Below are 115,343 nucleotides of genomic sequence, written 5' to 3' on the forward strand. Positions count from 1 at the left end.
ACCGTGAAGCGGTAGGCCGGTCGAGGCCGATAGGGGCCGGCATAGGCATAGCCGACCACGCGACCCTCGTGCGCGGCGACGAAATAAGGAAAGCCGCCATCGATCAGCGCCCGGTAGCGGCGGGTCATCTCGGTGAGGTCGGGCGGAATCAGCTCGAACGTGGCGGTGCCGAAACGCACCGCATGCTCATAGATCGCGGTGATCGAAGGAAGGTCCGCCTCAACGGTCGGCCTGATTTCCGGAATTGACATGGCGCGACACTATTTTTGCTCCGCGCAAAAGAAAAGCCCCGGCCGTTGGGCCGGGGCTCTTCGATCTGTCCGGTCGGCGTTGCGCGTCAGTCGCGCTGGCCGAGGAGCTGCAGCAGCAGCGTGAACAGGTTGATGAAGTTCAGGTAGAGCGAGAGAGCGCCGGTGATCGCCGCACGCTCTGCCATCGCGCCGCCCTGCGAGGCGTAACCGTAGATGTAGTCGTTCTTCAGCCGCTGGGTGTCCCAGGCGGTGAGACCCGCGAACACCAGCACGCCGACCACCGACACGATGAACTGCAGCGCCGAGCTCGCCAGGAACAGGTTGACCAGGCTGGCGATGATGATGCCGATCAGGCCCATGAACAGGAACGAGCCCATGCCGCTCATGTCACGCTTGGTGGTGTAGCCGTAAAGGCTGAGCGCACCGAACGTCGCCGCGGTGATGAAGAACACGCGCACGATCGAGGTGTGCGTGTACACCAGGAAGATCGACGACAGCGACAGGCCCATCAGCGCCGAGAACACCCAGAACAGCAACTGGGCGGTCGAGGGTGCCAAGCGGTTGATGCCGGCCGAGATGACGAACACCATCACGAGAGGGGCGAGGATGAACAGCCACTTCAGCGGGCTGACGAACATCGCGTAGCCGAACTGCGTCAGATAGGCATTGCCAAACTTCGCGACGGCGGCGGACGGATCGCCGGTCACCGCAGCCATGTAGACACCGAGCGCGGCAAAGCCGGTGATGGCCAGGCCGATGCTCATGTAGTTGTAGATGCGCAGCATGTAGGCGCGCAGACCGGCGTCGACGGCCGCAGCGTCAATGCGCCCGGCGGCCCGGCCGAAAGGAGAAGCGTAGTTGCGGTCTAGGTCCGACATGGTCGAATTCCCGTGGTTGGTCCCGGTGGAGCGCAAGGGATTTGCGGCGCCGGTCGTAAATCTATCTCAGATGGCGCGGTTTGCCGAACATTAATTCGGTGTCATCAAACCGATCATCCGACCCGGTTGGTATGTGGGAAATTAACACATCCGACGCAAGCTTCCACGCGCGGCCGAATGTCGCTCTGGCCCGGCATTTGCAGTGAAATACGGTGTCGGCGGCGCTACAAATTGTCACAAATTCCGCAGCACCGAGGCGGGTTTCTGATTCAGCGCCAGCAGCGTTCCGGCCAGCCCCAATCCGACCGTGACGATCAATGCTGCGACCACGACCAGCGCGGCGCTGCCGGCCTGCCAGATGAAGCTCAGTGTCATGAGCCGCGTCACGATCAACCAGGCCGCGATCGAACCGGCGATGACTCCGAACGCGGCAGTTGCAAAGCCGATCATCAGATACTCCAGCGCGTAGGCGCCGAGCAGTCGTGCTCGCGTGGCGCCCAACGTCTTGAGGATCACGGCGTCGTAGACCCGGTGGCGATGGCCGGCGGCCAATGCACCGCCCAGCACCAGGATGGCGGAGAGCAGCGTCACGGCGCTGGCGCCGCGGATCGCCAGCACAAGGTTGCTGACGACGCTGCCGATCGTCTCGAGCGCCTCGCGGACACGCACGCTCGTCACCATCGGGAAGGCGTCGGCGACCTGCTTGATGATGCGGGCGTCCTCGACGGAACCCGGATGTGGCTCCGTCAGGGTCGCGACATGGCTGTGCGGCGCGCCCTTGAAAGCATTCGGCGAGAACACCAGCACGAAGTTGATGCCGAGTCCCTGCCAGTCGATATTGCGGAGATTGGCGATCTTCGCCGGGACGTCGCGGCCGAGCACATTGACGACGATCTCGTCGCCGATCTTCAGGCCCAAGCCATCGGCGATCTTCTTCTCCATCGAAACCAGCGGAGGGCCGCTGTAGTCGGGACCCCACCACTCGCCCTCGACAATCTTCGAGCCCTTGGGCACTTCGCCGGTGTAGGTCAGGCCGCGGTCGCTCTGCAGCACCCATTCCGAGTCTACCGTCGGATTGAGCTGGTCGGCTTTCACGCCGCGGGCGGCGACGATGCGCCCACGCAGCATCGGCACGTCCTCGACCGTCGAATCCGGTGAGATCTGCTTGAGGAAGCTGCCGAAGCGGTCGGCCTCGGTGGAGGGGATATCGATGAAGAAGAACGACGGCGCCCGCTCCGGCAGCGCCGCCAGAAACTGGCGGCGCAGATTGCCGTCGATCTGGGTGATGGTGACGAGCACCGCAAGCCCAAGGCCCAGCGACAGCACGACCGACGGCGTCAGCGCTCCGGGCCGATGGATGTTGGCGATCGCGAGCCGCAGCATGGTCATGCGGCTGCGTGGCAACCGCCGCGCCACGGCCATCAGCAGTTCGGCAATTCCGCGCAGCAGCAGGAACACTGCGATCGAGGCGACGACGAACACAGTGGCAACCCGCTTGTCGTAGGACAGCCCGATCGCGACCGCGATCAGCAGGGCGATCACGACTGCCATCAGCGCGAGATAGCTCCAGCGCGGGCGATGCCATTCGCTGGTGACGGTCTCGCGGAACAGCGCGGCCACCGGCACGTCGTGGACCCGGCCGAGTGGCCAAAGGCCGAAGGCGAGCGCGGTGAGCTGCCCGTAGATGAAGGCGAGCGCAAGCTCATCCGGATGCACGGACGGCACCACGGGCAGCGGCAGCAGCGTGCCGAACAGGGTGACGATCGCGAACGGCAGTGCGGCGCCGAGCATAAGACCGATCACCGAGCCGATTCCAGCCAGCACGACCACCTGGGTGAGATAGATCGTGAAGACGTCGCGGCCGGTGGCGCCGAGCGCCTTGAAGGAGGCGATGACGTCGCGGCGGCGGTCGATATGGCTCTTCACCGCATTGGCGACGCCGACGCCGCCGACCAGCAGCGCGGCAAGGCCGACCAGGGTCAGGAATTGCGTGAAGCGGTTGATGCTGCGTTCGAGCTGCGGCGAGGCATTGCTGCGGCTGCGGACTTCCCAGCCGGCTTCGGGCGCCGCGTTGCGCGCGCCGTCGATCAATGCCGTGGTGGAGCGATCGTCATTGGCGCCGTCGGGCAGTTTCACGCGATAGATCCAGCGCACCAGACTGCCCGGCTGCAGCAGATCGGTGGCGCGCAGACTGGTTTCGCTGACCAGAAAGCGCGGGCCGAGGCCGACGCCGCCGGCAAGCTTGTCCGGCTCGGATGCGACCACGCTGCGGATCTGATAGGTCGCGCTGCCGACGGTGACGCGGTCGCCGAGCTTGAGGTCGAGCCGTGCGAGCAAGGTCGAATCGACCGCCGCGCCATAGGCGCCGTCGCGCTCGGCGAGGAGATCGGCGAGCGGCAGGTTCGGCTCCAGCGTCAGTTCGCCGAGCATCGGATATTTGCCGTCGACTGCCTTGAGCTCGACCAGCGCCAGCTTGCCGTCCTTGCTGCGCGCCATTGCGCGGAGCGTAGCTGCGATCGAGACCTCGCCGCGTGTCCGCAGGAATGCAACCTCGTTCGGCTTGGCCTCGCGCGAGATCAGCGAGAACGCGACGTCGCCGCCGAGCAAGGTGCGGCCTTCGCGCGACAGGCCTTCGCCAAGGCTCGCTGCGACCGAGCCGACGCCGGCGATCGCCATCACCCCGAGCGCGATGCAGGCGATGAAGACGTAGAAGCCGCGCAGGCCGCCGCGCAGTTCGCGCATCGCACACCGAAAGGCGAGCGACGACGCGCGGCCCTGCACCGCGACTTCGGACGCGATGCTCATGTCGCGGAGTGTCCGTCGATCCGGCCCGAGCGCAGCCGCACCACGCGATCGCAGCGCTGCGCGAGCGAGATGTCGTGCGTCACCAGCACCAGCGTCATGCCGCGCTCGGCGTGCTTGGCGAAGAGCAGATCGACGATCTGCTTTCCGGTCGCCTCGTCGAGATTTCCGGTCGGCTCGTCGGCCACGAGGATCGCGGGATCGGGCGCGAGCGCGCGCGCGATCGCCACGCGCTGCTGCTCGCCGCCGGAAAGTTGCGTCGGATAGTGATGCAGGCGCTCGCCGAGGCCCACCGATCGCAGCTCCTGCGCGGCGCGTGCCGCCGCATCCGCGCTGCCGGCGAGCTCGAGCGGCACCGCGACGTTCTCCAGTGCCGTCATGGTCGGGATCAGATGGAACGACTGGAAAACGATGCCGACTTGGCGGCCGCGGAAGCGCGCAAGAGTATCCTCATCGAGGGCATTGAACGAGGTGCCGTTGACGACCACTTCTCCACTGTCAGGACGTTCGAGCCCCGCCATCACCATCAGCAAGGTCGACTTGCCCGAGCCCGACGGGCCGATCAGGCCGATGGCCTCGCCCGCCGCCACACGAAGGCTGATATCTTTCAGGATATGAACCCGTGCTGCGCCGGTGCCGAGCGAGAGATTGACGTTCTTGACAGAGATGGTGTCCGGCTCGACGCCGGTCAGTGAAGAGGATTCGATGAGACTGTCCATGGTTCGGTCATATGGCACTTCCGCCGCTGCGGTCGAGGGCCGGTTGGGAATCTTCGTGCACATACTCGTGTTGCTTATGGGCTTGATGACGGCGGCAAGCGTGCACGCGGCGGATTCCGCGAAACCGGTCAAGATGGTGGTGCTGGGTGACTCCTTGAGTGCCGGCTACGGCCTTCCGGCCGCTGCATCGTTTCCCGTCCGCCTGCAAAAGGCTTTGGATGCCAAGGGGATAAAGGTCGATATCAGCAATGCCGGGGTGTCCGGCGATACCGCCTCGGGCGGCCGAGACCGGGTCGACTGGTCGGTGCCTGACGGAACCGATGCGGTGATCCTCGAACTCGGCGCCAACGATGCCTTGCGCGGCACCGACCCCGCCGTCACCCGCGCCGCGCTGTCCGACATCATCACAAAGTTGAAGGCGCGCAAGATCGCAGTTCTGTTGTGCGGCATGCTCGCGCCGCCGAACTACGGCAGCGATTACGCGGCCAAGTTCAACGCGATCTATCCTGATCTCTCGAAGTCCCTTGGCGTGCCGTTGTATCCGTTCTTTCTCGACGGCGTGGCCGCCGACGCCAAGCTCAATCAGGCCGACGGCATGCATCCGACGGCCGACGGAGTGGATATCGTCGTGAAGAACATCCTGCCCACGGTGGAGGCATTTCTTGGAGCATTATCTGGGCAACGCAGTTGAAATACAGGCTCTGCCGCGCGTCATGACCGTAGGGTTACGAGCTGTTAACGCATCATGCTTCGCAGAGTCATATAACTCGGGTACAAAGAGACATCGGTGATTCGTCACCGGGTCGTAACAGGGCGCGGGCTCCCAAAACTCGCGTCACAGCATCGAGGATTATTGCGATGCCGCGTCTGTTCACTGGACTGGAAATCCCGGCCGATATCGGCCAAACCCTCTCCAGCCTGCGTGGTGGCCTTCCCGGCGCTCGCTGGATCGATCCCGAAAATTATCACGTCACCCTGCGCTTCATCGGCGATATCGATGGTGTCTCGGCCAACGAGATCGCTATGATGCTGTTTCGGGTGAACCGCAAACCGTTCGAGGTGAAGCTTCAGGGCCTGTCGAGCTTTGGCGGACGCAAGCCGCGCGCGGTGGTTGCCGCCGTCGAGCCGAGCCGGCCGCTGATCGAACTGCAGGCGGAGCTCGAGCGGATGATGCAGCGGATCGGGCTTGACCCCGAGGGGCGCAAGTTCACGCCGCACGTGACGCTCGCGCGATTGCACGATGCGTCGAGCCAGGACGTTGCGGACTATCTTTCCGTGCGCGGCTACTTCCCGAGCCGCACCTTCATGGCGGATCGCTTCGTGTTGTTCTCGTCACGTGCCTCGACCGGCGGCGGACCCTACGTGGTCGAGGATTCCTACGCGCTCTGCGCGTGAGATAGCCGCCGCTTTTTCCGCGCCCGGCCGGCTCGCGCGGACCGCCGGGGCGCGCAAGATCGTGCTTCTGCATACCCGTCGCCAAAATTCGCGGCTTGCAATTTTCCGCCGGGTAGGGCCGTAAGATGGCTCATGCTGTCCACCTCGCCGAGTTCCTTCCTTGATTATTACAAGGCCCTGGTCGCCTCCGGCGCGATCGAGGCTGATCCTGCGCAGGCGCGCGCCGCCGCCGCATTTGGCGCGCTCGAGGAGCGGCTCACGAGCTACAAGCCGCAACGCAAGCAGAGCCTGTTCGGCCGGCTGTTCGGCGGCGACAGGGACGAGAAGCCGCCGCGCGGGCTCTATGTCCATGGCGAGGTCGGCCGCGGCAAGACCATGCTGATGGACATGTTCTTCCAGCAGAGCCCGATCGAGCACAAGCGCCGCGCGCATTTCCACGAATTCATGGCCGAAGCGCACGAGCGCATCTACGGCTATCGCCAGCAGATCGCGCGCGGCGAGATCGCCGAAGCCGACGTCATCGCGCTCACCGCGCAGGCGATCTTCGACGAGACCTGGCTGCTCTGCTTCGACGAATTCCACGTCACCGACATCGCGGATGCGATGATCCTCGGGCGGCTGTTCGCCAAGCTGTTCGATCTCGGCACCGTCGTGGTCGCAACCTCCAACGTCGCGCCCGAGGACCTCTATAAAGGCGGCCTCAACCGTGCGCTGTTTCTGCCGTTCATCAAGCAGATCTCTGACCACATGGACGTGCTGCGGCTCGACGCACGCACCGACTTCCGGCTGGAGAAGCTGTTCGGCGTGAAGATGTGGCTGGTGCCGGCGGATGATGAAGCCAACGGCGCGCTCGACGCGGCATGGCGCAAGATGACCGGCAATGCGCCGTGCAAACCGCGCGACATCGCGATCAAGGGGCGCACGCTGCACGTGCCGTGTTCGTCGAATGGCGTCGCGCGCTTCGGCTTCGCGGATATCTGCGAGAAGCCGCTTGCGGCCTCCGATTACCTGCGGCTCGCGCACGACTACCACACGATCCTGATCGACGATATTCCGGTGATGGATTATGCGCAGCGCAACGCTGCCAAGCGCTTCATCTCGCTGATCGACACGCTCTATGACAATGCGGTGAAGCTGATGGCCTCGGCCGAGGCCAACCCGGTGTCGCTCTATCTCGCCACCGACGGCATCGAGGCGATGGAGTTCAAGCGCACCGCGTCACGTCTGATCGAAATGAGTTCGGAATCCTACCTGGCGTTGCCGCACGGTCGGAAAGATTCGTCGGCGAGCGGTACGTCGACCGGTCTGGTCGAGACCTGAAGGCTGCCTTTCAGCGCGCCCGTTCCGAGCAACTTTTCGTGCGTCCGCGCGGGTATCGCTGGCATGCCTGATCGAATTCCAGGCAGGGGCGACAATTGGGCAGGCCGCGACTTGAACGTATCATTCGAAAGGGATAACCACCCTTCCAACCGACTTCTCTCCCTCCTGCTACCAGTTCAAAGGACTGATTTCCCATGGCACGCGACAAGATTGCTCTCATTGGCTCCGGACAGATCGGCGGAACGCTGGCGCACCTCGTCGGCCTCAAGGAACTCGGAGATGTCGTGCTGTTCGATATCGCCGAAGGTGTGCCGCAGGGCAAAGCGCTCGACATTGCGCAATCGTCGCCGGTCGACGGTTTCGACTCCAATCTCTCCGGCGCCAATTCCTACGAAGCGCTCGACGGCGCCAAGGTCTGCATCGTCACCGCCGGCGTGCCGCGCAAGCCCGGCATGAGCCGTGACGATCTGCTCTCCATCAACCTCAAGGTCATGGAGCAGGTCGGCGCCGGCATCAAGAAGTATGCGCCCGATGCCTTCGTCATCTGCATCACCAATCCGCTGGACGCGATGGTGTGGGCGCTGCAGAAGGCTTCCGGCCTGCCGCACAAGAAGGTGGTCGGCATGGCCGGCGTGCTCGACTCCGCGCGCTTCCGCTATTTCCTCGCCGACGAATTCAACGTCTCGGTCGAGGACGTCACCGCCTTCGTGCTCGGCGGCCACGGTGACACGATGGTGCCGTTGACCCGCTATTCCACTGTTGCCGGCATTCCGCTGCCCGATCTCGTCAAGATGGGCTGGACCTCGCAGGCCCGCGTCGACGAGATCGTCGATCGCACCCGCAACGGCGGCGCCGAGATCGTCAACCTGCTCAAGACCGGCTCTGCCTTCTACGCGCCGGCGGCGTCCGCGATCGCGATGGCCGAGAGCTACCTGAAGGACAAGAAGCGCGTGCTGCCCTGCGCCGCTTATCTCAACGGCGAGTATGGCGTGAAGGACATGTATGTCGGCGTGCCGGTCGTGATCGGCTCCAAGGGTGTCGAGCGCGTCGTCGAGATCGAACTGGCCGGCAAGGACCGCGAAGCCTTCGACAAGTCGGTCGGCGCGGTGCAGGGCCTGGTCGACGCCTGCAAGAAGATCGCGCCCGACCTGCTCGGCAAGTGATCTGACCGGTAATCTGACTTGGCAATGGCCCGATAGGCGTTTTCAATCGCCTGTCGGGCGCAAGGTGATGAAATTCCCGCGGATTTTATGGTTGCGTCAGTCTTGGTATATGGTATGCCAGAGCGCGCTGACGCGAGCTTGGTAAAGTTCGCCGCACGAGGGTTTGGGAGCATCTCTCCATGAATATCCATGAATACCAGGCCAAGGCACTGCTGCATCAATTCGGCGTGCCGATCTCGCGCGGCGTGCCGGTGCTCAAGCCGGAGGATGCCGACGCGGCGGCGAAGCAGCTCCCCGGACCGATCTGGGTGGTGAAGAGCCAGATCCACGCCGGTGGTCGCGGCAAGGGCAAGTTCAAGGAAGCATCCGCCGGCGACAAGGGCGGCGTCCGCATCGCCAAGTCGGTCGCCGAGGTCGACGAATTCGCCAGGCAGATGCTCGGCGCGACCCTGGTCACGGTGCAGACCGGGCCACACGGCAAGCAGGTCAACCGTCTCTACATCGAGGAAGGCTCCGACATCGACAAGGAGTTCTATCTCTCGATCCTGGTCAACCGCGAAACCTCCGAAGTCTCGTTCGTGGTGTCGACCGAGGGCGGCGTCAACATCGAGGAGGTCGCGCACGCGACGCCGGAAAAGATCGTCTCCTTCTCGGTCGATCCGGCGACCGGCATCATGCCGCACCACGGCCGCACCGTCGCGAACGCGCTGAAGCTGACGGGCGAGCTTGCGAAGCAGGCCGAAAAGCTGACCAGCCAACTCTATGCCGCCTTTGTCGCCAAGGACATGGCGATGCTTGAAATCAATCCGCTCGTCGTCACCAAGCAGGGCCAGCTCCGCGTGCTCGACGCCAAAGTGTCGTTCGACAGCAACGCGCTCTATCGCCACGCCGATGTGCTGGCGCTGCGCGACGAGACCGAGGAGGACGCCAAGGAAATCGAGGCGTCGAAATTCGACCTCAACTACGTCGCGCTCGACGGCAATATCGGTTGCATGGTCAACGGCGCCGGCCTCGCCATGGCGACCATGGACATCATCAAGCTCTACGGCATGTCGCCGGCGAACTTCCTCGACGTCGGCGGCGGCGCCAGCGTCGAGAAGGTCGCAGCCGCGTTCAAGATCATCACCGCCGATCCCAACGTGAAGGGCATCCTGGTCAACATCTTCGGCGGCATCATGAAGTGCGACGTGATCGCAGAGGGCGTTGTCGCCGCGGTGAAACAGGTCGGTCTCAAGGTGCCGCTGGTGGTGCGTCTTGAGGGCACCAATGTCGAACAGGGCAAGAAGATCATCCGTGAAAGCGGTCTCAACGTCGTGCCCGCCGACAATCTCGATGATGCCGCACAGAAGATCGTGAAAGCCGTCAAGGGAGGCTAACGATGGCCGATCATCTCGACGCTCCAACACCGCTGGAAGAACACCGCAGGCTCGCGGTCTTCGCGGGCGAGTGGAGCGGCGAAGAGGTGGTCCATCCGTCGCGCTGGACCGCAGGCGGTCCGGCGACCTCGCATGTCAGCGCGCGCGTTGCGCTCAACGGCTTCTATCTGATCCAGGACAGCGTGCAGACGCGCGAGGGCAAGGAGAGCTTTGCCACTCACGGCGTCTTCACCTACGACCGCGACGAGCGGACCTACAAGCTGTTCTGGCACGATTCGCTCGGCTACTACCCGCCGTCGCCGGCCTCTGGCGCCTGGGTCAACAAATCGTTGATCCTGGTGCGCGGCTTGCTGCGCGGCAACGCCCGTCACGTCTACGAGGTCGTCGACGACGACACCTACAACATGAAGATCCAGTTCTCGCCCGACGCGGAAGGATGGGCCGACGTGCTCACCGGCGTGTACCGGCGTATCCACTAGAGCAAAGAGTCCTCACTGCTCGTCTCGCGAAAGCATCACGAACCATGTCCATCCTGATCGACAAGAACACCAAGGTCATCTGCCAGGGCTTCACCGGCAAGAACGGCACCTTCCATTCGGAAGCGGCGATCGCTTACGGCACCAAGATGGTCGGCGGCGTGGCCCCGGGCAAAGGCGGCACGACCCATCTCAACCTGCCGGTGTTCGATACCGTCGCCGAAGCGCGCGAGAAGACCGGGGCCGATGCCAGCGTGGTCTATGTGCCGCCGCCGGGCGCGGCGGATGCGATCTGCGAGGCGATCGATGCGGAGATCCCGCTGATCGTCTGCATCACCGAAGGCATTCCGGTGCTCGACATGGTGCGCGTCAAGCGGTCGCTGTCGGGCTCGAAGTCGCGGCTGATCGGACCCAATTGTCCGGGTGTCATGACCGCCGGCGAGTGCAAGATCGGCATCATGCCGGCCAATATCTTCAAGCCCGGCTCGGTCGGCATCGTCTCCCGTTCCGGCACGCTGACTTACGAGGCGGTGTTCCAGACCACGCAGGAGGGCCTCGGCCAGACCACCGCGGTCGGGATCGGCGGCGACCCGGTCAAGGGCACCGAGTTCATCGACGTGCTGGAGATGTTCCTGGCCGATGAGAAGACCAAGTCGATCGTGATGATCGGTGAAATCGGCGGTTCCGCCGAGGAGGACGCGGCTCAGTTCCTGAAGGACGAGGCCAAGCGCGGCCGCAAGAAGCCGATGGTCGGCTTCATTGCCGGTGTTACAGCACCTCCCGGCCGCCGCATGGGCCATGCCGGTGCCATCATCTCCGGCGGCAAGGGCGATGCCGGTTCCAAGACCGCGGCGATGGAAGCGGCGGGGATCAAGGTGTCGCCATCGCCGGCCCGGCTCGGGCACACCCTGGCCGAGATGTTGAAGTAAATCATCCCGGCGCGACAATTCTCCTGATCAGGCGTTATCCCGCCGTGGCCTCCCGGAATTTCCCCTCCGGGAAGCCACGGCGCGACCGTTTGCCTCCAAAGATCGTGCATTTATAAGTTTTGAAAATATATTCACTCCTTAGTTCTTTTAGGCAGGAATATCCAAACTAGATAGGGTAAAGGGTACCCAATCAGCCGGCCCCTCTTCCAGACCGGCACTTGCGCCGTCTTCTATGCGCGAACCGAAAAAAATCACCAGGACTGCCTCATGTCTCGCCAGGACGCGAACGCCGCTTTTGCCCTCTCATCGTTTTTGCAGGGCACCAACGCCGCCTACATCGACGACCTTTATGCCCGTTACGAACAGGATCCAGGATCGGTCGATGCCGAGTGGCAGGACTTCTTCAAGAGCCTGAAGGACACCCCGGCCGACGTCCGGAAGAACGCCGACGGCGCGTCCTGGGGCCGCGACAACTGGCCGGTGACACCGCGTGACGAGCTGACGTCGGCGCTCGACGGCAACTGGGCGGAAGTCGAGAAGGCGGTCGGCGCCAAGCTCGCCGCCAAGGCCCAGGCCAAGGGCGCCGAGCTCTCGGACGTTGAGGTCCATCAGGCGACCCGCGATTCCGTCCGCGCCTTGATGCTGATTCGCGCCTACCGCATGCGCGGCCACTTCCACGCCAAGCTGGATCCGCTTGGCATCGAGGCGCCGCGTGATCGCGAGGAGCTCGATCCGCGTTCCTACGGCTTCACCGAGGCCGACTTCGATCGCAAGATTTTCCTCGATCACGTGCTCGGCCTCGAATACGGCACGCTGCGCGAGATCGTCCAGATCTGCGAGCGGACGTACTGCCAGACGCTCGGCGTCGAATTCATGCACATCTCCAATGCGGCGCAGAAGGCCTGGATCCAGGAGCGCATCGAAGGGCCGGACAAGGAGATCAGCTTCACCCCGGAAGGGCGCCGCGCCATCCTCAACAAGCTGATCGAGGCGGAAGGTTTTGAGAAGTTCTGCGACCTCAAATTCACCGGTACCAAGCGCTTCGGCCTCGACGGCGGCGAATCGCTGATCCCTGCGCTGGAGCAGATCATCAAGCGCGGCGGCAATCTCGGCGTGAAGGAGATCGTGGTCGGCATGCCGCATCGCGGCCGCCTCAACGTGCTGACCCAGGTGATGGGCAAGCCGCACCGCGCGCTGTTCCACGAATTCAAGGGCGGCTCGGCCAATCCGGATTCGGTCGAAGGCTCCGGCGACGTCAAGTATCACCTCGGCGCCTCCTCGGACCGCGAGTTCGACGGCAACAACATCCATCTGTCGCTGACCGCAAACCCGTCGCATCTGGAGATCGTCGACCCCGTCGTGATGGGCAAGGTGCGCGCCAAGCAAGACCAGCACGGCGATCCGCCGGATATGCGTATCTCCGTCCTGCCGCTCTTGATGCATGGCGACGCGGCGTTCGCGGGCCAGGGCGTCGTGGCGGAATGCTTCAGCCTCTCCGACCTGAAGGGCTACCGCACCGGCGGATCGCTGCACTTCATCGTCAACAACCAGATCGGCTTCACCACCTATCCGCGCTACTCGCGTTCGTCGCCCTATCCGTCCGACGTCGCGAAGATGATCGACGCGCCGATCTTCCATGTGAACGGCGACGATCCGGAAGCGGTGGTGTTCGCGGCCAAGGTCGCGATCGAGTTCCGGCAGAAATTCCACAAGCCGGTCGTGATCGACATGTTCTGCTACCGTCGTCACGGCCATAACGAGGGCGACGAGCCGGCCTTCACCCAGCCGGTGATGTACAAGCGCATCGCCTCGCATCCGAGCACCCTTGAGATCTATGCCAAGCGACTGGTTGCCGATGGCGTGCTGACAGAAGGCGAGGTCGAAAAGGCGAAGGCCGATTGGCGCGCGCGGCTCGATGCCGAGTTCGAGGCCGGCGCCGGCTACAAGCCGAACAAGGCCGACTGGCTCGACGGCAAGTGGGCGGGCTTCAAGATCGCCGATCAGGAAGAGGACGCCCGCCGCGGCGTCACCGGCGTCGACATCGCGGTTCTGAAGGACATCGGCCGCAAGATCACCAAGGTGCCGGACGGCTTCCGCGTCCATCGCACCATCCAGCGCTTTCTCGACAATCGCGCCAAGGCGATCGACAGCGGCGTCGGCATCGACTGGGCGACCGGCGAGGCGCTGGCATTCTGCTCGCTGCTGCAGGAAGGCCATCACGTGCGCCTGTCCGGCCAGGATTCCGAGCGCGGCACCTTCTCGCAGCGCCACTCGGTCCTGATCGATCAGGAGGACGAGAGCCGCTACACGCCGTTCAATCACCTCGGCGGTGACAACACCGGCCACTACGAAGTCATCAACTCGCTGCTGTCGGAAGAGGCCGTGCTCGGCTTCGAGTACGGCTACTCGCTGGCCGAGCCGAATGCGCTGGCGGTCTGGGAGGCGCAGTTCGGCGACTTCGCCAACGGTGCGCAGGTCGTGTTCGACCAGTTCATCTCGTCCGGCGAGCGCAAATGGCTGCGCATGTCCGGTCTGGTCTGCCTGCTGCCGCATGGCTATGAGGGACAGGGACCGGAGCACTCCTCGGCTCGGCTCGAGCGTTATTTGCAGATGTGCGCCGAAGACAACATGCAGGTAGTCTATCCGACCACGCCGGCGAACTACTTCCATGTGCTGCGGCGCCAGCTCCATCGCGAGATCCGCAAGCCGCTGATCCTGATGACGCCGAAGTCGCTGCTGCGCCACAAGCGCGCCGTGTCGCGGCTCGACGAACTCGGCAAGAATGCCACCTTCCATCGCATTCTGTACGACGACGCGCAGATGCTACCGGACGAGAAGATCAAGCTGAAGGCAGACGACAAGATCCGTCGCGTCGTGCTGTGCTCCGGCAAGGTCTATTACGATCTCTACGAGGAGCGCGAGAAGCGCGGCATCGACGACATCTATCTGATGCGCATCGAGCAGCTCTATCCGGTGCCGCTGAAAGCGCTGGTGCAGGAGCTCGGCCGCTTCAAGAACGCCGAAATGGTCTGGTGCCAGGAAGAGCCGCGCAACATGGGATCGTGGCACTTCATCGAGCCCTATCTCGAATGGGTGCTGAACCAGATCAATGCGACGAACAGGCGCCCGCGCTACGCCGGCCGGCCGGCGTCGGCGGCAACCGCCACTGGCCTGATGTCGAAACATCTGGCGCAGCTCAAGGCGCTGCTTGACGACGCACTGAACTAACGACCTTCACTGAAGCCATGCCCCGCGAAAGCGGGGCATCCGGTATCCCGCGTCATCCAGCAGAATTGCTGTCGTCACGGAGTACCGGGTCGTTCGCTTTGGCGGACCGTGGCCGGACAAATTTTGCGACCGCAAGGTTATCGAGGAAAAGACCATGACTGAAATTCGCGTTCCAACGCTCGGCGAATCCGTGACCGAGGCCACCATCGGCCGCTGGTTCAAGAAGGCGGGCGAGGCCGTCGCGGTGGACGAGCCGCTCGTGGAGCTGGAGACCGACAAGGTGACGATCGAGGTTCCGGCGCCGTCGGCAGGAACGCTTGGTGAGATCATTGCCAAGGACGGCGAGACGGTTGCTGTGGGCGCATTGCTCGGCCAGATCAATGACGGCGCGGCTCCGGCCAAGCCGGCTGCGGCCGCCGCGCCCGCCAAGGCTGCGGCTCCCGCTGCTGCGCCCGCCGCCCCTGCTCCGGCTCCCGCGGTTGCGCCGAAAGCGCCGCCTGCGGATACGCCGCTCGCGCCTTCCGTTCGCAAGCTCTCGGCCGAGAGTGGTATCGATGCCTCCACCGTTCCCGGTTCGGGCAAGGACGGCCGCGTGACCAAGGGTGACATGCTGGCTGCGATCGAAAAGGCTGCCTCGGCGCCGACCCCGGTCAATCAGTCGGCCGCCGCCGTGCAGGTCCGCGCACCATCGCCGGCTGACGACGCCGCGCGCGAGGAGCGCGTGAAGATGACGCGGCTGCGCCAGACCATCGCCCGCCGCCTCAAGGATGTGCAGAACACCGCCGCGATGCTGACGACCTTCAACGAGGTCGACATGACCAACGTCATGGCGCTGCGCGCGCAGTACAAGGACGCGTTCGAGAAGAAGCACGGCGCCAAGCTCGGCTTCATGGGCTTCTTCACCAAGGCCGTCGTGCAGGCTCTGAAGGATATCCCGGCCGTCAACGCCGAAATCGACGGCTCTGACCTGATCTACAAGAACTACTATCACATCGGCGTCGCGGTCGGCACCGACCGCGGCCTGGTGGTGCCTGTGGTGCGCGACTGCGACCACAAGTCGATCGCCGAGATCGAAAAGGGAATCGCCGACTACGGCCGCCGCGCCCGCTATGGCCAGCTCAAGATCGACGAGATGCAGGGCGGCACCTTCACCATCACCAATGGCGGCATCTACGGCTCGCTGATGTCGACACCGATCCTCAATGCGCCGCAATCCGGTATCCTCGGCATGCACAAGATCCAGGAGCGGCCGATGGTGGTCGGCGGCAAGATCGAGGCACGCCCGATGATGTATCTGGCGCTGTCCTACGATCACCGGGTGATCGACGGCAAGGAAGCGGTCACCTTCCTGGTGCGCGTCAAGGAGAGCCTGGAGGACCCGGCTCGCCTGGTGCTGGACCTCTGAGGACACGACGCACGCGATGCCCGATCAGTTCGGGCATCGCGATCGGATCTTCACTCACACACGCTTGGAGGTTGACGTGACGGACAAGGTCGTTGTCATCACTGGCGGCAGCCGCGGCATCGGCCGCGCCGCCGCGCTCGCGGCCGCTGCGCGCGGCTATCGCGTGGTCGTCGGCTACGCTTCCAACCAGGCCGCGGCCAACGAGGTCGTTGCCGCCATCGAGGCGAAGAACGGCAAGGCGATCGCGGTGAAGTGCGACGTCGGCAGCGAGCAGGATATCCTGGCGCTGTTCAAGGCTGCCGACGGCTTCGGAACGCTCGGCGCTCTCGTCAACAACGCCGGCATCGTCGGTCCGTCGATTCGCGTCGAGGACATGACCGCGGAGCGCATCGCGCGGATGATGGCGGTCAACGTCACCGGCAGCATCCTGTGCGCCCGTGAAGCCGTGAAGCGGATGTCGACCAAGAAGGGCGGCAAGGGTGGCGTGATCGTCAACCTGTCGTCGGTCGCGGCTAAGCTCGGCTCGGCCAACACCTATGTCGATTACGCGGCGTCCAAGGGCGCGATCGACACCTTCACCGTCGGCCTCGGTCACGAGGTCGCCGACGAAGGCATTCGCGTTGCCGGCATTCGTCCCGGTCTGATCGATACCGAAATCCACGCCTCGGGCGGCGAGCCCGATCGCGCGCACCGGCTCGCGCCCATGGTGCCGATGAAGCGCGTCGGCACTGCCGAGGAAATCGCCAACGCCATCGTCTGGCTGATCTCGGACGAGGCGTCCTATGTCACGAGCGCGACCCTCGACGTGTCAGGCGGTCGCTAGAGCATGATCCGGACAAGCAGGAACCGGTTCTCTCACTAACTGTCACAGTGTTTAGCTACAGGACTTCCATCATGGCTTCTTACGATCTCGTCGTCATCGGCACCGGACCCGGCGGTTACGTCTGCGCGATCCGCGCAGCGCAACTCGGCATGAAGGTGGCCGTGGTCGAGAAGAACGCGACGCTCGGCGGCACCTGTCTCAACGTCGGCTGCATGCCCTCGAAGGCGCTGCTGCATGCCTCCGAGATGTTCGAGGAAGCCGCGCATTCCTTCGCCAAGATGGGCGTCAGCGTCTCGGCGCCAAAGCTCGATCTTCCTTCGATGATGAACTTCAAGCAGCAGGGCATCGACGGCAACGTCAAGGGTGTCGAGTTCCTGATGAAGAAGAACAAGATCGACGTGCTCAAGGGTACCGGCAAGATCCTCGGCGCCGGCAAGGTCGAGGTCTCCGGCAACGGCAAGGCTGAAGTCGTCGAGACCAAGAACATCGTGATTGCCACCGGCTCGGACATCGCGCGGCTGAAGGGAATCGATATCGACGAGAAGCGCATCGTCTCGTCGACCGGCGCTCTCTCGCTGGAGAAGGTGCCGGAGAAATTGCTGATCATCGGCGCCGGCGTGATCGGGCTCGAGCTCGGCTCGGTCTGGCGCCGCCTCGGTGCGGATGTCATGGTCGTGGAATTCCTCGACCGCATCCTGCCCGGCATGGACGGCGAAGTGGCCAAGCAATTCCAGCGCATGCTGGAGAAGCAGGGATTCGTCTTCAAGCTCGGTGCCAAGGTCACCTCGGTCGATACCTCGGGCAAGACATTGTCGGTGAAGGTCGAGCCCGCCGCGGGCGGTGCGGCTGAGGCGCTCGAAGCCGATGTCGTGCTGGTGTGCGTCGGCCGTGTGCCCTACACCGAAGGCCTCGGGCTGAAGGACGCCGGTGTCGCGCTCGACAGCCGCGGCCGTGTCGAGATCGATTCGCACTTCTCGACCAATGTGAAGGGTATCTATGCGATCGGTGACGTCGTCGCCGGCCCGATGCTGGCGCACAAGGCGGAAGACGAAGGCGTCGCCTGCGCCGAGATCATCGCGGGTCAGGCTGGCCACGTGAATTACGACGTCATTCCAGGCGTTGTGTATACCACGCCGGAAGTGTCGTCGGTCGGCAAGACCGAGGAAGATCTCAAGCAGGCAGGCATCGCTTATACCGTCGGCAAGTTTCCCTTTACCGCCAACGGCCGCTCCAAGGTGAACCAGACCACGGACGGCTTCGTGAAGGTTCTCGCCGATGCGAAGACGGATCGGGTGCTTGGCGTGCACATTGTCGGCCGCGAAGCCGGCGAAATGATCCATGAAGCCTGCGTTCTGATGGAATTCGGCGGCTCGGCAGAGGATCTGGCGCGCACGTGCCACGCCCATCCGACCCGCTCGGAAGCCGTCAAGGAAGCCGCGCTTGCGGTGGGCAAACGCGCCATCCATATGTGACCGATGTCCGGCGCCAAGCCGGGGTCGGGATGATCTAGATGTTGCGCCGTCTGTTGCAGCCGTTCTGGGTCCTGCTTGCGATCGTCTTTCTGATCGAAGCATGGCTATGGGACCACCTCGAGCCGATCGTGGCGCGCGTGGTGGCGGCGATTCCGCTGCGCGCGTTCAAGCAATGGCTGGCCGAGCGGGTCGACTCGCTGTCACCGGCGATGACGCTGATTGTCTTCGTCGTCCCGATCATTCCGCTGTTTCCGCTCAAGCTGATCGGCCTGTGGCTTCTGACCCACGAATACTGGCTGGGTGCGATCTCGACCATTCTGTTTGCGAAATTTCTCAGCGTCGGCGTCACCGCCTTCATCTTCGACGTGACGCGGCCGAAGCTGATGGAGATGCCCTGGTTCGAGGCGCTCTATGAGTTCGTGATGGCGATGCGCGCCAAGGCGACGGCGATCGTCGAGCCGATCAAGCAGCGCATCCGCGAGATCCTGCGCGGCAACGGTGACGGATGGACGGCGCGCACGCTCCGCCTGATCGCGCGCTTCCGCAAGAGCGTGCATGAGGCGCGCTGAGCGGTATGTTGCTGTCGTCGTCCGGCTTGACTGGACGACCCCAGTATTCCAGAGACAGCGGCATAACAACCGAGGGGCTGTGGCGTACTAAAGCGCGATGAGATTGGGTTGAATCGTCATTGCGCTTCAGCTCTTTGTTTGAGCATGATCTTTTCGGAAAACCGCTTCACACTTTTCCGGATCATGCTCTGGATGCCCCGCCCGAAGCCGGGCATGACAGGAGAGAATTGGCGAACAGCGTGAGCTGCCCCGACGCCTCAGTGCAGCGGCAGCAAGTGCGGCTGGAAGAGACCAAGCGCGGTCATCGCGATCCCGGCGAGCGTCAGCAGGCCTGACACCCAGGCTAGCGCGAGCATGCCGGTGATGATGGTCGCGGACGCCAGCACGATGGCGATCTGGAAGGCGGCGGAGGCGAGCTCGAAGTGGTGATACTTCGCCGTCGCCTCGTCGCGCTCATGCTCGGCATGCTTGGCGCGCTCGGCCAACTGCTCGGTGCCTTCGCCGGTTTCCGGCTCCGAGCGATAGCGTGCGGCGGTCTTCTGCCATTCGTCGATCTGCTTCTGGAGCGTCGCCCTGGTGGCGTCGTCGGTCGCGCCGGCAAGACTCAGCTTGCCCTGCTCGGCCGCGGTCTGCACGGCGGTCCGGCGGATGCTCTTGGCTTGGAAGAACGCCCAGAGGTTGGAGGCCTCGACATTCTTGCTGATCGATTCGGTCTGAGCGCCCTTGCCGAGGGTCTCCGAGAGGGCCAGGCACAACGCAATCACGGCGATCAGAAGCGCGATCTTCTTGTTCTCGCCGGACGCATGCTCGGCATGCTCCGCGTGCTCCATACTCTCATGTGCGCTCATGATTCCCCCTCCGGATCAGACCGGTGCACGATTACCGAATGCAGCGTGCAACGCAAGGGGCGCGCGATTTATGGCGGACGTGTGAAGACGCATGAATATGAACGGCGTCGCTGCGGCGATCAAAACAATCTGCGTGAGAGTTGAAGGCGGCCCGCCGCCTCACCCGCGCGGATGCGCTGAGCGATAGACTTCGAGCAGGCGCTCACTGTCGATGCCGGTGTAGATCTGCGTGGTCGACAGCGAGGCATGGCCGAGCAGTTCCTGGATCGCGCGCAGGTCGCCGCCGCGGCTCAGCAGATGCGTGGCAAACGAATGCCGCAGCGCGTGCGGCGTCGCGCTGTCGGGCAGGCCGAGCGCGCCGCGCAGCCGTTCCATCGTGAGCTGGATGATGCGCGGGCTCAAGGGGCCGCCGCGCGCACCGACGAACATCGGCCCTGTCGGGCTGAGCTGGTGCGGGCAGATCGCCACGTAGTCCGCGACGAGCTGCAGCACGTTCTGCAACACCGGCACCATGCGGGTCTTGTTACCCTTGCCGGTGACGACCAGCACGTCGCCCTCGCCCGGCTTCGGCACGTCGCGGCGCTTCAATCCGAGCGCCTCCGAGATGCGCAGGCCCGAACCATAGAGCAAGGCCATCACGGCGGCGTCACGGACCAGGATCCAGGTCTCGCGGGCTTCGCCGGCCCGCTCGTCGGCGTCGGCGAAACGCTTGGCCGCTTCGATGTGAATCGGCTTCGGCAGGCTTTTGACGATCTTCGGCGCACGAATGGCCGAGAGCGCGCCGACCTTGCCCTTGCCCTCGCGTTCCAGGAAGCGCCCGAACGAGCGCAAACCCGCCAGCGCCCGCATCAGCGACCGCCCGCCGATTTCGTCCGCGCGCCGCATCGCCATGAAGGCGCGGACGTCGCTGGCCTCCAGGGCGGCGAAACCCGCGAGCGTCACCTGGGTGCCCCAATGTCCGGCCAGGAAGGCGAGGCATTGGCGAACATCGCGGGCATAGGCCTCGAGCGTCTTTGGCGATAGCCGTCGCTCGGCGCGCAAATGCGACAGCCAGCGCGTCATTTCCTGCGTGACACTTGCGTCCACGTATTCGAGGTCGAGCGGCTGGGTCGCCGGCTCCGTGCTTGCCTGGTTTGTTTTGGCCATGGCGCTATTGGCGTTGCGATTCCCTTGATTATATCGCACCGGTTTCGTTTACCGTTCGCTAACTGGCCGGGGCGGCACTCGAGCGTTTTCGAGCGAAGTGGATACCGGTTCGCGTGAAGAAAACGCGTCAAAACAAGAATCTAGAGCTTCGGTTCTGATTCAATCAGAACCGAAAATGCTCTAGCCTGCCGCGCCTCAAAGATCGATTCTCGGATGGACCACGCGACGCGCAGCAATACGACTTCCACATCGATGACGCGTGTCGTCGACGTGCTGGTGCCTGTGGCGCTGGACCAGACCTATTCCTACCGGATCCCGCGTGGCATGGAGCTGGCGCCGGGCGATGTCGTCTGCGTTCCGCTGGGGCCGCGCGAGGTCGTCGCGGTGGTGTGGGCCGAGAACGCAAATCCCGATCCGCGGCTGCACAACCGGCTCAAGGACGTCAGCGAGAAGCTGGACCTGCCGCCGCTGAAGGCGGAACTGCGCCAGCTTATCGATTGGGTGTCCAACTATACTCTGTCGGCCCGCGGCATGGTGCTGCGGATGACCCTGCGCATGGGCGAGCATCTCGGGCCCGAACGCACCCGCCTCGGCGTGCGCCTGGTCGGCGAGCCGCCGCGGCGGCTGACGCCGGCGCGCCGGCGGGTGATCGAGGTGCTGTCGGATGGTCTGCTGCATGGCAAGTCGGACGCGGCGCGGGAGGCTGGCGTCAGTTCAGGCGTGATCGACGGGCTGGTCGACGAGGGCACGTTGACGATCGAGGTGCTGCCGCCGCCACAGGCGCCGCCGCCTCCCGATCCATCTTTCGCGCAGCCTGATTTTTCGCGCGAGCAGCGCAGCGCGGTCGATGTGATGCGGACGCTTGCCGCAAGCGGCAGCTTTCACGTCGCGCTGCTCGACGGTGTCACCGGCTCCGGCAAGACCGAGGTCTATTTCGAGGCGATCGCCGAAAACATCCGGCGCGGCAAGCAGTCGCTGATCCTGATGCCCGAAATCGCGCTGACCGGCCAGTTCCTCGCCCGCTTCGCGCAGCGCTTCGGGGTGCGGCCGCTCGAGTGGCATTCCGAACTGACGCCACGCACGCGCGCGCGCAACTGGACAGCGATCTCGGAGGGCAAGGCGCCGGTCGTGGTCGGTGCCCGTTCAGCGCTGTTCCTGCCCTATGCCGATCTTGGTCTCATCGTCGTCGACGAAGAGCACGACCAGGCCTACAAGCAGGACGACGGTGCGCATTATCACGCCCGCGACATGGCGGTGGTGCGGGCGCATATCGCGAGGATCCCGATCGTGCTCGCCTCCGCCACACCGTCGGTCGAGAGTGAGGTCAATGCGCGCAAGGGCCGTTATCAGCGCGTGGCGCTGCCCTCGCGGTTCGGCGGCCAGCACATGCCGCATATCGAGGCGATCGACATGCGGCGCGCGCCGCCGCCGCGTGGCCGCTTCATCTCGCCGCCGCTGGCCGAGCAGATCCGCTACGCGATCGAGCGCCGCGAGCAGGCACTGCTGTTCCTCAATCGCCGTGGCTATGCGCCGCTGACGCTGTGCCGTGCCTGCGGCCATCGCTTTGCCTGCACGATCTGCGACGCCTGGCTGGTCGATCATCGCTTCCGCCAGCGGCTGGTGTGCCACCATTGCGGCTTCTCGATGCCGCGTCCGAACATTTGCCCGCATTGCGCGGCCGAGGAATCGCTGGTCGCTGTCGGTCCCGGCGTCGAGCGGCTGCAGGAGGAGGCGGCGAGCATCTTCCCGGAGGCCCGCACCATGGTGTTGTCCAGCGACCTCATCACCTCGATCGAGACCATGCGCAGCGAGCTGAACGAGATCGCGGAAGGACGCGTCGACATCATCATCGGCACCCAACTGGTCGCCAAGGGGCATAATTTCCCGCGGCTCAATCTGGTCGGCGTGGTCGATGCCGACCTTGGCTTGAGCAACGGCGATCCACGCGCCGCCGAGCGCACGTTTCAGCTTCTGAATCAGGTGGTGGGTCGCGCCGGTCGCGAGCAAGGCCGCGGCGTCGGCTATCTGCAGACGCATCAGCCGGAGCATCCCGTCATCAAGGCCCTGATAGCGAATGACCGCGAGGCGTTCTACGCCAGCGAGATCGAGATCCGGGAACGCACCGGCTATCCGCCGTTCGGCCGGCTGGCGAGCCTGATCATCTCGGCCGGCGATCGTCCCACGGCGGAAGGTTTTGCGCGCAAGCTCGCCGCAGTCGCACCGCTCGACGAGCGAATCCAGGTGCTCGGCCCCGCCGAGGCGCCGCTTGCGGTCATCAAGGGCCGCTATCGCTTCCGTCTGCTGGTGAAGTCGCTGCGCAATGTCGACCTGTCGCACTATCTGCGCGAATGGTTGGCCGCGGGTCCCAAGACCAAGGGCAATCTGAAGCTCGAGATCGATGTCGATCCGCAGAGCTTTTTGTAGTTCGTATGCACGTGACGGTGGACGCAAACAAAAACGCCTGCCGTCATTCGCGACGGCAGGCCATTTTGGCGCGCGAGGCAGGCCTAGCGGCCGGTACGCAACGCAACGCTTACTGAACGCTTACGAGATGACCTCGGCGGTGACGCGGCCGACGCCGGCACCCGTGAGGCCGATGGCGCGAGCTGCGCCGGTGGAGAGGTCGAGCACGCGGCCACGGACGAACGGGCCACGATCATTGATGGTGACGACGACGCTGCGGCCGCCGTGGGTGACGCGGAGCCTTGTGCCGAACGGCAGCGAGCGGTGGGCTGCGGTCATGGCATTCTGGTTGAAACGCTGGCCCGAAGCGGTGCGGCTACCGGATTCATTGCCGTAGAAGGAGGCCATCCCCGAGAACATGTGGCCGCCGGTCGGCTGAGCGATCGATGCGTTGGTGTTGCGCCAAGCAGAGGTTTCGGCGCGGGCGTGGTGATGCTGGTGATAGCGGTGATGATGATGCCTCGACTTCGCGGACGCCTCGGTGACGCTGCCCCCGATCAAGAGCGTAGCGGCGACAAATGCGAGCGCCGTGCGCGACTGGGTTACATTCCCCAGCATCGCCTTCTTCGTATTCAGCATTGATAAGACCCTCAGACAGTATTGCCACGAACGTGGCAAGTGGAACCCCCGTCCCTTCGTTGACCCGGGCCGTTTGGTTTCCCAATGAGGCGCGAATTGGGCAGTAAATCCGGATTATCTCCGGCTGAAATATCTTGTTACCGCTTTGGGCTACTCCATCAGGTTCCGTAATCTTGCGCTTTAACCAATTTTTAAGGTCTGCAATACTTACGAATACTGTTTAACGACCCCGAGGTAAGTTTTCAGTAAGTAATCGCCAAATGGAACCCATGCGGGCGATCGGTTCCTTGCGTTGCCATGCATGGAGCCATGCAGATTTGTGATGGAACTAATCCGGGCTTGGCAATTTCCGAGCAGAGAATTTCCCCGATTCGATCTGCGCGCACGGCGACCTGGCGGCCGTGCGACAAGGCGGCACCAGCCCATGCCGTCATGTTGCACCTGCGCGATTGCTATGTTAGCAAAGCCGCGATTTTAACGGTCCCGGCACGTCCCGTGCCGGTCGAAAATCGAAGTCCCGCTTGAATTCCAAGGGCTTGGATCGCTAGGCGCTGCTTTCGGTGGCGACGGTTTTTCCCTTGCGAGTTTGACAGCAAAAAAGAGCGAGCTCGTGGCTGCTGAAGATCCGTCGGTTTCGGGAGTATCCGGTCGTTATGCAACGGCCTTGTTCGAGTTGGCGCGCGACGAAAAATCCGTCGATGAAGTGAGGGCCGATCTCGACAAGTTCGAAGCTCTGCTGAACGAAAGTGCCGATCTCAAGCGCCTGGTGCGCAGCCCGGTGTTCTCCGCGGACGCGCAATTGAAGGCGCTGACCGCTGTGCTCGACAAGTCGAGTATCTCGGGCACCTCCGCAAAATTCCTGAAAGTGCTCACTGCCAATCGCCGGCTGTTCGCAGTTGCTGATGTGATCCGCGCCTATCGCGCGCTGGTGGCGAAGTACAAGGGCGAGGCGACTGCCGAAGTCACCGTCGCCGAGCAGCTCAGTGACAAGAATCTCGACGCGCTGAAGACCGCACTGAAATCGGTGACGGGCAAGGACGTCGCGCTCAACGTGAAGGTCGATCCCTCCATTATCGGTGGCCTGGTGGTCAAGCTCGGTAGCCGCATGGTGGATGGTTCGCTTCGCACCAAACTCAATTCGATCAAGAACGCGATGAAAGAGGCAGGCTGATGGACATCCGCGCCGCGGAAATTTCCGCGATCCTCAAGGACCAGATCAAGAATTTCGGCCAGGAAGCCGAGGTTACCGAAGTCGGGCAGGTGCTGTCGGTCGGTGACGGTATCGCCCGCGTCTACGGTCTCGACAACGTCCAGGCCGGTGAAATGGTCGAGTTCGAGAACGGCACCCGCGGCATGGCGCTCAATCTCGAAACCGACAACGTCGGTATCGTGATCTTCGGTGCCGACCGCGAGATCAAGGAAGGCCAGACCGTCAAGCGCACCCGCTCCATCGTGGACGCGCCGGTCGGCAAGGGGCTGCTCGGCCGCGTCGTCGACGCGCTGGGCAACCCGATCGATGGCAAGGGACCGATTCAGGCCGCCGAGCGCAAGCGCGTCGACGTCAAGGCGCCCGGCATCATTCCGCGCAAGTCGGTCAACGAGCCGATGGCCACCGGCCTCAAGGCGATCGATGCGCTGATTCCGATCGGCCGCGGCCAGCGCGAGCTGATCATCGGCGACCGCCAGACCGGCAAGACCGCGATCGCGCTCGATACCATCCTGAATCAGAAGCCGCTCAACGCCCAGCCGGATGAGAACCTCAAGCTGTACTGCGTCTATGTCGCGGTCGGCCAGAAGCGTTCGACGGTTGCGCAGTTCGTGAAGGTGCTCGAGGAGCAGGGCGCTCTCGAATACTCGATCGTTGTTGCCGCGACCGCGTCCGATCCGGCGCCGATGCAGTACATCGCGCCGTTCACCGGTTGCACGATGGGCGAATACTTCCGCGACAACGGCATGCATGCCGTGATCATCTATGACGACCTCTCCAAGCAGGCCGTCGCCTACCGCCAGATGTCGCTGCTGCTGCGCCGCCCGCCGGGCCGCGAAGCCTATCCGGGCGACGTGTTCTATCTGCACTCCCGCCTGCTCGAGCGCGCCGCGAAGCTCAACAAGGAGCACGGCTCGGGCTCGCTGACCGCGCTGCCGGTCATCGAAACCCAGGCCAACGACGTGTCGGCCTACATTCCGACCAACGTGATTTCGATCACCGACGGCCAGATCTTCCTGGAAACCGACCTGTTCTTCCAGGGCATCCGTCCTGCGGTGAACGTCGGTCTGTCGGTGTCGCGCGTCGGTTCGTCGGCGCAGACCAAGGCAACCAAGAAGGTCGCCGGCAAGATCAAGGGCGAGCTCGCGCAGTATCGCGAAATGGCGGCCTTCGCGCAGTTCGGCTCCGACCTCGACGCCTCGACGCAGCGCCTGCTCAACCGCGGCTCGCGCCTGACCGAACTCCTGAAGCAGCCGCAGTTCGCGCCGCTGAAGATGGAAGAGCAGGTGTGCGTGATCTGGGCCGGCACCAACGGCTACCTCGATCCGCTGCCGCTCAACAAGGTAAAGGCGTTCGAGGATGGCCTGCTGTCGTTGCTGCGCGGCAAGAATGTCGAGATCCTCAACGCGATCCGCGACAGCCGCGATCTCTCCGACGACACCGCTGCCAAGCTAAAGTCGGTGGTCGAGGGCTTCGCCAAGACGTTTGCATAACAAATGGGGCGTCGCCCGGCTCGCCGCCGGGCGTGACGAACGGAGGCTTGCGATCTGACCCTGGCGGTCGGATCGCCGGGGTGAACGAAGAATGGCGTCACTGAAAGACATGCGGGTCCGCATCGCCTCGACCAAGGCGACGCAGAAGATCACCAAGGCCATGCAGATGGTCGCAGCCTCGAAGCTGCGTCGCGCGCAGAACGCCGCCGAAGCGGCGCGGCCCTATGCCGACAAGATGGACGCGGTGATTTCCAACATTGCCGCCGCGGCCAACGGTTCGCCGGGTGCGCCGACGCTGCTGGCTGGCACCGGCAAGGACCAGGTCCATCTCCTGCTGGTCTGCACCGGCGAGCGTGGCCTCTCGGGTGCGTTCAACTCGTCCATCGTGCGCCTGGCGCGCGAGCGGGCGCAGTCGCTGATCGCGCAGGGCAAAGAGGTCAAGTTCTTCTGTGTCGGCCGCAAGGGCTATGAGCAACTCCGCCGGACCTTCGAGCGACAGATCGTCGAGCATCTCGACCTGCGCTCCGTGCGTCAGCTCGGTTTCGTCAATGCCGAAGACATCGCCACCAAGGTGTTGGCGCGCTTCGACGCTGGTGAATTCGATGTCTGCACGCTGTTCTATTCGCGCTTCAAATCAGTGATCGCGCAGATTCCGACCGGGCAACAGATCATCCCGCTGGAGGTGACTGCGCCCGCAGCCAACGCGGCTCCCAACACGTCCTACGAATACGAGCCGGAGGAGGACGAGATCCTCACCCGACTGCTGCCGCGCAACCTCGCGGTGCAGATCTTCCGCGCACTGCTGGAGAACAACGCCTCGTTCTACGGTGCGCAGATGAGCGCGATGGACAACGCGACGCGCAACGCCGGCGAAATGATCCGCAAGCAAACCCTGATCTACAACCGGACCCGCCAGGCCATGATTACGAAGGAGCTGATTGAAATCATCTCCGGCGCCGAGGCGGTCTAAGGCAGATTTTCGAAGGAGAACAGTCCATGGCTACAGCAGCCAACCAGATCGGTCGCATTACCCAAGTCACGGGTGCCGTGGTCGACGTGCAGTTCGAAGGCCACCTCCCTGCGATTCTCAACTCGCTCGAGACCAAGAACGGCGGCAACCGCCTGGTGCTCGAGGTCGCGCAGCATCTCGGTGAATCGACCGTCCGCACCATCGCGATGGACACCACCGAAGGTCTGGTCCGCGGTCAGGAAGTGACCGACACCGGCGCGCCGATCCGGGTGCCGGTCGGTGAAGGTACGCTCGGCCGCATCATCAACGTCGTCGGCGAGCCGATCGATGAAGCCGGTCCGATCAAGTCCGAGGGCCTGCGCGCCATCCACCAGGAAGCGCCGACCTATACCGATCAGTCGACGGAAGCAGAAATTCTCGTCACCGGCATCAAGGTCGTCGATCTTCTTGCTCCGTACGCGAAGGGCGGCAAGATCGGCCTGTTCGGCGGCGCCGGCGTCGGCAAGACCGTGCTGATTCAGGAGCTGATCAACAACGTCGCGAAGGCGCACGGCGGTTACTCCGTGTTCGCCGGCGTCGGTGAGCGCACCCGTGAAGGCAACGACCTCTATCACGAGTTCATCGAATCGAAGGTCAACGCCGATCCGCACAATCCGGACCCGAGCGTGAAGTCGAAGTGCGCACTGGTGTTCGGCCAGATGAACGAGCCGCCGGGCGCCCGTGCTCGCGTCGGCCTGACCGGTCTGACGGTCGCCGAGCACTTCCGCGACCAGGGTCAGGACGTGCTGTTCTTCGTCGACAACATCTTCCGCTTCACGCAGGCCGGCTCGGAAGTGTCGGCGCTGCTCGGCCGTATTCCGTCCGCGGTGGGTTACCAGCCGACGCTTGCGACCGACATGGGCGCGCTGCAGGAGCGCATCACCACCACCCAGAAGGGCTCGATCACTTCGGTGCAGGCGATCTACGTGCCCGCCGACGACTTGACCGACCCGGCGCCCGCGACCTCCTTCGCGCACTTGGACGCCACCACGGTGCTGTCGCGCGCGATTTCAGAAAAGGGCATTTACCCGGCGGTGGACCCGCTCGACTCGACCTCGCGCATGCTGTCGCCGCTCGTCGTCGGCCAGGAGCACTATGAGACCGCGCGCCTGGTCCAGCAGATCCTGCAGCGCTACAAGTCGCTGCAGGACATCATCGCCATTCTCGGCATGGACGAACTGTCGGAAGAGGACAAGCTGACGGTCGCGCGCGCCCGCAAGGTCGAGCGTTTCCTGTCGCAGCCGTTCCACGTCGCCGAAGTCTTCACCGGTTCGCCGGGCAAGTTCGTCGACCTTGCCGACACCATCAAGGGCTTCCGAGACCTCTGCCAGGGCAAGTATGACCACCTGCCGGAAGCGGCGTTCTACATGGTCGGCACCATCGAAGAAGCCGTCGAGAAGGGCAAGAAGCTGGCGGCTGAGGCCGCCTAAGCTTCATGATGTCGTCATCGCCGGACTTGATCCGGCGATCCATCGAACGAGAACTGTTTTGACTGATGGACCCGCGGGTCGAGCCCGCGGGTGACAGCGCAAAGAACGGAAAGACCATGGCCACCTTCCATTTCGATCTCGTCTCTCCCGAAAAGCTTGCCTTCTCCGGCGAGGTCGATCAGGTTGACGTCCCCGGCGTGGAAGGCGATTTCGGCGTCCTCGCCGGACACGCTCCGGTCGTCGCCGCGGTTCGCCCGGGCATCCTGACCGTCACCACCGCCGGCAAGCGCGAGAAGGTTATCGTGCTTGGCGGTCTCGCCGAGATGTCTGAGAAGGGCCTCACTGTGCTCGCCGACGTCGCGACGGCGATTGCCGATCTTGATCGTGTGAAGTTCGCCGAGACGATCAACGAGATGCAGGAAAAGCTCGCCGAGAAGGAAGGGTCAGAACTCGATCATGCGATCGAGCGTCTCGATCACTTCAAGAGCATCCAGAACGAGCTCAATACGACGGCGATGCATTAGGCCGTCTCCGGCCGCTCATCGCCTTAATATCCGAACCAATTCAGCGCTCGCCAGACCCTTGGCGGGCGCTGTTGTTTGCTGCTCTACATTCTTGGTTTGACGCGTCTTCTTCACGCGAACCGGTATCCACTTCGCTCGAATACGCTCTAACCCGCGAACTCCGCAAAGCGCGCAGCGACGGTCCGATAGACATCGCGGCGAAACGGGACCACGAGGTCGGCGACGCGGTCGAGGCGTTCCCAGCGCCATTGATCGAACTCGGCGGGCTGGCCGTTGCGCGGCGTCAGCGGGTCGATCTCCTCATCGCGCCCGGTGAAGCGGAGCGCGAACCACTTCTGCCGCTGGCCGCGGAATTTCGCCAGCCGATGCGATGCCGGTCCGGCATAGGGTGGGAATTCGTAGGTCATCCAGTCGGTCTCGCCGAGATAGTCGGCGCTGACCGCCCCGGTCTCTTCCCAGAGCTCGCGCATCACGGCCTCGCGCGGATCTTCGCCCGCGTCGATGCCACCCTGCGGCATCTGCCATTCGAGACCGGGCAACACGATCTCCGGACCGTCATCCTTGAACCGGTGGCCGATCAGCACGCGGCCGGCGGCGTTGAACAGCGCGATACCCACGTTAGGGCGATAGGGTTTGCTTGACGACATGCAGACAGACGTGCCGAACCGTTACTTCGCCGCCAGAGCGGCGAATTCCTTCACCACGCGCTCATAGACCGGCCGCTTGAACGGCACGATCAGTTCGGGGAGATTCTTCATCGGCTCCCAGCGCCAGGAGATGAACTCGGCCTTGTGCCCGCCGCCCGGATTGGCAACGTTGATCTCGTTGTCCTTGCCGGTGAAGCGCAGCGCGAACCACTTCTGGCGCTGGCCGCGATAACGGCCCTTCCAGGCGCGGCCCGCAACAGTGCGCGGGATGTCATAGATCAGCCAGTCGGCGACCTCGCCGAGCTTCTCCACGGACCTGACGCTGGTCTCCTCATAGAGCTCGCGCTTGGCGGCCTGAAACGTGTCCTCGCCCGGATCGACGCCGCCTTGCGGCATCTGCCAGACATGAGCCTCGTCGACATGTTCGATGCCGCCGGCCCGGCGTCCGATGAAGACCAGTCCCGCCGCATTCAGCAGCATGATGCCGACGCAGGTTCGATAGGGCAGGTCTTCATAACGTGCCATGCCGCCGATACCTCCCATACCCCCCGGCCGTCCGAACCCGCCCCCCGGCAGGGTCTGAAGCAGCACCAACAGATTGATCTTCAGCTCGATTTTGATTTCAGCATGGCCGTTGTCAATGGCACAAGCATGATGCCCTTGGAGTCCAGCGTCTTGATCCAGGCGCCGAGCCGCTCGATCGAGACCGGCAGGGCCGAGGCGACGCCCACGGCCGCGCCCCGTTCCTTGGCGAGCGTCTCCAGCTTGACCAGCGTGCGGTCGATCTCGGCCAAGGTCGGCACGGCGTCGATGCTGAAATCCGCCTTGGCAAACGGAACACCCTGGCTCGTGGCCAGCGCCTGGGCGACGCTGCGCGGCGTGGAACCATCGTCGAAATAACCGAGGCCGCGCTTGGCCGCCTCGCGCATGATCGGCTGCATCACCGGGTCGGTCGCCACGAAACGTGCGCCCATGAAATTGGCGATTCCGGCATAGCCCTGCAGGCGGCTCAGGTGCCAGTAGAAGCGATCAAGGTTCTGCTCTCCGTTGAGTGTGGTCAGCAGGGTTTGCGGTCCGGGATCGTTGTCAGGGTAGTCGAACGGTTCCATCGGGATCTGGAGCAGGATCTCGTGGCGCTGCGTGCGGGCGCGTTCGGCAAGCCTGCCGGGATCGGCCCCATAGGGCGTGAAGGCGAGTGTCACGGCCGGCGGCAGCTTCATGATGGCTTCGACCGTCTTCGCGGCACCGACGCCAAGGCCCGCGACCACGATGGCCACGACCGGCATTGTGGCGGCCTTGGCGCGGTCGGCGTCGGCTGCATAAACCGTGAAGGGCTTCAGGCCGTCGGCGACCACCGGGATCATGCCGTAGCGGGATTTTTCCAGCAGGCGCGGATCGCCGCCGGTCATTGCCGGGGCCGCCGCGTCGCCATTGGCCGCGCTCGTCGAATCGCTGCCGCCGATCACCACGTCCTGGCGCTTGCCGCTGGAGCCATCGATGATCGTAATCGTTTTGACGTCGCCGGCGGCGGTCGGCGTTTTCGGCGTGGATTTGGCCGCGGGCTCGGCGGCCGGGCTGGCCGTCGAGTGCTTTTCATCCGCCGCCGGCGGGGCCTTGCGCAGAGCAATATGGGCGATGGGCTCGCCGCCAAGAGGATTGTCGTTGAACAGTGCAATGCCGACGAAGCCAACCAGCACGATCCCCAGCAGCGCGGCAAGCGCCTGCATCGCCGTGAACGGCAGGCGAAACCGGCGCGTTTTGCTCACGGTGTCCTGCCCAAGCGGCGTGCTCAGTTCGTCGGCCGCCTCTGCCATGGCCCCCCCGAATCAACAGCGCGAACGATAGCACGATGCCGTGCATTCCCGCGCACCGCGCCTCCCCGTCAAAGCACGGGGTGAGCACCGGACGGTCGAGGTCGCAAAAACAAAAAGGCGACCCGAGGGTCGCCTTTTCGCCGAGACGATCGCTTGATCGAATCAGTTCGCGGCTTTGCCGGCCGGCTTGTCGACCGCGGCCTTGTCGCCCGACGCGGGTGCCGCCGGCGTCGCGCTCGAGGTCGACTTGATGCCGTGCAAGAGGTCATCGGCCATCTTCAGTGCCTTGTCGTCCTTGGCGTCCGGCGGCACGTAGGATTGCGAGCCAGTCTTCTCGTCGCCATCGTTGGTCTTCAAGTGCCCGCGCAGCGAAGCCTCGCCCTTGGTGTCGGTGCGGGCCTTGAGCTCGTCCGGCACGTCCTGCAGCACCTCGATATCCGGCACGATGCCCTTGGCCTGGATCGACTTGCCCGACGGCGTGTAATAGCGCGCGGTGGTCAGGCGCAGCGCGCCGTTGCCCGAACCCAGCGGGATGATGGTCTGCACCGAGCCCTTGCCGAACGAGCGCGTGCCGACCAGCGTCGCACGCTTGTGGTCCTGCAGCGCGCCGGCGACGATCTCGGAGGCCGACGCCGAGCCGCCGTTGATCAGCACGATGACCGGCTTGCCCTTGGTCAGGTCGCCCGGATGGGCGGTGCGCCGCTGGGTTTCCTCGGCGTTGCGGCCGCGGGTCGAGACGATCTCGCCGCGCTCCAGGAACGAGTCCGACACCGTGACCGCTTCTTCAAGCAGGCCGCCGGGATTGTTTCTGAGGTCGATGATGTAGCCCTTCAGCTTGTCGCCGATCTGGCCCTGCAGATTGGCGATCTCCTTCTTCAGGCCCTCGGTGGTCTGCTCGTTGAAGGTTGTGATGCGGATATAGGCGATGTCGTCGGCCTCGACCCGTGCGCGCACCGAACGGACGCGGATGTTGTCGCGCACCAGCGTGACGTCGATCGGATTGTCCTGGCCTTTGCGGATGATCCTGAGTTTGATCTTGGTGTTGACCGGACCGCGCATCTTCTCGACGGCCTGGTTGAGCGTCAGGCCCTGCACGGCTTCGTCATCGAGCGTGGTGATGATGTCGTTGGCCATGATGCCGGCCTTCGACGCCGGGGTGTCATCGATCGGCGAGACGACCTTGATCAGCCCGTCTTCCATCGTGACTTCGATGCCGAGCCCGCCGAACTCGCCGCGGGTCTGCACCTGCATGTCGCGGAAGCTCTTGGCGTCCATGTAGCTGGAATGCGGATCGAGGCCGGACAGCATGCCCGAAATGGCGGATTCGATCAGCTTGCTGTCGTCGGGCTTCTCGACATAGTCGCTGCGCACGCGCTCGAACACGTCGCCGAACAGGTTGAGCTGGCGGTAGGTGTCAGACGTCGCGGCGCGCGCGCTCGATCCCATCAGCACAGCGCGGGGCTGCGTGACGAAAAGCGTCAGTGCCGCGCCGGTGGCGGCGCTGAGGAGAATTACAGAAGTCTTGCGCATCATCCGCGAACCTTTTCGCCTTCATTTGCGGCCCACCATGGACCTGGATCGATTGGAGTGCCGTCTTTCCGGAACTCGACATAGAGCACTGGCTGGCTCGCATTGGTCGCGAGAATGGATGCGACTTGGGATGTCGACCCCATGGTCGCTACCGGCTCCCCCGTAAGTACAAACTGGCCGATGTTAACCGAAATGTGCTCCATCCCGGCGATCAGGACATGATACCCGCCCCCGGCGTTGAGGATCAAGAGTTGTCCGTAGCTGCGGAAAGGACCCGCATAAACGACCCAGCCGTCACACGGGGTTGTGACCTGCGCACCGGCCTTGGTCGCCAAAGAAATGCCTTTTTGTACGCCACCCGCGCCGTCGGAACCGCCAAAATCGCGAATCTTGCTGCCGTTCACGGGATATGAGAACAGGCCCTTGGCCGAGGCGAAGGCGACTGCCGGGCTCATCCGGGCCGGGTTCTTGAAGGCGTCCAGATTCGGCTTGCCGTTGACGGTTGCCGGCGCACCCTGGAGATTGGCCGTGGCGGCGGCCTTGGCCGCGCTCTTCAGATCTTGCTCCATCTTGGCGATCAGGCTCTGCAGGTCGCCGACCTGCTTCGACAGCGCGATAGCGCGGGTGCCTTCAGCCTCCATGTCCTTCTCGGCAGCGGCCTGCTGCCGCTGCCGCTCGTCGACCAGCGCCGTGAGACGGGTCTGGTCCTCCTTGAGCTTGTCGCGATCGCGTGCCAGCGCGTCGCGCTCGGTCGAGATGGTTTTGCGCAGCGCGACCAGCTCGCCGAGGTCGCTCGCAAGCTTCTCGGCGCGGCCGCGTAGCTCCGGCACCACCGCTCCGAGCAGCATCGCGGTGCGCAGCGATTGCAGCGCATCCTCGGGCCGCACCAGAAGCGCCGGCGGCGTCCGTCTCCCGGCACGCTGGAGCGCGGCGAGCACTTCGATGATCTCGGCGCGGCGCGAATCGAGCGAGGCGCGGATGTCGCGCTCGCGGCCGTCGAGCGGCTGCAGGCGCGTCTCGGCGTCCGCGATCCGCGTCTCGACGCTTCGCACCTGGCCGGCGATGTCGATCAGTTGCTGGTTGAGCTTGCTGCGGTCCTGGCCGATCGCCGCGATGTCGGCCTTCAGCTTCTCCTGCAGTTCGGTCGCCTTGCGCTGCTGCTCGCGCGCGGCCTCAAGCTCCTGTTCGCGCTGCTTGATGGCGTCGGGCGATGCCGTCGTCACCGCCGCCTGTTGCTCGGGCGGCGCGGCTTGCGCATGCGCCGGCGGGGTCGCGGCGAGCATGGCGATCGACAGAGACAATGCTGTGGGCAGCCATCCGCGACGCGCGGCGCGCAAATACGAAACTATGTCCCGCCTGTGGTGCATCCCAGTTTTGTTCAGCGCTGTCGACTGTCCGTTACGGCATTCATGCGCGGTGATAGGGGTGGCCAGCCAGAATGGTGGCGGCTCGATAGATCTGTTCCAGGAGCATGACGCGGACCATTTGATGCGGCCAGGTCGCGGAGCCGAATGCAATACGTAAGGATGCCTTGCGCTGCAATTCGGGCGAAAGTCCGTCCGCGCCGCCGATCACGAAGACTGTATTTGCAATTCCCTCGTCGCGCCAGCGGCCGAGCTGTTGGGCGAAGCTTGCGCTGTCGATGCTCCTGCCGCGTTCGTCGAGCGCGACCAGCAGATGCTTTCCAGGCAGCGCAGCGGAGATCGCCGCAGCCTCTTCGGCGATGCGCGCGGCGGAATCACGCGCGCGACTTTCGGCGATTTCATGAATCTCGATGCCGCGAAAGCCGAGCTTGCGGCCGATGTCGTCGAAGCGCTCGCGATAGCGCTCGGCGAGCTCCCGTTCCGGGCCCTGCTTCAGGCGGCCGATGCAAATCACAACGAAGCGCATCAACGCAGACTAGCTGCGCTGCCGCCGATTCGCATCGGCTTCGATAGGCCTTAGACCGCCGCGACTGCCGGGTTCTGAGCCCACAACCGCTCGAGATTGTAGAACTCACGCACCTCGGGTCTGAACACGTGCACGATCACGTCGCCGGAATCGATCAGCACCCAGTCGCAATTGGGCAAGCCCTCGACATGGATGCTCTTGACCCCGTTTTCCTTCAGGCCCTTCGTCACATTTTCCGCGATCGCACCGACGTGCCGGTTGGCCCGGCCCGAGGTGATGATCATGTAATCGGAATATGCAGATTTGCCGCGGAGGTCGATGGTGACCGTCTCTTCCGCCTTCATATCCTCGAGGCGGGAGAGGATCAGGCTCAGCGTCTTGTCGGCATCCGGTTTGTTGGCGTCCGGTTGCGCCTGCAAGGCCGCGTTTTTCGTCGATGTTTTACGCGCAGTCTTGGGAACCTTGGGTAAAACAGACTTGGACAATACAGATGTGGCCAGGGACCATTCCTTTCACTGTATCGCGGGTGCCGAATCCTCGGCGCCCACACATCATACTACGCATGTGGGGTTAATGGTTTCAATATTCCAGTAACCCTCCTGTGCTTCACGCCGTCCTCCAGCTCCCGTCCGGGTTCCGAAGGCCGGTCGAAGACAACTTGGATTTCATTCCTGTCAGGAACACCCAGGCCGGGGCGCGCTGGTCGGCCAGCCGGGTCGCCTGGTTCTCGGGCAAGCGGTAGCGCGCGAGCGCCTGTGCCGCCGGTGCGGCAAGAGCGCGGAAACTCTGGGGCGGGCGGTCGATCACGGCAATCGGCACATCGGAGGCGATGCGCCGCCAGTCTTTCCAGCGATGGAACTGCGCAAGGTTGTCAGCGCCCATGATCCAGACGAAGTGCACGCCGGAGACACGGCGGCGCAAGTGGATGATCGTGTCGACAGTGTAGCGCGTACCAATGACAGCTTCGAGACAACTGATGTCGATGCGCGGATCATCGGCAACGCGGTGCGCTGCGTCGGCCCGTTCCGCAAGCGCACGCAGGCCGTCATGGTTCTTCAGCGGATTGCCCGGCGTCAGCAGCCACCAGACCCGGTCGAGTTGCAGTCGCTTGATGGCAAACAGGCTGATGGCGCGATGCGCCGCATGCGGCGGATTGAACGAGCCGCCGAGCAACCCAATGCGCATGCCGTTGGTGTAGAACGGCAGCGCCTTGGCTGCGGAGTACGGCACGGTCGAAGCTTGCTGCAATGGTCTACCGTGCGCGGGCGACAATGATCACGGCCGCGTCTGCCCGGTGCCGCGGACGCGGTATTTGAAGCTCGTCAGTTGCTCGGCGCCGACCGGGCCACGCGCGTGGAATTTGCCGGTGGCGATTCCGATCTCGGCGCCGAAGCCGAACTCGCCGCCATCGGCGAACTGGGTCGATGCGTTGTGCAGCACGATCGCGGAGTCGACCTCGCTCAGGAATTTCTCGGCGGCCTTGGCGTCCTCGGTCACGATCGAATCGGTATGGTGCGAGCCGTGATCGTGGATATGCGCGATCGCCTCGCCGACCCCGTCGACGACGCGAGCGGCAATGACGGCGTCGAGATATTCGGTGTCCCAGTCCTCGGCGGTTGCCGGCTTGACGCGCACATCGACCTTCTGCACGGCGTCGTCGCCGCGAACCTCGCAGCCGGCATCGAGCAGCATCTCGACCAGCGGCTTCAGGCTGGTCGCCGCGGCAGCGCGATCGACCAGCAGCGTCTCGGCCGCACCGCAGACTCCGGTGCGGCGCATCTTGGCATTCAGCACGATCGACTTCGCCATCTCGAGATCGGCGCCGGCATCGACGTAGACGTGATTGACACCTTCGAGATGCGCAAACACCGGCACGCGCGCTTCCGCCTCGACACGCGCGACCAGGCTTTTCCCTCCGCGCGGCACGATCACGTCGATGCCGCCATTGAGCCCCGACAGCATCAGGCCGACGGCGGCGCGATCGCGCGTCGGCACCAGGCTGATGGCAGCTTCCGGCAAGCCGGCTTCGCGCAGACCCTGCACCAGGCAGTCGTGGATTGCGCGGCAGGAGCGGAAGCTGTCCGAGCCGCCGCGCAGGATCACGGCATTGCCCGACTTCAGGCACAGCACGCCGGCGTCGGCGGCAACATTGGGTCGGCTCTCGAAGATCACGCCGATCACGCCGAGCGGCACCCGCACGCGCTCGATCGTCATGCCATTCGGCCGCTGCCAGCTCTCGGTGATGGAGCCGATCGGATCGGCGATCTCGCGCACGGTCGCAACCCCATCGGCCATGCCGTCGATGCGCGCTTGCGTCAGCGTCAGGCGGTCGAGGAAGGCCGAAGTCGTGCCGGCAGCGCGCGCCTCCGCGACGTCCTCGGCATTGGCCGCCAGGATGGCCGCCGCGTTGGCACGGATCGCGCGTTCGATCGCGGTGAGCGCGCGGTTCTTCTGCTCCGGCGGCGCCAGCGCCAGCACGCGCGCGGCCATGCGCGCCTTGGCGGCGAGGTCGGTCATCAGGGCTTCGAGATCGGCGTTACCGTCGATCGCCTTCAGAGGCGCGGTCATGGTCGTCCCAGCTTTTCGATTAGCGCTATGTTCTAGCATGGCAATTGAGGGGGTGGCGAGGCACGGAACCGGCATGGCAGATGGGCGGCCGGCCGCCGGCAAATCGGCCAATGGCCTATTTGGCCGGGACTGTCCCGGCCGGACCGACCACCAGATCGTCGCGATGGATCATCTCGGACCGGCCGCTGGTGCCCAGAATGGCCATCACCTCCGGCGAGGAATGGCCTTTGATCCGCTCGGCCTCCTCGGCGTCGTAGGCAACCAGACCGCGGCCGATCTCATGGGTGTCGGGGCCGCGCACCACCACGGCATCGCCGCGGGCGAACTGGCCGTCGACCCTGATAACGCCGGCCGGCAGCAGGCTCTTGCCGGCGCGCAGCGCATTCACCGCGCCGGCGTCGATCGTCAAGGTGCCCTTCGGCTCCAGCGAGCCCGCAATCCAGCGCTTGCGAGCGGTGATCGGATTGGCCGGGGTCAGAAACCAGGTGCAGCGACCGCCATCGGCGATTGCGGCAAGCGGATGCTCGATCTTGCCCGAGGCGATCAGCATATGCGTGCCGGCGGTGGTCGCGATTTTTCCGGCCTCGATCTTGGTGGTCATGCCACCGCGCGACAGTTCGGAGCCGGCGGAGCCCGCCATCGCCTCGATCTCCGCGGTGATGCTTTCGACGACCGGGATCAGTTTCGCATCGGGATCGACCGCCGGCGGCGCGGTGTAGAGGCCGTCGATATCCGACAGCAGGATCAGCAGGTCCGCACTCGCCATGGTGGCGACGCGGGCGGCGAGGCGATCATTGTCGCCGTAGCGGATCTCGTTGGTGGCGACCGTGTCGTTCTCGTTGATAACCGGCACCGCGCGCCATTCGAGCAGCTTTGCGATCGTCGAGCGTGCGTTGAGATAGCGCCGCCGCTCCTCGGTATCCTGCAGCGTGACGAGGATTTGCCCTGCGCCGATGCCGTGACGGCCGAGCACCTCGGACCAGATCCGCGCCAGCGCGATCTGCCCGACGGCGGCTGCGCCCTGGCTCTCCTCGAGCTTCAGCGGTCCGCGCGGCAGTTTGAGACGGCTGCGGCCGAGCGCGATCGAGCCCGACGACACCACCATGACCTCGCGGCCTTCCTTGTGCAGCTTGGCGATATCGTCGACCAGCGCCGACAGCCACGCCGCGCGCACCTCGCCGGCCTCGGAATCGACCAGCAATGATGAGCCGACCTTGACGACGATGCGGCGGAAATTCTTGAGCGCGGGGCGTTTCATGGGTTTGGTCTAGCAGGAAGGTGGAAGCAATACGCGCCCCAATGTGGCTTGGGAAGTGCAAGAGGTGCGCGGCCGCGCCGTTCAACCCTGCGGCACCGGGGTCGCCCACGGCTCCGCCTCGCCCTTGGCCTTGCTGGACACCGGCGCCTCGCCGATCACCTCGACCAGCGCGCGAAGCGCGTCTTGCACGCCTGCACCGGTGGCCCCCGACAGCAGCAGCGGCGTCTTCTTCGCGGCCCGTTTCAGCCGGTCCTTCTGCTTCTTCAACTCGTCCGGCGCGACCGCGTCGATCTTGTTCAGCGCGACGATCTCGATCTTGTCGGCCAGATGGCCCTCATAGGCTTCGAGCTCGGTGCGCACGGTCTTGTAGGCCTTGCCGGCATGCTCACTTGTTGCGTCCACCAAATGCAGCAGCACCCGGCAGCGCTCGACATGGCCGAGGAAACGGTCGCCGAGGCCGGCGCCTTCATGCGCGCCTTCGATCAGTCCGGGAATATCCGCCAGCACGAATTCGCGGCCGCCGAAATTCACCACACCGAGCTGCGGGTGCAGCGTGGTGAAGGGATAGTCGGCGATCTTCGGCCGCGCCGCACTGACCACCGACAGGAAGGTCGATTTGCCGGCGTTGGGCAGGCCGACGAGGCCGGCATCGGCGATCAGCTTCAGCCGCAGCCAGATCCAGCGCTCCTCGCCGGTTTGGCCGGGATTGGCATTGCGCGGCGCGCGGTTGGTGGAGGATTTGAAATGCGCGTTGCCGAAGCCGCCATTGCCGCCCTTCGCCAGCACGAATTTCTCGCCGAGCTTGGTGAAGTCGTGGATCAGCGTCTCGCGGTCTTCGTCGATCACCTGGGTGCCGACCGGCACCTTCAGCACGATCGCCTTGCCGTTGGCGCCATGGCGGTCCTTGCCCATGCCATTGCCGCCCTTCTGCGCCTTGAAGTGCTGCTGGTAGCGATAGTCGATCAGCGTGTTCAGGCCGTCGACGGTCTCGATGATCACGTCACCGCCGCGGCCGCCATTGCCGCCGGAGGGGCCGCCGAACTCGATGAACTTCTCGCGCCGGAACGCGACGCAGCCGTTGCCGCCGTCGCCGGAGCGAATATAGACCTTTGCTTCATCGAGGAATTTCATAATGCGCTCTAGTTAGGGCAGGGTGGCCGCGGCGGCAACCCGGAAGCGCCCTGACTTCGGCGAAAAGCCTTAATTTTCGGGCCTTTTTAGGACCCGCGGCCTATGTCGGCCGGCGCCGCACCAAGAACTTTTGCACCCCCTCCAGCACCAGCTCGCGGCGCTGGTTGTGCACGGTCGAGCGCAGCGTCACCACGCCGGTGGTGCGGCCCGGGGCGAGTTCGATCACTTCCAGCGCGGGGTAGATGGTGTCCCCGGCATAGACCGGTTTGAGGAACTTGCTCGATTGCTCGAGGAAGCCGATCAGCGACTCCTCCACGACATAGGGAAACAGTCCCGCACCCGGCGCGGTGTGCACCAGGGTCTGGAAGCCATGCGCAAGCAGGTCCGGCATGCCGCGTGCGCGGCAATATTCGACGTCGTAGTGGATCGGATGGGTGTCGCCGCTCGCGGTCTGGAAGGCGGCGAACACGGCGGAGGTCTGGGTGCGGCTCGGGATCACGAAGCGCTCGCCGAGCACAAAGTCCTCAAACCAGCGCTGCGCGGTCACCATGCGATGCTGGGTGGGGTCGAACTCGGTCATGCGGCGTATCCTGCACTGTTTCTTGAATGGCTGATCCACCGGTAGCCCCAGGTGCCGGACTGCGACAATTGGTGCGATACGCAACCCCCGGGGTTGTCCCGTGCTGCCACGTCGCTAAAACCGGGAACAAGAGCCCGACTCACACGCGGCGGCGCCAAAGAGCGAAATGAGCCTGTTCGCAAAACTGTCCTCCTATGACGATCGATCGGCGCGGCTCGCCGGCATCGGCTTGATGCTGCTGTCGATCTTCATGTTCTCGTTCGGCGACGCGATGGGCAAATTCATCGTCGCGACCTATTCGGTCGGGCAGCTTCTGTGGCTGCGCGCCTGCGCGGCGCTGCTCGTGCTGCTGCCGGTGGTGTGGCAGCGGCGTGCGGATTTCCTGCATCTCGAGCGGCCGTGGCTGCAATTGCTGCGCGTCACGCTGTCGACGCTCGAGGTCGCGGCATTCTTCCTGGCGACCGTCTATCTGCCGCTCGCCGACGTCATCACCTATTACCTGGCGTGCCCGATCTTCGTCACAGCGCTGTCCGGCCTGGTGCTCGGCGAGCATGTCGGCTGGCGGCGCTGGACCGCGATCCTGATCGGCTTCTGCGGCGTGCTGATCGCGCTCAGGCCATCGACGCAGACGGTGAGCTGGCCCGCGCTGATCGCGCTCGGCGGCAGCACCTCGTTCGCGCTGCTGATGCTGATCACCCGCTCGCTGCGCGCGACCCCGGACATCGTGCTGACGACGTCGCAATTTTGCGGCACGTTCGCCCTCGGCGCGGTGCTGTCGCCGATCGGCTGGGTGACGCCGAGCGCCGGCAGCCTGGCATTGTTCGCGGCCGCTGGCCTCATTTCGGTCGCCGCGCTGTTCTGCGTGAATCGATCGCTGAAGCTCGCACCGGCCAGCGTCGTGGTGCCCTATCAATATTCGATGATCGTCTGGGCGGTGATCTTCGGTTTCGTGGTGTTCGGCGACGTGCCGTCCTGGGCCACGATCATCGGCGCCGCGATCATCATCGCGGCCGGCCTCTATATCTTCCTGCGCGAGCAGCAGCTCGGGCGCGAGGAGCCCGCGGTGAATCCGCCGGCGTGACCACACTGTCGTCCCGGCCAAGCCAACGGGTCGCGCGAATGCGCGCCCGATGACAGGCTCCGCGCGAGCCGGGACCCTGCCGCCGTTGCCGAGTACCGCGTTTGCCAAGACGATACTGAACGTGTGGCATTGCCTGCATCCACAATCGTCGTGCCTGCGAAAGCAGGGACCCATAACCAAAGGGTATTGTTGTTGAAGAGGATTGTAGCCCCAGCGTCGCGCAACAACTTCAATTCGTGGTTATGGGTCCCGGGTCAAGCCCGGGACGACACTGAATTTGTTGCACGGCCTGGTTCGCGGGGACGACGACTGTAATTGTGGAGCGGTCGAGCCTCAGCTCCGCCGTCGGGTCGAGTTGTTCCAGTTCTTCAGCGACGCCCAGACGCTGCGCGAGAGGCGGAAGCAGTCGACCGGGCTCGACGAGCCCAGCGCCTCGAAGCGGTGCAGCTCGACACCGCTCCACTGGAAGCCGCACTTCTCGAGAATGTTACGCGACGACGGGTTCACGACCCGGGCACCAGAGATCAGGTGGTCGAGGTCGAACTCCTCGAAGTAGTAATCGATCACCGCGCGCGCGGCTTCGGTGCCGAAGCCCTGGCCCCAATGGTCGACGCCGAGCCAATAGCCGAGCTCCGGCGTGACCCCGTCGCGCCAGTCGATGCCGACCATGCCGATCGGCGTGTGATTGTTCTCGATCAGGAAAACCGTTTCGCGTCCGCCTGCGGCCAGGGTTCGCACGAAGTCGATGGCATCGTCCTGGCTGTAGGGGTGCGGCAGGCGGCGGGTGTTCTCGGCGATGCGACGATCGTTGGCGAGGCGGGCAATTGCTTTTACGTCCGCGAGAGTCGGCTTGCGCAACGTCAGCCGTTCGGTCTCGAGGACGCAAGCTCTTGCTTCGCGCAAGGTCGTCGGCGTCGGGATGTCCTGCAACATGTCGGGCTCCTGTGATGCGAAAAAACTGTACGCAACGCTTGGAACGTCACGCGTGGTCGAAGGACGAACACGCGCAACAAAAAGGGGAGGCCGGTTATCCCGCCTCCCCTGGAGCCCTTTTCGACTCCGCCGGTTCAACAGGACCCGGCAGACTCGTGTGTGTCCACCGTCTACTCGGCCGCTTCCGCCATCGGGATAACCGATACGAATGTGCGGCCGTTGGCTTTGGCACGGAACTCGACATGACCCTCGATCTTGGCGAAGAGAGTATGGTCGGTGCCCATGCCGACATTAAGGCCGGGATGCCAGGTGGTGCCGCGCTGACGCGCGATGATGTTACCGGGGATCACGCGCTCGCCGCCGAACGCCTTGATGCCAAGGCGCTTGCCCTTGGAATCACGTCCGTTGCGCGATGAACCGCCTGCTTTTTTGTGAGCCATAGCTCGTCTCCGACTTCGCTTTGATCTTTAGATCAATTCCTTGACGGAATCATTTCACATTTTGTCACGCTTCAATTCGCGAAGCGCGATGATCACTTCTTCTCGCTTTTGCCGGCGGCTTTCTTGGCCGGCTTCGGTGCTGCGTCCTCGCCCTCGGCGGGAGCAGCGACCTTTTCCTTCTTCGGCCGCGGGCCGATGGTCGGCTTGGCGTTATCGGCGAGGATCTCGGTGATGCGAAGCACCGTGAGCTCGTCGCGATAACCGCGCTTGCGGCGTGAATTCTTGCGGCGACGCTTCTTGAACGCGATCACCTTGGCGCCGCGCTTGTGCTGCAGCACCTCGGCCGCAACGGACGCGCCTGCCACGGTGGGCGTTCCCAGCACCGGCGTGTCACCGCCGAGCACCAGAACTTCGCCAAGCTGCACGATCGTGCCGACGTCGCCGGCGATCTTGCCTATCTCGAGTACATCATTCGGAACGACACGGTACTGCCGGCCGCCGGTCTTGATGACTGCGAACATCGTTTGATTCCTTCGTGTTCGATCCCAACCTCGGACGTATCGCCCGGGTCGGCTTTTTGTTCAGTCGCTATGGGTTACGATTTTCGCGCGAAGGGAACGAATTCCCCGAAACGGCTCGCGCAAAAACAAGCGGCGCGAGCAATCCCCCGCGCCGGATGGAGCGGACTTATAGCCGCAAACCGCCGAGAGTCAAGGCAAAGCAGGGCAAAAACCCGCCAAAAATGAAGGATTTGGCGCCGTTTTTGACCCTCCGACCACAGGTAACCCCGGCACCGGGAGAAACCAACGGGTTCCCTACCCGTTGTCCTCCAGCTCGCCAATGGGCAGAGGATACATGGCTGACAATATTGCAACCAGCACCACCGGGATTGCCCGGCACGGCGCCGCGCGGCTGCCGTCGGTCGATGTCGACAGCTTCAATATCGAGCTTCGGGATGAGGATGGTTTCCTCGGCGATCGTGCCTCCAAGGGCGCGTTCCGCAAGATTTTGGACCGCTGGCGCAAGCCGCTGCGCAAATCGGGCGAGGACCCATTCGGCGGCGAGCCGTCGGACAAAATCAGCAAGAAAAAGCTCGATGAGATGCTGGTCGGCAAGGATACCGAGGCGTCCGCGGTGGTCCACAGCGCGATCGAGGAGTTCGCCCAGGAGCTCGCCCATGTGACGCGTCGCTTCCTCAACACCAAGAGCTGGGCCGGAACGGAGCGCATCGTGGTCGGTGGCGGCTTTCGCGAAAGCCGCATGGGTGAACTCGCCATCGCCCGCACCGAGATCATCCTGAAGTCCGAGGATCTCAAGGTCGACATAGCGCCGATCCGCCTTCACCCCGACAGCGCCGGCCTGATCGGCGCGCTGCATCTGGCGCCATCGTGGATCTTCGAGGCTCATGACGGCGTCCTGGCGGTCGATATCGGCGGCACCAATATCCGCTGCGGCGTGGTCGAGACACGCTGGAAGAGAGCCCCCGACCTCTCCAAGGCGACAGTCTGGAAGTCGCAGCTATGGCGCCATGCCGATGACGAAGCGACCCGCGAAGGCGCGGTGAAGCGGCTGGTGAAGATGCTGAAGGATCTGATTGCCGACGCCGAGGCCGAGGGTCTGAAGCTGGCGCCGTTCATCGGTATTGCCTGCCCCGGCGTCATCGATGAGGACGGCGGGATCGAGAAGGGCGCGCAGAATCTGCCGGGCAACTGGGCCAGCAGCAGATTCAACCTCCCGGCGAGTCTGGCCGAGGCGATCCCCGAGATCGGCGGCCATGACACCGCAATCGTGATGCACAATGACGGCGTGGTTCAGGGGCTCGCAGAGGTCCCCTACATGCAGGACGTCGAGCGATGGGGCGTGCTGACCATTGGGACCGGGCTCGGCAATGCCCGCTACACCAATCGCCGCAGGGAGAGCGGCAGGGACGCGAGGAAGGCCAGGAACGACAGCGGAGACCAAAAGAGCGACAAGAAGGCAAAAAAGGCCAGAGCTTGAGGTCCGCGGTCAGCCTCGGCTCTGGGCGCCTGGCGCGGTAAGGTTGACAGGTTAGGTTAAGATCGGCTTCGCGTTGCCGATCCCGGGCGGGTTGCTACCGTTCCTATGTCGCTCGCGCTGGCTAGCGAAGCCGCACTTCCAGGCCGGCAATTTTTCAAGCAGCGGCAAGGGACCGCCAGTATTTTTTGTCGCGTCTGGCGGTCCCACCCGTCTTCTACCTCCAATTGATTCGCTCGAAGAACCCTGCGATCTCAGAGGCCGCGCAGTCGGGATCCTCACGATGCGGGAAATGCCCGACGTCGGGAAACATCTTCAGGTCGAGATCGGTGAAGGTCTCGCCCAGCCGGTCGGTCCAGGCATAGGGAAACAGCGGATCGTGCTCTGCCCAGCGGATGCAGGTCGGCACCGCGATCGGCGGCAGTGCCGGGGCCTCGCCCTGCATCATCTTCACCCGCGCCGCATGCGCTGCGCGGTAATGCGCGAAGCCGCCGGCGAGGTTGCCGGGCTTGAGGAAATTGTCGGTGAAGGCCTCGAGCACGTCGTCGAATGAGGCCTTGCGGTGCGACCAGTTGCGCAGGAAATGCCCGATATAGCTGCGGCAATTCTCCCGCGTCGCGCCGATCAGCGCGGGCGCCATCTCCATCTGGTGAAACGTCTGGTACCAGATCTGATTCAGCCGGTCGGGCGCGGCCATGCGCGGCCCGATTCCGGGATAGACGAAATCGAACAAGAACAGGCCCGTCAGCCGCTCCGGCGCCTTGCGGGCCAAGGCCTGCATCACCGCACCACCGACGTCGTGGCCGACGACGCCGGCCGTCTCGATGCCGAGCGCGTCCAACAGCGCCAGCATGTCGTCGGTATGTTGATCGGAGCCGTAAGGACCATCGGGCTTGTCGCTGTCGCCAAAGCCGCGCAGGTCGGGGGCAATCAGCGCGAAGCGATTGGCCAAGCGGGCCATCACCGGCTCCCAGGTCAGCCAGAATTCCGGCCAGCCGTGCAGCAGCAGCAGCGGCCGGCCGCTCCCGGTCCTTGCCACGTGGAACGCCGCGCCATTGGCTCGAATCGTTACATGCTCCATCGCCCGCTCCCATTCTGTCAGGCGCGACGCGGGGCCGGCCTGGCCAGAACCGCGGCGCTAGCGCTTTGTTTCCCCGCGGTTTCTTCGCTCGCGCCGATGGTCGCCGCGTCCCGACGTCGCCGTGACGGAAATATTATTGCAGCGCCTTGTCTGGCTCGCCAACCTCGCCTAGAACACGCCCCGACCGCGGGTGGCGCAAATCACCCGGGCCACTGGAGAGGTGGCAGAGTGGTTGAATGCACCGCACTCGAAATGCGGCATAGGTGCAAGCCTATCGGGGGTTCGAATCCCTCCCTCTCCGCCACGTGCATACTGTCCAGCCCGGAGACATGGGTAACAGGTCGTACCTAAGACATGGATGACGACCTCGTGCCGAGCGGGTTGTCGAGGGGGTGCAGGCCTTCACGCGAGCGGTGCGCCGGATGATCTCGCTGATCTCGGAGGCGCGATATCCTGGATAAAATCCCTGAGAGCCTCGGTGTCGAACGGCTTACGGAGTATCTTCAGATTTGGTGGAGCTGCCTTGGCAGCATCGCTGTAACCGGTCGTAAGGGCCACGGGCAAACTGGGATACCGCGACCGAATTTCTCTCGCCAGCCCAACGCCATCGATGGTTCCTGGCATGACGATGTCGCTGAAGACGAGGTCGATCTTTGTGCCGGCTTCGAGCAGCTTTAACGCCGCTTCGGCCGAATCCCGATAAACGGTCTCATAGCCGAGATGCTCGAACAGCGAGGATGTCACATCCGCCACATCAGCGCTGTCGTCGACAACGAGAACCGTCTGCCGCGGCGGATGCTGTGCTCTTGTTCTGGCCGCGGCGAGCGCTTTGCTGGTGATTTGCTCCTCTGCACAAGACGGCAGATAGATCGTGATCGTCGTTCCCTGTCCGACCTTGCTGTCTGCTGTCACCGTTCCGCCGGCCTGGTGCGCAAAACCATAAACTTGAGACAGACCGAGCCCCGTGCCTTTGCCGACCTCTTTCGTCGTGAAAAATGGATCGAACATCTTGGACAGAAGGTTCGGCGGAATGCCGGTGCCGGTATCGCTGAGCGCGATCGCAAAGAAGACCTTCCCATGGCGATCGTCGCCGGTTTTCCGGTCTACAGTCACGGCATGAACGGATAGCGTGAACGTGCCGCCGTTCACCATCGCGTCACGCGCGTTGACGGCTACGTTGACGATCGCGAGCTCGAGCTCGGCGAGGTCCACCTTGACCGGCGCAGCGTCGCCGCCGACGTTCTCGTTGTAGACAATGTTCCCGCGCAGCGAGCTCTCGATCATGGTCCGCATGTTCTTGATCGACGCATTCAGATCAACGACCGTCGGGCTGAGGTGCTGATGGCGAGAGAATGTCAGCAATTGCCGCGTGAGGCTTTCGCCGCGCTTGGCCGCGGTCTGTATGGCTTCGATTGCTCGTGGCAATTTTGGATCGAGCAGGCGTGCAAAGATCTGGGCGCTGCCTCCAATGATCATCAATAGATTGTTGAAGTCGTGCGCAATCCCACCGGTCAGTTTGCCGATTGCCTCCATCTTTTGAGACATCGCGAGCTGCTCGCGTGCCTGGACCAGCTTCTCCTCCGCGTCGCGTCGCTCGGTTGCGTCCCGGAGTATGCTGATAAAACCGATCAGCTCGCCTGCGCTATCTCGGCTCGACGAGACTGACCCGGTGATGAAGAACGGCGTACCGTTTTTTCTGATGCGCCACCCCTCGACGTCGTGCTTGCCTTCTTGAATTGCCAGTTCCAGTGCGTGGGCTGGTGAACCGGCGCGGCGTTCATCCGGCCGATAAAAGATCCCGAAATGCTTGCCTATGATCTCTTCCGGGGTGTAGCCGATGATTTTTTGAGCGGTGCTGTTCCAGCTCGTCACGTGCCCCTCTTTATCAAGGGCAAAGATGGCGTAGTCGACAACGCCTTCGATTAGGCTTTGGAAGTGGCGCCTGACGTTGTCGAGCGCCAAGGCTTTCCGTTCAACTTGACGGTTCAGTTGGTCCTGGACAGCCCGCAAATGGGCTTCCGCGGTCTGGTGCGTCGCAATCGCCGCGGCCAAGGCAAGAGGCGGCGTCGATACGCTGATCGAGAGCACGAGCAACGATAATAGTGCTCCATTCAAATCAGCTTTCGGAAATGGATCGTTGCCTAGCGAGAAGCCCCACAGGGCCATTCCGATGAAAACGAGTGCGGCGGTCGCTACGTTGCATCGATTGCCGCGCAAGGCAGCCCACATCAAGGGCACCAAGACCAGAAAGCCCAGAAGGCTCCGATGCGGCAGCAGCGTGTTGAGGTCGTTGCTGATGAGGTCACCGCCGAACAGCGGGCCGTAAGCAGCGATCCCGATCACGCTTACCAGAGCGCAGACTGCGATCGTTTCCAATAGAATCCGTTCAAACGACATGCGTAGGGGCATCGTTGCCCAGAGCACGACGACCGGAGCAATCACCAAAGTCCCGGCTGCGTCTGCAAGCCACCAGGTTAACCAGGTGACGACGGAATCGGAAACGCCTGGTTCGCCGGCGAGAATGGATCCAGCCACGGCAATGGTTGAACTGATCACCGTGGTCGGCGCAAGGGAAATGGTTGCAAACTTCGCGATGCTGGTGGGGGTCGAAAACGTCTGCGGACCGTTCGACCAGCGACCAATCAGCCATGCCCCGGCAAATGCGGCAAGCAAAGTGCCGATCCCGACCGCGCCAAACTCCACGATCGATCGGTCGGACATGAGATAAGGAGAAACGACCCCCACCAGGATCGCGGGCCAGATCCGGTAGCCGCGCAGCATGACCAGGGCGAGCGCAAGCCCAGTCGGTGGCCATAGCGGCGTCGCGGCCGGGTTTATTGCGGGCAGGAATTGCGCGGACGCGGCGAGGCCGCCATAAATCGCGGCGACTGCCAGAAGTTCCGCCAGATAGCTTGCCGCGCCCCGGGCGCTGCCGAGATCGAAAAGATCTGCTTTACCAAGCCTTGCGCTTTCCATCACAAGCCTTTGCGGTGGGCCGTCAAAAATGCGCTGGGGACCCATCCGCTGTCCATGTTAGCCCAAGCAGGGCAATCGCGTTTCCAGCACGTCGATACCGCCAACCTCGCAATGCAGGTTTGACCAAAGCGTGGCCGCACGATGGTCGCTGAAGGGGCACCTGGCAAGTTCGAAACCAACCGCTCGGGCAGAATCATTGACCTAACGGGCTAATCGCGATCGGCAATGCCATGTCCGCCGCTGGGGCGAAGCGGCCCGGCCCGATCTTTGATCCGCTCTCGGGCATAGGTACCGAGATCGAACCTGCAGGTGACAGCAATGGCCTCGAGGAACGCCTCATCGTGGCTCACCACCAGTAGCGCCCCGTCATAGGCGCGCAATCCGGCCTCGACTGCTTCCATGGATTCGATGTCGAGATGATTGGTCGGCTCGTCGAGGATCAAAAGCGGTGGTGGCGCCGCGCCACCAAGGACACAGGCGAGGCCCGCCCGGAGCAACTGCCCGCCGCTGAGGCTGGAGACGCTCTGCAGCGCCGCATCGGCCCGGAACATGAAGCGTGCCAACGCCGCTCGGCATTCGTTCTCTCCGCTATCCGCATTGATGCGCCGGAAGTTGTCGAGGATGGAGGCCGACGCATCCAGCAGGCTAACCGTCTGATCGAACATCGCAAAACGGTTCACGACCTGCACCGTGCCGCGCGATGGCACCAAGTCGCCGCTGACGAGCTTGAGCAACGTCGTCTTGCCCGCCCCGTTAGGTCCGACGATCGCGACACGCTCCGGCCCGGCGATGGAGAAGGTGAGGCCACGGAGGACCGGCTCCTCCGGGCTGTAGCCGACATCAGCGGCCTCGATCCTGAGCACCATCTTGCCGGTGGGCAGGCGTGTCGGCGGCAGTTGCAGCGAGAACGGCTGAAGCACCTCGATGCGTTGGCGTGCTGCGGTCGCGAGGTCGAGCGCCTTCATCCGCCTGCGCTCAGCGAGGCGGGCGTTCTCGCCGCGCGTGTCCTCGCTGCGGTCCTTGCGCAGGCCCGCGGCAATGCGCGGCATGTCGCCCTTTGCGCGCTTGCGCTGGCCTGCGCCGTCCTTGCGCGCTTTCCGTTCGATCGTCTCCCGTTCCTTGCGGTCGATCTCGGCCACGCGCTTGTCGGCGCTCGCCAGGTCATGCCGGGCCGCGGCAAGCTCGATCGCCTTGCGTTCGCGATAGTGGCTCCAATTGCCGCCGTAGCGTCGAGCCTCCAGTGAGGTCAGTTCGACGATTGCATCCATGCTCTCCAGCAACGCGCGATCGTGGCTGACAATGATCGCGCCACGGTGCCAGCCGATGAGCAGGTCGACCACAGCCTTGCGTCCCTCGCGATCCAGATTGTTCGTGGGTTCGTCCAGCAACAGGAAGTCGGGCTCTGCGAAAATGAGTGCGGCGAGGCGCGCCCTGGTGGTCTGTCCTCCGGACAGGCTCGCCAGGGGGGCTTCGAGAACATCGCCCAGTCCGACGCGGTCGAGTGCGGCTGCAATGCGGACGTCCAGCGTCCAGTCGATATCCGCCAGCTCCTCGATGGTCGCATTGCCCTGTTCAGCGCGGCGCAGTGCGCCAAGTGCGCGGCGCGCGCCGAACAGATCGATGACGCATTCATCCGGCTTCACCTGAACCGTCTGATGCAGCAGTCCGACGCGGCCGCGGACCGAGACCGTGCCGGATTGCGGCGCGCGTTCCCCGGCGATCAAGGCAAGCAGCGTCGTTTTCCCGATGCCGTTGCGGCCGACAAGGCCGGTCCGTTCGGGTCCGAAACTCAGGTCGATGTTGGAGAGAAGGATCCGTCCGTCAGGCGCGGACAAGGTCAAATTGGAGAGCGTGATCGATGCTGGCATGGCGATGGATGTCTCCGTGGGCAAGGCTGATGGGCTTTGCTGTCCGGATGAAATCCATGGCCGTCGGCATCCTCTCGGATTGATGATTGAGTTGATGTAGTCGCCTGTGCAGTCAGGATCAAGGCGGGAAATGAAGCATCACGCCGGCGCAGTCACGGTCCAGCGGTCGGGGTCCGGCGTGTGGCCGATCAAAGCGAGGCCGTAGGCGATCGATTCGAACTGATCGGCCGAAGTCAGCCGCGCCTTGCCAAAGCGCTCCGCGAACAGGCGCTGCACCGCCGGCACGAATGAGGTGCCGCCGGTCAAAAAGACTTTCTCCACATCGTGCGTGGTGATGCCGGCCTTGGCCAGGGCTTCGTCGACCGTCACTCCCAGACGTTCGATGTCGTCGGCGATCCAGGCCTCGAAGTCGTCGCGCGTGACGGTCGCGGCAATATCGATGCCTTCGCGCGCAAAGCGGAATTCGACGCTGTCGCGGCTCGACAGCGCGACCTTGGCGTCGGACACCGCGCGATAGAGCGCAAAGCCGAGATCGTGGTCGACGATGGTGATGAAATCATGCAGCGGGGCGGGATCGAGCGCGGTGCGCGCAAGCTGCTGCAACTCGCGCAAATCGCCATTGCCCTTCATCATCGCGAGCTGATGCCAGCGGGCGAGGCTCGAATAATAGTGATTGGGTATCGGCAGCACCTTGTCGAACGAGCGGTAATTGGTGCCCTTGCCAAGCCGCGGCGAGACGATGTGGTCGACGATGCGATAGTCGAACGTGTCGCCGGCAATCCCGATGCCGGCGTGTCCCAGCGGCTCGGCGCGCAGCATGCCGCCCACGCGTGAGAAGCGCATGATCGAGAAGTCGCTGGTGCCGCCGCCGAAATCGGCGACCAGCACGGTCGCATCGTGATCGAGGCTGCGCGCGAAGGCGAACGCGGCGCCGACCGGCTCGTAGACATAGCGCGCGTGACCGGCCCCGAGCCGGTCAAACGCGGCCCTGTAGCGCTGCATGGCGAGCTCGTCATTGGGGTTGCCACCGGCAAACCGCACCGGCCGCCCGACCATGATGGTCGGTGCGCCGAGATCGAAGCCGTCGCCGGCATGGCGCGCCAGCGTGCGCAGGAACGCTGCCAGCAAATCCTCGAACTTGTAGCGTTGCCGGAAGATCTGCGTGGTGTTGAACGCCGAGCTCGCGGCAAACGTCTTGAACGACTGGATGAAGCGGTGAATGGTGCGCCCCTCCAGGAACTGCTCGATCGCCCACGGGCCGCCCTCGGCGCGCGGGTGCAGGCCGCTGCCCGGCCGCTCCTCCCAGAAGCACAGCGCCGACACGAAGACATTGTGTGTGCGGCCGCCATGGTCGAAACGGATCGCCTCGACGCGGCCGTCGCCGTCGGACAACGCGACCACGGTGTTGCTGGTGCCAAAATCGACGCCGATCGAGACGGCGGGCGAGGCGCTCGACATGTCATACTCTGATAGTGGGATGTGAAAGGGGGCGGACGTTTAGCGGCTTTGCCCGCGCTTGCCAACCCGATTGGACGCTATCCGAGTTGGGCCGGTTGCACCTCCCCTTGGAAAGGGGAGGTCGCTTTGCTCGCCAGAGCAAGCGGGTGGGGATCCACTCTCTCCGCCGAACGCATCGCCCGCGGCTGACCCCCATCCCGACCTTCCCCCTTTCAGGGTAGGGCAATCGCATTTGGGAGAAAACCGCCCTGCGGTCATCCTTCGAGACGCCCGCCTTTGGCGGGCTCCTCAGGATGAGGTCTTGTGTTGCGGCACAATAGTAGACCCTCATGGTGAGGAGCGCCGCTTGCGGCACGTCTCGAACCACGAGGCCGAGCACGTGCGCAGCCGCCCAAGGCGGCATATGCGATGGCCCTGCCTTTCAGGGGAAGGGGAAGAAAGATTGCGGCCCGATGACGTGGTTCAATCCTTCAAGGCGTAGGCGATCACATAATCGCCACGCTTGGTGCCGAACGAGCCGTGGCCGCCGGCCGCGGTGACGACATACTGTTTGCCGTCGGCCTCGTAGCTCATCGGCGTCGATTGGGCGCCGGCGGGCAAGCGATCTTCCCACAGCACCTTGCCGTCGCGCACGTCGTAGGCCCGGATCGTGTATTCATAGGTTCCGGTGTAGAACGCGACGCCGCCGGCGGTGGTGATCGGTCCTCCCAGCATCGGCACGCCCATCTTGAAGGGGAGCGGCAGTGGCGTGGTGTCCCTGATCGTGCCGTTGGGATGCTGCCAGATGATCTTCATGGTCTTGAGATCGATCGCGGCCATCGAGCCCCAAGGCGGCCTGTAGCACGGCACGGCGAGCGGCGAGAGGAAGTTCGAGATATCCACCCCGAACGGCGTGCCGTACATCGGCTGTACCCCAACCTCGCTGCCGACAGGCTTTTCGGCCGTCGGCGCCGGAGGATTTTGCGGGCCGCGCGGAATGAGCCTCGACACGAACGGCAGCGACATCGGATTGGCGATCGCGATCTGCCTGACAGGATCGATCGCGATGCCGCCCCATTCGAACATGCCGAGATTGCCCGGGAAGACCAGCGTGCCCTGCAACGACGGCGGCGTGAACGTGCCCTCGTAGCGCAATCGATGGAACATGATCCGGCACAGCAACTGGTCGAAGATCGTGCTGCCCCACATATCGGCGCCGGTCAGCTTCGCCTCCGGGCGGAAGGTCAGTTCGGAGAACGGCTGCGTCGGTGCAGAGTGGTCGCCGGGCGCGGCGCCCTGCGGCACCGGACGTTCCGGCGCCGGCACGATCAGTTCGCCATTTCTGCGGTCGAGCACGAAGATGTTGCCCACCTTGGTCGGCTGGATGATCGCGGGCACCACGCCCTTGGCCGTCGTGATGTCGACCAGGCTCGGCTGCGAGGGGACGTCCATGTCCCAGAGGTCGTGATGCACGGTCTGGTACGACCAGGCGCGCTTGCCGGTGTTGATATCGAGCGCAACGATGGAGCTCGAATAGCGCTCGACCAGCGCGTTGCGATTGCCGCCCCAGATATCCGGTCCATTGTTGCCGGTGGGGATGTAGACCAGGTTCAGTTTCGGATCGAACGAGGCCGTGATCCAGGAATTCGGCGAACCGTTGGTGTAGTGCCGCGTCGGCGACGGCAGCGCATTCTCGTCCGCCGCGGCCGAGTCCCAGGCCCAAACCAGCTTGCCGGTGTAGACATCGAAACCGCGCACCACGCCCGACGGTACGTCGACGCCGTAATTGTCGATCACGGCGGCGGCAACGACCAGGATCCTGTCACTGACGACGGGCGGGGACGTCGGCTCGAAGAAGCCGGCCGTCTTGTCGCCCATTCCCTGCTGCAGGTCGAGGATGCCGTGATCGGCAAAGCTCTCGCAGGGTTTGCCGCTGTCGGCATCGAGCGCGATCATGCGGCCGTCATTGACAGGCAGGAAGATCCGGCGGGGACATTCGGCGGGCGCAGGACTGCCGCTGCTGTCGACGGCGCCAGGCGCGGTCTCATGGTAGGAGACCCCGCGGCAGGTCATGTGCTGGAACGTCTTGTTGAATGTCAGCTTGGGATCGTATCGCCAGCGCTCCGTGCCGGTCTTGGCGTCGAGCGCAAACAGGATCTGGTGCTGCGAGCAGAGATAGAGCGTATCGCGCACCTTGATCGGGGTGACCTCGAAGGTGGTCTCGCCGGAATCGTTTGGTGTCGGCATGTCGCCGGTGCGGAAGGTCCAGGCGACCTTGAGGTTGCCGACATTGTCCGGCGTGATCTGCTTCAGCGGCGAATAGCGCTGTCCGAATTGCGTGCGTCCATAGGCACGCCAATCACCATCCGGTTGCGGATCGGCTTCGCTTTGCGGCACGGGGGAGCCGGATTCGGCAATCGTGCCGTTGATATCGTGATAGCTGGACAGCAGCCCGGCCACGAGCACGGTCGCAGCCGCCACCACTCCGACCCAGAGTGGGGCTGTTGCGCGCGCGTACGATACCGGCTCGTTTCGCACCAGTCCGCGAACGATCACTGGCGTGAGCAGCCACAGCGCCATCGGGAAGATGACGTCGCCGCGTGCCGCGAGCGGCCACCAGTCGAATCGCACCTCGTAGACAGCCCACGCCAGCGTGCCGATCAGCACGATCGCAAACAGCCAGAGTGCCGAACGGCGTTGCGCCAGCAACAACGCAGCCGTGGCGATAATGCCGGCGCCGAGGAAAACGTAGAAGATGGACCCACCCAATGCGGCGAGCCAAATGCCGCCGCCGGCAAGGACCAAGCCTATCAAGGCGTAGATGATACCCGTGATGAAGACTGCCCTGGATCGTGGCATGGTTGCTCCGGTGCGGAAGAGGGACTGGCCTTGTCCGGCGCAAGCGCAACTGACTCCGTCCGCCTTCAAGAAGCTTCGTCCAATCACCCGTGACTGGCAACCACAAATTGCCGCATCAACTCATGTCGCGTGGCGCTATGACGCAAAGGTGACGTATATCAGCGAAACTTGAATCGACGCGCTCTTCCAGTTCGGCGTGTCCGTTGCTCTATACCGTCCGGCCGGGCCTCACGGCACACCATGACTCGCAGGGAGACGCGGAATGACACTGAACCCCACGGCAGAAAATTATCGTGTCGCAGTCGGCGCTTACGAAGCAGGTCGGCCCAGCTATCCGGCTGATATCGTCGCCGCGCTGCCGCTTCAGGCCGCGCATTGTGTCGTTGATCTCGGCGCCGGAACCGGCAAGTTCACCCGCCTCCTGCTTCCGCATTTGTGTTCGACCGCGCGCCTGATCGCCGTGGAGCCCGTGCCGGAGATGTCCGCCAGGCTGGCGACGGAAGCGATCGTCGAGGTCATCAACACACGCGCCGATGCAATCGGCCTGGAAACGGGCAGCGTCGATCTCGTCACCTGCGCCCAGGCCTTCCATTGGTTCGACAACGAGCCGTCCGTCGCCGAGATCGCGCGGCTGCTGCGCTCTGGCGGAACGCTGGCGCTGGTCTGGAACAACAGGGATGACCGCACGCCATGGGTCGATGCGTTGTCCCGCATGATCGAACACTATGCGGGAGACGCGCCCCGGCAACGGACGGGCCGCTGGCGATGGATCCTGAAAGATCCGCGCTTCGTGCTCGACAAGGAAATCGTGCAGGAGCATCCGCATCGCATGCCGCGGCAGGATGTCTTCCAGCGCGTCGCATCGACGAGCTACGTCGCCAACCTTCCGGACGCCGAGAAGGCGATCCTTCGTGCAAAGACGGACGACATCCTGCGCGAGGCCGGTCTCGGCGACGCGGATGAGGTGGTGTTTCCTTACGTCACGCACCTCTATTTGCTGAAGCGGGTCTAGAACGCGTGGCGAGTCTTTCCTCGACGATCCGCTTCAGGCGCGGCAGCGCCATGCGCCAGTAGAACGCGGTATGCTTTGCGCCGGAGTCGGCGCCGATCTCCCATCCGTCCCCACGGCGCGGCGGTGACGGCGGCACGTGCTGGGTGACCGTCAGCACGGTTTCATTGCCGTCGGCTTCAAGTGCCATGGTAATTGTCGAATAGGACTCGGGAATATCCGGCAGACCGGACACCCGCGACCAATAGCTGTACGCGAGCCGCGACGGTGGTTCGACGTCGATGACGCATCCCTTGTCGCGGTAACGCCTTGCGCCAATCACCGCTTCGATCTCGATGGCCGCACCAATCCTCCAATCGGTCTTGAAATGGGCGTTGCGCCAGGTCTCGCCGGCGCAGGGATCGACGATCGCGTTCCAGACATGTATCGGCTCTGCCGCGATGCGGATCGATTCAGTGACCGACCGAAATGCCGAGGAAACGTCCTTCATTGAATGCTCACCGGCCGGGTGCGATCTTCCACTTTCCGTCTGCGCCATGGCGCAGTGCCGGGTCGCCGATGCGGACGTGTTGGGCGAGGAAATCGATGAAGGCCCGCACGCGCGCCGGCAACGGCCCGGCATGGCCGACATAGACCGCGTGGATGTCCTCGCGGTCGCCGGGATTGAGAGTCTGCAACACCGGCACCAGGCGGCCGGCCTCGATGTCGGGGCCGATATGGAATAGCGCCAGCCGTGCGAGCCCGATGCCGCCGAGCGTCAGTTGGCGTGCGGTCTCGCCGTCGCTGGCGCGTGCGACCGGCGGTGGCAGGGCTTCCTCGATCCGCTCACCGCGGCGGAACGGCCAGCCGCGGATGCTGCGTGGAAAGGTCCAGCCGATACCGCGATGGGCGGCGAGATCGGCCGGCGTCTTCGGTGTGCCGAAGCGGGCGAGATAGGAGGGGGCGGCGACAACGGCCATGCGGCTCGTACCGAGCTTGCGCGCGATCAGCCGCGAGGCGCCGAGCGGTCCGACGCGGATCGCGATGTCGGCGCGCTCCTGCATCAGGTCGACCAGCGTGTCGGTCAGCACGAGGTCGAGCGTGATGTCGGGGTGCTCGCTCATGAAGCGCGGCAGCAGCGGCATCACGTGCAGCATGCCGAACGGAATGTTGCTGTTGACGGTGAGGTGGCCGCGCGGCACGCAGGAGGCGGCCTCGCGCTCCGCCTCATCGATGTCGGCGAGGATGCGCTGGGCGCGCTGGTAGAAGGCCTGGCCTTCCTCGGTGAGCTGTAGCTTGCGCGTGGTGCGGTTGACGAGCCGGGTGCCGAGCCGTGTCTCGAGCCGGGAGACCAGCTTGCTGACGCCCGAGGGCGTCAGGCGCAGGCTGTTCGCCGCGGCGGTGAAGCCGCCGAGATCGACGACGCGGACAAAGACATCCATTTCGCCGGAGCGGTTGGTATCGAGACGAGCCATATTGAATTCATGTCACAAATGATTGGATTGAGGCCATTCTAATCCTTTTGGAACCTGACCGCTATGTCGCATCGCGGAAATCCCATTCGTTCCGGAGCGACCCATGCCTGCTGCTGTACTTGCCCTGACCGCCGGTGCCTTTGGCATCGGCACCACCGAATTCCTCATCATGGGGCTGTTGCTGCAGGTCGCCGCCGACATGCAGGTGTCGGTCTCCACCGCGGGACTCCTGATCTCCGGTTACGCGCTCGGCGTGTTCGTCGGCGCACCGATCCTGACGCTGGCGACGCGGCGGATGCCGCGCAAGGCGGTGCTGCTGGCGCTGATGGCGATCTTCACGCTGGGCAACGCGGCCTGCGCGCTGGCGCCGAGCTATGCGCTGCTGATGGCGGCGCGCATCCTCACCTCGCTGGCGCACGGCACGTTCTTCGGTGTCGGCTCGGTGGTGGCAACGAGCCTCGTCGCCGAAGACAAGCGCGCGTCCGCGATCGCGACAATGTTCATCGGCCTGACCGTGGCGACGTTGCTGGGCGTGCCGTTCGGTGCCTGGTTCGGCCTGATGCTCGGATGGCGCGCCGCGTTCTGGGCAGTGGCGGCGATCGGCGTCATCGCATTCGTGGTGCTGGCCGTGCTGGTGCCCGGCCATGTCGGAGCCAAGGACAAGCCGGCGCCGCTGCGCGAGGAACTTGCGGTGCTGGGGCGTCCGCAGGTCCTGCTCGGGCTGGCCATGACGGTGTTCGGCTTCGGCGGTCTGTTCGCGGTCTTCACCTATGTGCAGCCGATCCTGACGCGGCTCACCGGATTTTCGGATGCCGCGGTCTCACCGATCCTCTTGGTGTTCGGCGCAGGCCTTGCGATCGGCAATGTCGCAGGCGGACGGCTCGCCGACAAGGGAGTAGCGCGCGCGCTGCTCGTGACGCTCGGCGGCCTTGCCGTCGTGCTCGTGGCGCTCGCCGCTGTCGTCTCGATCAAGGCAATGGCCGTGGCGTTGCTGTTCGTGCTCGGCATCGCCGCGTTTGCGACCGTCGCGCCGTTGCAGCTTCGCGTGCTCGAAGCCGCCGGCGCGGAAGGGCGCACGTTGGCGTCGAGCCTCAACATCGCGGCCTTCAATCTCGGCAATGCGCTCGGCGCCTGGGCCGGTGGCGTGACGATCGATCGCGGTCTCGGCCTCGGCGCGCTGCCGCTGGTGGCCGCGCTCATCACCGCGGTCGGACTGCTGCTGGCGTTGTGGAGCCTGCGCCTCGATCGTCCCGCCGTTCTGGCGGCGCAGTGTCCGGCGGAATGAACCGGATCAGAAGGAGTTAAGTCATGCAATATCGCAATCTTGGCGCCTCCGGTCTGAAAGTACCGGCGCTCAGCTTCGGCACCGGCACGTTCGGCGGCGAGGGGCCGCTGTTCTCGGCATGGGGGCGGAGCGGCGTCGACGAGGCACGCCGATTGATCGACATCTGCCTCGACACCGGCGTCAACCTGTTCGACACGGCCGACGTCTATTCGAACGGCGCGTCCGAGGAAATTCTCGGCGCCGCCATCAAGGGCCGCCGCGACAAGGTGCTGATCTCCACCAAAACCGGTCTGCCGATGGGCGACGGCCCGCTCGATGCCGGCACATCGCGACATCGTCTCGTTGCCGCAGTCGACGCGTCCCTCCGGCGGCTGGGCACCGACTATATCGACCTGCTGCAGCTTCACGCCTTCGACGCCTCCACGCCGATCGACGAGGTGTTGTCGACGCTCGATGCGCTCGTGCGCGCCGGCAAGCTGCGCTATGTCGGCGCCTCGAATTTCTCCGGCTGGCAGTTGATGAAATCGCTGGCCATCGCCGAGCATCATGGCTGGCCGCGCTACGTGGCGCATCAAGTCTACTATTCGCTGGTCGGCCGCGACTACGAATCCGAGCTGATGCCGCTCGCGCTTGATCAGGGCGTCGGCGCGCTGGTCTGGAGTCCGCTCGGCTGGGGCCGGCTCACCGGCAAGGTCAGGCGCGGCCAGCCGCTGCCGAAGCAAAGTCGCCTGCATGAGACCGCACAGTTCGGGCCGCCGGTCGACGACGAGCGCCTCTATGCGATCGTCGATGCGCTGGACGCAGTCGCCGCGGAGAGCGGGCACAGCGTACCGCAGATCGCCATCGCCTGGCTGCTCACGCGGCCCGGTGTGTCGTCGGTGATCATTGGCGCGCGCGACGAGGCGCAGCTCCGCGACAATCTCGGTGCGGTCGGGTGGTCGCTGACACCGGATCAGATCGCGCGTCTCGACCAAGCAAGCGCGGTGATGCCAGCTTATCCATATTACCCCTATCGCATCCAGGAGGGCTTTGCGCGGCTGAACCCGTCGCCCGTTTGAGCGCTACGGAGGTGCCGAGAGATCGCTGAATGACGCTGCGGCCGAGCGCACCGGAAACACCATTCGCATGCAGGCGCCGCCGGACTGCGCCTCGTCGACCTCGATCCGGCCGCACGCTCGGCGAGCCGCGGGCTTAACCTCCCCTTGAAAAGGGGAGGTCGCTTTGCTCGTCAGAGCAAAGCGGGCGGGGATCTGGTCTCTCCGCGTGGAGCGTCGCCTGTGACTGACCCCCATCCCGACCTTCCCCCTTTCAGGGGGAAGGAGAAGAAGCAAGCTCGCTCTGGTAATCTCCAGTCCAGCAGTCCCGTAGCCCGGATGTACGAAGCGTAATCCGGGACGATGCATCCACTGCTGAGAAAGCCCCGGATTGCGCGGAGCCTGTCATCGGGCGCGCATTCGCGCGACCCGTTGGCTTCATCCGGGCTAGGCCTCTGCCTCCGCATATGATGGCACGCGGTTCGGCCTCAGGCGTCGGTCGTCGTCCCGCACATTTGCCGGCGATATTCTGCCGGCGTCACGTTCATGTGCTGGCGGAAGACGCGGTTGAGATGGCTCTGATCGGCGAAGCCGGCCAGCAGCGCGATCTCCTTCAGCGCCACGCGGTCCCTGCGCAGATGCCGGCATGCATGCTCCACCTTGCGTCGCAAGACATAGGTGTGCGGCCGCATGCCGTAGTGCACGCGGAACTTGCGCGCGAACTGCACCGGTGAGCAGTGACAGACATTCGCCAGCTCGTCCAGCGTGATGTTCCTGAAGATGTTCTGTTCGATATAGTCCTCGATCATCCGGGCATGTGCCGGGCGGAATCGCCCCTGCGCGCAGGGTGTCTTGAACTCGATTGCCGCGTATTTCCGCAGGATGTGCACGCTCGCCTGCAGCGCCAGCGCGTCGTAGCAAAGCCGTCCGCCCGGGCCGCCCGCGGCGATTTCCTGAATCATTTGATCGTTGATCCAGGTGAGGATCGGATCCTCGGCTCCGAGCAGATCGTGCAGCTCGATGGCTTCGGCGTCGCGGTCGAATGCCTCGCCCGCTGTTTTCGTCATCAGGGCCGGCGCGATGTAGAAATGACTGACCTCGATGTCGTTCTTCCATTGCCAGCTTGACGGTTCGGCGCGGGTCAAGAGCGACGTGACCCCGCGACCAACGTGACTCTGTTTCCACGCGCCGGCGACGCGGCGGTTCATTGATGTCGTGCCGTCGCGATAGACCACGAGGAGGAAGTTTTCCGATGGCGGAACCCAGATGTCCGACGGCTCATAGCGGAAGATGCGCAGCCGGAAATCCTTCCGGCCGACTGACAGGCTATCCAATTTCAGCTCGCCGGGAGCGTAGCGCGGCAGCTCCTCGACCGTGATCAACTGGCCCATCGCGCGAGCCTCCTCCCTGGAATCCCTTGGACATCCCTAGGCGCGATTGATCGCTGCTTTTTCTTGGACGGACAACGGGACGTAGAATAGGCCGCTTTCGCGGTTTGCCAAGCGGGTCGCCGGCCGGCAACGGCTCCTGGACGGCTGCGTTCAAGAGATTGTCGGTTTCATCCAAGCCCCGCAGATGCGGGTCCGCCTAGCCTCTCCTGCGTCCCGGCGGAATCCGGCCGAAACATCGGCCGGCGCGTCCGGACGGGACCATTTTGACGCAACGCACCGTCAGACCGCTGCACGGCGGATGACAAAGGGCGTGCGAGATCGACACAGGAGGAAGCCATGGGTGAGACCGCCACACGGTCCAATGGAAGCAATGGTGCGCATGCAACGGACAAGCGCGACGCCGTGGTCGTGGGTGCCGGCGTTGCCGGTCTCTACCAGCTCTTCCGCCTGCGCGAGCTGGGCCTGAACGTGAAGGCGATCGATGCCGCATCCGGCGTCGGCGGCACCTGGTACTGGAATCGCTATCCCGGCGCGCGTTTCGATTCCGAGGGTCATACCTATCAGTATTTGTTCTCCGAGAAGCTCTACAAGGACTGGAGCTGGAGCGAGCGGTTCCCCGGTCAGCCGGAGATCGAGCGCTGGCTGAACTACGTCGCCGATCGCCTCGACCTGAAGAAGGACATCCAGTTCGGCACCACGGTCAAGAGCGCGCATTTCAACGAAGCGACACAACGCTGGCTGGTGACGACGGACAAGGGCGACGTGATCGACACCCAGTTCCTGGTCACCTGCTGCGGCATGCTCTCGGCCCCGCACGTGTCGTTCCCTGGTCAGGAGACTTTCAAGGGCAAGCTGTTCCATACTGCGCGCTGGCCCAAGGAGCCGGTCGAACTCGCCGGCAAGCGCGTCGGCGTGGTCGGCAATGGCGCGACCGGAATCCAGGTGATCCAGTCGATCGCCGGCGAGGTCGGCCGTCTCAAGGTGTTCATCCGCACGCCGCAATACATCATCCCGATGAAGAACCCGAAATGGGATGCGTCGGATGCCGAGGCCTACAAGTCGAAGTTCAAATTCCTCACCGAACGGCTGCCGAAGACGTTTACCGGATTCGAGTTCGACTTCGAGCACGCGTGGGCCGACCTGACACCGAAGCAGCGCCGCCAGGTGGTCGAGGACTGCTGGAACGACGGTTCGCTGAAATTGTGGGTTTCGTCCTTTGCCGAGCTGTTCTTCGACGAATCCATCAACGCCGAGATCTCCGAGTTCGTGCGCTCCAAGATGCGCGAGCGGATCAGGGATCCCAAGCTGTGCGAGCTACTGATCCCGTCCGATTACGGCTTTGGCACGCACCGCGTGCCGCTGGAGCAGAATTTCCTCGAGGCCTTCCACCGGTCCAATGTCGAGATCATCAGCGTCAAGGACAATCCGATCGCGGGCATTACGCCTGACGGCATCAAGACCGCCGATGGCACCGTGTACGAGCTCGACGTCATCATCCTGGCGACAGGCTTCGACGCCGGCACCGGCGCGCTGACGCGGATCGACATCCGCGGCCGCGATGGACGCTCGCTTAGGGAAGACTGGGGCCGGGACATCCGCACCACCATGGGCCTGCAGGTCCATGGCTATCCGAACCTGTTCACGACCGCCGTGCCGCTCGCGCCTTCGGCCGCGCTTTGCAACATGACAACGTGTCTGCAGCAACAGGTCGAGTGGATCGCCGATTGCATCAACTATATGCGCGGCAAGAACCTGATCGTCATCGAGCCGACCAAGGATGCCGAGGATCAGTGGGTGGCGCATCACGATGAAACAGCAAACGCAACGCTGATCGCGAAGACCAATTCCTGGTACCTCGGCTCGAACGTCGCGGGCAAGCCGCGCCGCGTGCTGTCGTATTGCGGCGGCGTCGGCACCTATCGCCAGAAATGCGACGAGGTCGCCGCGAGCGGCTATCGCGGCTTCGCGATGCAATAGGCGCCCGATCACACCGGTAGCCCAGATGGAGCCAACGGGGCGCGCGAATGCGCGCCCGATGACGGGCTCCGCGCAATCCGGGACCGGTGACGCCACGCTGCATCAGCCCGGATTTCGCTTCGCTCCATCCGGGTTACGCAGGTCAACAAAACATGGGAGGAACACAATGAGCACGAACTTCACCGCGGCCGCAGATGCAATCCTCGACGGTGTCGTGACGTCCGACCCGCGCGTCCCCGGGGTCGTGGCGATGGTGACCGACCGTCATCGCAACATCTACGAGGGCGCCGCCGGCAAGCGCCGCCTCGACCAGGCCGCCGACATGACGGCGGACAGCGTGTTCGCCATCTTCTCGACGACCAAGGCGATCACCGGGACGGCGATCCTGCAACTCGTCGAGGAAGGCAAGCTCGATCTCGACGCGCCGGCCAAGGCCTACGCGCCCGACATCGGCAAGCTCCAGGTCATCGAGGGTTTTGACGACAAGGGCGAGCCGCGGCTCCGGGCCCCGAAGCGCGACATCACCACGCGCATGCTGATGGTCCACTCCGCCGGCCTGAGCTACGACTTCATCAACCACACCTACAACCGGCTCGCGCAGGAGAAGGGGCAGCCGAGCGTCATCACGGCGTCCAAGGCGTCGCTGATGACGCCGCTGCTGTTCGATCCGGGCGAGCGCTGGGAGTATGGCACCAACATGGATTGGTGCGGCCAGATCGTCGAGGCGATCACCGGCCATAGGCTCGGCGAGGTCTTCAGGACGCGCATCTTCGAGCCGCTCGGCATCGAGGACACGACCTTCGAGCTCACCGACGCGATGCGTCGCAGGCTCGCCGGAATCCACGCGCGTAACGCGGACGGCTCGCTGACGCCGATGGATTTCGAACTGCCGGCCAATCCCGAGATCCACATGGGCGGCCACGGGCTCTACGGCACCATCGGCGATTACATGCGCTTCATCCGCATGTGGCTGAATGACGGCGCCGGCGAGAACGGCCGTGTCTTGAAGGCCGAGACCGTGCGGATGGCGGAGAAGAACCACCTCGGCAACAACAAGGTCACGGCGATCACCGGCGTGATCACCTCGCTTGCCAATGATGCCGAGTTCTTCCCCGGCCAGTCGAAATCCTGGGCGCTGAGCTTCATGATCAATGACGAGCAAGCCCCGACCGGCCGCCCCGCCGGCGCGCTGGGCTGGGCCGGACTTGCCAACCTGTTCTACTGGATCGACCGCCGGAACGGCTTCGGCGGATACTGGGCCACCCAGATCCTGCCATTCGGCGATCCGACATCGTTCATCGGCTATATCAACTTCGAAACGGCCTTCTACGACGCCCTGAAGCTGCGCAAGGCCGGTTAGGGCGGTTATCCCAGCACCCGGCCACGGCGACCGATCTCTGCGAGTAGAGATCGGTCTCCTTGCCGACGACGGTGCGCCTGCCGCCGGCTACTTTGCATGGGGTTGTTTTCGACATTTTTGGCCGGGCGCCCTGCGACGGCAGGCGATCGCATGTGGCGACGTGAAGCGAGCCCGCCAATCGCTACGCCGGAAGCTCGGTGATCGCCCCCGCAGCCTTGATCCCGGTCCCGCTGATGATGACGACGGTGCGCTCATTTGGCCGGATCGCGCCGCGCTCCTTCAGCACGTCGAGGGCGGCTGCGGCCGAGGCCGAGGTCGGCTCGACGAACAGGCCGGTGCGTGCCATCTGCTTCAGCGCGGCGATGATTGCATCCTCGGGAATCGCGACCGTGCCGCCACCGCTCTCCTTCAGCGCCGCGATGATCTGCTTCAAGCGCAGCGGATGCTTGATGGCGGTGCCCTCGGCAATGGTCTTGCGGACCTCGCGATTGACAGGGGTGTCGACGCCGGCGGCAAAGCTGGCATCCACCGGCGAGCAGTTGAGCGGCTGCGCGGCGAACAGGCGCGGCAGCCGCGTGATCTGGCCTGCCGCGAGCAGCTCCTTGAAGCCATAGTAGCAGCCCAGCAGGCTGCTGCCGGCGCCGACCGGCATGACGACGTTGTCGGGCACGGAATAGTTGAAGTCTTCCCAGATCTCGTAGGCCAGCGATTTCGTCCCCTGAAGGAAGAACGGCTGCCAGTTGTGGCTGGAATAGAAGATCTGCTTCGACTGCCTGATCGCCTCGGCCTCCGATTCCTCGCGCTGGCCTTCGACGAGCTGGACCTCGGCGCCGAAGGCGTGCATCTGAGCGACCTTCATCGGAGACGTCGTGACCGGCGCCAGAATCTTGACCCGCATCCCGCCGGCGGCGCCGTATGCCGAAACGGATGCGCCGCCATTGCCGGAGCTGTCCTCGAGCACGGCATCGACGCCGAGCTGGCGCAGGAACGACAGCATCACCGTGGTGCCGCGATCCTTGAAGCTTGCAGTCGGATTGAACCATTCCAGCTTGAAGTGAGGCCGCAACTCGCCCCACGCCTTCTCGACGACAGGCGTGCAGCCTTCGCCCATCGTAATCGGCTTGCTGATCTCGAGGGGGAGCGCGGCCCGGTAGCGCCACAGCGACCGCGTCCCGCGATCGATCTCGTCGCGGGAGATGCCTGGTAGCGGCGTCACCAGCAGCGGAGTGCCCTCGTCGGAGCACCAGCGCGGCACATCCAGCGAATAGTGCTTTCCGTTGAGCGGATCGATGTAGCTGGGTGACGGCATGACGTTAGGTCCTGAATACAGCAGGATCGATCGGGCGGTGGAATTACGCCGCGCCGGCCTGCTTGGCCAGATAGCTCCTTGCAAAGTCGAGATACCAGCCGAGGCATCCCGGATTGGCCATCGCGTCCTTGTTGATGACCTTCTCCAGGGGGTGACCGAGCAGCAGCTTCTTGATCGGCAGCTCCTGTTTTTTGCCGGACAGCGTGCGCGGGATTTCGGCCACCGCGAAGATGTCGTTCGGCAGGAAGCGCCGCGACAATCCGGCTTCGATCGCCTTGTTGATCTTCGTCTTCATCGCAGCGTCCAGCGCAATGCCTTCACGCAGCACCACGAACAGCGGCATGTAGCTGTCGCGGCCGAGATATTCGAGGTCGACGACCAGGGAATCCAGCACCTCCGGCAATGCCTCGATCGCCGAATAGAGCTCGCTGGTGCCCATGCGCAGGCCGTGGCGGTTGATGGTGGCGTCGCTGCGGCCATAGATCACGCAGGACCCGTCGGTGTTGATCTTCAGCCAATCGCCGTGCCGCCACACCGGGCCGCGGCCAGAACCATCGAAGTTGTCCGGATAGGTCTCGAAATAGCTGGCGCGATAGCGCGCGTCGTCGGGATCGTTCCAGAACCGCAGCGGCATTGACGGCAGCGGCTCGGTGCAGACGAGCTCGCCGACCTCGTCGATCACGGCGCGGCCCTGCTCATCGAAGGCTTCCACCGCGCAACCGAGCAGGCGACACTGCATGGTGCCCGGCATCTGCGGCAGCTCGCGATTGCCGCCGATGAAGGCGCCGGCGAAATCGGTGCCGCCGGAGATGTTCGCCCACCACATGTCGGCTTGTGCGGTGTTGCCGTTGCGTTTCGCGAGCGCGGCAAAGCGGTCGTTGAACCAGGCTTGCGTGTCGGCGCTGAGCGGCGATCCGGTCGAGCCCAACGTGCGCAGGGCGGAGAGGTCGCCGACCGCGGCAAGATCGATCTCCGCCTTGGTGCAATTGGCAAAGAACGCCGCACCCGCGCCGAAGAACGTCGCCTTGGCCCTGGCGACGAAGCGCCACAGCGTGGTCCAGTCCGGCTTGTCCTTGGCGCCGCCGGGGCTGCCGTCGAAGATGCAGCAGGTGGTGCCGTTGAGCAGGCCATTGGTCTGGCAGTTCCACATGATCCAGCCGGTCGAGCTGTACCAATGGAAGCGTTCGCCGAACGAGTTCTCGTGATAGCTGCAGCCGATGTCGTTATGCAGCGTCGAGAGCGGCAGCGCCACGACGATCACGCCGCCATGGCTGTGCAGGATCGGTTTCGGCAATCCCGTCGTGCCTGAGGAATAGACGATCCAGAGCGGATGATCGAACGGCAGCCATTCCGGCTCGAACGCATCGATCTCGGCGCTCTCGCTTGCGAGGATGGACGACAATTGCGCCTCGGTGGGCGCCGTCTCGCTGTGCAGGATGACATGCTGCACGGTCGGTAGCGCGCTTCGCAATTCATCGATCACGCCGCGCCGGTCATGGCGGCGGCCGGCATAGGTCACGGCGTCGCAGGCGATCAGCACCTTCGGCTCGATCTGCTTGAAGCGGTCGATCACCGCCGGCGCAGCCATGTCGGGTGCGCAGAGGCTCCAGATCGCACCGAGGCTCGCGGTCGCAAGAAGCGCGATGATGGTCTCCGGGATGTTCGGCAGGTAGGCGGCGACGCGATCGCCGCGTTGCACGCCCTTGGCCTTCAGATGTAGCGCCAGCGCGGCCGCCTTGCGCCGGAGCTCCGGCCAGCTCGTCTCGACAAGCTTGCCGTCTTCGCCGCTCGAGACGAGAGCGGGCAGGCCCGCGGCATGCGCGGGCTCGACATGGCGAAACACCTGGCGCGCATAGTTCACCGAGGCGCCGGGAAACCACACCGCGCCAGGCATCTTGCGGCTCGCGAGCACGGCGGAATGCGGCGTCGGCGATTCGATGCCGAAATAGTCCCAGATGCTTTGCCAGAAGCCGTCGATGTCGGTGACCGACCAGCGCCGCATCTCCTCGAAGTCGGCAAACGCAAGGCCGCGCGTCTGCTTCAGCCATTGGCGGTAAAGGGCCATTTGCGGGACGTAAGGTGGTGTCATGAGCGTTTCCGGGTCTTCTTTCTTGCTGTCGTATCTCGGCAGCCGCGGCGGCCACGTGCGGCAGCTCTAGCATAGGCGCGCGAGCGCAGGGAACGCCGTTCCAGCCCTGTGTGCGCCAGCATATTCTTACCGCTCTTTCCGCGTACTATGCCGCACCTGATTCAGCGTGCAGGACCCAGCTCATGCAGATGTCCGTCGGCGAACTCTTCATTCTCGGCTTTTACGGCAAGGTCATCCCGGCCTGGCTGAAGGACTTTGCGGCGCGATTCGGGCTCGGCGGGGTGATCCTGTTCGATTATTCCTGCCAGACCCGGCAATACGACAACAACATCGTCTCGCCCGCGCAGGTTCAGGCGCTCTGCGCCGAGATCGGGGCACTGCCCTCGCGCCCGCTGGTCTTCATCGATCAGGAAGGGGGGCTGGTGCGCCGGCTCAAGGAGGGTCTCGGCTTTCAGCCGATGCCGAGCGCGAAGGATTTCAATCTGCTCCCGATCGAGGAGAAGCAGCAAATCCTGGCCGCAAGCTATGCGGAATTGCGCCAGCTCGGCATCAGCTACAATTTCGCGCCCGTGATCGACGTCGATTACAACCCTGACAATCCGAATATCGGTCGCATCAAGCGGTCGTACTCGGCCGACATTCGCGAGGTCGCGGCCAATGCGCGCCTCGTCGACGCTGCGGCGCGGCAAGCGCGGGTCGGCCTCTGCCTGAAGCATTTTCCGGGGATCGGTGGTGCGAAGGTCGATTCGCATCTGGAGTTCATGGATATTTCCGATGCGCTGCGGCCAGAGCAGGAGGAGTTGTTCTATGCCCTGGCGCCGCAGACCCATGGCGACGCCGTGCTGGTCAGCCACGCGATCGTCCGGCCGTGGGATGCTGACAATCCGATGACGCTGTCATCCGCCGGGATCGGCCGCCTGCGCCGCCGCCTGCCCGAGACGCTCCTGATCACCGACGACATGCAGATGCAGGGATTGCAAAAGGCGCTCGGCACCAACGCGGCCAGCCTGCAGGCGATCGGTGCCGGCATGGATATGATCTGCATCGGCAACAATCTGTTCGATCAGGAGCGGGAGATGGCCGCCATTGCGGAAGCGATCGTGGCCCACCTTGCCGATGGCACGCTCGATCAGGCCGGCATCGGCCGGTCCATTGAGCGGGTGCGAAAGCGCAAGGCGCTGCTCACCTGATTGGGGCCCTGAAAATCAGCGGAGGCGCCCGGAGGGAGCGGAACCAATCCTCCTTACCGCGATTTAACGTAGACGCTCATTGGGGCTCAACAACCATGAAGATGCTCAAGCGTCTCTTCGGATTGATTTGGCTACGCCACGTCGCGCGCGAATCGGCCGACTTCCCGCCTGCTTCCATTGATCCCGACGAATTCACGCGCCTGCTGTGCAGCGGGCGCACCGAGGATCTGCGGATTCTGGCCAGAAAGCTCAGCCAACGCTCGCGGGCGCACGCATAGCGAACGGGTTACGCCCGGCTGCGGAAGCCGGCTCTGATCGATCAGGGCCAGCAAATCCGGCGCGCGGCCCTTCGCAGTTGAGCGGAGAAATCACCGTCACTTCGCCTTTTCGTGGTTTTCCATCCCGACCGCCTTGTAGTCATAGGTCGGATAAAACTCGGTGTGATAAGCGCCCCAGGCGTTGTTCTCGATGACGCGGTTGACCTCGCGCAGCCGCGCTGCCGGCAGCCGGAGTGTCACGACCTGGCCAATTCCCATCATCACGTACCAGCTAACGACCTCGACGCCTTCGGGCGGAAACGCCTTGTAGAAGCCCTGTCGCTCGAGCTGGGCATTCAGTTCGCTCAGCGGTCGCGACTGGTCATGCTTGAAGAAGATGGTGACCATGACCGCGTTGTCGGGCGTCGGCGGCGCATTGGCGCTTGGCGGGCTCTGGGCCTGCACGTCGGCCCCCAATGCCAGCGCCGCGGTTAGTGCCGCGATGGCCATCCAGGATCTGCGTCGTCCTCGCATCGTCGCTGCCTCCTTGTTGGGGTCTTGCGGGCTATCCGAGGCGGCGGATCATCGCGGCGGCCCGTGGGGCTGTAAATTGACAATCGCCCAACTCAGTTCCTCCAGCGAACCGCGGTCGCTTGAGCCAGATCGACGCTGGTTCCAGGAGGGTAAATACGGATCCGTGAAATTACGGGGATGGAGAGGCCGGCGTCCCGTAAGAATACTGTAACTCGACTCAAATATGCGGGATTCATTGCCAAATCAGCGGCAATCTGTGCCTGCTGGGCGCTAGATCACAGTTGCGTCACCCGTAATTCTACGGGCCTTCGCGTTAACGCAGTCACAAGTTCACCTTCGGTAAACCATATTTATGACGCAACACGACAATCGAGCCGAAGCCCGCCTTCCGACCTGGATCGACGAAGCCACGCCGCTTGAGACCCCCCGGTTTGAGGTCCAGGACGTCGCCCCGCGACCGCAGGTTACGGAGGAGGCTGGTGCCGCGATCGTCCGCCAGTTCAATGGACCAGTGACGGCGCTGCTGCTCTATATGAATGAGCTCAAGCAGCACAGTCATCAGTTCGCGCAGGCACCCGGCAACGGCATTTACCTGCGACAGGTCATCGAGAACGCGCTCGAGCAGACCGAACGCGTGTCCGCGATGCTGAAGCAGATCTCCGATTTCTATCCGAGCGCCATTCCGGCCGCCGACTTCAGGCCGCTCCGGGACGACAAGCCGATGCGATCCCATTCGCCCGAGGTGATGTTCGCGCCGCAGGCCGGGCGGAAGCCGTTGACGAAGCGCGAGCGCGAAGTGCTCAGCCTGATCAGCGACGGCTATTCCAACAAGCAGGGCGCGCTTCACATGAATATCAGCCCGCGCACGTTCGAGAGCCACCGCGCCGAAGCCATGCGCAAGCTCGGTGCGCGCAACACCGCCGACCTCGTGCGCAAGGCTCTGCTCTATACTGCCTGATCCGTCTTTCGCCGCACGGGCGCCGAGAAGTGGCTCGCATGCTCCGGCCTGCCCGCGCAATGGGCTCCGGCTGTCTCGGTGGATGCCGCCGCGGCGGCGACCGGCATCTCAGAGATAGTCCTCCGCCGGAATGTGCATCCGCGGCGTCAACCGCGTCTTAGGCGCCGCCGGCGAGCGCTCTTCGGGAATGATCGTGATCACCCACATCGTCGAGACGCCTGGCTTGCCTTCGACGATCGATCGCACGCGGCCGGTGATCGTCTCGCCGCCGGAGTGAACGGTTGCGGATCTGCCGTTGAACTGGGCAATGCGAAGGCGCCTTGCTTCCTTGTGGTCGGTCGTTTGGTACGTGAACATCGGCCCCCTCGCGCGTCCACGCAACTGTGTGAGGTCAACGTTATCCGACGGTGAAAATCATGAGCCGTAGAAGTACGGCTCAAGTGGCGGTCAGTTGCTGACGGTTTCCTGACGCTGGAGCAACTGTGCGTACCGCGCCTTGACCGTGGCGTAGCATTCGCATGTGGTCTTGATCAGCCCGTCCAGATTGACGATCTCGATGTGACCGCGGCTGTAGTGAATGAAGTTCGCCTGCTGCAACGTGTGTGCGACCAGCGATACGCTGTTGCGTCGTGCGCCGATCATCTGCGCCATCGCTTCCTGTGTCAGGACGAACTTGTTGCTGCGGGCGAGGTCGCGCGTTTGCAGCAGGCATCGCGCCAGCCGCGATTCGACGGTGTGAGCCGCGTTGCAGCCGGCAGTCTGCTGGATCTGTGCGTAGACCGCGAGCCCGTGCCGCGCCAGCGCCGCGCGGAATGTCGGGCTCAGCCCGGCCGCCTTCCGCAACGCCTCGACCTCGATCGTGGAGGCAACGCCCGGCACCAGCACCACCGCGCTGTTCAGCGTGGGAGCCTCGCCAAGCCCGGCGAACGCACCGAAGATGCTGTCGCGGCCGACCATCGCGACCTGCACGTGCTCGCCCCGGGCCAGCTTGACCACCAGCGAGATCACGCCCTTGTGCGGCAGATATGCGCGCTTGAGCAACTCGTCGGCTTCGCTCAGCACCATATCCGTAACGAGATCGACGGTTTGCAGGTGCTGGCGGATCAATTCGAAATCGTTCGCCGACAGTGACGACAGGAAACCGTTAGGTGATCGCGAAACCGTATCCAAAGCACCCTCCAGCCTACCGGCAAAGCTGTCTCTGGCACCTCGGCCGACGCGTGCAGCCGTACGTCCTTGCAACCTATCTTGCCACGTCTTGAGTTTAATAAAAATAGGTCTATTGCCGCACGCCGTTGATCGCTCTGGTCCGGCGTGCGGGCTCGCGCGCGGTCAATCCTCGGACCCAACCCATTGCGCGGCATATGCCTTGACCGTCGCGTAGCACTCGCAGGCAGCCTTCTGCAAAGCGTCGACATCGGTGATTTCGATATGTCCGCGGCTGTAGCGGAGAATACCAGCTTGCTGAAATCCATGCGCGACGATCGACACGGCATTGCGCCGAACACCAATCATCTGCGCCAGCAGCTCCTGGGTCAGCGGCAATGCCTCGCTGCCGCACAGGTCGCGCGCGCGCAGTAGCCACCGCGACAACCGTGCTTCGACCGCATGCGAAACATTGCATGCCACTGACTGTTGCGCCTGTGCCATCAACGCCTGCTCATGGAGGGCGACCAAGGTTCGAAACGCGGTGCTGCGCTCGACCGCCGCGCGGAAATCGTCCGCCCGTAGCACCGAGGCGGTACTCGGGACCACGACGATCGCGTCGGTGAGCAGCGGGCGGTTGTAAAGCGCGGCAGATGCGCCGACGACTCCGTCGCGGCCGATCGTCGCGATCTCGACCGATTGCCCGTCGGATAGATTGATCATCATCGAGATGATGCCGCCGTGCGGAAGATAGACCCGTTGCACCGGTGAGCCGGCGCCAGCCAGCACCGCGTCCTTGGTCAGTTCGACGGTTTCGAGAACCGGATGGAGTTGCGCGAGCTCTGCAGCCGGCAGCGCTTGCAACAAACGATTGGGCGGATGCGATACCGCAGACATTGGATCTCCTGCCGAGGGCGGGAGCACTACGGTCTCACATCACCTACTCTGGGCGTTTGGAACGGCAGCGAACATAGCCGTCCCGTTCAATTGCACAAGAGTTGCAGTGTTCACTTTATACACCCTACAACGCAGACGGTGCTGACCGGCTCCCGATTCCCGCACAGAACGCATGCCCACCGCCACCGAACGGTTTCGTCATTCCGTGGCATTATTGATTTTTTGTTAACGCCGAGCTGGGACATCGGTCGGGTCTCGCGACGCGAATGTGATCGCGCGCACGCTCCGATCGATCGGATGGCGCGCGAAGGCCCGCACGCGACATGCAATGTCTCGATTGCTTGCGCATGCATTCGGGCGCCACCCAAGCGCTCACGTGTGGCAGCTCGAAGCTGCTCTTCTGGGTATTAGTACGGAGAAGCTCTTTAACGAACGGGTAGCGCGAACGGCCCAGTGTGGCTCGTCGCCGTGTGAAACTTGCGGCGTCGCGTCAATTGTGTTCATCCAGAAGGGTATCCAGTATGTCCGGCATCGTCCTTTCGGCTTCGGTCCGCCAGAACCTGCTTTCGCTGCAGTCGACCGCCGATCTGCTCGCCACCACGCAGAACCGCCTTGCCACCGGCAAGAAGGTCAACTCTGCGCTCGACAATCCGACCAACTTCTTCACCGCGCAGTCGCTCGACAACCGCGCCAGCGACATCAACAACCTGCTCGACGGCATCAGCAACGGCGTGCAGGTGCTGCAGGCCGCCAACACCGGCATCACCTCGCTGCAGAAGCTGGTCGACAGCGCCAAGTCGGTCGCCAACCAGGCGCTGCAGGCCGCCGTCGGCTACTCCCAGAAGTCGTCGGTGACGACCGCCGCGATCACCGGCGCAACGGCCGACAACCTGCTCGGCACGCCGACCTACAGCAACGCCCAGCTCGTCGGCTCGGTCGTCAACAACAACCTCGGCACGCCCGCGCCGATCACCGCGGCGACCAAGCTCGTCAGCGCGGCGACCTCCGACACCCTGGCGGCGACGCCGACCGGTGTCCTCACCGTCAACGGCAAGACGATCACGTTCTCGACCGCGCAGACCACCTCGACCACCGACGCGGCGGGCAACGTCACCCTCGGCACCGGCGCGGGCAGCACGCTGACCGTCGGCGACCTGCTCACCGCGATCGACGGCATCACCGGGGCGACCACCGCTTCCTCGGTGTCGGGCGGCAAGCTGCAGATCAGCACCGGCACCACCCAGGATCTGGTGATCTCCGGCACCGGCACCGCGCTGACCGCCTTCGGCCTCACCGCCGGCACCACCGCGCGCACCGCGACCACCGCGCTCGGCGGCCTGACGCTGACGATCGGCGCCACCGGCAACGGCACCGCCACCAACATCACCTTCGGCACCGGCGCCGGCCAGGTGAAGTCGCTCAACGACCTCAACACCCAGCTTGCCGCCAACAACCTGCAGGCCTCGCTCTCCTCGACCGGGGCGCTCACCATCAGCACCACCAACGATGCCGCGTCGGCGACCCTCGGCACGATCGGCGGCACCGCGGCCGGTGCCGGCAAGCTGTTCAACGGCCTCGCCGGCAGCGCCCCGGTGCAGGATCCGACCGCGCTGGCCAACCGCGCCAACCTGGTCGACCAGTACAACAACATCCTGGATCAGATCACCACGACGGCCCAGGACGCCTCGTACAACGGCATCAACCTGCTCAACGGCGATCAGCTCAAGCTGACCTTCAACGAGACCGGGTCCTCGACGCTGAAGATCCAGGGCGTGACCTTCAACGCCGCCGGTCTCAACCTCACCAAGCTGACCGAGGGAACCGACTTCCTGGACAACGCCTCGGCCAACGCCACGCTGAAGACGCTCAACACCGCGAGCGGGCTGCTGCGGACCCAGGCCTCGACCCTCGGTTCGAACCTGTCGATCGTGCAGATCCGCCAGGACTTCTCCAAGAACCTGATCAACGTGCTGCAGACCGGCTCGTCCAACCTGACGCTGGCCGACACCAACGAGGAGGCGGCCAACAGCCAGGCGCTGTCGACCCGCCAGTCGATCGCGGTGTCCGCGCTGGCGCTCGCCAACCAGAGCCAGCAGAGCGTGCTCCAACTGCTCCGCTAAGCGCAGCTTCGATAGGCATCAATATGAAGGCGGCGGAGGAAACTCCGCCGCCTTTGTCTTGCGCGCCGTCCATCTGAAGCGAGGTCCGGATCTCCTGGACGTCATGACATGCTGCGAGCCAAGCTTAACAGTCGCCCGCTGCAATTTGATTCAATCCACGGTCTTCACCGGACGCCGTGCTACCTGCGCGGGCACTAAGTGCCTGTTCTTTCGAGCGTCGCCGTCGTCACAGAATGCATCGTCCAACTCTTTGAAATGCCTCATCATCCGTATTTGCACGGACCCCGAAATTAACGTCGCCGTGAAGCCGGCGAGGTTATCGGGAGGAGGCGACCGTTCCGTAGCACTTTGAGGGGACCGATTTCGATGGACGATCTGTTGCGCGAGTTCCTGACGGAGAGCAGCGAGAGCCTGGACACGGTCGACAACCAGCTCGTGCAGTTCGAGCAGGATCCGAACAACGCCAAGATCCTGGATAACATCTTCCGCCTGGTGCACACGATCAAGGGGACCTGCGGCTTCCTCGGGCTGCCGCGGCTGGAGGCGTTGGCGCATGCCGGCGAGACCTTGATGGGCAAGTTCCGCGACGGCATGCCGGTGACCGCGGAGGCGGTGACGCTGATCCTGTCCTCGATCGACCGCATCAAGGAGATTTTGGCCGGGCTCGAGGCCACCGAGGCCGAGCCCGACGGCACCGACCGCGACCTGATCGATCAGCTCGAAGCCATGGTCGCGCGCGGCATCGCGGCGATGGCCGAGACCAGCGCTGCCGACGATACGGCGGTGCCGGTGGTCGAGGCGCCGTCGGTGCAGCCGGCGCTCGCCACGGGCACGCTGGTGGCGCAGACATTGGAGCGGCCGCTGCGCCCGGGCGAGGTCTCGCTCGACGAGCTCGAGCGCGCCTTCCGCGAGACCGCAACCGAGGTGGTGGCGCCGGTCGCCAGGCCCGCCACGGCCCCTGCCGCCGCCGAGGCGGCGAAGAAGCCGGCGCGCCGGAGCGCCGCCGAGGCCGAGGCCGAGGGCGGCGACAAGATCGCCAACCAGTCGATCCGGGTCAATGTCGACACCCTCGAGCACCTGATGACCATGGTCTCCGAGCTGGTGCTGACCCGCAACCAGCTTCTGGAGATCTCAAGGCGCAACGAGGACACCGAGTTCAAGGTGCCGCTGCAGCGGCTCTCCAACGTCACCGCCGAGCTGCAGGAGGGCGTCATGAAGACGCGGATGCAGCCGATCGGCAACGCCTGGCAGAAGCTGCCGCGCATCGTCCGCGACCTCTCCGGCGAGCTCGGCAAGCAGATCGAGCTCGAGATGCACGGCGCCGACACCGAGCCTCGACCGCCAGGTGCTCGACCTGATCAAGGACCCGCTGACCCACATGGTGCGCAACTCCGCCGACCATGGCCTGGAGACCCCGGCCGAGCGGCTCGCGAGCGGCAAGCCCGAGCAGGGCACCATCCGCCTGTCCGCCTATCACGAGGGCGGCCACATCATCATCGGCATCGCCGACAATGGCCGCGGCCTCAACACCGAGCGGATCAAGGCCAAGGCGCTCTCGAACGGTCTCGTCACCGAGGCCGAGCCTCGAAGATGACGGAAGCGCAGGTCCACAAGTTCATCTTCGCGCCCGGCTTCTCCACCGCCGCGCAGGTCACCTCGGTGTCCGGCCGCGGCGTCGGCATGGACGTGGTGCGCACCAATATCGACCAGATCGGCGGCACCATCGACATCAAGAGCGTGGCCGGCGAGGGCGCCAGTGTCACCATCAAGATCCCGCTGACGCTGGCGATCGTCTCCGCGCTGATCGTCGAGGCCGCCGGCGACCGCTTCGCGATCCCGCAGCTCTCGGTGGTCGAATTGGTGCGGGCGCGCGCCAACTCCGAGCACCGCATCGAGCGCATCAAGGACACCGCGGTCTTGCGGCTGCGCAACAAGCTGCTGCCGCTGATCCATCTGAAGAAGCTGCTCGAGATCGACGACGGCGCGGCCAGCGCGGCCGAGAACGGCTTCATCGTGGTGACCCAGGTCGGCAGCCAGACCTTCGGCATCGTGGTCGACGGCGTGTTCCACACCGAGGAGATCGTGGTCAAGCCGATGTCGACCAAGCTGCGCCACATCGACATGTTCTCCGGCAACACCATCCTCGGCGACGGCGCGGTGATCATGATCATCGACCCCAACGGCATCGCCAAGGCGCTCGGCGCCTCCGGCGCCGCGGCCCATGAGCTGGCCGAGGACAGTGCCGCCGCCCATGCCGCAAGCGGCGAGCAACTGACCTCGCTCCTGGTGTTCCGCGCCGGCACCAGCCAGCCCAAGGCGGTGCCGCTCGGCCTCGTCACCCGGCTCGAGGAGATCGCCGCCGACAAGATCGAGCTCTCGAACGGCCGCCACATGGTGCAGTACCGCGAGCAGTTGATGCCGCTGGTGCAGATGGCGGGCGTCGAGGTGCAGCGCCAGGGCGCGCAGCCGATCCTGGTGTTCTCCGACGACGGCCGCTCGATGGGGCTCGTGGTCGACGAGATCATCGACATCGTCGAGGAGCGGCTCACCATCGAGGTCGCGGGCTCGCAGGACGGCATCCTGGGCTCGGCGGTGATCAAGGGCCAGGCCACCGAGGTGATCGACGTCGGCCACTTCCTGCCGATGGCGTTTGCCGACTGGTTCGCGCGCAAGGAGATGCGCCCGTCGGCGAGCGCGCAGTCGGTGCCGCTGGTCGATGATAGCGCGTTCTTCCGCAACATGCTGGCGCCGGTCCTGAAGGCCGCCGGCTACAAGGTGCGCACCGCGGGCGGCGCGCAGGAGGGGCTCGCGGCGCTGCGCTCGGGGCAGGCCTTCGACGTGGTGCTGACCGACATCGAGATGCCGGAGATGAACGGCTTCGAGTTCGCCGAGGTGATCCGCGCCGACGGCAACCTGACCGGGCTGCCGATCATCGCGCTGTCGGCGATGGTGTCGCCGGCGGCGATCGAGCGCGGCCGCCAGGCCGGCTTCCACGACTACGTCGCCAAGTTCGACCGTCCCGGGCTGATCGCGGCGCTGAAGGAGCAGACCGCCGAACTGCGCAAGGCGGCGTGATGCGGGACCAAGGACCAGATGCGATGACCAGCAAGAGCGAAGCGAGCGACGGCATCATGGCCGAATACGTCACCGCTGTGATCGGCGGGCAATTGTTCGGGCTGCCGATCTCGCGGGTGCAGGACGTGTTCATGCCGGAGCGGCTGACCCGGGTGCCGCTGGCCTCCAGCGAGATCGCCGGCGTGCTCAACTTGCGCGGCCGCATCGTCACCGTGATCGACATGCGCGCCCGGCTCGGCTGCCCAAGGCCGACGGCGGCCAGGCGATGATGGCGGTCGGCGTCGACCTGCGCGGCGAATCCTACGGGCTCCTGATCGACCAGATCGGCGAGGTGCTGCGGCTGCCCGAGGCGAGCCGCGAGGACAACCCGGTCAATCTCGATCCCCGCATGGCCAAGCTCGCCGGCGGCGTCCACCGCCTCGACGGCCAGCTCATGGTCGTCCTCGATGTCGATCGCGTGCTCGAATTGATGCCCAAGGCGGCCGCTGCTGCGTAAATCCCAGACCGAAAGACGACTGGTTCAACAAGGAGGCAAATACATGAAGACATGTCTTGTCGTCGACGATTCCGGCGTGGTGCGGAAGATCGCCCGCCGCATCCTCGAAGGAATGGAGTTCACCGTCACCGAGGCCGAGGACGGCGAGAAGGCGCTCGAGGTTTGCAAGCGCGGAATGCCGGACGCGGTGCTGCTCGACTGGAACATGCCGGTGATGGACGGCTTCGAATTCCTCGTGCAGCTTCGCCGGATGCCGGGTGGCGATGCACCGAAAGTGGTGTTCTGCACCACCGAGAACGGCATCGACCATATCTCGCGCGCGCTGCATGCCGGCGCCAACGAGTACATCATGAAGCCGTTCGACAAGGAGATCGTCACCGCGAAGTTCCAGGAAGTGGGGCTGCTTGCACTCGATCTGCCCACCGAAGCCTGAAGCCAGTTTCATCTTTTTGTCCTTGCGAGGCTCCAGTGACGCCCCTCGACTACGAGTATCTGTGTAAGCTCCTGAAGGATCATTCAGGGCTCGACCTGTCCGCAGACAAGCAGTACCTGATCGAAAGCCGCCTGCTTCCGCTGGCGCGCAAACGCGGCCTGTCCGGCATCCCCGACCTGGTGACGAAGATGAAGGGCGGTTCGTCCTCGCTCATCGTCCAGGTGGTCGAGGCCATGACCACCAACGAAACCTTCTTCTTTCGCGACAAGCTGCCATTCGATCAATTCCGCGATACGATCATGCCGGAGCTGCTGAAGGCGCGTGTCGCACGCAAAAGCATCCGGATCTGGTGCGCCGCGGGATCGACCGGTCAGGAGCCCTATTCGCTGGCGATGTGCCTGAAGGAGATGGGGGCGGCGCTGGCGGGGTGGCGGGTCGAGATCATCGCGACCGATCTGTCGCAGGAGGTGCTGGAGAAATCGAAGGCCGGCATCTACAGCCAGTTCGAGGTGCAGCGTGGATTGCCGATCCAAATGCTGGTCAAGTACTTCAAGCAATCGGGCGAGTTCTGGCAGATCAACCCTGAGTTGCGGTCGATGGTGCAGCACCGCCAGCTCAACCTGCTGCACGATTTCTCCCAGCTCGGCACCTTCGATGTGATCTTCTGCCGCAACGTGCTGATCTATTTTGATCAGGACACCAAGATCAACGTCTTCAACCGCCTTGCCAGATCGATGGAGGCAGATGGCTTCCTGGTGCTGGGCGCCGCCGAAACCGTGGTCGGCCTGACGGACGGCTTCAAGCCGTTCCCTGAACGGCGCGGCCTGTATCGGCCGAGCGGGGCGCGGACATTTGCGGCGGGGGCCGTTCTGCCGAGGGTTGCCGCCATGGCAGCGAGACTTTGACCATGACGGATGACGCCAAACTCGTTGAGCGCGTGACGTTCAGCAGGGGCTTCGATGTCTGCATCATGGCGATCGACGGCACTTGGCGGCGCGACTGCCGGCTCAATGCCATCTCCGACACCGATGCGGCTCTGACAGTGGAAGGTTCCATTCAGGGGCTCAATCTGAAGGAGTTCTTCCTGCTGCTGTCGTCAACCGGGCTCGCCTATCGCCGCTGCGAATTGATCCGTGTCAACGGCACCGAGATGGACGTCGGATTCCTCAAGGGCAAGCCGAGCAAGAAGCGATCAGCCGCTGGCGAAGGCGAGCGGGCCGGGGTCTGACCCGCCTCGCGTCCGCTCGGATCCGCCGTCATCCCGGATGTGCGGAACAGATCGCGATCTCATGTGTTGGAGCGTGACAATCGCGGTCCGCAGAACCGGCCGTTTCCGGGTCTGCGGATCAATTCAAGGTGCGTATCGGGGGTTTCGGAGCCGAGCATCCGATCAAGCGCGGCACCGTCGCCAATGTCGCTGCTTGGCTGGACATACCCGATCAACGCAACCAAGTCCGCCAAAATGACATTATAGGGATCATCGCTTTCGTCCGAGCGTGCCGCAACGTTGTCCGCCGCTGCGTTTCCCATGCATGTTTCTCCACTGCCCCCACCTTTAGGGAAGGCGCTGCTACTTGTGCGTTAAGCGGACGTCCCGTACAAATACGGGTCCATTGATCGATATGCTCGAGAGATTTCTTGTGCGGCCAAGCACCACGTGTCACCACTGATGGACGATGCATATGAGTGAGAATGGCGCTCCCCGCGGGGAGATTTTCGTAGTCGACGACGATCCTGCCGTTCGCGAGACGCTGTCCGTGGTTCTGTCGACAGCCGGTTACAAGGTGATCTGCTTTGCGGACGGTGCCGCGCTGCTGTCCGTTGCGCGAAGCAGGACACCCGCCTGCATCCTGCTCGACGTGCACATTCCCGGAAAGTCCGGTCTCGACATCCTGAAGGAACTGCATGGCGAGGATTATCCGGCGCCGATCTTCATGATCTCGGGGCAGGGCGATATCGCGATGGCGGTGAGCGCCATCAAGAATGGTGCGCTGGATTTCATCGAGAAGCCCTTCCGCGGCAACGAGATCGTTGCCCGGTTGAACGAGGCGATCGAGGCCTATACGAGGCGCCGCACCGAGACCTCGGCATCGCGCATCGCCTCGCTGCATTTCCCGGGGCGCGAGCCACTGACCCGCCGCGAGCGCGAGGTGCTCGAGCAGTTCACCTCCGGCGCGTCCAACAAGGAGGCCGGGCGTCATCTCGGCATCAGCCCGCGCACCATCGAGGATCACCGCGCCAACATCATGAAGAAGCTCGGTGCGCGCAATGCCGCCGACCTCGTCCGCATCGTGATGACGGCGCAGCGCCAAGCCTGATTTCCGCGTGGCCTGAATTGCCGCGCGGAATCCAGGGCCGGCGTTCGCGAGCATCTATTCTGCGAGCGCCTTGCGGATCATCGCCGCGAGTTCCGACTTGCGATAGGGCTTGGGCAGCAGCAGCACGCCTTCGTCGAGCCGGCCGTGATGGATGATCGCATTCTCGGTGTAGCCCGAGGTGTACAGCACCTTGAGGTCGGGCTTCATCCTGAAAATCCGTTCGGCAAGCTGGCGGCCGTTGAGCCCGGGCATGATCACGTCGGTGAATAGCAGATCGAACGGCTTGCCGGCCTCGACGATCGCGAGCGCTTCATTGGCAGTCGCGGCGGCCAGCGTCACGTAACCGAGCCCGTGCAGTTGCGCCAGCACGTAGTCGCGCACCAGCTTGTCGTCCTCGACCACCAGAATCGTCTCGTGGCCCCCCTCGAGCTCCAGCGCCGTCGCCTCCTCCGCCGCGACCGCCGTGCCTGAAGCCGCCGGAAGATACATCCGGATCGTCGTTCCGTACCCTTGCTCGCTGTAGATCTTGATGTGCCCGGCGGACTGCTTGACGAAACCGTAGACCATGCTGAGGCCGAGCCCGGTGCCCTTGCCTGGCCCCTTCGAGGTGACGAAGGGATCGAACACCTTGTCGAGCATATCAGTGGCAATTCCCATTCCCGTATCGCTCACGGCGATCATGGCATATGGGCCCGGCCGTACATCGCCGTGCGAGCCGGCATAACTCTCGTCGAGCACCACGGATGCCGTCTCGATCGTCAGCCGGCCGCCTTGCGGCATGGCATCCCGAGCATTGAGCGAGAGGTTGAGCAGGGCGTTGGCCAGCCGATTGGGATCGACGACCGCCAGGCATGTCTTGTCCTCGAAGGCCGATCGGATCTCGACCTGCTCGCCGAGCGTCCGGCGCAGCAGCTTGGTGGTGTCGATGATCAGCGCGTTGACGTCGATCTCGCGCGGCTCGAGCGGCTGCTTGCGGGCAAACGCCAGCAGTTGCTGGGTGAGATCGGCGCCGCGCGACGCGGCCTCGTCGATCATCCGGGTGATGGCCGCGAGCTGCGGCTGGTCCTTTACGGCATCGCCCAGAATCTCGATCGTCCCGGTGATGACGGTGAGGATATTGTTGAAGTCGTGCGCGATGCCGCCGGTGAGCTGGCCGACCGCTTCCATTTTCTCCGACTGCCGGATCCGATCCTCGGCGGCGATCTTTTCCGTCAGGTCGCGGATGAAGCCGTTGAAAAGAAATCCATCGCGGGTCTTCAGCGCCGAGATGCTCAACTCGGCGGTGAATTCGCTGCCGTCGCGCCGCCGGATCTGCGCCTCGCGCCGGGGCTCGCGAACGCGTTCGCCGCCGGAGCTCAGGAATCCGGCGAGCGCCGTGGCGAGCGGGCCGCCCGGCCTGCCCATCAGTTCGAATACGTTGCGGCCAATCGCCTCCTCGCGGCTCCAGCCGAAGATCGTCTCTGCCTGCGTATTCCAGTCGCGGATGATGCCGAACTGGTTGATCTGCACAAAGGCATCGAGCGAGCCGTCGATGATGCCTCTCGCGAGCTGCGCGCTCTCGCGCAGGCTTTCCTCCGACTTGCGGCTCTCGGTCATGTCGTACGTCGACTTGGCGATGCCGATGACGGCGCCCGACAGCGCCTTGATCGGCGTCATCGAGAGTGACACGTCGACCGTGCTGCCGTCCTTGCGCAGCCGCACGGTCTCGTTCTGCTCGATCCGTTCGCCCCGGCCGATTCTGCGAATGATCTCGTCGATCTCGGTGCGCCGGTTCGGCGGCACGATCAGGGCGATGTGTCGGCCGACCGCCTCGTCGGCGCTGTAGCCATACAAGCGCTCGGCGGCCGGATTCCAGCCCGTGATGATTCCCTCGAGCGACATCGTGATGATGGCGTCGCTGGAGGATTCGACCGCTGATGCGAACAGGCGCTCGCGCTCGGCATGGTGGTCGCGCGCCGCCTCGGTGCGGCGATGCTCGGCGATCTCGCGCTCGAGCGCCACCGTCTTGGCGTTGGCCTCGTCCATCACGCGAACGAACGCGCGCGCCAGCACGCCGGTCTCGCCGCTGGCGTTGACCGGAATGGCGGCGGTGCCCTTTTCGCCGACGCGCTCCACGGCGGTGGTCAATTGCGTGATCGGCCGGGTCAGCGAGCGCGCGATCACCCAGGCCAGCACGCCCGCGCCGAGCACGGCCAGCAGACCGACCAGGATTGAGCTGTTGCGGATCGCCACCGCCGGCGCCATGAACACGGCCTTGGGCACGATGTCGATCACGGCGACCCATTGGTGTGTCGCCAGCAGCGTCGGCGCCAGCGCGACAACGCAGTCCTCCTGTCCGGCCTGACCGACGACGATCTTCGCGACGCCTTGTGTGGTGCCGAGCGCGGCCGCCAGATTGGGCATGTCGCGCTGCCAGTTCGTCGGCTTGCCGAGCTGTGCGCCGAATTCGCGCCCGCGGTCGGGGTTGACGAGATAGTTGCCGCCGGCGTCGACCACGTAGACCCGTTCGCCGGGACGCGCCGATGCGCGGACGCTTTCGAGCGTCGGTCGCATGTCGGCATTGATGATGACGATCCCGAACGGCTTGCCGTCCTGTGTCCTGACCGGCTTCGCCACCATCATGGTCGCGACATGCGGTGTCTCGACGGCGCCATTCTCCTCGTCCAGGCCGATCGGCGAGACGTAGATGCCTTCCGGTGGCAGATTGATCGTATTGCGGAAATAGGCGACATCGCCGACCTGTTTCAGCTCCGGCTCGGGCACGATTCGCACCGCGCCGTTGGGACCGGAGCGGTCGACCCGCGCGAGTTCGCGATGATTGTCCGCGACGCCGATGAAGCGCAGCGAGTAGGCCGGCTTGAACGCCATCTGCGCGGCCAACTGGGCTTCCAGCCGCTGGCGCCAGACCGCTTCCGTGATGCCGTCAACGGGATCGACCCCACCATTGAGCCGCGCCCGCATCAGCCCGCCGACCGCCGGCAGAACCTGGAAGGTCGTGATGTCGCCGGGTGTCGCACGGGCGCGGGCCTCGAGAACCGAGGCCGCAAAGCGAACTTGTGTTTCGATCCGGTCGAGCACGCGCGGGGCGAGCGCGCGCTCAAGGCTGCTATAGCTGAGCCATCCGACCGCGGAAACCGCGATCGCGACCAGCGCAATCATCGCGATGGCAAGCCTGGTCGTCAGCGTCATCTGTCCATTCGCAACTTTCCGCCGGCGCGCGAGCTGACCGGCCAGCCGATGTTCATTCGAATCCGCGGCCAGTTGCAACGCCGATTTCGGCCTCCGGACGTGCCGGCCCGCTTGTCCTGAGGTTCCTGGAGGCGGGAGCTGAAGCTGAACTTGACTGCCATGTTCAAGCGATCCAGAAACGGAAACACTGGCGTATGCAAGCAATTTCGAGAGCGATGGGGCCTCCATGACAACCCAGAAGACCAAGACCCCCGATCAACTGCGCAGCGCCCGCTGGTTCGCGCCCGACGATTTGCGTGCCTTCGGCCATCGCTCGCGCGCGATGCAGATGGGCTACGCGCCGGAAGAATGGCGCGATCGGCCCGTGATCGCGATCATCAACACCTGGTCGGACGCGCAGCCCTGCCACATGCACTTCAAGGGCCGGGTCGATGACGTCAAGCGCGGCGTGCTGATGGCCGGCGGATTTCCGATGGAGCTGCCGGCGCTGTCACTGTCGGAATCGCTGTTGAAGCCGACCACGATGCTCTATCGCAACATGCTGGCGATGGATGCCGAGGAGCTGCTGCGCGGCCATCCCGTCGACGGCGTGGTGCTGATGGGCGGCTGCGACAAGACCACGCCGGCGCTGCTGCTCGGGGCCACCAGCATGAACCTGCCCGCGATCTATCTGCCGGCCGGCCCGATGCTGCGCGGCAACTGGAAGGGCAAGACGCTGGGCTCGGGCTCCGATGCCTGGAAATACTGGGACGAGCGCCGCGCCGGCAAGATTTCCGACAGGGATTGGGTCGACATGGAGGCCGGCATCGCCCGCAGCTACGGCACCTGCATGACCATGGGCACGGCCTCGACCATGACCGCGATCGCGGAGGCGATCGGCATGACGCTGCCGGGCGCCTCGTCGATCCCGGCGGCCGATGCCAACCACATCCGCATGAGCTCGGAAGCCGGCCGCCGCATTGTCGAGATGGTGTGGGAGGATCTCACTCCGCAGAAGATTCAGACGCGACGAGCATTCGAGAACGCCATCGCGGTCGCGATGGCGATGGGCTGCTCCACCAACGCCATCATCCATCTGATCGCGCAGGCGCGCCGCGCCGGGCAGGACATCTCCCTCGACGATTTCGAGACCGCGAGCCGAAAGGTGCCCGTGATCGCCAATGTGCGGCCGAGCGGCGACCGCTATCTGATGGAGGATTTCTTCTACGCCGGCGGGCTTCCCGGTCTGATGAGCCGGATCAGGGAGCACCTGCATCTCGACTGCATCACCGTCACGGGCAAGACGCTCGGCGAGAACATCGCCGACGCCGAGGTCTATCATGACGATGTCATCCGCACCGTCGCGAACCCGATCTACCAGGAGGGCGCGCTCGCGGTCCTGAAGGGCAATCTTGCGCCCGACGGTTGCGTGATCAAGCCGAGTGCCTGCGATCCGCGCTTCCTCAAGCACACCGGACCTGCGCTGGTGTTCGACGATTATCCGTCGATTAAGAAGGCGGTCGATGATCCCGATCTCGACGTCACCGCAGACCACGTGTTGATCCTGCGCAATGCCGGTCCGCAGGGCGGCCCGGGCATGCCGGAATGGGGCATGCTGCCGATCCCGACCAAGCTCGTGAAGCAGGGCGTGCGCGACATGGTGCGGCTGTCGGATGCGCGGATGAGCGGCACCAGCTATGGCGCCTGCATCCTGCACGTCTCGCCGGAATCCTATATCGGCGGCCCGCTGGCGCTGGTCAGGAACGGCGACCTCATCACGCTCGACGTCGCCGCGCGCACCATCAATCTCGATGTGCCGGAGGCCGAGCTGGCGAAGCGCCGCGCGGAATGGAAGCAGCCCGAACGGCGCTTCGAGCGCGGCTATGGCTGGATGTTTTCGAAGCACATCAAGCAGGCCAATGAAGGCTGCGATTTCGATTTCCTCGAAACCGGTTTTGGCAAGCCGGTGGGCGAGCCTTCGATTTATTGACTCCGTCGTTCCGGGCGATGCGAAGCATCGAACCCGGAACCTCGAGATTCCGGGTCTGGTCCTTCGGACCATCCCGGAATGACAACCGGGACAAGGCACCATGTCAAAACTCAGCGACACCACCCGCAACAAGCTGAAATCCGTCTCCACAGCCACGGTGGCGACCGCGCTGTTCAAGCGAGGCTTCCGCATCCAGGCCATCCAGGATGTCCACCCCTTGAGCCCCAATCAGCCGACCATGGTCGGCGAAGCCTTCACGCTGCGCTACATGCCGGCGCGCGAAGACCTCAACAGGATCGACGTGTTCCGCGATCGCTCGCATCCGCAGCGCAAGGCAATCGAGGATTGCCCGGCCGGCAGCGTGCTGGTGATGGACAGCCGCAAGGATGCGCGTGCCGCGTCCGCCGGTGCGATCCTGGTGACGCGGCTGATGAAGCGAGGCTGTGCCGGCGTCGTCACCGACGGCGGCTTCCGCGACGCCGCCGAGATCGCCAGGCTCGGCTTCCCGGCGTTCCATCATCGGCCGAGCGCGCCGACCAATCTCACGCTGCATCAGGCGATCGAGATCAATGTGCCGATCGGTTGCGGCGACGCGCCGGTGTTTCCCGGCGACGTGATCCTCGGCGACAGCGACGGCGTCATCGTGATCCCCGCGCATCTCGCCGACGCGATCGCCGATGAAACCTTCGAGATGACCGCATTCGAGGATTTCGTCACCGAGGAAGTCCGCAACGGCCGCGGCATTTTCGGGCTCTATCCCGCAACCGACGAGCAGACGCTGAAGGATTTCGCGGTCTGGCGGAAGGCGAAGGGGAGGTAGGTCTCGCCCGATTCTCCCGTCGTCCTGGCGAAAGCCCATAGGCGTTAAGGTAAGCGGACCATGGTTTGATAGCGTCGGGTTTTCCTCGGCGGCTCGCGAAGATGGCGCTGGAGAATGGGGAGAGATTGGCGGAGACGAGCCATTGCGGGTTGCGGAATGACGGCCTGCAAGAGTGAGACGATGAGCTGACGGAGCAATCGCCAGGCGCCAGGACTGGTCAGGCGGCTTCCGCCAAGCGGGGAGAGTCCTCGAGTTCGTCGACGAGCGGCTCGAGCAATAGAATCATCAGCAGATGAGCAAGGATATGCGATCTGGCGGATCGCTCGTTAGTTCCCGGCGGCCCCTTCAAACCAACCAGGCTCTTCAGCCGCTTGAAGCCCAGCTCGATCCGCCAGCGCAGGCGGTAGAGGGCGAGAATGTCATCCGTGGTGAAGTCATCTGGCGCAAGTGAGGTCACCAGGATGACCCAATCGGCGGCCTGCAGCGTTTTATTGGAGAGCTGATGGCCGCCCTTCTGTGCGGTCCGGCGCGCCTTGCGCCGCGCCTCGGCAGCGGCCTGTTGCGGCTTCTTGACGGCGACCAGACGCATGGCGAGCGGCGTGCCGCGCTTGGGTTTGATCCAGATCGGACAATCGAGGAGGCCTCGTTCCGCCGCCTTGCGCAGTTCGGCGATCAGATTGAATGCACAGCCCTTACCATCGAGCCAGCGTGCGCTCTTCCAACCCGCTCGAATGACGAAGTCTGCGCCGGCCTGGATCAATGTTGCCATGCGCTCCGGCTGCAAATAGGCCCGATCGGCAAGACGGATCTCGCCCGCAACCGCCGGAATCCGGTCGAGCCTCTCGCCGTCCTGTTGATCGGTCAGTTCGAAGTGGCCAAAACGCTCTTGCGGAAGATCGAACGCGCTGTGAATGCGCCACACCTCGTTCTTCTTCCTGCCATTCAACCCCTTCTTCGGCACCGTCGTGGCATCGATGATGCGGATCAGGCGACCTCGGCCGGCCCTCGGAGCTGCGGCAGCGAGTGCCTGCCCGATCAGGAGCGCCAGCCAATCCCCGCACTGGCGCAAGCGGTACAACAGAGCCACGCTCGAAACATCGACAAGACCGACCGACGTCGCCCATGCCGCCGTCAATCGAAATCCCCGTTCACCAAGGCAATACGCCAGGATCAACCGCAGCAAGTCCACGGCATTGCGTATCTCGCGCGGACGCACGAAAGCCTTCGTCTCCCGTGCGGTCCGATCGAGCGCTGCGGCCCCTCCAAGCCGGGTTACGATCCCCGCCCAGTCGCGATCGCCAGTGCTTCATATCTCATGCCATGCTGGAATCACGAACCATCCCGCACCGCAAGCCTAACTTAACGCCTATGGGCGAAAGCCAGGACCCATAACCACAGGAAGAAGTTTGGTGAAGACTGGTCGTGACCCGTTGTAGCGTGGGACGCGCAGGGTGCATCACCGATAGATCACGCGGTATGGGTCCTGGCTTTCGCCAGGACGACGATGGAACCGCGGCAGATCGGGCTACGATGTCCTACACCTCCGTCTTCTCCGCTATCCCCACCGCCCACAGCGCGAATGCGTAGACGATCGCGACTTCGTCGAGGCGGTCGAAGCGGCCGGAGGCACCGCCGTGGCCGGCGCCCATGTTGGTGCGCAGCAGCACCGGGCCGCCGCCCGACATGGTGGCGCGCAGCCGCGCGATCCATTTCGCCGGCTCCCAATAGGTGACGCGGGGATCGGTCAGCCCGCCCATCGCGAGGATCGCGGGATAATGCTTCGCCGCAACATTGTCGTAGGGTGAATAGGACAGGATGGTGCGGAAGTCCTGTTCGCTTGCGATCGGATTGCCCCACTCCGGCCATTCCGGCGGGGTCAGCGGCAGCGTGTCGTCGAGCATGGTGTTGAGTACGTCGACGAACGGCACTTCGGCGACGATGCCGGCGAACAATTCTGCGGCGCGGTTGGCGACCGCGCCCATCAGCATGCCGCCGGCCGAGCCGCCATGGCCGACGATGCGCTTCTCGCCGGTGTAGTTTGCCTCGATCAGCGCGCGTCCGGCGGCGGCGAAATCGTCGAACGTGTTGGGCTTCTTCTCGCGCTTGCCGTCGAGATACCAGCCCCAGCCCTTGTCGGCGCCACCGCGGATATGCGCGATGGCGTAGACGAAACCGCGGTCGACCAGCGACAGCCGGTTGGCGGCAAACGATGCCGGCATCGCCATGCCGTAGGAGCCGTAGCCGTAGAGCAGCAGGGGCGCCTTGCCGTCGCGGACAAAGTCCTTGCGATGCAGGATCGAGACCGGAACCTGCGCGCCGTCATGCGAGGTCGCCATGATACGTGTGGTGACATAGTCGGCCGGGTTGTGGCCGGACGGAATCTCCTGCCGCTTGCGCAGCACCCGCGTCCGCTTCGCCATGTCGTAGTCATAGACCTCCGAAGGCGTCGTCATCGACGAATAGGAGAAACGCAGGTTGGTGGTGTCGAACTCATAGCTGCCCATCGTGTCGAGCGAATAGGCGGCCTCGTCGAAGGCGATCGCGTGCTCTTCGCCGTTCTCGAGATCGCGGATGACGATTGCCGGCAGCGCGTTGGCGCGCTCCAGCCGCACCATGTGGCCGGCATAGAGCTCAACATCGAGCACGTAGACGCCTTCGCGATACGGGATCAGGTCGCGCCAGTTAGCGCGTTCGGGTGCAGCGAGCGGCGCGGTCACCACCTTGAAGTCGATGGCGTCGTCGGCATTGGTGAGGATGTAGAGCTGGTCGCCGCGATCGGCGATCGAATATTGCACGCCTTCCTCGCGCGCAGCGACGAGGCGGGGCGGGGCATCGGGATCGGAAAGATCGATCAGCCGCTGCTCCGAGGTCTCGTGGTCACCGCCGGCGATCACGCAGAACCGGCCGCTTGAGCTTTCATGCAGATGGGTGAACCAGCCTGGATCCTGCTCCTCATAGATCAGCGTATCGTCCGCCTGCGGGGTGCCGAGCCTGTGCCGCCACACCTGCATCGGGCGGTGATTGTCGTCGAGCTTGACGTAGAAGAAGCTCTTCGAATCCTTGGCCCAGACCACGCCGCCATCGGTCTCCTCGACGCAATCGTCGAGATCGGTGCCTTCAGCCCAATCGCGCACGCGGATGGAGAAATACTCCGAGCCCTTGGTGTCGGCGCTCCAGGCGTGCAGTTTGTGATCGTCGGAATGCCGGCTGCCGCCGAACTTGAAATATTTGTGGTCTTTGGCCAGCGCATCGCCGTCGAGCACGACATGCGTGTCGCCCCCATCGCGCGGCATGCGGCAGAACAGTTCATGTTGGCCGCCTTCGCGGAACTTGCGGAAATAGGCGAACGGGCCGTCGGGTGACGGCACGCTGGAATCGTCTTCCTTGATCCGCCCGCGCATCTCCTTGACGAGCCGCTTCTGCAAGCCGCCAGTGTGGCCCAGCAGGGTCTCGGTATAGTTGTTCTCCGCTTCCAGATATTTGCGGATATCGGGATCGAGGATCGAAGGATCGCGCAGCACCTCCTGCCACTTCGGATCCTTGATCCACGCATAGTCGTCCGTCACCGTGATGCCGTGGGTGGTGAAAGTGTGCGGCCGGCGCGGCGCGACGGGCGGGACGTGAACGGCAGTGGTCTTGGTGGCGGATTTGGTCACACGATCCTCATTGTGCAGGGGGCATCGCCTTATATCGGGATGAATGTGGCGATTGCCAGTGCGCGGTGGGCGTTAGTCCGGTAGGGTGGGCAAAGGCGCGGAGCGCCGTGCCCACCATCAAGCGCTGCGCTCGCAATGGTGGGCACGCTTCGCTTTGCCCACCCTACGTGTCACCTCGCAATGACGGAGATGGATGTCGCTACCCGTTCCTCAGCCGTGCGCCAGCATTGCCGCCGGAGATCGGGATCTGGTTCACCGCCAGCACCACAGCGAAGGTGATGATCAGCATCGCGATGCCGAGCACCGCGATCGCGGCGAGGTCGCCGCCTTCGTTAAGGTCGTAGATCAGGACCGACAGCACCTTGGTCTGCGAGGTGAACAGCACGATCGCGGCCGACAGTTCCCGCATCACGCCGATGAAGATGAAGCACCAGGTGGCGATCACGCCGGTGCGCAGCAAAGGCGCGGTGATCTGGCGCAGCGCCTGCAGCCGCGTCGCGCCGAGGATGCGGCTCGCTTCTTCCAACTCGGGATGGATGGTTGCGAACGCGGCCTGCAATTGCTGATAGGCCGACGGCAGGTTGATGGCGAGGAACGCGAGCAGCAGGATCCACAGCGTGCCGTAGAGCACGAAGGGCGGCCGCGTGTAGCTCAAGAACAGGCCGACACCGAGCACGATGCCGGGCACCGCGACCGGCGCGGTGGCAAGAAAGGCGAGCACGCGATGGCCCGCGATCACCCGCCGCGTGGTGACATAGGCGATCACCAGCGCGAGGATGGTGCCGATCGTCGCAGTCGCGGTGCCGAGGATCACGGTGTTCTTCAGCGCAAGCTGGGTCGACGACAGCTCGGTGAAAACGAAGATGATGTTGTGCAGCGTCAGCGTCGACGGCGTCACCAGCGTGGTGGCGTTCGGCGAGAACGCGGCGTTGAGCAATGCGAGATAGGGCAGGAACACCGGGTTGAGCAGCACCACGAGGCAGAAGCCGAGCGCGGCATAGCGCCAGCCGCGCAATTCCACCCGGCGCGGCGCGCCATATTTGCCGCCGACCACCGAATAGCTGCGTCGCCCGAGCAGCGTCTTTTGCCCCTGCAGCAGCATGATGGTCAGCAGCAGCAGCGGCACCGCGGCGGCCGCCGCCAATTCCAGTTTCGGCGGATATTGGAACAGGCTCCAGATCTTGGTCGTCATGGTGTGGAAGCCGGCCGGCAGGGCAAGGATCGCTGGCGAGCCGAACAGCGTCATCGCCTGCAGGAACGCGATCAACGCGCCTGCGACGAGGGCCGGAAGGGCGAGCGGGATCGTCACCCGTCGCGCCGTGATCCAGGCGTTGCCGCCGAGGATCGACGAGGCGTCCTCCAATTCGCCCGGCATGGTGTCGAGCGCATTGGCCACCAGCACGAAGACGAACGGGAAGGTGTAGCAGGAGATCACGAAGATGATCCCGGTCAGCGAATAGATGTTGAACAGTGCGTCTGCGTCTTCGCCTGCGAACAGCCGGTAGAGCTGGTTCAGCAGGCCTGAGTTCGGCGCCGCCAGCAGCTCCCAGGCGATCGCGCCGAGGAACGGTGGCGTCACGAAGGATGCCGTCACTAGCGCGCGGATGATCTGCCTGCCCGGCATATCGGTGCGCGACACCAGCCAACTGATCGGAGCCGCGACCGCGCAGCAGATCAGTGACGACGTGACCGCGATAATCGCGGTCGTCAGCAGCGGATCGAGGAAATCAGGATTGCTGAACAAGGTCGCAAAGTTCGCAAGCGTGAGATGGCGATCCTTGTCGGTGAAAGCGAACACCGCAAGCCACGACAGCGGCAGCAGGATCAACAGCATCAGCACGGCGGCGAACAGCCAGAGGACGGGCCGCGTCCAGTCGATGCGGGGTTTGGCGAGTGAGGTGGGGGTCATGTTGTCCCCGCTTGCCGAGCTGAGCTCCCTCGCCCCGCCCTTCGCGGGGAGAGGGTTGGGGTGAGGGGCAGCCTCCACATGCACGGAATGCGCGGAGATTCCCCCTCATCCAGAACGCATCTGACGATGCGTTCCGGCCTCTCCCCGCACGCGGGGCGAGGCAAAGAAGCGCGCAGGCACTGCCGAGCGCGAGTATGGCCGGGGCCCTTCAGGACAGCGCGTCTGGAAATTTGCTTCCGCATCGCGTCCCTCCGTTTCTTGTTATCGGCTGAGCGCGCGGCAGCGCTCCGGCGGCAGCGTCAGCCAGACCTCGCTGCCCTTGTCGACCGCGGTCTCGGCCGGCGTGGTGACGCGCAGCGACGTGCCGTCCTCCGTCTCCACCATGTAGTCGCGGTTCATGCCGAGATAGACCTGCCGCGTCACAATGGCCTTCACCGTGTTCTGCTGCGCCGCAGGCGCTTGCGTCGAGAGCTGGATCTCATGCTGACGGATCGCGACCGGCGCACTCTGGCCGGCGACGAGCCGTGCGCCGACCACTTGCAGCGTCGTGCCGGCAAACGCGACGTGGCTCTCGTCCCACGCGATGCCCTTGATCACATTGGCCGCGCCGATGAAGCGTGCGACGAACTCGGACTCAGGACGCGCATAGATGTCCTCGGGCGTGCCGAGCTGGTCGATCTTGCCGGCGTTCATCACCGCGATCAGGTCGGCGGTGGTCATCGCCTCCGACTGGTCGTGGGTGACGTAGACCGTGGTGTAGCGATATTCGTCGTGCAGCCGGCGGATTTCGAAGCGCATCTCCTCGCGCAGATTGGCGTCGAGGTTGGACAGCGGCTCGTCGAGCAGCAGGGTCTCGGGACCAACGATCAGTGCGCGCGCCAATGCGACACGCTGCTGCTGGCCGCCGGAGAGCTCGCCGGGATAGCGCTGCGCCAGTGCTTCGAGCTTGGTCGTCGCCAGGATCGCGGCGAGCTTCCTTGTGATCGTCGCGCGATCGACCTTGCGCAGCCGCAGGCCATAGACGATGTTCTCCGCCACCGTCATGTGCGGCCACAGCGCGTAGCTCTGGAAGATCATCGACATGTTGCGCTGCTCGGGCGGCAGGGTGCGCGCCTTGGAGGAGACCACGCGATCGCCGACGCGGATCTCGCCGTCGGACGGCTCGAGGAAACCCGCGATCAGCCGCAGCGTCGTGGTCTTGCCGCAGCCGGACGGCCCGAGCAGGCAAACCAACTGGCCGTGATCGATCGTGAGGGACACATCATCGACCGCGACAAACGAGCCGAACCGCTTGACCAGGCCGCGCAACTCAACCGATGCCAAGCGCTCCCTCCATTCTCGTTATTTCGCAGGGATCAGTGCCCGGCTGTTGCCGGCAGTAAAGCGGAAAACGGCGGTGACGAAAAGTGTTGGTGCCGCATTGGCAATGCGTCGCACGTGTGCAGCCCGTCATCCGCGCGCTCTTGCGCGCGTCTCGAAGGATGCACGGCCCGGATGTCTCTACTTGTCTGTTGCAACAGCGTGGCCGTCGATCCTTCGAGACGGCCGCTTCGCGGCCTCCTCAGGATGACGGGTCAAGCATGTGCGTCCGCGGCGTTGGACCCGCGCCTCGTCCCCTATGCTTTCACGTTCTCGCCGAGCCACTGCACTGCGGCGTCGGTTCCGCCCTTGCCGTGGGGAATCCCGAGCGCGGTGAGCGCGACCTCGACGACGCCGAGCGTGCCGAGGATCATCGGGGCGTTGACGTGGCCCATATGCGCGATGCGGAAGGCTTGTCCGTGCAGGTCGCCGATGCCGGTGCCGAGCACCACGCCGCACTTCTCCTTAGCATAACGCTGGATCGCGGCGGGGTCGGCACCCTTCACGGTCACCGTCGTCACCGTGTTGGAGCGCTCGGCGGGCTCGGCGATGTTGAAGCCGAGCACCTGTCCCTCGCCCCAGACCGCGACTGCGCGGCGCACCGCTTCACCGAGCAGCCGGTGACGCAGATGCGCGTTCTCCAGTCCCTCGGCGTGCAGCATGTTGATTGCCTCGCGCAGCGCGAACAGCAGGTGCACCGGCGCGGTGCCGGCATATTTGCGGTAGTGCTCCGAGCCCTCGCGCTCGGTCCAGTCCCAATAGGGCGTGCGCAAGTTCGCCTTCCTGTGCACCTCCCAGGCGCGGTCGTTGGCCGCGACGAAGCCGAGACCGGGCGGCGTCATCAGCCCCTTCTGCGAGCCGCTCATCGCGACGTCGATGCCCCATTTGTCCATCTCGAACGGCATGCAGCCGAGCGAGGCCACGGTGTCGACCATGAACAGCGCGGGATGGTCCGCGGCCCTGATCGCCTTGCCGATCGCCTCGATGTCGTTATAGGCGCCGGATGCGGTGTCGACCTGCACCGCGAGGATCGCCTTGATGCTGTGCTCCCTGTCGCGCCGCAGCCGCGCCTCGACCTCGGCCGGGCGGATGGCGCGGCGCCAGTCGCCCTTCAGCACCTCGACCTCGGCGCCCATCGCGGCCGCGGCCTGGCCCCAGCCGATCGCGAAGCGGCCGCTCTCCAGCACCAGCACCTTGTCGCCGCGCGACAGCACGTTGGAGAGCGTCGCCTCCCAGGCGCCATGGCCGTTGGAGATGTAAATGTAGGATTTGCCCTTGGTGGCGAACAGCTTCGAGAGATCGCGTAGCAGGCCTTCGGTCAGTTCGACCATCTCGGTGGAGTAGATGTCCAGCGCCGGGCGATGCATCGCCTGCAGCACCTGATCCGGCATCGTGGTGGGCCCGGGGATGGCCAGAAACTCCCGGCCCGCGCGAACGGTCATCTTCTTGGTCCTTATGGGTAAAGCGCGCAAATCAAGCGTGTGAGGGGTCAAGCGGGGAGGATATGCGATCGGGCCCGTGATTGCGAGCATGGCGGAGCAATCCAGGGCTTCAAAAAGTGCGGGACACGGCTGCCTTATTTGCCGATCGCCTCGACGACGGCGTGCCAGACCTGGTCCTTGAATGCGGTCGCGGCCGGGCTTGGGATCTGCTCGACCGCGCCATCATGCTTCTTGCAGGCCTCGACCAGGCGCAGCACCCAGATCTCGCCGTCGGTGTAATAGAGATCGCCGCCGCCATTGCGGCCGGCGAGCGTGGGACCGATCCCGGTGACCTGATATTTCGCGGTGACCATGCCGGCGGCTTCCAGGTCGGTGGCGAGCAGCGCGCGCTCGGCGTCGAGGTCGGGCGCGATGTGATGGGTCACCGCGCCGGTATAGTGGCTGACGCCGACACTGCGGTCCAGTGTCGCGGCGCCGAGCCACACCGGGCGCTTCTCCTCGCCTGAATCGAGCACCTTCCAGAAGCGCACATGGTTGCGGCGGTCCGCGCTCGATCCGACCGGCTTCTCGAAGGCGAGGTCCTCGCGCCGGCCGAGATAGAACAGGTTGCTGACCGGGGCGTCCTTGTACGGGCGATCGAGCAGCACGCTGCCGACGATCTCGATCGAGGACTTCAACGTGATCCGATCGGCCGGGTACCAGCCGGCCTGATGCATCGCGCAGACCACGTCAGTGAGATCGCCGATCAGGCCGACGTTCATGGGATCGCCGGGAATGCCCTGCGCGGTGCGCGTCACCATCGGCAGATCAGCGAGGCCCTTCTGATGCTCGTAGTGCTTCCAGAGCTCCGGCAGCAGCAGATAGGCCGCGATCAGATACGTCGCCACGACGAACAGCAGCGCCATCGCGATGCGCCGGATGCGATGGCGCCTGCGTGCCGCATGCGGATCAGGCTGGATGTCGGTCATGGCGACGCACTGCCGATGCCGCAATCGAACGTCATTCCATGCGTTGTCAGCGTCGCGTCTCGCGGCAGCCGGCGGCCTCGGCGTCCTCGACGGAGCAGAACCAGCGCGTGCCCTTGCTGATCTTCATCTCGATCCGCGCATACCAGCGGCTGGTCGGCTTGTGATAGATGCACTCGCCGGAACGGTTGACGTTGCCCTTGATGGTGCAGTCGGGCGAGGGCGCGACCGGTCCGGAGGCCGACGCGAGCAGGATCGCATGCGCGCTGTCCGGCACCTTCACGGCGCCGAGCACCGGCGTCTTCTTGTTGCGCACGCGCCAGTCCCACGGCGCGATGAAGGCGCCCTGCCACATCCCGGCCTTGGCCTCGCGCGCCGCCTTCTGGTCCGGCTCGTAGTCGTGCGAGACGTGGGTGTTGGCGAGCGCCCAGCCGCTGCCGACCAGCCATTTCTGGATGTCCGCGCCGTCGACCTCGCACCGCGCGATGGTGCGGCCGCGGCGGTCGACCGAGCGGGCGTGGCAGGTCCAGCTCTTGCCGCCGGCATGCTTGATCAGCTCGTCGCGCGCGGCGACGCCACAGGTCCAGCGCTCGCCCTTGGTGTTGAGGCAGAGCTGGTCGGTCGACGGTGCGTCGATGCCGCCGAGCCGGATGCGGACGCTGCCGATCTGGACCTGGTCGCCGTCGCGGATCTTCGGCACGCCGGAGATGTCGGCGGCGTGCGCCAGCGTCGGCAGAGACAACAGCAGGCCAGCGGTGAGCAACGTCTTGAGCATTGGCAATCCCGGCGCGAACTAAAGCCATTTCTAGTGCCCACAGATTGTGCGGGCAATTGGGCAGCGGAGCCAGTGGCGTTGTGTTGCAGGTGATTTCAACTTCGCGTCATTCTCGGTTCTGCAGCCCGGATGGAGCCAACGGGCCGCGCGAACGCGCGCCCGATGATAGACTCCGCGCAATCCGGGACTCGTTCCGCGGAAAGGTGGCCTCGGATTTCGCTGCGCTCCATCCGGGCTACGAAGCATTCGCCATTCGCTTGCGCGCCAGCACCAGAGCCATCAGCACGAAGGCCGACGTCACCTCCGGTCCGCCGACCAGGATGCGCGTCGGCGTCTTCATCTTGTTCCACTCATAGGCCCTGTAGGGGCCGCGGCGACCGCCTTCGCCGAAGGTTTGCACGATGCAGTGCAGCGCCGGCGTGAAGCTTGCGACCTCGGCGTTCAGATGCGCCAGCGCCATTAGCGCCAGCGCGGCGTCGAACGGGTTCATCTCATGGGCGGTCAGTTCGTTCACGACATAGCCGAGCACGCGGGCGCGGATCAGCGCGAACACGTTGCCGGGATCGATGATGCGCTGCGCTGTGAGCGGCAGCGCGATGAAGGCGGCGTAGCAGCGGCCGAAATAGGCCGAATAGAGCTCGGGCAGATAGTAGATGTGCGAGCGCGGATTCCTGAACGCGCCGCTCTCGACCAGCCTCTTCTGGAACGCGATGATGCGATGCACGGTCTGAAGCCGCTCTGGCGTCTCGATGATCTTCCAGCGGGCAAGGTTGCGGAACGAGACCTCGAGGATGTCGAGGTTCAAGGTCGGATCGAGGTCGTTGCCATAGGGCCGGTCGCCATTGAGATTGTCGATCCAGGTGACGACGCCGCCCTCATAGTCGATGTTATCGTTGAGCGGCACGGTGACGCGCGGCTCGTTGGCGCCGGCTCGCACCTGGTAGCCGCGGTAGAAATCGACGAGCGGCTGGGCGAGGATCGGATCGTCGGATCCGGCCTGCGTCGCCGCCGAGAACGAGCACGCCGTGGTGTCGCAGTCCGGCACGTAGATGCCGAAGCCTAGATCCTGCTTGATCTGGGCGAAGAAGCGCGAGAAGCGCGGATGTCGCCCCGGCGCCAGCGCGGTGATCACCTTCACCAAGGAGCCGTCATGCGACGGCACCTCTTCGGCGCTGGTTGTCAGGCAGAACTCCACCATGTCGGCGATCGCGCGCCGCGCGGTATTGGTCTGATCCGATGACGCGAGCCCGCTCCCGATGAAGCCGAGCAGCGCCTCGGTGAAGAACGCATCGTAATAGGCCGAGCGGTGGCGGATCTGCACCGGCTCCCACATCGGCTCGGCGATGCCGCGCCACGGCGGATTGATCAGCGCGCGCGCCGGCGAATGCGCGATGAAAATGCGCGCCAGCGCAAACAGCAGCGTCGAGTTCTTGTAGCCGCGCGCGTTGAGGCCGGTGAGCGCCATCAACATCTCGCGCCCGCCGATGTCGGCATCGCCGAGCAGGTTGAACGCGGCATAGGTCGGGATGAAGCTGTTCTTGGCGAAAGCGCGCAGCAGATGCGCCCCGCACGTGCCGATCACCCGGTCGATCTCGGCCGGTGCCGGCGCGCGGCCCGGCGCTGTGGCGGCCGGCGGCTGCGGGTGGCGCACCTCAATATCGTCCATCAGCTCGGCGACGGGCGCGCCGATCGTGGCCCAATCCGGTGCGGCGTCGTCGCGCGCTGCGATCAGCGCGGCGCGCAGCCGGTCAAGCCGCGCGGCATCCTTCAGCGAAGGGACGCCGGTGCGGCGGAGCAGCGTGCGCAGCGCCGGATTGCCGAGCGCGGTCCGGTAGAATTGTCCGAGATGGGGATCGCCGCCCTGATATCTCAGCAGCAGGGGGTCGCAGACGTCGTACAGCGACGGGCCATCCTTCTTGGCCGTCAGCGCCCGGCAGACCGTTCCCGCGATCCCGTGAAAGCCCATGAAACCCTTTCCCAAGGAACCGGTTAACGCCGTCAGCCCGGACGATGTTTCGGCGGTGCGCCCCAAGATCTCGCAACCCTTTGGGAAGGCTACCTGAATCCGTGGGAAACACAAATGTGATTGAGTCACATAGCGGTTGCTCAAGGCCGTCAAGAGGCGCGGCGGATCGGCCTCATGCGCCAAACAGGTTGCTCCCGGCGGCCGCTCGGGTTAATGGTTTGTTTGTTGCGATGCCGCAAATAGAGTTGAACTCACCGGCACACACGTAAGCAACCCCATTAAACCTGACCGGATCGAACGCGACTAACTGGCGCGGCCATGTTGAGCGCCTTGAGATAACGACTGGGACTAGGAACGCCATGAACCTTAGGCAGCTTCGCATTTCCCGCCGCACCATTGCGGTCGCCGTGGCGCTGGCCGGCACGGTGTCGCTGGCGATCGGCGCCCATGCCGCGCTGAACAAGCGTTCGCTCGACGCCGCCAAGGCCGTCGCCACCGAGCAGGCCACCGGCGTCGTCAATACCGGCGCCTCCCATCTCGCGCTGATCATCGGCAACGGCCACTATCCGGACGCTTCCGCGCCGCTGGCGCAGCCGATCAACGACGCCCGCACGCTGTCGGCCGCGTTGCGTCATGACGGCTTCGATGTCGACGTCGTCGAGGATGCGACGCGCGACGACATGGTCCGCGCGGTCGAGCGGATGAAGGCGAAGATCCGCCCCGGCACCGTCGTGATGCTGTTCTTCGGCGGTTACGGCGTGCAGGTGGGTCGCGAGAGCTACATGATCCCGGTCGACGCCGCGATCTGGAAGGAAGCCGACGTCAAGCGCACGGGCGTCAGCGTCGAGTCCGTGCTCGATGTGATGAACGCGCAGGGCGCCAGCACCAAGCTCGTCGTGCTCGATGCAAGCAGGCGCAATCCGTATGAGCGCCGCTTCCGTGCCTATTCGCACGGCCTCGCCCCGATCAGCCCGCCGGAGAACACGCTGGTCCTGACCTCGGCTGCGCCCGGCAAGGTCGCCGACGATTCCCTGACCGCGAACAGCGTGCTGGTGTCGGAGCTCCTGACCAATCTCAACACCCAGGCCGGCGTCGAGGCCGCCTTCAACAAGACCCGCGCCGCCGTGTCCCGCGTCAGCGAAGGCGAGCAGGTGCCGCAGGTGTCGTCGTCGCTGCTGGAAGACGTCAAGCTCGGCGGGTGATTTAGCGCGCGGCGTGACCCGCGGCCGCATCGTGCTCCCTTCATGGAGCCTTCGTGCGGAGAGGGGTGCCGCTTGCTCCGCTCCACGACTGAAGCGCGCGAACTCCAATCGCGCCTACTTCACCTCCGCCCCCTCGGCTACCGGCCGCACCGGATCGCCCTCGCGCAGCAGCGCGCCGGCGCGGGCGACCACGATCTCACCCTCCTGCACGCCGTCGCGGATCTCGACCTGTCCGGCCGACATCAGCCCGGTCTCCACCCGCCGCGTCTCGACACGGTCGCGCCGTACCACCTGCACCACGGTGCCGGCGGTGGAATAGAGGATCGCGGTCAGCGGCACCGCGACGCCGCAGCTCTGCCCGGTCTTGATCCGCGCGCGGCCGGATGAATTCACCAGCAGCCGCCGGTCGGTGGCAAGCGCGATGAACACCTGGCCGAGCTGGCTGTTCGGCTCGACCGTCGGCGCGACCAGCCGCACCTTGCCGTCGATCTCGCCGGCGCCGAGCACGGCAACCCGCGCGGTCTGATCGGCCTTCACCTTGGTGATGTCGCGGGTCGGCACCATGCCGACCAGATCGTACTCGCTCCTGGTGATGATCGTGAACAGCGCCTCGCCCTTGGCGGACGCCGGCGCGCCGACGATCGCCGTGGAGGCCGAGATCGTGCCAGCAACCGGCGCCGTGACGTTGATCGCATTGGCACCGTCCGTCAGCCGCGCGAGCGGCTGCCCCGCGGTGACGGCATCGCCGGGATCGGCCATCACCTGCGCCACCTTCAGCCCGAACCGTTCAGGCCGAACCTGCCGCTCATCCCGCGCCATCACGACGCCCGAGACCTCGACGATATTGTCGAAGCAGGACTTCGCAGCCTTCAGCACGGTGACGGCAGCGCCTTTTGGCTGAGCATCGGTGTTGTCAGCGGCAAGTGCCGGCTGCGCTACGACCAGGAATAGCGCGGCGGCGGTGAGGGTCGAAGAGCGTGGCGGCATCAGCGGACATTTCCAAAATATGCGCTCCCCTGATTAGCAGACGGAGAGCCGAGCAACCAGCGCAGAGCGCTGCCGCTGTGGCGGTTCGCTTTCGTGTCAGTGTGACGTCTCCTGCATGATCTCGGTCGGTTGCGCGATTATTGTTGCGTATCTCGCAGAACGCTCGCGCCACTCGTGAGTCAATTTTCAGCCTTTCGATTTTCAGAATTCTTCTTGACTCCCAACTCAGCTCTACAACTTCCCCCGTCCCGCCCGGCAAGAGGGGCGTATCGCGATCGTCGCAAACGTGCGGCGGAATGCGATGGACGCTGGCGGCGCGATCGACGAGGCGCCGCGAGCTGGCGGACGGTGAAGTCGTGTGGTTCTGGCGCCCCAGTGGCAGGTGCCCCGTCTGCTTGACGCGAACGCGTCGCGCGCAGGGCGGTGACAAGCTAGCCTAGCTGCCCCGCACAACTCGGGCGCAACGCGCGCCGCGAGACCGCGGGCGCACATCATCGTGCTGTTTGACAATGTTGATCCGCACCAGCCGTCATCGCGGGCCGCCGCGAGTGGCAGTCGCTGAGGCGACGCGGAGCTACCGCACGACGCGTTTGCTCCGCTTGATTGTGTTGGCGGCGGATTGTGCCGGCGCCGGGCCGGTCCTGGCCGCTTCGGCGTCGCGCGCCTCGCGCAAGGCGCGCAGCCGCTGCATGTTCTTGCGCACGGCGAGCGCCTCGCGCTCGACGTCGGCCATCGCGCGCGCACCTTCCTCGGCCGCAATCCGTTGACGGTCGGCTCGCGCGAGGCTCGTGGGTGAAAGTTTCTGTGGCTTCGTGGCCATGGCGATCGAACCTCCAGATGCGCCGAAGTCTGCCCGATCCTCAAGGGATCGGGCAGACTCGATGTCATCCCAGTACATCCGTGGAATGACGATATGGCATGATCCGGAAAGCGTGTTGCGCTTCCGCGCGACAAACGCTGTGCATTCGCGCAGGAAGACCATGCCCAGCCGATGTTCGGTGCTGATTGAATCAGAACCGAAGCTCTCGATTCACGTTTTTGACGCGTTCTCCTGGCGCGAAGCGGCATCCGCTTTGCCCGGAAACGCTGCAGCGCCTTAAACCAGTTGAAGATTCTCGGCGCTGGTCTTGCCACGCATCTTGTCGGTCTTCAGCTCGAACGAGACCTTCTGTCCTTCGGCGAGGCCGGAGAGACCGGCACGCTCGACCGCGCTGATGTGAACGAACACATCCTTGCTGCCGTCGCTCGGCTCGATGAAACCAAAGCCCTTCTGGCCGTTGAACCACTTCACAGTACCTGTCGCCATTTCTCTTCTCCAAACGCGCATATGCGCATGTTTTGCGCAAAGCTGCGCGTCGACGATTCAACTGATGTTCTTTGGAAAAGGGCCGCTTTGACCATTCAACAAGGCACAACGGCTAATCGAATGGTATGAACATACACATCTTTTCCGCGAATACAAGGTGCGGTCCGGTCTAGGTTCCCGCGGCGGCACGATCTCTCTCGTCGCTCCGCAGCCAGGATCGGGTGATTAAAACTGTTCGGTGTGCGGCGCCGTCAGCGATTGAACAGTTGTCGCAAGATGTCGTTCATCGCCGGATTGTTGCCATGCTGGTCACGATCGGGCGGCGATGGTGGCGGTGCAGCGTGATCGGAGCCGCGGCCCTGGGACGAACCTTGGTTCCCGTCTGTGCTGTTGCCCTGGTTCAGGGTGGAGAGGCCTTGCTGCAGCAGCTTGCCGATGGTCTCGCCAAGTTGTCCGCCGAGCGAATTGTCCTGGCTCGCGCCGCTGCCTTGGGCCTTGCCGTCACCGCCAAGCCCGAACAGGCCCTTGCCCATCTCCTTGAGCTTGGCATAGGCCGCCTCGGGGTTGTCGAAGATGCCCTGGATCTCCGGATAGATCCGCGGGTCCGCCCACGGCCCCTCGATCATCACGGGAATGCCGAAGCCGACCGAATTGCCGGCGCGGCCCTGGCCCTCGGTGCTCATCACGAGCTGCGGCTCGACGCGGAAGCCGATCTGCCTGGTGTTGAGGTCGACGGTGCCGGCGCCGGTCATCTTCACCAGCGGACCGACGAGGTCGAGGTCGGTGGTTGTGGCCAGGCCGCGGTCGATCTTGAAGGAGGCCGAGAGCTGGCTGAGATCGGTCGACAGTTCCGCGCTCTCCTGCCAGCCGGACAACGGGCTGGTGGTGAGGTTGCGGATCATCTGCGCGAGGTTGAGGCCGATGATCTTGCCGTCCTGGAAGGCGGCGAGCGCAGTGCCGCCGAGGCCGGCGACGATGGCGCGTTCGCTGGTGCCTTGCGAATGCAGGTCGAACCTGGCCTGCATGCGGCCGTCGAGCTTGTCGAAGCCGGCAAGCGTCTTCAGCACCGGCAGTGCGCGGACGCCATTGAGATCGAGCCGCAGTGCATAGGTGGGCGTGTCGCTGCTGGCGTCGATGGTGAGCTCGCCATTGGCATTGCCGTCATAGGCGCCGAGATTGTCGAGCCGGCCCTTCACGACGCCGCTTGTGAGCGAGGCATCGATCGAAGCCGGCGCGAAGCGGCCGTCGCCGATCATGAGCTCCGCCGCCGAGATACGGGCCTGCGCGTCGACATAGTTGAGCAGCTTGAGGTCGATCGGCGCGTTGCTCCAGGTGTTGGTGCCCGCGGGCTGCGCCTCGGCGTTCGGTTGGCTCGGCGTCGCGGCGATGGAGATTCGGCGAAAATCGAGGTCACACTTCACCAGCGGCTTGTTGCTGGCGAAATCGACCGAGGCCCAGCCGGTGAAGCCGCCGTCGCCGAGCGTGCCGGACACGCCGTTGAACATCAGGACGGTGCCGTTCAGCCGCACCTCGGCATTGGCCTTGAGCGCGGCGGGCAACAGGCCGGGGGCATCGATGTTGAATTCGGTCGGTGCGTTCTGCCGCTGCGTTGGCGGCGCGGCGGCGCGGATCTCGAACTTCACCGGCTTGTCGCGGGCGCGCGCGTTGCCCGAGACGACGATGCTGCGATCGGCGCCGACCGTCACGTCGGCGTTCACCGTCTCGATCCGGTCCTCGACGCGGTCGCGCGGATTGGTGAGCACGATGGTGCCGCCGCTGATGCCGATATGCCTGACCGACAGGGTGCTGGCGTTGCCGGGCGAGGCGGATTGCGCCGGCGGATTGTTGTCGCGGGTGCGCTCGCGCTGCAGCGGCAGGTTGATCACGGGCTTGATGATCACGAGGTCGGTGATCTCGGGCCGGCCCGACCACAGGCTCGACAGCGTCGTCTCGGCCTCGATGCTGTCGGCGGTGAAGCGGTTGTTGACCTCGCGCGGCGTCGGGGCCTGCAGCACGATATCGCGCAGCGCGATGTGGACCGTCGGCCAAAGCACGATCCTGCCGGTGCCATTGATCGCAACCTTGTAGCCGGTCTCGCGCTCGATCCGCTCGGCGATCGCCGACGTCAGGACGCCGGCCGGGATGCCGAACGCCCCGAGCAGCGCGATGATCACGGCGACCGCAGCGATCGCGGCTCCTGCAAGTTTCAGTGCTCTCATATCGTCGTTCCAACCGGGCAAACGGCATCGGGTTCGGTTGCGTCGCGGACGGGCAGGGCCGACCAGTCGAGATTATCCCGGAAACGGCAGTTGGCTCCAACCACGGGAAAAATAATCCGTTACCAGCATGAACTTATGTGACCTCTGACACACTCCATTGAGGGTGAATCTTGCTAACCGGCGTTGCGGGACCGCTGGGATTGATCTGGAAGGCAGTACCATGAGCAAACAGGCCGAATTTGCGGTCATTTTGAGGATGAACCCGATGTTCGCGGATCTCGGCGCGGACGAATTGCAGCGGCTTGCCGGCCTTTGCCACACCCGGCTGCTCGCGATCGGTGAGGTGCTGTTCCAGAAAGGCGATCCCGGCGATGCCCTGTTCGGAGTCCGCAGCGGCCAGATCCGGCTCGAGACCGGCGGCTCTAACGGCAGCCGGCCGACGTTGAGCTTCATGGGATCCGGCGATCTCTTCGGCGAAATCGCCGTGCTCGACGGCCAGGACCGCATCGCGGAGGCGACCGCGGGCGAGCCCAGCGAATTGTTCGTGCTGCGGCGCGAGGATTTCCTCGGCTTCCTCGCGCGGGAGCCGAAGGTCGCGGTGCGGTTGATCGAACTGCTCTCTCAGCGCATCCGCCGGCAGAGCGAGCGGATGGAAGAGTCCGTGCTGCAGCCGCTGCCGGTGCGGCTGGCGCGGCGGCTGTGCGCGCTGGCGGAGGATTTCGGCTCCGAGGTGCACATCTCGCAGGAGCAGCTCGGCATCTTCGTCGGCGCCGCGCGCGAGAGCGTCAACCGGCAGCTCCAGAGCTGGCGCAGGGACGGCATTCTCGACCTGCAGCGCGGCCGCATCCTGTTGCACAACATGCCGAAGCTGACCGCGGTGGCGCGCAACGACTAATCGCCATGGCCCAAAAGATGTGCTTGCAGGAACCGGGCGCGGCCGCTTTGATTGGGAGCGCGGGTCCTTGGGGTGACACCCAGCCTTGCTGGCCTCACGCCATCCATCTGCAAACCCCTGCGGTCCTCCCGTTGACCGCAGGGGTTTCGCGTTCAGCGCTGCTGCGATTGCGCCCTCATTCCGCCGCAGGCGACATCGTGTCGGGCGGCCCCTTGGATGGAGGCTTGGATTGACGGTCGTTCGGGGCGAGCTCGTGGTCGCCGTGCGAGACCACCAGCCGCTTGCTGAAGCGCCAGATCAGGGCGCCGATGTCGTCCATCACCATGAACATCGCCGGCACGAACACCAGCGACAGCAGCGTCGAGAACAGCAGGCCGCCGATCACCGCGAGCGCCATCGGCGAACGGAACTCGCCGCCGGCGCCGAAGGCGAGTGCCGACGGCGTCATGCCGGCAACCATCGCGATGGTGGTCATCACGATCGGGCGCGCGCGCTTCATGCCGGCGTCGATCATCGCCTCTTCGCGCGTCTTGCCGCCGCGGATCGCCTCGATGGCGAACTCGACCAGCATGATCGCGTTCTTGGTGACGATGCCCATCAGCATCAGGATGCCGATCCACACCGGCGTGGTGAGCTGCTTGCCGGTCAGCAGCAGCGCCCCGATCGCGCCGCCGATCGAGAGCGGCAGCGAGAACAGGATGGTGATCGGCTGCAGGAAGGTGCCGAACAGCAGCACCAGCACCGCATAGACCATCATCAGGCCGCCGGTGATTGCGGTGACGAAGCCGTCGGACAGCTCGTTGAGACTCTCGGCGTCGCCCGACGGGCTGACCTTCACCCCCTTGGGCAGGCTCTTCATCACCGGCAGGTCGTAGATCAGCTTGGTGGCGTCGCCGAGCGCGGCATTGCCGACGAGGTCGGCGGCGACGGTGGCCTGCCGCTCGCGATCGTAGCGGTTGATGCTGGTCGGACCCTGGTCGAGCTGGATGTCGGCGACGACAGACAGCGGCACGCCGCCCTTCTCGCCGTGCGAGCCGAGCGGCACCCGAAGCTGCTGCAGCATCTTCAGATCACCGCGCGCGCTGTCCTCGAGCTGCACGCGGATCGGAACCTGGCGGTCGCCGGCGTCGAACTTGGCCAGCGCCGGGCCGACATCGCCAATGGTGGCGACGCGGATGGTCTGCGACAGGCTCTCGGTCGAGACGCCGAGTCTCGCCGCGAGTTCCGCGCGCGGGTGGATGCGCAGCTCGGGCCGGTCGAGCGCGGTCTCCGAGATTACGTTGGCGATGATCGGGATCCGCTTCATCTGCGTCGCCAATTCGCTGGCGACGTTGTTGACGATGTTGCTGTCGGTGCCGGTGACGACCAGCGAGATCGCGCGCAGGCCGTTCTCGTCGAGGAACCAGAACCGGATATCCGGCACGTTCTCGAGCTCCTTGCTGATCGAGAGCTCGAGCTGGCGCTGGGTGATCTTGCGATCGGCCTTTGGCGTGTAGTTGATGATCAGTGCGGCGCGGCGCACCTCCTGGGTGCCCGGCGGCACGCGGCCGCCGTCGACGAACACGCTCCTCACTTCAGGCCGCTTGCGCAGCCGTGCCACGATCTCCTCGGTGACCTTCTCGGTATAGGCAAGCTGCGAGCCCGGCGGCAGCTCCATCGCGAGCAGCGAGCGCGCGGTGTCCTGCGCGGGCAGGAAGCCCTGCGGCAGCAGCGTGATGCTCCAGATCGACGCCGCAAAGATCGCAAAGCCGATCAGCACGGTGACGTAGTGATGCTTCACCGACCAGGTGACGAGGCTGTGATAGCCGCGCAGGATGCGGCCCGGCGGCGGCTCGTCCTGCGAGTGATGCTTGAGGAAGTAGGCGGCCAGCATCGGCGTGACGAAGCGCGCGGCGAGCAGCGAGAAGAACACCTGCACCGAGACGGTGATGCCGAATTGCTTGAAGAACTGCCCGGCGATGCCGGACATGAAGCTTGCGGGCGCGAAGATCGCGATGATCGTCAGCGAGATTGCGATCACCGCAAGGCCGATCTCGTCGGCAGCTTCAAGCGCGGCACGATAGGGCGTTTTGCCCATCCGCATGTGGCGGACGATGTTCTCGATTTCGACGATGGCGTCGTCGACCAGGATACCGGTCGACAGCGTGATGGCAAGGAACGACACCAGATTGAGCGAGAAGCCGAGGAGGTCCATCGCCCAGAACGCCGGAAAGATCGACAGGGGAAGCGAGACCGCGGCGATGATCGTGGCTCTGATATCGCGCAGGAACAGCAGCACGATGATGACGGCGAGGATCGCGCCCTCGAACAGGGTCGAGATCGCGGCTTCGTAATTGCCCTTGGTGAATTGCACCGAAGTGTCGATCAGCTTGAGATCGACGTCGGGATAGGCCGCCTTCAGGGCGTCGATGCGCTTCTGCACGGCGGCCGCGACCACCACGTCGCTCGCGCCCTTGGAGCGCTTGATGCCGAGCGCCACCACCGGCTCGCCGTTGAAGCGGGCGAAGGTACGACGGTCCGCGATGGTGTCGGTGACGGTCCCGAGGTCGTCGAGCCGCACCTCGCCGCCGCCGAACAGCGGGATCATGGTGCCGGCGAGCTCGTTCACGGTCTTGGCGCCAGCCAATGTACGGATCGCCTGGTCGTTCTTGCCGATCTCGGCGCGTCCGCCGGCAAGGTCGACATTGCTGCCGCGCAGGATCTGGCTGACATTGACGGCGGTGAGGCCGACGGCCTGCAGCTTGTCCGGATCGAGCGAGACCAGGATCTCCCGCTCGACACCGCCGATGCGCTCGACCTGCGCGACGCCGCGCACGCCCTGCAGCGCGCGCTTGACCACATCGTCGACGAAGTAGGAGAGCTGCTCCGGCGTCTTGCCGGGCGAGATCGCGGCATAGGTCACGATCGGCAGGCCGATCACGTCGACGCGCTGGATCAACGGCTCGGTGACGTTCTGCGGCAGGTTGGCACGCACGCGCGTCACCGCATCCTTGACGTCATTCAGTGCGCGGTCGGTGTTGGTCTCCAGCGCAAACTGGATCGTGGTGACGGAGAGGCCGTCGGTGATCGAGGATGATATATGGCGCACGCCCTCGACGCCGGAGACGCCATCCTCGATCGTCTTGGTAACCTGCGATTCAAGTTCCGACGGTGCCGCGCCGAACTGTGAGACCGCAACCGAGATCACCGGAATGTCGGCGCTGGGCAGCCGTGTCACCGCGAGCTTGGTGAACGACACCCAGCCGAGCACGAGCAGGATGATCGAGAAGACGATCGAGGGAAGCGGGTTCCGGATCGACCATGCCGAGATGTTCAAAGCCATTAGCGTGTCCGCGTGCGATCGAGGTCTTCGGCAAACATCGTCTTGATCTGGTCGCCATCATGCAGCGAGGTGCCGGCGTCGGCCACGACGATTTCGCCGACATCGAGGCCTTCAACGATTTCAGTCAAGGTATCGGACGTCAGCCCAACCCGGACCCTGCGCGTTTCGACCGTGTTGCCCTTCACGACCTGCAGCGTCTGGCGGTCGATCGCGGTGCGCGGCACCGCAACGCCGCAGGAGCGCTTGGCGTCGATATTGGCACGAGCAAACATGCCGACCTTGAGCGTGGGATTGTTGTTCAGGGTGATGCGGACGTGTCCGAGCTGGGTGGTGCGGTCGATCTGCGGTGAGATCAGGCGGACCTTGCCGACCATGTCGGGCGCATCGTCGCGGCTGATCCGCACGGTGGCGCCCGGATTGAGCTTCAGGAGCTGGAAGCCAGGCACCTCGGCGTCGAGTTCGATTTCGTTGTTGACGGAAATCTTGAACATCGGAGGGGCTTGCGGCGAGGCCGGCGCGCCAACCGCGGTGCGCACCTCGGTGACGAGCCCGGCGGCCGGCGCACGCAGCACAATCGGCTTGGTATTGCCTTGCGCGGCCTGCTGCGGCGGCGAAGTGAGCCGCGCGAGTTCCTGGCCTTCGGTGACGCTGTCGCCTTCGCGGACGAAGACGTCGGTGACCTTGGACCCCTCCTGGTCGACATTCACCTGCGCCTCGCGGCGCGGCACGATGAAACCGGTGACGCGGACCATGTCGGAGAAGCAGGCGTTGGTCGATTTCGTCACGACAACCAGCGCCTCGCCCGCTGTTTCCTTTGCCTCGGGGTGCGAGCGGTGCTCGAACGAATAATAGGTGATGCCGAGGGCAACAAGGACGACTGTTCCGAGTGCAGGCTTGAGGTACTGAAGAAGGTTCATCGCTGGATCAATCCAGGACCTGGCGCGTCGCAAGTGCTTGCCGAAATCTCATCTCGCTCGCCACCCTGTTGTCCAGGCACGCAGGCCTGGCCTCCATTCTTTCATGCTCTGACGTCATGTGAGACGGGCCACTCAGGTTTCCCGTCACGTTTGCCTATTCGTTTGCCTCGGGCTTGCCCCAAATGCAAATGCGTCCCGCTGGGGGGCGGAACGCATTGTAGCCTCAAAAATATGGCATGCCACGTCCATCACCTGGCGGGATGGCCGGACGGCTCGATTTGCCTCGTCACTTCACGCCGTACTCGGCGAACTCCTTGACGATATTCGGGTCCATCGCCTTGGCGTTGGCGATGTCGAGATCGCCTTCCGCGGCCGCGCCGTTGCGCTTCTTGGCGAGACCGCGCCCGTACAGCGACGACGTCAGCCGCGGATTGATCTTCAGCGCTGCGTCGAAATCGGCGATCGCATTCTTGTTCTGTCCGCCCTTCAGGTTCATCAGGCCGCGGCTGTCGAGCGCATCGACGAAGTTCGGACGCAGCCGCAGCGCCTCGTTGCAGTCCTTCAGCGCGGCTTGCAGGTCGCCGATCACGGTGCGGACCCAGCAGCGGTTGTTATAGGCCTCGACATCCTTAGGGTTGAGCCGCAGCGAATTGGTGAAGTCGTTGATTGCGAGCTGGTAAGCACCCTTGCTGGCATAGACCTGGCCACGACGATACAGCGCCGCCGCATCGTCCGGATTCTTGTCCAGCCGGTCGCTCAACCCCTTGATCGTTGGATCGTCGGCAAGCGCGAGCGCGGCCGGGCTGGTCGGTGTCGGCGAGGGCTCGATCACCGTCGGCGCCTGAGGAGGCGGGGGCGGCAGGGTGATCTCGGCCTGCTTCGGTGGCGCCGGTGGTGGTGGCGGAGTTGGCGCTATCGCCGTCTGAACGGGCGGTGCCGACGGAGTCCGCGCGGGCTGCGGTGCTGGCGTGGGCTGTGGCGACGCCGCCTCGGCCGCCGGCGCGGCAGCCGCTGCGTTCGCAGGCTGCGCCATGCCGGCAGGGACGAAGGAGAAATCCTCCGCCAGCGACGACGAAATCCACGGCACCTGCTCCTGGCGCGAGGCCCGGGTGACACCGACCCGGGTGCGGTTCAGCGTTTCCTCCGCCATCAGGCCGGGGGTACGGATTTCCTTCAGCAATTCCCGCACAAACAAGCTGTGATCGCTGCCATTGTCGGAGATGACCGACGACAGCGCGGCCGAATACATCACCAACGTGCCGTTGGGGGCGATCACCGGGGCGAGGCCTGCCGAAAAGCTGCGGAAGCGGCGCTCGAAGGGATTGCGCCTGGAGGCGTCGATCAGGGCGATCTTCACACCAGCGCCGCGGCTGTTGATTTCGCCAAGCACCGTTTCGAGGCTGACGCCATCGCGGCGAACGTCGGACTCGGCCCAGATTTGCGCATCGACAGGGATCATGTAGCTCTGCCGGTTCGACTGGATGCCGTAGCCCGAGAAAAAGATCAGCGCCACCGAGCCCGGCTTGATCTTGCCGTAGAGCTTATCGAAGGCGCGGCGCATGCCGTCGCCGGTCAGGTTTTCGCCGATCTCGACCGTGAAGCCATCGCGCTTGAGCTCGTCGGCCACATCGCGCGCGTCATTGATCGGCTCCTTTAGCGGCGCGTCGGCGTCGGGATATTTGGCGTTGCCGATGACCAGCGCGAAACGGTCACTGGCGGCGAGGGTTGGGACGGACGAGGCGATCGAAAAAATCAACGTGGCGAGCAAGGCAAGGCGGATTTTCATGATCGCGGCAATCCAGATCGCGGCATTCCAAATGAAATGGCGCCGACCAGTTCGCGGCTCGGCGCCGTTACTCTACGGAAAGAACATTATCAAACCAGCACCCAATCCCGTCAACGCCTTGCCGCGGCGTCGTTGATCGCGACGCAGGTCGGAACGCAATCGCCGCGGTCATGGCGCCATCGTCATCTGAGGATGGTGCAAGTTCCCGCGAGCGGATATCGTGATAGTTCTCACACCGGCCCGGCCGTCCGGTCATGCGCCTGTCACCGTGCCTAGGGGGTTTGACCTTTGCGCGGGGTGATGGCTTTGTGCGGGACGGCAAGCCATTCAAACAAGAGCGAAACCGATGGGAAACGCCTACGAGATCTATGCCCTGCGCTACGCGACGATGTCGCCACGCACCCCCACCATGAACTTCCTGGCGCCTGATCCGCACGACACCACCGCGCAGGATCTAGATTACTTCGTCTGGCTGATCCGCGGCCACGGCCGTGACATCCTGGTTGACACCGGCTTCAACGCCGAGGAGGCCAAGGCGCGCGCCCGCAAGCTGACGCTCAACCCGGTTGATGCGCTGGCCGGCTTCGGTGTAGCTGCCGATACAATCCGCGACGTCATCGTCACGCATCTGCACTACGATCACGCGGGCAATCTCGACCGCTTCCCCAACGCCCGCTTCCATCTGCAGGAGCGCGAGATGAGCTATGCGACCGGCCGCTGCATGTGCAACGGCATGCTTCGCCATCCATTCTCGGTCGAGCATGTCACGCAGATGGTGCGCCATGTCTATGGCGAACGGGTCACCTTCCATTCCGGCGACGGCGAGATCGCGCCCGGCATCACCGTGCATCGGGTCGGCGGGCACTCCGACGGTTTGCAGGTGGTGCGGGTCGAAACCGCGCGCGGTCCCGTCGTGCTCGCGTCCGACGCCGCGCATTACTACGCGAACTTGCACAAGCGCAGCCCGTTCCCGATCGTCTACAATGTCGGCGACATGGCGCAGGGCTGGGAGACCGTCGAGCGGCTCGCCGGCCATCCGGACCGCTTCATCCCCGGGCACGATCCGATCGTGAGCGAGATCTACCCACGCGCCAGCGACAAGGTCGATGCGTTCGCCTTGCATCTCGCGCCGTCACGCTCGTTCGCGAAGTAGGCCAAGCGCGGGCGCAGGTCGAGCCACAAATTCGGTGTCGTCCCGGGCTTGACCCAGGACCCATAACCACGATTGCGAATTGTTGTGCGACGTTGGAGCAATAGCTCGCTTCCGTCACATGACCCTGTGATTATGGGTCCCTGCTTTCGCAGGGACGACAGTTGGAGAGAGCGTTGCCTAATACGATTCCTTCGCGTCGGCCTCTTCGCTAGTCTGCACCAGTTCGAGGCTCTGCTCGATCTTGCCGAGCAGGCGGCCGAGGTCGCGGCGTTCCTGCGCCGAGAGGCAGGAGAGAATCTCCTGCTCCTTGCGCAACAGGCGCGGGATCAACTCCTGGTATAGCGCCTGGCCTTTGTTGGTCAGTTGCAGGCGGAATTCGCGGCGGTCGTCCTCGTTCTCGACGCGCTCCACGATCTCGCGCTCCATCAACGCGGAGACGGCGCGGCTGATGGTGGATTTGTGCGTGCGGGTGCAGTGCGCGATGTATTGCGCGCTGCAGGCGTCGGCCCGAAAACCGAGCGTTGCGAGCACGCGCCACTCCGGAATGTCGAGGCCGTAGCGCGCCTGATATTCGCTCGACAGCGCCGAAGAAACCTCGGCCGACAGCCGATTCAGGCGGAACGGCACGAAGTGGAACAGATCAAGCCGCTTTTTGCCCGGGGTGGCGTCGTCGCGCAGATCGCCGTCCACCGCGCGTGCGCGCACCGGAGGCTGGCTTGCAGAGGTCCTGGCCAAAAATCCCTCCAATTTGAGTTGACGGCGAGCCCGACTGGGAGTTTAAGATAGTTGCAAGTGAGACTAATTTAGCAAGGTCGCGCGCCGGCCGCAAGCTCGTCCATAGAAGTCCAGGCCAAAGGCTATCGCGGAAGGGAACATCCAGGGTCACGCAATGGCACAAGCCAATTTGGCACAGGCCAGAACCCAATTCGGTTATCGTCGCCATCCCGACCAGGACCGGTCGGGGGCCAATCTGGCGGAGCACCCTGTCGTGATCGTCGGCGCCGGTCCGGTTGGGCTGTCGCTGGCGATCGATCTGGCGCAACGCGGCCAGCGCGTGGTGCTGCTCGACGATGCCGACCGGATCGGCGAGGGCTCGCGCGCGATCTGCTTCTCGAAACGTTCGCTGGAGTTCTGGGATCGGCTCGGCGTCGGCGACCGCATGGTCGACAAGGGCGTGGTGTGGAGCGTTGGCAAGATCTTCCATGGTGACGCGCAGCTCTATCAGTTCAATCTGCTGCCCGAGGAGGGCCACAAGCGGCCGGCCTTCATCAACCTGCAGCAATTCTATGCCGAGGCCTATCTGGTCGATCGCGCCGGGCAACTGCCCGGGATCGATCTGCGTTGGCGCAACAAGGTGATCGCGCTGGAGAGCCGCAACGATTGCGTCGCGCTGACGATCGCCACGCCCGACGGTTCGTATCAGGTGCGCGCGACGTTCGTCATTGCCTGCGACGGCGCACGCTCGTCGCTGCGGCAGATGGTCGGCGCGGAGTTCGCAGGCCAGGTGTTCGAGGACCAGTTCCTGATCGCCGACGTCAAGATGACGGCGGCATTCCCGACCGAGCGCTGGTTCTGGTTCGA

94 protein-coding genes, 1 tRNA gene and 1 pseudogene (2 of these 96 cut by a window edge) are annotated in these 115,343 nt (G+C 64.5%); 42 read left to right on the top strand and 54 right to left on the bottom strand.

Annotation, left to right across the window (positions count from 1 at the left end; all coding sequences use genetic code 11):
• From P6U25_RS01865 to P6U25_RS01880, 4 genes are all read right to left on the bottom strand, one after another.
• On the bottom strand, window positions 1-251 hold the 5' end (the start) of the coding sequence (locus P6U25_RS01865) for a GNAT family N-acetyltransferase (RefSeq protein WP_407149748.1). 280 nt of this gene lie to the left of the window's left edge; the window shows 251 of its 531 coding nt (coding positions 1-251); the start codon lies at window positions 249-251; its stop codon lies off the left edge, out of view.
• 86 nt (window positions 252-337) lie between these two features.
• Entirely contained in the window at window positions 338-1,129 is a 792-nt protein-coding gene (locus tag P6U25_RS01870) for a Bax inhibitor-1/YccA family protein (protein ID WP_407149749.1), read from the bottom strand.
• Window positions 1,130-1,363: 234 nt separating this feature from the next.
• Window positions 1,364-3,934 (bottom strand): ABC transporter permease, encoded by a 2,571-nt coding sequence (locus tag P6U25_RS01875; RefSeq protein ID WP_407149751.1) that lies wholly within the window; start codon window positions 3,932-3,934, stop codon window positions 1,364-1,366.
• Window positions 3,931-4,650, bottom strand: coding sequence for an ABC transporter ATP-binding protein (locus P6U25_RS01880; protein WP_407149752.1), 720 nt, complete (start codon window positions 4,648-4,650; stop codon window positions 3,931-3,933). The genes P6U25_RS01875 and P6U25_RS01880 overlap by 4 nt, the downstream gene beginning before the upstream one ends.
• Window positions 4,651-4,705: 55 nt before the next feature.
• Here P6U25_RS01880 and P6U25_RS01885 point away from each other — a divergent pair, with 55 nt between their 5' ends.
• The 12 genes from P6U25_RS01885 (at window position 4,706) to P6U25_RS01940 (ending at window position 18,806) form a co-directional block, all read left to right on the top strand.
• A complete protein-coding gene (locus P6U25_RS01885; protein ID WP_407152731.1) occupies window positions 4,706-5,341 on the top strand; it encodes an arylesterase in 636 nt (211 codons plus the stop codon).
• A gap of 167 nt (window positions 5,342-5,508) precedes the next feature.
• Window positions 5,509-6,045, top strand: a complete 537-nt coding sequence (gene thpR, locus P6U25_RS01890; RefSeq protein WP_407149753.1) for an RNA 2',3'-cyclic phosphodiesterase — start codon at window positions 5,509-5,511, stop codon at window positions 6,043-6,045.
• A 132-nt stretch (window positions 6,046-6,177) separates the two neighbouring features.
• On the top strand, window positions 6,178-7,365 hold the full coding sequence (gene zapE / locus P6U25_RS01895) for a cell division protein ZapE (RefSeq protein WP_407149754.1): 1,188 nt from the start codon (window positions 6,178-6,180) through the stop codon (window positions 7,363-7,365).
• Between the two features lie 194 nt (window positions 7,366-7,559).
• Window positions 7,560-8,528, top strand: coding sequence for a malate dehydrogenase (mdh, locus tag P6U25_RS01900; RefSeq protein WP_280982222.1), 969 nt, complete (start codon window positions 7,560-7,562; stop codon window positions 8,526-8,528).
• Window positions 8,529-8,707: 179 nt separating this feature from the next.
• Window positions 8,708-9,904, top strand: coding sequence for an ADP-forming succinate--CoA ligase subunit beta (gene sucC, locus P6U25_RS01905; RefSeq protein WP_407149756.1), 1,197 nt, complete (start codon window positions 8,708-8,710; stop codon window positions 9,902-9,904).
• 2 nt (window positions 9,905-9,906) lie between these two features.
• Window positions 9,907-10,383 carry a DUF1579 family protein gene (locus tag P6U25_RS01910; RefSeq protein ID WP_407149757.1) on the top strand — a complete coding sequence of 159 codons (477 nt, stop codon included), beginning with the start codon at window positions 9,907-9,909 and terminating at the stop codon, window positions 10,381-10,383.
• A 44-nt stretch (window positions 10,384-10,427) separates the two neighbouring features.
• Window positions 10,428-11,309 (top strand): succinate--CoA ligase subunit alpha, encoded by an 882-nt coding sequence (gene sucD / locus P6U25_RS01915; protein ID WP_407149758.1) that lies wholly within the window; start codon window positions 10,428-10,430, stop codon window positions 11,307-11,309.
• A gap of 267 nt (window positions 11,310-11,576) precedes the next feature.
• The gene (locus P6U25_RS01920) at window positions 11,577-14,537 is read left to right on the top strand and encodes a 2-oxoglutarate dehydrogenase E1 component (RefSeq protein ID WP_407149759.1); all 2,961 of its coding nucleotides are present in this window, start codon (window positions 11,577-11,579) and stop codon (window positions 14,535-14,537) included.
• A 154-nt stretch (window positions 14,538-14,691) separates the two neighbouring features.
• Window positions 14,692-15,942, top strand: coding sequence for a 2-oxoglutarate dehydrogenase complex dihydrolipoyllysine-residue succinyltransferase (gene odhB / locus P6U25_RS01925; RefSeq protein ID WP_407149760.1), 1,251 nt, complete (start codon window positions 14,692-14,694; stop codon window positions 15,940-15,942).
• A 76-nt stretch (window positions 15,943-16,018) separates the two neighbouring features.
• Window positions 16,019-16,765 carry an SDR family oxidoreductase gene (locus P6U25_RS01930; RefSeq protein ID WP_407149761.1) on the top strand — a complete coding sequence of 249 codons (747 nt, stop codon included), beginning with the start codon at window positions 16,019-16,021 and terminating at the stop codon, window positions 16,763-16,765.
• 71 nt (window positions 16,766-16,836) lie between these two features.
• Window positions 16,837-18,237, top strand: a complete 1,401-nt coding sequence (gene lpdA, locus P6U25_RS01935) for a dihydrolipoyl dehydrogenase (protein ID WP_407149762.1) — start codon at window positions 16,837-16,839, stop codon at window positions 18,235-18,237.
• A 38-nt stretch (window positions 18,238-18,275) separates the two neighbouring features.
• Window positions 18,276-18,806, top strand: a complete 531-nt coding sequence (locus P6U25_RS01940; protein ID WP_407149763.1) for a hypothetical protein — start codon at window positions 18,276-18,278, stop codon at window positions 18,804-18,806.
• A gap of 257 nt (window positions 18,807-19,063) precedes the next feature.
• Here the strand turns inward: P6U25_RS01940 and P6U25_RS01945 are convergent, their stop codons facing one another.
• Both P6U25_RS01945 and P6U25_RS01950 read right to left on the bottom strand, forming a co-directional pair.
• Window positions 19,064-19,654 (bottom strand): DUF4337 domain-containing protein, encoded by a 591-nt coding sequence (locus tag P6U25_RS01945; protein ID WP_407149764.1) that lies wholly within the window; start codon window positions 19,652-19,654, stop codon window positions 19,064-19,066.
• A gap of 159 nt (window positions 19,655-19,813) precedes the next feature.
• The gene (locus P6U25_RS01950; protein WP_407149765.1) at window positions 19,814-20,800 is read right to left on the bottom strand and encodes a tyrosine recombinase XerC; all 987 of its coding nucleotides are present in this window, start codon (window positions 20,798-20,800) and stop codon (window positions 19,814-19,816) included.
• 213 nt (window positions 20,801-21,013) lie between these two features.
• Between P6U25_RS01950 and P6U25_RS01955 the strand changes: the two genes are divergently transcribed.
• The gene (locus tag P6U25_RS01955; RefSeq protein ID WP_407149766.1) at window positions 21,014-23,224 is read left to right on the top strand and encodes a primosomal protein N'; all 2,211 of its coding nucleotides are present in this window, start codon (window positions 21,014-21,016) and stop codon (window positions 23,222-23,224) included.
• A gap of 120 nt (window positions 23,225-23,344) precedes the next feature.
• On the opposite strand, the gene P6U25_RS01960 is transcribed toward P6U25_RS01955, so the two are convergent.
• Window positions 23,345-23,842: a septal ring lytic transglycosylase RlpA family protein gene (locus P6U25_RS01960; RefSeq protein ID WP_407149767.1), complete on the bottom strand. Its 498-nt coding sequence runs from the start codon at window positions 23,840-23,842 to the stop codon at window positions 23,345-23,347.
• 610 nt (window positions 23,843-24,452) lie between these two features.
• On the opposite strand from P6U25_RS01960, the gene P6U25_RS01965 reads away from it, so the two are divergent.
• From P6U25_RS01965 to P6U25_RS01985, 5 genes are all read left to right on the top strand, one after another.
• Window positions 24,453-25,013 carry a F0F1 ATP synthase subunit delta gene (locus P6U25_RS01965; RefSeq protein ID WP_407149768.1) on the top strand — a complete coding sequence of 187 codons (561 nt, stop codon included), beginning with the start codon at window positions 24,453-24,455 and terminating at the stop codon, window positions 25,011-25,013.
• The gene (atpA, locus tag P6U25_RS01970) at window positions 25,013-26,542 is read left to right on the top strand and encodes a F0F1 ATP synthase subunit alpha (protein WP_407149769.1); all 1,530 of its coding nucleotides are present in this window, start codon (window positions 25,013-25,015) and stop codon (window positions 26,540-26,542) included. The genes P6U25_RS01965 and atpA overlap by 1 nt, the downstream gene beginning before the upstream one ends.
• A 91-nt stretch (window positions 26,543-26,633) precedes the next feature.
• Window positions 26,634-27,512: a F0F1 ATP synthase subunit gamma gene (locus tag P6U25_RS01975; protein ID WP_407149770.1), complete on the top strand. Its 879-nt coding sequence runs from the start codon at window positions 26,634-26,636 to the stop codon at window positions 27,510-27,512.
• A gap of 26 nt (window positions 27,513-27,538) precedes the next feature.
• On the top strand, window positions 27,539-28,981 hold the full coding sequence (gene atpD, locus P6U25_RS01980; protein WP_407149771.1) for a F0F1 ATP synthase subunit beta: 1,443 nt from the start codon (window positions 27,539-27,541) through the stop codon (window positions 28,979-28,981).
• 116 nt (window positions 28,982-29,097) lie between these two features.
• Complete coding sequence (locus P6U25_RS01985) at window positions 29,098-29,505, top strand: F0F1 ATP synthase subunit epsilon (protein WP_407149772.1); 408 nt, start codon at window positions 29,098-29,100, stop codon at window positions 29,503-29,505.
• Between the two features lie 146 nt (window positions 29,506-29,651).
• On the opposite strand, the gene P6U25_RS01990 is transcribed toward P6U25_RS01985, so the two are convergent.
• From P6U25_RS01990 to P6U25_RS02045, 12 genes are all read right to left on the bottom strand, one after another.
• Window positions 29,652-30,152: an RNA pyrophosphohydrolase gene (locus P6U25_RS01990; protein ID WP_407149773.1), complete on the bottom strand. Its 501-nt coding sequence runs from the start codon at window positions 30,150-30,152 to the stop codon at window positions 29,652-29,654.
• Window positions 30,153-30,173: 21 nt separating this feature from the next.
• On the bottom strand, window positions 30,174-30,677 hold the full coding sequence (locus tag P6U25_RS01995) for an RNA pyrophosphohydrolase (RefSeq protein ID WP_407149774.1): 504 nt from the start codon (window positions 30,675-30,677) through the stop codon (window positions 30,174-30,176).
• Window positions 30,678-30,757: 80 nt separating this feature from the next.
• A complete protein-coding gene (locus P6U25_RS02000) occupies window positions 30,758-31,966 on the bottom strand; it encodes a divergent polysaccharide deacetylase family protein (protein ID WP_407149775.1) in 1,209 nt (402 codons plus the stop codon).
• A 162-nt stretch (window positions 31,967-32,128) separates the two neighbouring features.
• On the bottom strand, window positions 32,129-33,499 hold the full coding sequence (locus tag P6U25_RS02005; RefSeq protein ID WP_407149776.1) for a S41 family peptidase: 1,371 nt from the start codon (window positions 33,497-33,499) through the stop codon (window positions 32,129-32,131).
• On the bottom strand, window positions 33,496-34,779 hold the full coding sequence (locus P6U25_RS02010) for a murein hydrolase activator EnvC family protein (RefSeq protein WP_407149777.1): 1,284 nt from the start codon (window positions 34,777-34,779) through the stop codon (window positions 33,496-33,498). The genes P6U25_RS02005 and P6U25_RS02010 overlap by 4 nt, the downstream gene beginning before the upstream one ends.
• A 124-nt stretch (window positions 34,780-34,903) precedes the next feature.
• Window positions 34,904-35,386 carry a 23S rRNA (pseudouridine(1915)-N(3))-methyltransferase RlmH gene (gene rlmH / locus P6U25_RS02015; protein ID WP_407149778.1) on the bottom strand — a complete coding sequence of 161 codons (483 nt, stop codon included), beginning with the start codon at window positions 35,384-35,386 and terminating at the stop codon, window positions 34,904-34,906.
• A gap of 50 nt (window positions 35,387-35,436) precedes the next feature.
• On the bottom strand, window positions 35,437-35,730 hold the full coding sequence (gene rsfS / locus P6U25_RS02020) for a ribosome silencing factor (protein ID WP_407152732.1): 294 nt from the start codon (window positions 35,728-35,730) through the stop codon (window positions 35,437-35,439).
• Window positions 35,731-35,992: 262 nt separating this feature from the next.
• Window positions 35,993-36,571, bottom strand: a complete 579-nt coding sequence (locus tag P6U25_RS02025; RefSeq protein ID WP_407152733.1) for a nicotinate-nucleotide adenylyltransferase — start codon at window positions 36,569-36,571, stop codon at window positions 35,993-35,995.
• A gap of 90 nt (window positions 36,572-36,661) precedes the next feature.
• Entirely contained in the window at window positions 36,662-37,954 is a 1,293-nt protein-coding gene (locus P6U25_RS02030) for a glutamate-5-semialdehyde dehydrogenase (RefSeq protein ID WP_407149779.1), read from the bottom strand.
• 115 nt (window positions 37,955-38,069) lie between these two features.
• A complete protein-coding gene (gene proB / locus P6U25_RS02035; RefSeq protein ID WP_407149780.1) occupies window positions 38,070-39,212 on the bottom strand; it encodes a glutamate 5-kinase in 1,143 nt (380 codons plus the stop codon).
• Window positions 39,213-39,293: 81 nt separating this feature from the next.
• Entirely contained in the window at window positions 39,294-40,343 is a 1,050-nt protein-coding gene (gene obgE, locus P6U25_RS02040) for a GTPase ObgE (RefSeq protein ID WP_407149781.1), read from the bottom strand.
• A 100-nt stretch (window positions 40,344-40,443) separates the two neighbouring features.
• A complete protein-coding gene (locus P6U25_RS02045; RefSeq protein ID WP_407149782.1) occupies window positions 40,444-40,923 on the bottom strand; it encodes a MaoC family dehydratase in 480 nt (159 codons plus the stop codon).
• Window positions 40,924-41,089: 166 nt separating this feature from the next.
• Between P6U25_RS02045 and P6U25_RS02050 the strand changes: the two genes are divergently transcribed.
• The gene (locus tag P6U25_RS02050; RefSeq protein ID WP_407149783.1) at window positions 41,090-42,004 is read left to right on the top strand and encodes a DMT family transporter; all 915 of its coding nucleotides are present in this window, start codon (window positions 41,090-41,092) and stop codon (window positions 42,002-42,004) included.
• A 333-nt stretch (window positions 42,005-42,337) separates the two neighbouring features.
• Here the strand turns inward: P6U25_RS02050 and P6U25_RS02055 are convergent, their stop codons facing one another.
• The 3 genes from P6U25_RS02055 to rplU all read right to left on the bottom strand — a co-directional run bounded on the left by P6U25_RS02055 (window position 42,338) and on the right by rplU (window position 43,898).
• Complete coding sequence (locus P6U25_RS02055; protein ID WP_407149784.1) at window positions 42,338-42,937, bottom strand: GNAT family N-acetyltransferase; 600 nt, start codon at window positions 42,935-42,937, stop codon at window positions 42,338-42,340.
• A gap of 170 nt (window positions 42,938-43,107) precedes the next feature.
• Entirely contained in the window at window positions 43,108-43,377 is a 270-nt protein-coding gene (gene rpmA, locus P6U25_RS02060) for a 50S ribosomal protein L27 (RefSeq protein ID WP_028336337.1), read from the bottom strand.
• Between the two features lie 92 nt (window positions 43,378-43,469).
• Window positions 43,470-43,898 carry a 50S ribosomal protein L21 gene (gene rplU, locus P6U25_RS02065; protein ID WP_407149785.1) on the bottom strand — a complete coding sequence of 143 codons (429 nt, stop codon included), beginning with the start codon at window positions 43,896-43,898 and terminating at the stop codon, window positions 43,470-43,472.
• Between the two features lie 334 nt (window positions 43,899-44,232).
• Between rplU and P6U25_RS02070 the strand changes: the two genes are divergently transcribed.
• Entirely contained in the window at window positions 44,233-45,375 is a 1,143-nt protein-coding gene (locus P6U25_RS02070) for an ROK family protein (RefSeq protein ID WP_407149786.1), read from the top strand.
• A 214-nt stretch (window positions 45,376-45,589) separates the two neighbouring features.
• Here P6U25_RS02070 and P6U25_RS02075 read toward each other — a convergent pair whose 3' ends face one another.
• Window positions 45,590-46,453, bottom strand: a complete 864-nt coding sequence (locus P6U25_RS02075; protein WP_407149787.1) for an alpha/beta fold hydrolase — start codon at window positions 46,451-46,453, stop codon at window positions 45,590-45,592.
• Window positions 46,454-46,667: 214 nt separating this feature from the next.
• Here P6U25_RS02075 and P6U25_RS02080 point away from each other — a divergent pair.
• Window positions 46,668-46,757: transfer RNA gene (locus P6U25_RS02080), tRNA-Ser, on the top strand.
• Between the two features lie 98 nt (window positions 46,758-46,855).
• Here P6U25_RS02080 and P6U25_RS02085 read toward each other — a convergent pair.
• The 4 genes from P6U25_RS02085 to P6U25_RS02100 form a co-directional block, all read right to left on the bottom strand.
• Window positions 46,856-49,474, bottom strand: a complete 2,619-nt coding sequence (locus P6U25_RS02085; RefSeq protein WP_407149788.1) for an MASE1 domain-containing protein — start codon at window positions 49,472-49,474, stop codon at window positions 46,856-46,858.
• 164 nt (window positions 49,475-49,638) lie between these two features.
• Complete coding sequence (locus P6U25_RS02090; protein WP_407149789.1) at window positions 49,639-51,297, bottom strand: ABC-F family ATP-binding cassette domain-containing protein; 1,659 nt, start codon at window positions 51,295-51,297, stop codon at window positions 49,639-49,641.
• A 138-nt stretch (window positions 51,298-51,435) separates the two neighbouring features.
• Complete coding sequence (locus P6U25_RS02095) at window positions 51,436-52,755, bottom strand: Hsp70 family protein (RefSeq protein WP_407149790.1); 1,320 nt, start codon at window positions 52,753-52,755, stop codon at window positions 51,436-51,438.
• A 462-nt stretch (window positions 52,756-53,217) separates the two neighbouring features.
• Window positions 53,218-55,593 carry a glucose/quinate/shikimate family membrane-bound PQQ-dependent dehydrogenase gene (locus tag P6U25_RS02100; RefSeq protein WP_407149791.1) on the bottom strand — a complete coding sequence of 792 codons (2,376 nt, stop codon included), beginning with the start codon at window positions 55,591-55,593 and terminating at the stop codon, window positions 53,218-53,220.
• A gap of 262 nt (window positions 55,594-55,855) precedes the next feature.
• On the opposite strand from P6U25_RS02100, the gene P6U25_RS02105 reads away from it, so the two are divergent.
• Window positions 55,856-56,605, top strand: coding sequence for a class I SAM-dependent methyltransferase (locus P6U25_RS02105; RefSeq protein ID WP_407149792.1), 750 nt, complete (start codon window positions 55,856-55,858; stop codon window positions 56,603-56,605).
• Here the strand turns inward: P6U25_RS02105 and P6U25_RS02110 are convergent.
• A complete protein-coding gene (locus P6U25_RS02110; protein WP_407149793.1) occupies window positions 56,574-57,092 on the bottom strand; it encodes an SRPBCC domain-containing protein in 519 nt (172 codons plus the stop codon). The genes P6U25_RS02105 and P6U25_RS02110 overlap by 32 nt on opposite strands.
• Window positions 57,093-57,099: 7 nt before the next feature.
• On the bottom strand, window positions 57,100-58,056 hold the full coding sequence (locus P6U25_RS02115; protein ID WP_407149794.1) for a LysR family transcriptional regulator: 957 nt from the start codon (window positions 58,054-58,056) through the stop codon (window positions 57,100-57,102).
• A 103-nt stretch (window positions 58,057-58,159) separates the two neighbouring features.
• On the opposite strand from P6U25_RS02115, the gene P6U25_RS02120 reads away from it, so the two are divergent.
• Together P6U25_RS02120 and P6U25_RS02125 are read left to right on the top strand one after the other, a co-directional pair.
• Window positions 58,160-59,341, top strand: coding sequence for an MFS transporter (locus P6U25_RS02120; RefSeq protein ID WP_407149795.1), 1,182 nt, complete (start codon window positions 58,160-58,162; stop codon window positions 59,339-59,341).
• A 23-nt stretch (window positions 59,342-59,364) separates the two neighbouring features.
• Window positions 59,365-60,399, top strand: a complete 1,035-nt coding sequence (locus P6U25_RS02125; protein ID WP_407149796.1) for an aldo/keto reductase — start codon at window positions 59,365-59,367, stop codon at window positions 60,397-60,399.
• A 464-nt stretch (window positions 60,400-60,863) separates the two neighbouring features.
• On the opposite strand, the gene P6U25_RS02130 is transcribed toward P6U25_RS02125, so the two are convergent.
• Window positions 60,864-61,766, bottom strand: a complete 903-nt coding sequence (locus P6U25_RS02130; protein WP_407149797.1) for a helix-turn-helix transcriptional regulator — start codon at window positions 61,764-61,766, stop codon at window positions 60,864-60,866.
• A gap of 336 nt (window positions 61,767-62,102) precedes the next feature.
• Between P6U25_RS02130 and P6U25_RS02135 the strand changes: the two genes are divergently transcribed.
• Window positions 62,103-63,743: a flavin-containing monooxygenase gene (locus P6U25_RS02135; protein ID WP_407149798.1), complete on the top strand. Its 1,641-nt coding sequence runs from the start codon at window positions 62,103-62,105 to the stop codon at window positions 63,741-63,743.
• 166 nt (window positions 63,744-63,909) lie between these two features.
• Window positions 63,910-65,103, top strand: a complete 1,194-nt coding sequence (locus P6U25_RS02140) for a serine hydrolase domain-containing protein (protein ID WP_407149799.1) — start codon at window positions 63,910-63,912, stop codon at window positions 65,101-65,103.
• Window positions 65,104-65,284: 181 nt separating this feature from the next.
• On the opposite strand, the gene P6U25_RS02145 is transcribed toward P6U25_RS02140, so the two are convergent.
• Together P6U25_RS02145 and P6U25_RS02150 are read right to left on the bottom strand one after the other, a co-directional pair.
• On the bottom strand, window positions 65,285-66,412 hold the full coding sequence (locus tag P6U25_RS02145) for a pyridoxal-phosphate dependent enzyme (protein WP_407149800.1): 1,128 nt from the start codon (window positions 66,410-66,412) through the stop codon (window positions 65,285-65,287).
• A gap of 43 nt (window positions 66,413-66,455) precedes the next feature.
• Window positions 66,456-68,501, bottom strand: coding sequence for an acetoacetate--CoA ligase (locus P6U25_RS02150; protein ID WP_407149801.1), 2,046 nt, complete (start codon window positions 68,499-68,501; stop codon window positions 66,456-66,458).
• A 182-nt stretch (window positions 68,502-68,683) separates the two neighbouring features.
• Here P6U25_RS02150 and P6U25_RS02155 point away from each other — a divergent pair, with 182 nt between their 5' ends.
• Window positions 68,684-69,691 (top strand): glycoside hydrolase family 3 N-terminal domain-containing protein, encoded by a 1,008-nt coding sequence (locus P6U25_RS02155; protein ID WP_407149802.1) that lies wholly within the window; start codon window positions 68,684-68,686, stop codon window positions 69,689-69,691.
• Between the two features lie 95 nt (window positions 69,692-69,786).
• Window positions 69,787-69,969 carry a hypothetical protein gene (locus tag P6U25_RS02160; protein WP_407149803.1) on the top strand — a complete coding sequence of 61 codons (183 nt, stop codon included), beginning with the start codon at window positions 69,787-69,789 and terminating at the stop codon, window positions 69,967-69,969.
• Window positions 69,970-70,065: 96 nt separating this feature from the next.
• Here the strand turns inward: P6U25_RS02160 and P6U25_RS02165 are convergent, their stop codons facing one another.
• On the bottom strand, window positions 70,066-70,458 hold the full coding sequence (locus tag P6U25_RS02165; RefSeq protein ID WP_407149804.1) for a hypothetical protein: 393 nt from the start codon (window positions 70,456-70,458) through the stop codon (window positions 70,066-70,068).
• A 376-nt stretch (window positions 70,459-70,834) separates the two neighbouring features.
• Here P6U25_RS02165 and P6U25_RS02170 point away from each other — a divergent pair, with 376 nt between their 5' ends.
• Entirely contained in the window at window positions 70,835-71,440 is a 606-nt protein-coding gene (locus tag P6U25_RS02170) for a helix-turn-helix transcriptional regulator (RefSeq protein ID WP_407149805.1), read from the top strand.
• A 108-nt stretch (window positions 71,441-71,548) separates the two neighbouring features.
• Here P6U25_RS02170 and P6U25_RS02175 read toward each other — a convergent pair whose 3' ends face one another.
• The 3 genes from P6U25_RS02175 to P6U25_RS02185 form a co-directional block, all read right to left on the bottom strand.
• Window positions 71,549-71,797: a hypothetical protein gene (locus P6U25_RS02175; protein ID WP_407149806.1), complete on the bottom strand. Its 249-nt coding sequence runs from the start codon at window positions 71,795-71,797 to the stop codon at window positions 71,549-71,551.
• A gap of 90 nt (window positions 71,798-71,887) precedes the next feature.
• A complete protein-coding gene (locus P6U25_RS02180; protein WP_407149807.1) occupies window positions 71,888-72,610 on the bottom strand; it encodes a Crp/Fnr family transcriptional regulator in 723 nt (240 codons plus the stop codon).
• A gap of 162 nt (window positions 72,611-72,772) precedes the next feature.
• Window positions 72,773-73,450 carry a Crp/Fnr family transcriptional regulator gene (locus P6U25_RS02185; protein WP_407149808.1) on the bottom strand — a complete coding sequence of 226 codons (678 nt, stop codon included), beginning with the start codon at window positions 73,448-73,450 and terminating at the stop codon, window positions 72,773-72,775.
• A gap of 554 nt (window positions 73,451-74,004) precedes the next feature.
• On the opposite strand from P6U25_RS02185, the gene P6U25_RS02190 reads away from it, so the two are divergent.
• The 6 genes and pseudogenes from P6U25_RS02190 (at window position 74,005) to P6U25_RS02215 (ending at window position 80,835) form a co-directional block, all read left to right on the top strand.
• On the top strand, window positions 74,005-75,603 hold the full coding sequence (locus tag P6U25_RS02190; protein ID WP_407149809.1) for a flagellin: 1,599 nt from the start codon (window positions 74,005-74,007) through the stop codon (window positions 75,601-75,603).
• A gap of 366 nt (window positions 75,604-75,969) precedes the next feature.
• Entirely contained in the window at window positions 75,970-78,678 is a 2,709-nt protein-coding gene (locus tag P6U25_RS02195) for a chemotaxis protein CheW (RefSeq protein WP_407149810.1), read from the top strand.
• Window positions 78,679-78,701: 23 nt separating this feature from the next.
• Window positions 78,702-79,174: pseudogene (locus tag P6U25_RS02200) on the top strand (chemotaxis protein CheW).
• A 43-nt stretch (window positions 79,175-79,217) separates the two neighbouring features.
• Window positions 79,218-79,607, top strand: a complete 390-nt coding sequence (locus tag P6U25_RS02205; protein WP_407149811.1) for a PleD family two-component system response regulator — start codon at window positions 79,218-79,220, stop codon at window positions 79,605-79,607.
• A 35-nt stretch (window positions 79,608-79,642) separates the two neighbouring features.
• Window positions 79,643-80,512, top strand: coding sequence for a CheR family methyltransferase (locus P6U25_RS02210; RefSeq protein ID WP_407149812.1), 870 nt, complete (start codon window positions 79,643-79,645; stop codon window positions 80,510-80,512).
• Between the two features lie 2 nt (window positions 80,513-80,514).
• Window positions 80,515-80,835 (top strand): PilZ domain-containing protein, encoded by a 321-nt coding sequence (locus tag P6U25_RS02215; RefSeq protein WP_407149813.1) that lies wholly within the window; start codon window positions 80,515-80,517, stop codon window positions 80,833-80,835.
• Between the two features lie 59 nt (window positions 80,836-80,894).
• Here P6U25_RS02215 and P6U25_RS02220 read toward each other — a convergent pair whose 3' ends face one another.
• Window positions 80,895-81,137, bottom strand: coding sequence for a hypothetical protein (locus P6U25_RS02220; protein ID WP_407149814.1), 243 nt, complete (start codon window positions 81,135-81,137; stop codon window positions 80,895-80,897).
• A gap of 152 nt (window positions 81,138-81,289) precedes the next feature.
• On the opposite strand from P6U25_RS02220, the gene P6U25_RS02225 reads away from it, so the two are divergent.
• Window positions 81,290-81,925: a response regulator transcription factor gene (locus P6U25_RS02225; protein WP_407149815.1), complete on the top strand. Its 636-nt coding sequence runs from the start codon at window positions 81,290-81,292 to the stop codon at window positions 81,923-81,925.
• A 54-nt stretch (window positions 81,926-81,979) separates the two neighbouring features.
• On the opposite strand, the gene P6U25_RS02230 is transcribed toward P6U25_RS02225, so the two are convergent.
• Window positions 81,980-85,114 (bottom strand): PAS domain S-box protein, encoded by a 3,135-nt coding sequence (locus tag P6U25_RS02230; protein WP_407149816.1) that lies wholly within the window; start codon window positions 85,112-85,114, stop codon window positions 81,980-81,982.
• A gap of 226 nt (window positions 85,115-85,340) precedes the next feature.
• Here P6U25_RS02230 and araD point away from each other — a divergent pair, with 226 nt between their 5' ends.
• Together araD and P6U25_RS02240 are read left to right on the top strand one after the other, a co-directional pair.
• On the top strand, window positions 85,341-87,083 hold the full coding sequence (gene araD, locus P6U25_RS02235; RefSeq protein ID WP_407149817.1) for an L-arabinonate dehydratase: 1,743 nt from the start codon (window positions 85,341-85,343) through the stop codon (window positions 87,081-87,083).
• 100 nt (window positions 87,084-87,183) lie between these two features.
• Window positions 87,184-87,903, top strand: a complete 720-nt coding sequence (locus P6U25_RS02240; protein ID WP_407149818.1) for a ribonuclease activity regulator RraA — start codon at window positions 87,184-87,186, stop codon at window positions 87,901-87,903.
• Between the two features lie 217 nt (window positions 87,904-88,120).
• Here P6U25_RS02240 and P6U25_RS02245 read toward each other — a convergent pair whose 3' ends face one another.
• The 8 genes from P6U25_RS02245 to P6U25_RS02280 form a co-directional block, all read right to left on the bottom strand.
• Window positions 88,121-89,092, bottom strand: a complete 972-nt coding sequence (locus tag P6U25_RS02245) for a transposase (protein ID WP_407146425.1) — start codon at window positions 89,090-89,092, stop codon at window positions 88,121-88,123.
• 346 nt (window positions 89,093-89,438) lie between these two features.
• Window positions 89,439-91,559, bottom strand: a complete 2,121-nt coding sequence (locus tag P6U25_RS02250) for a S9 family peptidase (RefSeq protein WP_407149819.1) — start codon at window positions 91,557-91,559, stop codon at window positions 89,439-89,441.
• A gap of 199 nt (window positions 91,560-91,758) precedes the next feature.
• Complete coding sequence (locus P6U25_RS02255) at window positions 91,759-93,468, bottom strand: ABC transporter permease (protein WP_407149820.1); 1,710 nt, start codon at window positions 93,466-93,468, stop codon at window positions 91,759-91,761.
• A 261-nt stretch (window positions 93,469-93,729) separates the two neighbouring features.
• Complete coding sequence (locus P6U25_RS02260) at window positions 93,730-94,791, bottom strand: ABC transporter ATP-binding protein (protein WP_407149821.1); 1,062 nt, start codon at window positions 94,789-94,791, stop codon at window positions 93,730-93,732.
• Between the two features lie 293 nt (window positions 94,792-95,084).
• Window positions 95,085-96,269, bottom strand: a complete 1,185-nt coding sequence (locus P6U25_RS02265) for a pyridoxal-phosphate-dependent aminotransferase family protein (protein WP_407149822.1) — start codon at window positions 96,267-96,269, stop codon at window positions 95,085-95,087.
• A gap of 134 nt (window positions 96,270-96,403) precedes the next feature.
• The gene (locus tag P6U25_RS02270) at window positions 96,404-97,237 is read right to left on the bottom strand and encodes an LssY C-terminal domain-containing protein (protein WP_407149823.1); all 834 of its coding nucleotides are present in this window, start codon (window positions 97,235-97,237) and stop codon (window positions 96,404-96,406) included.
• Window positions 97,238-97,283: 46 nt separating this feature from the next.
• Window positions 97,284-98,009, bottom strand: coding sequence for a thermonuclease family protein (locus P6U25_RS02275; protein ID WP_407149824.1), 726 nt, complete (start codon window positions 98,007-98,009; stop codon window positions 97,284-97,286).
• Between the two features lie 235 nt (window positions 98,010-98,244).
• Window positions 98,245-99,975 (bottom strand): hypothetical protein, encoded by a 1,731-nt coding sequence (locus P6U25_RS02280; protein ID WP_407149825.1) that lies wholly within the window; start codon window positions 99,973-99,975, stop codon window positions 98,245-98,247.
• Between the two features lie 359 nt (window positions 99,976-100,334).
• Between P6U25_RS02280 and P6U25_RS02285 the strand changes: the two genes are divergently transcribed.
• Entirely contained in the window at window positions 100,335-101,177 is an 843-nt protein-coding gene (locus P6U25_RS02285) for a caspase domain-containing protein (RefSeq protein WP_407149826.1), read from the top strand.
• 114 nt (window positions 101,178-101,291) lie between these two features.
• Here the strand turns inward: P6U25_RS02285 and P6U25_RS02290 are convergent, their stop codons facing one another.
• From P6U25_RS02290 to P6U25_RS02305, 4 genes are all read right to left on the bottom strand, one after another.
• Window positions 101,292-102,164, bottom strand: coding sequence for an efflux RND transporter periplasmic adaptor subunit (locus P6U25_RS02290; RefSeq protein ID WP_407149827.1), 873 nt, complete (start codon window positions 102,162-102,164; stop codon window positions 101,292-101,294).
• Between the two features lie 574 nt (window positions 102,165-102,738).
• Entirely contained in the window at window positions 102,739-103,146 is a 408-nt protein-coding gene (locus P6U25_RS02295; protein WP_407149828.1) for a hypothetical protein, read from the bottom strand.
• A 114-nt stretch (window positions 103,147-103,260) separates the two neighbouring features.
• Window positions 103,261-103,470, bottom strand: coding sequence for a cold-shock protein (locus tag P6U25_RS02300; protein ID WP_407149829.1), 210 nt, complete (start codon window positions 103,468-103,470; stop codon window positions 103,261-103,263).
• 251 nt (window positions 103,471-103,721) lie between these two features.
• Complete coding sequence (locus P6U25_RS02305) at window positions 103,722-105,689, bottom strand: AsmA family protein (RefSeq protein ID WP_407149830.1); 1,968 nt, start codon at window positions 105,687-105,689, stop codon at window positions 103,722-103,724.
• 220 nt (window positions 105,690-105,909) lie between these two features.
• On the opposite strand from P6U25_RS02305, the gene P6U25_RS02310 reads away from it, so the two are divergent.
• The gene (locus P6U25_RS02310) at window positions 105,910-106,584 is read left to right on the top strand and encodes a Crp/Fnr family transcriptional regulator (RefSeq protein ID WP_407149831.1); all 675 of its coding nucleotides are present in this window, start codon (window positions 105,910-105,912) and stop codon (window positions 106,582-106,584) included.
• A gap of 175 nt (window positions 106,585-106,759) precedes the next feature.
• On the opposite strand, the gene P6U25_RS02315 is transcribed toward P6U25_RS02310, so the two are convergent.
• The 3 genes from P6U25_RS02315 to P6U25_RS02325 form a co-directional block, all read right to left on the bottom strand.
• Window positions 106,760-109,906: an efflux RND transporter permease subunit gene (locus P6U25_RS02315; RefSeq protein ID WP_407149832.1), complete on the bottom strand. Its 3,147-nt coding sequence runs from the start codon at window positions 109,904-109,906 to the stop codon at window positions 106,760-106,762.
• The gene (locus P6U25_RS02320) at window positions 109,906-110,823 is read right to left on the bottom strand and encodes an efflux RND transporter periplasmic adaptor subunit (RefSeq protein WP_407149833.1); all 918 of its coding nucleotides are present in this window, start codon (window positions 110,821-110,823) and stop codon (window positions 109,906-109,908) included. Before P6U25_RS02320 ends, P6U25_RS02315 begins: the two co-directional genes overlap by 1 nt.
• Window positions 110,824-111,109: 286 nt before the next feature.
• Entirely contained in the window at window positions 111,110-112,609 is a 1,500-nt protein-coding gene (locus tag P6U25_RS02325) for a caspase family protein (RefSeq protein ID WP_407149834.1), read from the bottom strand.
• Between the two features lie 346 nt (window positions 112,610-112,955).
• Here P6U25_RS02325 and P6U25_RS02330 point away from each other — a divergent pair, with 346 nt between their 5' ends.
• Window positions 112,956-113,762 carry an N-acyl homoserine lactonase family protein gene (locus P6U25_RS02330; RefSeq protein ID WP_407149835.1) on the top strand — a complete coding sequence of 269 codons (807 nt, stop codon included), beginning with the start codon at window positions 112,956-112,958 and terminating at the stop codon, window positions 113,760-113,762.
• Between the two features lie 177 nt (window positions 113,763-113,939).
• On the opposite strand, the gene P6U25_RS02335 is transcribed toward P6U25_RS02330, so the two are convergent.
• Window positions 113,940-114,497 carry a MarR family winged helix-turn-helix transcriptional regulator gene (locus P6U25_RS02335; protein WP_407149836.1) on the bottom strand — a complete coding sequence of 186 codons (558 nt, stop codon included), beginning with the start codon at window positions 114,495-114,497 and terminating at the stop codon, window positions 113,940-113,942.
• 154 nt (window positions 114,498-114,651) lie between these two features.
• On the opposite strand from P6U25_RS02335, the gene P6U25_RS02340 reads away from it, so the two are divergent.
• On the top strand, window positions 114,652-115,343 hold the beginning of the coding sequence (locus P6U25_RS02340) for an FAD-dependent oxidoreductase (protein WP_407149837.1). The gene runs 937 nt beyond the window's last position; only the first 692 of its 1,629 coding nucleotides appear in the window; its start codon is at window positions 114,652-114,654; the stop codon falls past the right edge of the window.

Source organism: Bradyrhizobium sp. ORS 86 (assembly GCF_045571475.1).
In the GTDB taxonomy this organism is placed as follows: domain Bacteria; phylum Pseudomonadota; class Alphaproteobacteria; order Rhizobiales; family Xanthobacteraceae; genus Bradyrhizobium.

Coding starts and splice junctions, on each gene's coding strand:
- P6U25_RS02025 (WP_407152733.1), bottom strand. CDS start 36,571: ATGCGCATTGGGTTGCTCGGCGGCTCGTTCAATCCGCCGCATGCGGCG.
- P6U25_RS02145 (WP_407149800.1), bottom strand. CDS start 66,412: ATGCCGTCACCCAGCTACATCGATCCGCTCAACGGAAAGCACTATTCG.
- P6U25_RS02280 (WP_407149825.1), bottom strand. CDS start 99,975: ATGGGCTTTCACGGGATCGCGGGAACGGTCTGCCGGGCGCTGACGGCC.
- P6U25_RS02330 (WP_407149835.1), top strand. CDS start 112,956: ATGGGAAACGCCTACGAGATCTATGCCCTGCGCTACGCGACGATGTCG.
- P6U25_RS02160 (WP_407149803.1), top strand. CDS start 69,787: ATGAAGATGCTCAAGCGTCTCTTCGGATTGATTTGGCTACGCCACGTC.
- proB (WP_407149780.1), bottom strand. CDS start 39,212: ATGAAACGCCCCGCGCTCAAGAATTTCCGCCGCATCGTCGTCAAGGTC.
- P6U25_RS02150 (WP_407149801.1), bottom strand. CDS start 68,501: ATGACACCACCTTACGTCCCGCAAATGGCCCTTTACCGCCAATGGCTG.
- thpR (WP_407149753.1), top strand. CDS start 5,509: ATGCCGCGTCTGTTCACTGGACTGGAAATCCCGGCCGATATCGGCCAA.
- P6U25_RS02130 (WP_407149797.1), bottom strand. CDS start 61,766: ATGGGCCAGTTGATCACGGTCGAGGAGCTGCCGCGCTACGCTCCCGGC.
- P6U25_RS02125 (WP_407149796.1), top strand. CDS start 59,365: ATGCAATATCGCAATCTTGGCGCCTCCGGTCTGAAAGTACCGGCGCTC.
- P6U25_RS02155 (WP_407149802.1), top strand. CDS start 68,684: ATGCAGATGTCCGTCGGCGAACTCTTCATTCTCGGCTTTTACGGCAAG.
- P6U25_RS02275 (WP_407149824.1), bottom strand. CDS start 98,009: ATGCTCAAGACGTTGCTCACCGCTGGCCTGCTGTTGTCTCTGCCGACG.
- P6U25_RS02110 (WP_407149793.1), bottom strand. CDS start 57,092: ATGAAGGACGTTTCCTCGGCATTTCGGTCGGTCACTGAATCGATCCGC.
- obgE (WP_407149781.1), bottom strand. CDS start 40,343: ATGAAATTCCTCGATGAAGCAAAGGTCTATATTCGCTCCGGCGACGGC.
- P6U25_RS02165 (WP_407149804.1), bottom strand. CDS start 70,458: ATGGCCATCGCGGCACTAACCGCGGCGCTGGCATTGGGGGCCGACGTG.
- P6U25_RS01920 (WP_407149759.1), top strand. CDS start 11,577: ATGTCTCGCCAGGACGCGAACGCCGCTTTTGCCCTCTCATCGTTTTTG.
- P6U25_RS02105 (WP_407149792.1), top strand. CDS start 55,856: ATGACACTGAACCCCACGGCAGAAAATTATCGTGTCGCAGTCGGCGCT.
- P6U25_RS02070 (WP_407149786.1), top strand. CDS start 44,233: ATGGCTGACAATATTGCAACCAGCACCACCGGGATTGCCCGGCACGGC.
- P6U25_RS02140 (WP_407149799.1), top strand. CDS start 63,910: ATGAGCACGAACTTCACCGCGGCCGCAGATGCAATCCTCGACGGTGTC.
- atpA (WP_407149769.1), top strand. CDS start 25,013: ATGGACATCCGCGCCGCGGAAATTTCCGCGATCCTCAAGGACCAGATC.
- sucC (WP_407149756.1), top strand. CDS start 8,708: ATGAATATCCATGAATACCAGGCCAAGGCACTGCTGCATCAATTCGGC.
- P6U25_RS02285 (WP_407149826.1), top strand. CDS start 100,335: ATGAACCTTAGGCAGCTTCGCATTTCCCGCCGCACCATTGCGGTCGCC.
- P6U25_RS01910 (WP_407149757.1), top strand. CDS start 9,907: ATGGCCGATCATCTCGACGCTCCAACACCGCTGGAAGAACACCGCAGG.
- atpD (WP_407149771.1), top strand. CDS start 27,539: ATGGCTACAGCAGCCAACCAGATCGGTCGCATTACCCAAGTCACGGGT.
- mdh (WP_280982222.1), top strand. CDS start 7,560: ATGGCACGCGACAAGATTGCTCTCATTGGCTCCGGACAGATCGGCGGA.
- P6U25_RS02305 (WP_407149830.1), bottom strand. CDS start 105,689: ATGAGAGCACTGAAACTTGCAGGAGCCGCGATCGCTGCGGTCGCCGTG.
- P6U25_RS02100 (WP_407149791.1), bottom strand. CDS start 55,593: ATGCCACGATCCAGGGCAGTCTTCATCACGGGTATCATCTACGCCTTG.
- P6U25_RS02240 (WP_407149818.1), top strand. CDS start 87,184: ATGTCAAAACTCAGCGACACCACCCGCAACAAGCTGAAATCCGTCTCC.
- P6U25_RS01985 (WP_407149772.1), top strand. CDS start 29,098: ATGGCCACCTTCCATTTCGATCTCGTCTCTCCCGAAAAGCTTGCCTTC.
- P6U25_RS02190 (WP_407149809.1), top strand. CDS start 74,005: ATGTCCGGCATCGTCCTTTCGGCTTCGGTCCGCCAGAACCTGCTTTCG.
- P6U25_RS02010 (WP_407149777.1), bottom strand. CDS start 34,779: ATGCTCGCCGCGACCCCGCCGGCGCATGCGCAAGCCGCGCCGCCCGAG.
- P6U25_RS02055 (WP_407149784.1), bottom strand. CDS start 42,937: ATGTTGCAGGACATCCCGACGCCGACGACCTTGCGCGAAGCAAGAGCT.
- P6U25_RS02170 (WP_407149805.1), top strand. CDS start 70,835: ATGACGCAACACGACAATCGAGCCGAAGCCCGCCTTCCGACCTGGATC.
- P6U25_RS02045 (WP_407149782.1), bottom strand. CDS start 40,923: ATGACCGAGTTCGACCCCACCCAGCATCGCATGGTGACCGCGCAGCGC.
- P6U25_RS02220 (WP_407149814.1), bottom strand. CDS start 81,137: ATGGGAAACGCAGCGGCGGACAACGTTGCGGCACGCTCGGACGAAAGC.
- P6U25_RS02195 (WP_407149810.1), top strand. CDS start 75,970: ATGGACGATCTGTTGCGCGAGTTCCTGACGGAGAGCAGCGAGAGCCTG.
- P6U25_RS01875 (WP_407149751.1), bottom strand. CDS start 3,934: ATGAGCATCGCGTCCGAAGTCGCGGTGCAGGGCCGCGCGTCGTCGCTC.
- P6U25_RS02230 (WP_407149816.1), bottom strand. CDS start 85,114: ATGACGCTGACGACCAGGCTTGCCATCGCGATGATTGCGCTGGTCGCG.
- P6U25_RS01955 (WP_407149766.1), top strand. CDS start 21,014: ATGGACCACGCGACGCGCAGCAATACGACTTCCACATCGATGACGCGT.
- P6U25_RS02300 (WP_407149829.1), bottom strand. CDS start 103,470: ATGGCGACAGGTACTGTGAAGTGGTTCAACGGCCAGAAGGGCTTTGGT.
- P6U25_RS02135 (WP_407149798.1), top strand. CDS start 62,103: ATGGGTGAGACCGCCACACGGTCCAATGGAAGCAATGGTGCGCATGCA.
- P6U25_RS02225 (WP_407149815.1), top strand. CDS start 81,290: ATGAGTGAGAATGGCGCTCCCCGCGGGGAGATTTTCGTAGTCGACGAC.
- P6U25_RS01990 (WP_407149773.1), bottom strand. CDS start 30,152: ATGTCGTCAAGCAAACCCTATCGCCCTAACGTGGGTATCGCGCTGTTC.
- P6U25_RS02295 (WP_407149828.1), bottom strand. CDS start 103,146: ATGGTCTTCCTGCGCGAATGCACAGCGTTTGTCGCGCGGAAGCGCAAC.
- P6U25_RS02290 (WP_407149827.1), bottom strand. CDS start 102,164: ATGCCGCCACGCTCTTCGACCCTCACCGCCGCCGCGCTATTCCTGGTC.
- P6U25_RS02005 (WP_407149776.1), bottom strand. CDS start 33,499: ATGATGCGCAAGACTTCTGTAATTCTCCTCAGCGCCGCCACCGGCGCG.
- P6U25_RS02255 (WP_407149820.1), bottom strand. CDS start 93,468: ATGACCCCCACCTCACTCGCCAAACCCCGCATCGACTGGACGCGGCCC.
- P6U25_RS02175 (WP_407149806.1), bottom strand. CDS start 71,797: ATGTTCACGTACCAAACGACCGACCACAAGGAAGCAAGGCGCCTTCGC.
- P6U25_RS02120 (WP_407149795.1), top strand. CDS start 58,160: ATGCCTGCTGCTGTACTTGCCCTGACCGCCGGTGCCTTTGGCATCGGC.
- P6U25_RS01880 (WP_407149752.1), bottom strand. CDS start 4,650: ATGGACAGTCTCATCGAATCCTCTTCACTGACCGGCGTCGAGCCGGAC.
- P6U25_RS02075 (WP_407149787.1), bottom strand. CDS start 46,453: ATGGAGCATGTAACGATTCGAGCCAATGGCGCGGCGTTCCACGTGGCA.
- P6U25_RS02310 (WP_407149831.1), top strand. CDS start 105,910: ATGAGCAAACAGGCCGAATTTGCGGTCATTTTGAGGATGAACCCGATG.
- P6U25_RS02050 (WP_407149783.1), top strand. CDS start 41,090: ATGAGCCTGTTCGCAAAACTGTCCTCCTATGACGATCGATCGGCGCGG.
- P6U25_RS02215 (WP_407149813.1), top strand. CDS start 80,515: ATGACGGATGACGCCAAACTCGTTGAGCGCGTGACGTTCAGCAGGGGC.
- P6U25_RS01975 (WP_407149770.1), top strand. CDS start 26,634: ATGGCGTCACTGAAAGACATGCGGGTCCGCATCGCCTCGACCAAGGCG.
- P6U25_RS02095 (WP_407149790.1), bottom strand. CDS start 52,755: ATGTCGAGCGCCTCGCCCGCCGTCTCGATCGGCGTCGATTTTGGCACC.
- lpdA (WP_407149762.1), top strand. CDS start 16,837: ATGGCTTCTTACGATCTCGTCGTCATCGGCACCGGACCCGGCGGTTAC.
- P6U25_RS02315 (WP_407149832.1), bottom strand. CDS start 109,906: ATGGCTTTGAACATCTCGGCATGGTCGATCCGGAACCCGCTTCCCTCG.
- rsfS (WP_407152732.1), bottom strand. CDS start 35,730: ATGAAGGCGGAAGAGACGGTCACCATCGACCTCCGCGGCAAATCTGCA.
- P6U25_RS01940 (WP_407149763.1), top strand. CDS start 18,276: ATGTTGCGCCGTCTGTTGCAGCCGTTCTGGGTCCTGCTTGCGATCGTC.
- P6U25_RS01995 (WP_407149774.1), bottom strand. CDS start 30,677: ATGGCACGTTATGAAGACCTGCCCTATCGAACCTGCGTCGGCATCATG.
- P6U25_RS01950 (WP_407149765.1), bottom strand. CDS start 20,800: ATGGCCAAAACAAACCAGGCAAGCACGGAGCCGGCGACCCAGCCGCTC.
- sucD (WP_407149758.1), top strand. CDS start 10,428: ATGTCCATCCTGATCGACAAGAACACCAAGGTCATCTGCCAGGGCTTC.
- P6U25_RS02205 (WP_407149811.1), top strand. CDS start 79,218: ATGAAGACATGTCTTGTCGTCGACGATTCCGGCGTGGTGCGGAAGATC.
- rpmA (WP_028336337.1), bottom strand. CDS start 43,377: ATGGCTCACAAAAAAGCAGGCGGTTCATCGCGCAACGGACGTGATTCC.
- araD (WP_407149817.1), top strand. CDS start 85,341: ATGACAACCCAGAAGACCAAGACCCCCGATCAACTGCGCAGCGCCCGC.
- odhB (WP_407149760.1), top strand. CDS start 14,692: ATGACTGAAATTCGCGTTCCAACGCTCGGCGAATCCGTGACCGAGGCC.
- P6U25_RS02115 (WP_407149794.1), bottom strand. CDS start 58,056: ATGGCTCGTCTCGATACCAACCGCTCCGGCGAAATGGATGTCTTTGTC.
- P6U25_RS02030 (WP_407149779.1), bottom strand. CDS start 37,954: ATGACCGCGCCTCTGAAGGCGATCGACGGTAACGCCGATCTCGAAGCC.
- P6U25_RS02325 (WP_407149834.1), bottom strand. CDS start 112,609: ATGAAAATCCGCCTTGCCTTGCTCGCCACGTTGATTTTTTCGATCGCC.
- P6U25_RS02320 (WP_407149833.1), bottom strand. CDS start 110,823: ATGAACCTTCTTCAGTACCTCAAGCCTGCACTCGGAACAGTCGTCCTT.
- P6U25_RS02090 (WP_407149789.1), bottom strand. CDS start 51,297: ATGCCAGCATCGATCACGCTCTCCAATTTGACCTTGTCCGCGCCTGAC.
- P6U25_RS02000 (WP_407149775.1), bottom strand. CDS start 31,966: ATGGCAGAGGCGGCCGACGAACTGAGCACGCCGCTTGGGCAGGACACC.
- zapE (WP_407149754.1), top strand. CDS start 6,178: ATGCTGTCCACCTCGCCGAGTTCCTTCCTTGATTATTACAAGGCCCTG.
- P6U25_RS01960 (WP_407149767.1), bottom strand. CDS start 23,842: ATGCTGAATACGAAGAAGGCGATGCTGGGGAATGTAACCCAGTCGCGC.
- P6U25_RS02265 (WP_407149822.1), bottom strand. CDS start 96,269: ATGACCGTTCGCGCGGGCCGGGAGTTTCTGGCCATCCCCGGGCCCACC.
- P6U25_RS01870 (WP_407149749.1), bottom strand. CDS start 1,129: ATGTCGGACCTAGACCGCAACTACGCTTCTCCTTTCGGCCGGGCCGCC.
- rlmH (WP_407149778.1), bottom strand. CDS start 35,386: ATGCGCTTCGTTGTGATTTGCATCGGCCGCCTGAAGCAGGGCCCGGAA.
- P6U25_RS01945 (WP_407149764.1), bottom strand. CDS start 19,654: ATGAGCGCACATGAGAGTATGGAGCACGCGGAGCATGCCGAGCATGCG.
- rplU (WP_407149785.1), bottom strand. CDS start 43,898: ATGTTCGCAGTCATCAAGACCGGCGGCCGGCAGTACCGTGTCGTTCCG.
- P6U25_RS02085 (WP_407149788.1), bottom strand. CDS start 49,474: ATGGGTCCCCAGCGCATTTTTGACGGCCCACCGCAAAGGCTTGTGATG.
- P6U25_RS02270 (WP_407149823.1), bottom strand. CDS start 97,237: ATGACCGACATCCAGCCTGATCCGCATGCGGCACGCAGGCGCCATCGC.